Genomic DNA, 110,078 nt, shown 5'->3' with positions numbered 1-110,078 from the left:
CGATGCCTTCACCCCCGAGGAATGCGCCAACTACCTCAAAAATTCAGGCTATCGAACTTAATGCCATCACGCTTTAGGCAACCCGCCGCCGATCCGGGCACCCACGCCCGTCGCTCTCTCGCACAAATCTTCCTGCGCTCAGCGTCAAGAAGACAAGCCGCCGATCTGCCTATGATCGGCGAAACGCTTGTTCGAAAGGAAGACGCATGGTGCAGAATCTTCGCGTGGCCGTCGATGTCGGCGGCACCTTTACCGACATCTGCATCATGGATGAGACGACCGGCCTCATCCGGATCGAGAAGACATCGTCCACGCGCGATCCGATCGAAGGGATCATGGGCGGCGTCTCGAAGGCGGGAATCGATCTGTCCAAGGTCGCCTTGTTCTCGCACGGCACCACGGTCGCCACCAACGCGCTGATCACTCGCCGCCTGCCCCGCACGGCCGTGGTGACGACCAAGGGCTTTCGCGACGTCATCGAGATCCGACGCGCCAACAAGGAAGATCTCTGGGACACCTACAAGGACGTCGTCAAACCCTATGTTCCGCGGCGCGACCGCCTGACCGTACCCGAACGGGTCGATGCCAGCGGCAAGGTGATCGAACCGCTCGACGTCGAGGCCGCGCGCAATGTCGCAAGCATCCTCAAGCGCAGGGGCGTCGCCGCGATCGCAGTGTGCTTCATGAACGCCTATCTCAACGGCGCCAACGAGCGCGCCATGCGCGACATCCTGCTCGCGGAGATGCCCGACATCCCGGTCTCGATCTCCTCACAGGTGCTTCCTGAAATCTTCGAGCACGAGCGATTTTCGACGACAGTTGCCAATGCCGTCGTCAGTCCGGTCGTCGTGAACTATACGAGCCGGCTCGGCGATCGCCTCGCCCACGACGGCTACTCCCGCGATCTCCTGCTGCTTCATACCGGTGGCGGCGTGATGACACCGGCCAGCGTGAAGGACTTTGCGGCACGCCTCGCCGGCTCCGGCATTGCCGCCGGTGCCATCGCCAGCCGCTACATTGCAGGGCTCTGCGGTTTCCCCCATTCGATCGGCCTCGACATGGGCGGCACCTCGACCGACGTGTCGCTGGCCTATGAGGGGCAGTCACGTATCACCAAGGACTGGCATATCGAGTTCGGCTATCCGATTCGCTTTGCCTCGATCGAGGTGCTCACCATCGGTGCCGGCGGCGGATCGCTGGCCTGGACCGATCCGGCGGGCTCCTTACGCAACGGCCCGCAATCCGCCGGCGCCTATCCCGGACCGGCCTGCTACGGCAACGGCAACACCCAGCCGACCAACACGGATGCCAACGTCACGCTGGGCCGCCTCGGCACCAACCTCGCCGGCGGCAAGGTGAAGCTCGACCCCGCACTGGCCGAACGGGCAGTCGAAGACAGCGTTGCAAAGCCATTCGGCCTCGGTCTGCACGAGGCAGCGGACGCGATCGTCAAGGTGGCTAACGCCAACATGTCGGATGCGGTGCGGTTGATCTCGATCAGCCGCGGCTACGATCCACGCGACTTCGCGCTTGTGGCCTTCGGCGGCGCCGGCGCCCTGCACGGCGTCGACGTCGCGCGCGAGCTCGCGATCCCCGTCGTGATCGTGCCGCCCAATCCCGGCGTGACATCGGCGCTCGGCTGCCTGCTGGTCGACATGCAGCACGATTTTTCGCAGAGCTGCATGGTCGACGCGGCCGACGCCGACGCGGCTGACATCGAGGCGCAGTTCGCGGAGCTGGAGAAGGACGCTCTCGCGCGACTCAGCCATGAGGGCGTTGCTCAGAAGGACATCGTTCTGCAGCGCTCGATCGACATGATGTATCGCGGCCAGTGGCGCTCGCTCGCCGTCAACGCACCGCACCCGATCGGTGCAATTTCCGATCTCGTGCAGAGCTTCCATGCCGAGCATCAGCGCGAATACAATTTCCGCCGTGACAGCGCACCGGTCAGCTTCTTCCGCCTCAATCTGAAGGCGGTCGGCATCGTTCCCAAGGCCGAATTTGCCGTTCACGAACCGACCGGTGTGATCCCTGAGCCGATCGGCCGCCGCAGGGTCTGGTTCGACGGCAACGGGCTCGACACGCCCATCTACGAGCGCGACGACCTGCCCTGCGGCTTTTCCTTCCAAGGCCCTGCGATCATCGAGCAGGTCGATGCGACCACCGTCGTGCCGCCCGGCGCCAGCGCCGAGGTCGACAAGTATCTCAACATCATCATCCGCGTGAAGGAGTGAACCATGGCCGGAGATCTCCCGCTCGACCCCGTGACCTTCGAGGTTCTCAAAAACTCCTTCATCACCAGCGTCGACCAGATGGGCGAGCAGGTGCTGCGGACATGCTACTCCTTCGTCATCTACAACCGCGACTTCTCGAGCGCGCTGCACGACGCCAAAGGTGAATGTGCAGCCCAGGGTAATCAGGACATCGCCGTCCACGTCGGCACGTTGCACTTCACCTGCCAGGACGTCATGCGCCATTTCGATGGCGACATGCATGAGAGCGACGTCTTCGCCATCAACGACCCCTATGCCGGGGGCACGCACTTTTCCGACGTCCGCTTGATCCGCCCGATCTTCGCCGACGGCAAGATCATCGCCTTCAGCCAGTCCAACGGACACTGGTCGGACGTCGGCGGCAGCGTGCCCGGCTCGTTCGACGTCTCCGCGCGCGAAATGTTCCGCGAGGGTCTGCGCATCACGCCGATCCGCCTGTTCGACAGGAATGGTCTCAAGAAGGACGTCGCACATCTCATCGCCTCCAACACGCGCGACCCCGCCTCGATCATCGGCGACATCCAGGCCCAGGCGGAGGCAACGGCGGTCTGCGGGCGCGAGATCCTGCGTCTCGTCAATAAATATGGGCGCGATACCGTCGAAACCGGGCTTGCCGCCGTGCAGGACTATGTCGAGCGCTCGGCGCGCCAGCGGATCGCGGCGCTACCCGACGGTGAGTGGGAGACCGTCGACTTCATCGACCGAGATCCGGCCGGCGGCGAAGGCATGATCCCGATCCGCATCAAGATGACAATCAAGGGCGATCGGGTCATCTACGACTTCACCGGCAGCCATCCGACGATCGGCTCGATCTACAACTCGGCGTTCGGCTCGACATTCTCCGCCGTTGCCGCCGGCATGAAGACGTTCTTCCCGGACCTGCCGTTAAACTCCGGCTTCTACCGCTGCTTCGAGATCATTGCGCCCGAGGGCTCGATCGTCGATGCCAAATGGCCGATCGCAGTCACCGGCTTCCTTATGCCTTTCGAGAAGATCATGAACTCGATCTACGAGATGTGGTCGAAGCTGATGCCGGAGCGGGCCCTCGCCTGCGCCTTTAATCTCGAATATCTGCTCACCGGTGGCCTCGATGCGCGCAGCTCAGACAAGCCGATCTTCATGTTCTACGACTGGCTCCCGGGTGGCTGGGGCGGCCGCAACGGCAAGGACGGTAGCAATGTCACCACGGCCTGCTTCGGCACCGGGCTGATGTCGCAACCGGTCGAGGGCCAGGAGCGAGCCAATCCGATCCTCACCACCGAGTGCGAGATCCTGAAAGACTCCCCCGGCCCCGGCAAATGGCGCGGCGGCGCCGGCGTGGTGAAGACGTCACGCATGCTCCAGGCCGAAAAGACCGTCATATCCTACATCTGCGATCGCGAGCGCGCCGTGGTCTGGGGCATCGAGGGCGGCCTGCCCTCCATGCCGCACGGCCTGACCTTGAAGCGCGCGGGCAGCAAGGCCGAGGAACGGCTCGGCTCGATCTTCTCTGACGTCCCGATCGGCGAAGGCGATATTTTCTCCCGGCCGACCGCCGGCGGCGGCGGATTCGGCGATCCGCTCGAACGCGATCCGCACCTCGTGATCGAGGACATCAAGGACGACTACGTCTCGGTCGAACGCGCGGCCAAGGATTATGGCGTCGTCGTGCACACGATCGATGCAGAGCTTTGCAGCTACGAGATCGACAAGGTCGCGACCGACGCTCTGCGCGCAAAGATCCGGGCCGAACGCGTCGCCAATGTCCGGCTGGACCCGGAAGTCGTGGCGGAGCGCTATCGCAGCGGCGCGATCAATGCATTCGACGTGATCCGCAAGCACGCGGTGATCCTCGACTGGGGCACTGGAGCGCTGCTTCCCGAATCGACACGCCAGTTCCGCGACGTATTCGAACGACGCTCGGTCGCGATGTGGACCTGATCACCATCGGTAACCGCGCCGCCCACGGGCGGCGTGGCGCGTGAATAAACGAGGATCCCGAAGTCGTCGGTCCTTACCTTTCATTCAAACCCCGAGGATTGCACTATGACGAGCACAACATGCCTTTCTCCCAACCGGTTTCGGCCGATCCGTTCCGCACTCGGCCTGGCTGCTCTCGCACTTGCCGCCTCTGCGATGACACCGGCTGCGGCGGACACGCCCTGGTTCCCGATGAAGATTTACGACGCCTCATCCGGAACGCCCACGCCTGCGGAGTACACGCCGCTGCCGAAAGCAGAGAAGCCCTACAAACTCTGCGTGCTCTTTCCCCACATGAAGGACAGTTTTTGGGTCGCCGTCGCCTACGGCATCGTGAAGCAAGCGGAGGCGATGAACGTCAACATGAACCTCTACGAAGCTGGTGGTTACGAGAACCTACCCAAACAGCTCTCGCAATTCGATGACTGCCTGGCGAGCGGTCCCGATGCGATCATCGTAGGCGCCATCTCCGGCGCCGGACTGAGCAAGAAGTTCGAAGAGGCCAAGGCCAAGGGCGTTCCGGTCGTTGGCGTCACCAATCCGCTGCCGCCTAACGCCCTGCCCGCTGCCAACTATGTCGACTTCGTCGCTATGGGTGAGGTCACCGGCGAAGGCCTGCTGGCTCAGACCAAGCCTGGCGACAAGCTCAATATCGTGACGTTCCCCGGACCGGCCGGCTCGGGCTGGGCCGAGTCGTTCAACGAAGGCTTCAAGAAGGCCATCGCCAAGAACTCGAACGCGAAGATTCTGGCCGAGAAATTCGGCGACTCCGGCGTCGCGGTGCAGCTCCAGCTCATCCAGGACGCGCTGCAGGCCTATCCCGGCATGAACGTGATCTGGGGCACCGCGCCAACGGCCGAAGCTGCGATCGGCGCCGTCGCCGAGGCCGGTCGAAGCGACCTGAAGATCGTCTCGTCCTATGAAAACCAAGCCATGCTCGACGCGCTGAACCGCGGCGACATCCTCGCCTTCGCAACCCAATATCCAGTCGGCGAAGGCGCAATCGCGATCGACCAGGCGGTGCGTCTGATCGAGAAGAAGCCGGTGATGAGCCTCGTTCAACCGGCGGCGGCGGTGATCGACAAGACGACCGTGCCGAAACTGCAGATGGATCTCGTGCTGGCGCCGGCGAAGTGGACCCCGGTCTACTCGGTCAAAGCCAAGTAAGTCTGCGCATCACTGAGGCGGGAGATGTGTCTCCCGCCTCTCATCCCAGCGCCTGCGGAGCAGCAGATGGATGTCGACATCGACCCGAAGCCGGCCAAGCCTCTGCTTCAATTGCGAGGCATCTCGAAGCATTTCACGGGCGTCCGTGCGCTCGACCGGGTCGATCTCGATGTCCGTGCGGGCGAGCTGCACGTCCTGTTCGGCGAGAACGGCGCCGGCAAATCGACCCTGATCAACGTGGTGTCGGGGACGTTTCCGCCCGATGAAGGCACCTTCCATTTCGAGGGTGAAGAGATCCGTCATCTTACGCCGCAACGGGCGCGCGCGATCGGCATCAGCCCAGTGTTTCAGGAGTTTTCGCTCGTTCCAAGTCTCACCGTGGAAGAAAACCTGTTTCTGGGCCGGGAGATCACGAACGGCAGCGTCCTGCGTGCCCGCGAGATGCGCAAGCGTGCCGGGGCGCTCATCGACGAGCTTGGGTTCGACCTCGATCCCTCGCGACGGGTCGATGACCTCTCCCGCGCGCATCAGCAGATGGCCGAGATCGCCAAGGCACTGCTCGGCAAGGTACGCCTGTTGATCCTCGATGAGCCGACCGCGTCCCTCACCGAGCGCGAGACCGGACGCCTGTTCGAACTGATAGCCCGGCTGAAAAGCCAGAACGTCGGGCTGATCTATGTCTCGCACCGCATGCGCGAGATCCGCGCCCTGGCCGACTGCGTCACCGTGCTCCGCGACGGCCGCCACATCCGCACCCTCGATGCTGCGACATCGACTGACGGAGAGCTCGTGGAGCTGATGACCGGCCGGAAGATCGATCTGCTGTTCCCGACCATCGCGCACAAGCCGGACAAGGTGATGGTCGACGTCGAAAACCTCAGCCTTGCCGACGGCAGTGTCCGCGATGTGAACCTCTATGCCCGAGCCGGCGAGATCACTGGCATCGCCGGTCTTGTCGGCTGCGGCAAGTCGGAGCTGATCCGCGCCATCTACGGCATCGAGCCGGCGACATCCGGCGTGATCCGGATCGATGGCTCACCCTATGACTCCGCTGCCCCACGGCGCAGCCTGAAGCGCGGCATCGCCTATTTCCCCGCCAACCGCATCGCCGAAGGGCTCGCGCTGTCCCGGCCGATACGCGAGAACGCCTCGATGACGGTGCTCGACCTGCCCGCCTTCGCCCGGTTCGGCGTGCTGCGGCAGGCCGCGGAGCGCGCCAGCATCGGCGGCATCATGGCGCAGTTGCAGCTCAGGCCACCCAATATCGAGCGCGCCGCCGGCGCGTTGTCCGGTGGCAACCGCCAGAAGGTGATGCTCGGCCGCGCGCTAACGCGCGAGCTCACCGTGTTCCTGTTCGACGAGCCGAGCGTCGGCATCGACGTCGGCGCCAAGCTCGAGGTCTACGAATTCATGAAGCGCCTGGTTGAGGCCGGCGCCGCGGTGATCGTGGTCTCGTCGGAATTGCCGGAGGTGCTGGCGCTCTCGAACCGGCTCTATGTAATGCATCACGGCCGCATCGCCGCGGAATTGACGGGTGAGGCGAAAAACGAGCAGAACGTGCTTTCGAGCTTCTTCCGCGATCTTCTCACCGCGGAGGTAGCATGAGCACGGCGCTCGCCACCGCGGGGCCGAGGAGTTCGATCGGCCTCAGATCGATCGTCGGCCGGATTGGTTTTCTGCCGACACTTATGGTGCTGCTCGTGGTCGGCATGTCAGCGGTCGATCCCCAGTTCTACGGCATCATCAACATTCTCAATATCCTGCGTAACGGCGCCCTGCTGGCCATCATTGCCTGCGGCCAGGCGCTCGTGATCATCGCAGGCGGCTTCGATCTGTCCGTCGGCGCCGTCGTCGCACTCGCGAGTGTCGTGACCGCCAAGACAATGGCGACCACCGCTGCCGCGTTTCCCGAGAGCACAGCCCTCATCATTGCAAGCGGCGTTGCAGCCGGGCTCGGCTGCGGGCTCGTGGTCGGGCTCATCAACGGATTCTGCGTGGCAAAACTGAAGGTCTCCGGCTTCGTGGTGACCCTGGGCACGATGTCGGCAACTGCCGGCGTTGGCCTCATGATTACGAATGGAATCCCCGTTTACGGCATGCCCGACATCTTCGTGAAGGGCTTTGGGCGCGCGCAGGCGTTTGGCCTACCGACCGCCGTGCATGTCGCGCTGATCGTGATCCTCGCGATGGTGTTCGCGCAGCGGCGCACGCTGTTCGGCCGTTACGTCTACGCGATCGGCGGAAACGTGGACGCGGCCATGGTATCGGGCGTGTCGATCCAGCGCCACATCGTGGGCACTTACGTTGTCTCGAGCGTGCTTGCGGCGCTGACCGGTATCCTGCTCACCGCGCAGGTCGGCTCCGGCCAGGCAAGCTTTGGCGGCGATCGGATGATGCTGCAATCGATTGCCGCCGCTGTGATCGGCGGCGTGAGCCTCCGCGGCGGTATCGGCCGGGTCGAGATCGTCGCCGTCAGCGCGCTGTTTCTGACGATTCTCGGCAACGCGCTTAACCTCCTGCACGTCGACTCGCGCCTTCAGCCGGTCTTTCTCGGCGTCGTCATGGTGGCAGCCGTGGCGCTTGACGAACTCAGCCGACGGAGGAAGGCCCGTGTCTGACCTCGAATTGTCCGTCATGGCCAAGGACACAGATCGCGCCAAGCCGCAGTCGGGGCGGTGGCTCTGGAATATGGTGATGCCGGCTGCGCTGGTGGCGCTGTTGCTCGGCTTCGCCGCGTTCGACCATGGCGTGCTCTCGCCAGCCAACCTGCTCAATATTGCGCAGCAGACCAGCTACCTGGCTCTGTTCGCGATGGCTCAGACGGTGGTCATCCTGACGCGCGGCTTCGACCTCGCGCTGGGCCCGACGGTGTCGATGGTGAGCGTCGGCACCGCGGTCGCAATGGCCGGTGCCACGGCGACAGGTCACGACACCAGCGTGGTGCTATTCGCTGGACTCGGCGCCGGATTCGGCCTCGGCATCGCCTGCGGTCTCTTCAATGGCATGGTCATCGCGCTGCTCGGCGTCAATCCCTTCGTCGCGACGCTCGGCAGCTACAACATCGCGATCGGGATCGCGACCACGCTCTCCTCCGGTCGGCCCGTGCAAGGCGTGCCAAAGCTATTCTCGCAAATTTTCTATGGCGGCAGCATCTTCGGCGTGCCAGCGGCCATCGTCATCACCATCGCCATCGGAATCGCGCTCCACCTGGTCCTGTCGTGCACCGTGTTCGGGCGATCGCTCTATATCATCGGCACCAATCCGCGCGCGGCCGCAGTGGCCGGCCTGCCGGTGAAGCGCATCCTGGTTACGACTTATGTGCTGTGCTCGGCCCTTGCCGCGCTCGGCGCCATCATGATGACGGCGCGGACCGGATCGGGCGAGCCGAACCTCGGCGGTGCGCTATCGCTGCAAGCGATCGCCGGCGCCGTGGTCGGCGGAACGAGCCTGGCAGGCGGACGCGGCGGGGTTGGGACCGCTGTAGTCGGCGCGTTGTTCATCACAATCCTATCCAACGGCATGAACCTCACCCGCATTGACGGATATGTCCAGATGGTCGTGCTGGGCGCGATCGTCATCATCGGCGTGCTGCTGGATCGCCTGAGACAGGAGCGTAGCCAATGATCACCGGCTCTTCCGTGCAAAGCGCCCCGGCCGAGGCGCACAATGCGGCGTCGTCAATCTATGTCGCGCCTTCGCTTGCTAGTGCGCTCGATGCGCTGAATGAATACGGCGCGGCCGGCGCGGCCTTTGCTGGCGGCACGTGGATTATGAGATCACCGATCCGGCACGAACCGTTGCGAGCACACTACGTCGTGATAGGCCGGATCGCCGAACTCGGAGGGATCAAGATCGGGACCGATGCGGTCGAGATTGGAGCCGCGGTGACGCACACGGCACTCGCGGCCGCTTTGGCCGACCTCCCCGAATTCGATGTCCTTGCGGCCGCTGCCGCTCGCTCCGCGAACCCGGCGATCCGCGCGATGGCGACGATCGGCGGCAATCTTGCAACGCCAGACTTCGCCGCAGCCGATTGCGTACCGGCGTTGCTCTGCCTCGATGCCGAGATCGAGGTCGCAGGCCGGGACGGTCGCGAACGCACGAAGCTGGAGCATTTTCTCAAGATCCGATCGACATTGGCCCCCGGCCGACTCGTCACACAAATCGTCGTGCCCCGCAGCGAGCGCAAGACTGCTCATGCCCGCCTTCCCTTGCGCAAAGCCGGTGATTATCCGGTCGCAATCGTCAGCCTCGCGGCCAGCGTCGATGCCGCGGGTCGGGTGCAGGCTGCGCGGATAGCGGTGGGTTCGGTCGAAGCGGTTGCGCGGCGATGGGAGCGGCTCGAGGCTGCCCTGATTGGACGTCCGCTCGATGCCGAGGGGGCAGCGCGGACCGCGGCTGAACTGGCAGACGAATTCATCGGCCGCGACGGCGTTGACGCGCCGGCCTGGTATCGCGTCAGCGTGTTGCCGGGCCTTGTTCGTCGCGCGGCGGCTTCCGCGCTTGGCGCCTAAACCACTGGGGATGCACATGGCTATCAGCCTGACCGTCAACGGCGACCGGCTCGCCTCGACCGCCAATCCTGCCACCCCGCTCGTCGATATCCTACGCGAAGAACTTCATCTGACCGGCGCAAAGCCGGTCTGTCGCGAGGGCTTTTGCGGCGCCTGCATGGTACTCATCGACGGCAAGCCCACTCCATCCTGCCTGACGCCGGCGGCGCTCGCCTATGGCCGCGAGATCCACACGATCGAAGGCCTTGCATCTCACGGCCAGTTGAACCGCATCCAGGCTGCGCTCGAGGTCAGCGATGCCGTTCAGTGCGGCATGTGCTTTCCCGGCATGGTGGTCAGCCTGACGCATCTCTTGACGACCAGACCCGACGCCACGCGCGAGGATATTCGTGCGGCGCTGACCGGTAACATCTGCCGCTGCACCGGCTACGAACGCATTATTGATGCGACGCTGCTCGCACTGACCAAGTAATGATCGGGAGACTCTGACATGTCCGATGTTTCCGCGACCATGGACTTCCGCCGACGCGATGCTGCCGACAAGCTGCGCGGGCGCACCCGCTATACCGTCGATCGCTACCTGCCGGGCATGCTGCACGCCGCGGTGCTCCGGGCCAGCATGCCTTCGGGACGGATCGTCCGTCTCGACACCTCCAGAGCCGCCCACATGCCCGGCGTGCGTGCGATCGTGACGGCCGCAGACGCACCCGGCATGATGGGAATCGGTGTCGCCGATCATCCGCTCTTCGCGCGCGACGTCATCCGCTATGATGGCGAACCGCTGGCTGCGGTTGCAGCCATCACATTGGCGCAGGCGCAAGCGGCGCTCGCGGCGATCGAGGTGGAGATCGAGCCCCTGCCCGCTGCGCTCACGATGGCGGACGCGCTGGCGCCCGACGCGCCGCTGGTCCATTCCAACTGGCGCGACTATGAGGTCCTGTTTGAAGGCGGTGCGCGTGAAGGCAACGTCGCCTGGGAGGCAACCGTCGTCCGTGGCAATGTCGATGCCGCCTTTGCCCGGCCCGACGTCGAGATCGTCGAAAGCTCGTTCCGGGTCGGTCGCCAGAACCACGTCGCATTCGAGCCGCGCGCGGTGGTCACGAGCTACGAGGACGGGCGGTTTCACATCGAGACATCGACGCAGGTCCCGTGGGGCATCCGCAACGCCACCGCGCGCCTTCTGGGCGTGCCGGCATCGCAGGTCCGCGTCACGGTGCCTCCTGTCGGCGGAGGCTTCGGCCTCAAGTTCGATCTCGCGATCGAACCCGTTGCCGCCCTCCTCGCCCGCGCCAGCGGCCGGCCGGTTCGGCTCGTCAATTCGCGCGAAGAGGAAATGCTCACCTGCCTGTTTCGCGAAAATGCTGATATCCGGATTCGATCGGCGGTAACGCGCGAAGGAGAGATCGTCGGCCGCGAGGCGGTTGTGCTGATGGACTGCGGCGCCTATGGCGGCGAGCAGATTTTCCTGACAACCATGACAGCACATACGCTCGGCGGAAACTACCGGCTCGGCGCGGTGCGGCTGGTTTCGCGCGCGGTCTACACCAACACCGCACCGAATGGTGCCTTCCGTTGCTGCAACGGCGTCTACAATACCTTCGCGTTGGAGCGGCATACCGACGAGATCGCCGCCAGGATCGGCATGGATCCGCTGCTCTTTCGTCGCCGCAACGTGCTCGGCGACAAGGACATCGGCGCCACCGGCCAGGTGTTCGAAGCCGACGTGCTCGGCGCGATGCTCGACCGGATGGACACACTGCGCGATGCCATTGCGCCACCGCCCAGGCGCATCGACGGCCGCCTCTACGGGCGTGCGACCACCGTCGGCACCTGGTTCGTCTTCGTCGGCCCGTCAGCAGCGACCGTGAATATGAATGCCGATGGCACGGCGACACTCGTCACTTCAGGCGTCGAGATCGGATCCGGCTCGATGATGCAAAGCCTGCCGCAGATCGTCGCGAGCACACTCGGCATTGCGCCAGAGAGCGTCATCGTGCGTGCCGCCGATACGGACGCCGCCGGTTACGATGTCGGCGTCGGCGGCGGCCGCACCACAGTCTCGCTCGGCGCAGCGAGCCTGTCGGCGGCACAGGAGGTGCGCACAAAGCTATTGAAGGTCGCCTCCGACATGATGGAGGCCGCGCCCGAAGACCTTGTGATGCGCGAGGGGCGGATCGAGATCGCCGGCGCGCCCGGCTCGGGCCGCACCGTGACCGAGGTTGCGATGCGAGCCCAGGCGCTGTGCGGCCCGGTCTCCGGCACAGGTGCTTTCACCGGCGCCGGCGTGCCGGCGATGCCCGGATGCGTCGCCGGTCATTTCATCGACGCGATCGACATCCCCGTCTTCGCTGTCCACGATTGCGAGGTCGCTGTCGATCCGGAAACCGGGCATGTCGATATCCTTAACTATCGTGTGGTTCAGGACGTCGGCCGCGCACTTAATCCGCGCGCGATCCACGGCCAGATCCAAGGCGGTGTCGTACAGGGACTGGGCTATGCCCTGCACGAAGAAGTAACCATCGGCAGTAACGGTCGAGTCTGCCAAAGGGGCTTCGAAACCTATCGCGTGCCGCTGGCGCTCGATGTCGTGCCGGTCGAGATCAGTCTGTACGAGGGCGCGCCGTCGATGGGACCGCTCGGGACCAAAGGTGCTGGCGAGGTGCCAATTCTCAACGTCGGAGCGGCCGTCGCATGCGCCGTTGCAAACGCCACAGGAAAGCGTGTCCAAGAGCTTCCCTTGACGCCGCCGCGCGTCCTCGAGCTTCTGCTCGATCGGAAGTGCGACCTGACTCTTCCCCACATTGCCGCGACATGGTCGGACAATCTGGTGCGCCCTCACAAGACTCCCCGGGGTAACGCATAGGAATCGATCATAGCAACAGGCTCGCGGTCCGTGCGCGCCTCGCGGCGGCCTGCCCGACGCCGCGATCACTCATCCAGAGCGTCGAGAAACTCTTCGACCTTTCTCAACGCCCCCTCGTGATCCTTGCTTGCGTAGACAACCCGATCCCCGTCGCGTTGCAGCGATCGCGCCCTGGACTTCCGGAGTCGTCCCGGCAGGAAAGTCGCGGCTACCGCCTCCGGTCCCACGTCCAGTCTTACGATACCCCGTCGCCTGCAGTCGATCCTGAGCTTTGCAGCGGCAAAGAAATCGCGGGCTGCCGATGGCAGTTTGCCGAAGCGACGTAGGGTTTCCTCCTTCAGATCTTCCAGTTCGTCCTCACTTCGGCACCTTGCGGCACGAGCGTAGATTTCCAGACGGACCGCCTCCGACTGTATGTAGCCCGGCGGCAACATGTCGACGACGGGAAGATTTAGGTCAGGCACCCACAGATCGGCAGCCCTGTCATCTGCTTTCTCCGAGGCTAATTTGAGAAGGTGGCTGTAGAGCACCGGTCCGAACACCTGCAAATGGCCCGACTGCCGCTCCGAAAGCAGATCCCCCGCTCCTCTCAGGTCGAGATCGCGAGCGCTGATTGCAAAGCCCGCTCCGGGTCTGCTGAACTCCTCGAGAACAGCCAGTCGCTTCTCGGATCGCTCCGCGACTGTATCGGTCAGCAAATGCGCAAACGCGCGTATCCCGCTGCGCCCAACCCTTCCTCTGAGCTGATGGAGTTGCGCCAGACCGAACCTTTCGGGCCAGCAGACCACGATCGTGTTGGCCCGCGGGATATCGAGACCGCTTTCGACGATGTTGGTCGCCAACAAAACGTCCGCAGCGCCCTCGACGAAGCTCATCATCCGGTCGTCCATTTGGTCGGCGGATAGCTTGCCATGAAGGCAGACTATGCGGAGATCCGGAGCCATCGAATGTACCCGCGCCAGCATCGGATCCAGATCCTGGATACGCGGACAAATCAAGAAGCTTTGTCCATGGCGCCTCTGTTCGCGCAACAGCGCCGCGACAATTGCAGCGTCGGAAAGCGGAGCGATCTTCGTGACGACCGGAAGTCGATGAACGGGCGGAGAGGCGATAACGCTGAGATCTCTGAAGCCTGCCAAGCCTGCCGCGAGCGTCCGTGGTATTGGCGTGGCGCTCATCCAAAGGGTATGGATGCCCTTGGTCAGCGCTGAAAGCTTCGCCTTTTCCGCTGCGCCAAAATGCTGTTCCTCATCGATAATAACCAAGCCAAGCTCGGCGAACTTCACGTCCTTCGAGGTGAGAGCTTGCGTTCCGACAACGATTTTCAGTCTTCCGCTCTTGAGATCTTCCTTCGCTGCCCTTGCCTCGGACGTCGAGGCACCTCGCGACAGGCTTCCGACCTCGATACCGAACGGAGCGAAACGCTTGCGGAAGGTCGCGACATGCTGTCTTGCCAAGACGGTCGTCGGTACAGCCACCGCCACTTGCTTCCCGGACAGCACGACTGCAGCCGCCGCACGCAAAGCCACCTCGGTCTTGCCGAATCCGACGTCACCGCAAATCACTCGATCCATAGGGTGACCTGAGGCAAGATCATCCAGCACGTCCCGGATGGCCTTGGACTGATCTACCGTCGTAAAATAGGGAAAACGCGCAACAAACCTCTCGTAAATCGAACCCGGCGGCACGAGTTTCGCGGCCCGCCGGCGACGTCGCTGGCTGATGTGCTTCGCAAGCTGCTTGCCGGCAAGCTGAAGCTCGCGCTCCGCCTCGGTGCGCCGCGCCCACCATGTGCTTCCGTCGGCTTTGTCCAGAGTCAACTCCCCGAGTTCCGACGCGTAGGGCCAGATCAGGGACAGGTCGGCTGGCGGAACGAGAGCGGCATCATCTCCTGCAAATGCGAGCCTGATCATCTCACGCGACGATACACCCCCAGTTGCTACCGTCTGCAACCCCTCGAGCAAAGCCAGTCCTCGCTGCAGATGAACCACGACTGAGCCCACCTCCGGCACATCAGCATGGTCGAAGGCAGCATTCCACGCTCTGGCCATGGGTTGTGGATGATGGGCCCGGCTGCCAAGCACGTCGGCTGCCGTCACGACGACAAGAGGTTTCCGGCCAGATTCGACAAATCCAGTATCGAAGTCGGCCAATAGCGCCGCTGCGCGATTGGATCCGACCGCAGCCTCGCTCCAGCCAGAAAAGCGCTCGGCTTTGACCCCGCTCATCCGCTCCATGATGCGCAGGTCTTCTCCCAGCGCTGCAACAAACATGAGCCGCGAACCAGCGCGTCGCGTTTCGTCGACGAATGTTCGCAGCGCTTTCCTTGGCGAGGCCAGCTTCGAAAAGTCCGGCGTGGAAGTGAAGGGTGCCTTTGGGGGCAGCACATGCATACGCCTGGTCGCCGGCTTCCAGTCGCGCCTCCCAAGGTATTCGCGCTCCCGGTCCGCGCGACAGGCCGCCTCCTCGATCGTGCTCAACCAGCCGTCGGCGTGCGCTGGAACCTTAGCATCCGCAATCCACCTGGCTCGCCCGCAATAATCGAACAGATTGGAGCGTTTGCTGCGCTTACTCCCGTATGTAAGGCGCTCCGACATGGGATCGATGATGAGCTCTTTCGCGTCGAATAGAACCTCTTGCTCTGCCGGATTGAACGCCGAAATCCGACGTATGACATGGCCGGAATGCTCCACCCGAAATGGACCAAGTGCCCCGGCGGGAAAGATCTCGAATGTCTTCCCGTGAAACAGCGCGCCGCCTGGGTAGTCCGCCTCGTCATCGAGATCGTAGCCGAGTGCCTCAAGCCGCGACTTAAGGTGCTGTTCGGAAAAAGCGGCACCCACTTTCAGACGCTCAATCAGGCGGGACCAACTCGCCGGCATCGGCAGGCGCTCCATCACGGCCTCCGCCGTGGACACCAGCAGGATCGGCTTCTCGGGCTTCGCAAGGCGCCTTAAGACCGAACTGCGTCTGCCTGCGATCTCATGCGACGGCTCCAACTGGTCGAACGGCAACGTATTCTGCCGCGGAAAAACAAGCGCGTCGCACGAGGGATCGAGTGCATGAATAATGGCACCCAGCCGCTCGGCCCTGTTCTCGTTCTCGGCGAGAAAGACAAGACCATTGCGCGCGGATTTCCTCCATTGCGCCAGCAGATGGAGCGCCAACATGCCGAGCGGGGACGAAGAAGAGATCGCAGTCCGCGGCGCAGGATTTTTTTGCTTCTTTGCGCGGTCCGCAACACGCGTTTTACTGGAACGACCCACTTTGATCCCGTCGTTGATTCGCAGTCAGCTTAGGCTAATGGCCACGAATTTTCGATCGATGCCATCTCTTGCAGAGGTTCCCTCAGCTTTGTCCGACCTTACGAACCGAATCCTGCATGACGATCTTTGGAGGACTCGTTCAGAAGGCCAGCAAGCCGGAGCCCCTCCAAAATGCCGTCCAGGCGCTGCTCCCGGATCAACGCAGCAAGCATTGAAACGGCGCCTCTCTGATTGACGGTGAAGTGAACGGCAGGCGATCGATCAGAAAGGAGATCCAAGAGAGTCGGCGCATCCGCTAGGTGATGGCGCAACGTGGAAACCGTGTCCTCTGCAAGGTAGCCAGCCAGATCTCCACTCGATGGCGGATCAAAATCGAAATCGGCTTTCGCGCGTTCATTGATCGATTGTCGTATCAGCCCACTTTGTCGCTTTGCCGCCATCGAGAGCATAAACACCGCATCGGCGAGCTTCTCCCGCGGCACGTTTCTCAATTGAGCGATGCCCGCCTGGATGTCCTTGCCGGAACGATCGTCCCGGTCGGTTGGTTGCAGCACAGGCTGCGCATCACGCGCGCGCGAGCTTTTCTTCCGCCTTCGAAACATTGTCGTGCTCTCCGGCGACGATATATCCCGGAGAAACAGTCAAATGGAAGCACGAAATTGCACACCACCAAATTCGTGGCACCAAAAGCGCGGGTTTACATGCAAGTGTCGGCACGTTTGAGTGAGCGCAGCTCACCCCGGGCCTTGCAGCAGCCTGGCGCGCACATCGGCCTTCAACACCTTGCCAACCTTGGAACGTGGCAGGTCGCTCCAGACCTCGATCTGCTTCGGCGTCTTGACGCTGCCGATGCGAGCCTTGACGAAGGCGGTAACGGCGGCAGCATCGACGCTTTGGCCAGGTCTCGGCTGAACTACCGCAACCACGCGCTCGCCCCACTTGGAATCGGGTAGACCTACGACGGCACAGTCCTGGATACTCTCGATCGCCCGCAGCGCGTTTTCGACCTCGACGGAATAGACGTTGAAGCCGCCGGTGATTATCATGTCCTTGGCGCGATCGACAATATAGAGGAAGTTGTCGGCATCGAGGTAGCCGACGTCGCCAGTGTGATGCCAGCCATGGAGCGAGGCTTCCGCGGTGGCCTCGGGGTTCTTGTAGTACCGCCCATCACCAGCGAACCCCGCACCACGATCTCGCCGCGTTGCCCGCTCGGCAGGAGATTGCCGTCGCCATCCATGATGCCGACCTGGACGAGCGGGCTCACACGGCCCGCGGACGACAGCCGCTCGGTGGCGATCGAACCGTCGGCCTTGAAATGCTCATCCGGCGCCATGGTCGAGATCATCATCGGTGCTTCGGTCTGCCCGAACAGCTGCGCCATCGGCCCGATGCGCTGCAGCGCTTCCGCCAGCCGTGAGGCCGAGATCGGCGCCGCGCCGTACCAGAAGCACTGCAGCGAGCCAAGTTCCGCGCTGTCGAGCTGCGGATGATCGAGCAGCATGTATATCACCGTCGGCGGCAAAAACGTGTGCGTGACGCGATGGCTCTCGATCAGGGCGAGGAATTCGCCAATATCGGGGTGATGCATGATGACGATCCGCCCGCCGAGCGCCATCACGGGAAAGCACAACACACCCGCGGCATGCGTCAACGGCGCCAGGGCGAGGTAGGTCGGACGCCCCTTGAACGGATAGCTCATCAATGTGAGCGCCGTCATCGTCTCGATGTTCCGCCCCGACAACATCACTCCCTTGGGCTTGCCGGTGGTGCCGCCGGTGCCCGGCAACATGACGAGGTCGTCGACCGGGGCGCGCTGAAAATATCCGGCGTCATCGGACAGCCAGGCCTCGAACGATTGGGCGAACGGCAATACAGCGTCGAGGCACACTATCACCCGCAGCTTCGGCAGATTGGGGCGGATCTTCTCCACCATCCCGGCGAAACTGGAATGAAACAACAGTAGGCTGCAGTCGAAGTCGTCGAGGATGAGCTTGTTCTCCGCCGCCTCGTTGCGCGGATTGACTGGACACCAGACCGCGCCCGCGCGCGAAATGCCGAACACGCACGCAAACGCGACCGGATCGTTGCCCGACAGGATCGCGACCTTGTCGCCGGCGGCGATACCGGCGCGCACAAGGCCGCGGGCGATCCGGTAACTCAACCGCTGCACGTCTGCGTAGCTCAGGTCGCGACCGTCCATGGTCAGGCATGGCGCGTCCGCGCCCAGCGAGGCACCCTTGTCGAGATAGTCGATCAGCCGCATGGCCGCCTCCGCGCGAACGAGAGGCCGGCGCGGACAAGGCCGCGCCGGCCGGACCATCAATTATGGATAGTCAGGATCGGGTTCATCACCAGGCCGAAGCTACGCAGCTGGCCGAGCAATTCGCGATGTCCGAACGCCTGGCAACCCGACGCGAAGCCGACCTTTTTCGGCGGAGTCTGCAGCAGTGAGAACGCCGCATAGGCCTGCAACATTCCGGTCTGCTTGTAGTTGCAGTTGCCGTGGATAACACAGTGTGCGCGGCCAAGCGGGCCAGAGGCGTACACGGAGTCGATTGAGGTGTTGATGCGTGGATTCTCTCGGGGCGGCATGGCCGCCTGAATGGTCGCGGCGATGTCTGCGAGAGCCCTCTCCTGCTGATCGGGCGGCAGCGGTTTGATTTTCTCTTTGACCATTTGGGTGGTCTGAACCACCCCCTCCATGACGGGGCGCGCGAGCACGCCGCCGAGCACGCGGCAGTTCGAGACGCGCGGATCGTTCTTGAACCAAACGGGATGCGCGGTACCGCCCCACGGCACCGCAATGGCGGTTTCGTGCTGACCCGGCACCACGACGTCGGCCCGAGCGGTGACATCCCATTCGACAAACTTGTTTTGTTCGAGATAGTACCAGTTCGCCTTCAGGATCGTGAAGATCGTCTGGGTTGAGGCGTAGGTCGGGAGGCCCTTCCAGAACACGAGGATGTCCAGCGTGTCGAGGCCGGGGTGTTCGAGACAGATGTTGGCGGCGATTTCGCCGGTCGTATACATCTGCGCGATGTTCGGTGCGAGCAGCAGGTTTCTTGCCGCGAATTTATCGCCCCAGGTCTCCTGACACTTCAGTACCCAGTCCTGTTCGCCGGTCGTGTCGCTGTAGTGGCAGCCTGCATTGAGGCAGGCCTCGACGACTTCATTGCCGTATTTGATGAACGGGCCGACCATGTTGCTCACCACCTTCGCGCCCCTGAACAGCTTGGTCAGCGCTTCGACGTTGTGCTCGACGCCGACGACTTCGTAGTCGGCGGTCTCGATGCCGGGGATCTTCTCGACCACTGCCTTGACCTTTGCGGCATCGCGGCCGGCGGCGATGAAGGGAATGTTGTATTCCCGCAGATATTCGCAGACCAGCCGGCCGGTGTAGCCGGACACGCCATAGACGACGACGGGGCGCTTCTCACTCATGTTGAATCCTCCAGATGATTTTGAGTTTTGATTTGGATCGCAGTTCAGCCGGCCGCGACCTGGCCAAGCATCTTCGTACCGAAGGGCGATTGCGCCTCCCCGGCGACGTCGGTCAGGACGAAGCGAGCGGCACTACATGCCCATGCCGCCGTCGACCGGCAGCCCGGCTCCCGTGATGAAGCGGGCCTCGTTGGAGCAGAGGAACACAGCCGCGTCAGCGATATCGCCGACCTCCGCGAGCCGGCCGAGCGGGGTCTGCTCGACGACTGACGCGACGGCGGCATTGGGATCCGGCGCGAGCCCGACCTTCACGATGTCGCCGGCGAGCTTCATGCCCATGTCGGTCGCCACCAGGCCCGGATAGAGGCAGTTGACTCTGACGCCGTAGCCAAGCTTGCCGGCCTCCATGGCCGCGACCCGCGTCATGCGATCGACTGCAGACTTGGTCCCCGAGTACCCGGCGATGGCCGGAAACGCGATGGTGGCTGCGACGGAGGCAATGTTGACGATCGCGCCGCCTGCCCCGGCTGCGCCGCCGGGACGCATCGCGCGGAACGCGTGCTTCATACCGAGCCCGACCCCGACGATGTTCACGTCGCACATGCGGCGCAGATCTTCGGCCCGTACATCGATGACAAGCGACGTGATCTCGATCCCGGCATTGTTGATGAGGATGTCGTAGCCGCCGAGCGCGGAAACGGTCGTTGCCACCGCCCTTTCCCATTGCTGATCGTCGGTGACGTCGAGCTTCACAAATCCAGTCTTCGCACCCGATTTCGCGATCGTCCCAGCAGTGTCCTTGCCGACATCCTCGAGGATATCGGCGATCATGATGGCCGCGCCCGCATTTGCCAGGCCTTGTGCAATCGCCGCGCCGATCCCCCGCGCGCCTCCGGTCACCAGGGCCTTTTTGCCAGCAAGTGTCTTCCCACTCATGACGTCTCCTCCGTTGCTTATTTTGATTCAGGGCGGCGATCGCGGGCTTTCTCGGTGCGACGCTCTCACGCGCGTCGGCTCGCGGGCAGTAGCAGACGATCAACGAGACGGGCTTCCGCTCGATTATCCTCCACCAAGTCGCTTTTTGCTTTTCTTGACGATCGTCAAAAATAATTTTTACAAGTGTGCAGTTATTCCTTTACACTTGTCAAGGCGTGGCTTGACGATTGTCAAAATTCTTGATGCAGGTAAACTGACCATGTTGGACGGAGGCGAGTCATCTTCGCCTCCCCGACTGCAGAGCAGGACGAGGACCGGACGTCGATGGCGCAGCAGGTGGCGAGTGCAAGGAAGCGCGTTTTGGACGCGACCGAGGCGCTCAAGGAGGAGAAGTTCAATGCGCGCCGGCTCGAACTCGCCGAAGCCGCGCTCGAGACGCTGGGCGAACTCGGCTACGCACGTACCTCCTTGCGTGAAATCGCGCAGAATTCAGCGTTTACGCATGGGGTCTTTCATTACTACTTCCGTGACAAGACCGATCTGATCTGCTGCTGCGTCAGCCACTACAAGGCCAAGTGCGTGACCCGCTACGATCAGGTCACCGCCAGTGCGCAAACTCGCGAGGAGCTCATGGAGGGCTTCCTTGCCAAGCTCGCCGAAACCCTCCGCAAGGAGGCGCGCATGCACCGCCTCTGGTACGATCTACGTGCCCAGGCTCTATTCGAGGACGCCTTCCGCAAGGACGTCGTCGAAATCGACAAGAGCCTCGAAAACATGATCTGGCGGATCGCCTCGCGGTATGCGGAACTCGGCGGCAAGCGTCCAGCGGTCTCTGCCGGTGTGCTCTATGCGCTGTTCGACGGGCTGTTTCAGAATGCCCTGCTAAAGTATCTGTCGAACGACGACAGCGCTGTTCCCGAATTGCTGGAAGAGGTTCGGCGACTACTTCCAACCATTTGCTGAACGGCTCGCGTTGTTCGAGAGCTCGCCAAGAATGGTCAGAAGATCAGGTACGGCCAAACGGCTCGCGGCCGCATCGTTGTGAAAGGGCAGCGGGCTAGGCTCTCTGGCCCGCTGCCGTCACGCACGAACTACTTGGCGATGCAGGTATCGACGGTCTTGGCTGTGCAGACGTCGAGGCCGGTATAGGTCGGATCTTTAGGCGGAGCCTTGCCTTCCTTGACGTCCTTCAGCGCGAACATGGTCTTGTACCCCATCTCGAACGGACGCTGTCCGACCTGGCCGAGCGACAGGCCCTCCTTCATCTGGTCGATCTGAACCGGCAGCGTGTCAGCGACCACCAAAGCCAAGTCCTTGTTGGCGATCTTGGCCTTGAAGGGCGCGACCGCGGCGCGGTTAGCGTCCGGCACGAATTGCGGGAAGCCGCCCGTCGGCGTGAACGCGTCCAGGCTCGGGTTCTTTGCCATGGTGTCCTGGAATTGCTGCACGGACAGCGGGAAATCGTCGTTGGTATAGAGCGGACACCCGTCGATCTCCTTCCAGCCATTCTGTCCGGTCAATCGTTCTCCGGGCGATTGGGCAGACTCCTTGCCGGCCAGCGTGTCACGGATGCCCTTCATGCGCTCGTTGTGATTGGCTGCTGCCGCGCCGCCGGACTGGATGCAGATCGTGCCGCCTTTCGGCTTGATGGTCTGCACGATCTTGGCGATGTTGACGCCGATCTCATAGTTATGGGTGCCGATATAGGCAAGGCGCAGGTCCTTGTTCTCGGGTAGCAGATCCGAGTCCCATGTCAGCACAGGAATGCCAGCACTCTTGGCGGCCTGCAGCGCAACCGCCATCGCAGCCGCGTTGGACGGGGACACGGCAATGCCGTCCACCTTCTTTGCGACGAGGTCCTGCACGATCTGCACCTGCTCCTCGCCGCCGCCATGCTCGCCGGGGCCGATATACATGCATTGGAAGGCACCCTTGGACTCGGTTTCCGCCTTCTTGCAGCCGTCCCGCGCCTGATCGAAGAACGGATTGTTCATGTTCTTGGGAACGAGCGCAAAGGTAAACTTCTGCTGCGCGTAGGCCTGTCCTCCCATGAGCGCAGAAAACGCCACGGCGGCCATCAATAGATGTTTATGCACGTTTCTCCTCCCTCTTTGTTGATTCCAAGTCTCCGACCTTATTACCATCGGATTTCTAACTACGCTTCCAGGCAACCCACTCGCGGATCGTAGCAACAAGCGACGTTCCGCTCGTCTGCATGCCGAGAAGCACGGCAATGACGATGAACATGCCAACGAAAGCGCCCTGCCAGTTCGAGTCGATGCCGGCCATCAGAAGCGCGTTGCGGATCACCTCGAGGAAGGCCGAGCCTATCACGGCACCGAATGCAGTTCCGTAGCCACCCATCAGGTTGGCACCGCCAATGACGGTGCCGGCGATGACTCGAAGCTCGTAGCCAGTCCCCATCGCGTTAATAGCCGAACCGCTGTAACCGAGGAGCAGCAACGAGGCGATCGAGGCCGTGAAAGACGAAAACACGTACGCCTGGAATTTGATCCAGTCGACTGACACGCCGGTCAGGCGCGCAGCGCTCTCGTTGGAGCCGATCGCATAGAGATGACGGGCCCACGCGGTAAAGACGAAGACGGCGCCGAGGATCAGAGCAAGGATCACCATCACCCAAAAATGCGAAGAAAGTTCTGGCATCCAGTGTGGGGCCCAGCCGGCCGGCGCATGCAGGGGCCATTTCGCCTGGCCAATTGCCCTGACGATCGGCGCGTCCGGACCGAACTTGTACAGCATCTGGTTGCCGGAAAGCACCACGGCAAGCGAGCGCGCGATCGACAGCATACCGAGCGTCACGACGAAGGACGGCATGCCAACATAGGCCACGAAGAAGCCGTTGAAGGCTCCGCAGGCTAGTCCCGCCAAAAGCCCCGCCGCGAAGGCGACGTACCAGGAATACTGCCAGGTCAGCAGCAGTCCGCTGACAATGGCAACGAGCCCCATTACCGAGCCGACTGACAGATCAATCCCTCCCGTGATGATGACCACAGTCATGCCGAGGCTCATGATCGCAAGCGGAGCGAAGTTGCGCGTGATGTTCGTCACGTTGTCCGCGGTGCCGAAGGTCGGCTCCAACCAGGTCATGAAGACCACCAGAGCAAAGAGCGCAGCCGCCACCCAGAATGCCTGACTGGTCATAAAGCGGTGGAGGGCGCCCTGCTCGCGGATGTTGACGATATCGCTGATTGCGGCGTGTGTTTCTTCTATCGCTTTGGCAGAACTAGGCTTCACGGATCGCCCCCGTAATCAGGCCGGTGATCTGCTCGGGCGAGGTCGTCGCGGTTTCCTTGTCGGCCACCTTCGAGCCACGCCGGAGCACAATGATACGATCGCAGACAGTAAACACGTCGGGCATGCGGTGACTGATCAGCATCACCGATACTCCGCGAGATTTCAGCCGACGGATCAGTTCAAGCACCTCGGCAACCTGTCGCACGGAAATGGCCGCTGTCGGCTCATCCATCAGGACGAGCTTGGCATTGGACAACCGCGCCCGGGCTATCGCAACAGCCTGCCGCTGCCCTCCCGACATCTTCTTCACGAGATCGCGGGGCCGCGTTTCCGATTTGAGCTCGTCAAAGAGTTCGCCAGCACGCCTGATCATGGACTGCTTGTCGAGGATGCGGAGCGGCCAGAACCCTTTCTTGATTTCGCGTCCGAGGAAAACGTTCTCCGTGGCCGTCAGATTGTCGGCTAGCGCGAGCTCCTGATAGACAACCTCAATACCTTCCGCCCGGGCCTCGATCGGCCTGTGAAAATGGCATGCCTTGCCGTCAACGACAATGGCGCCCTCCGTAGGCGGGAAGTTTCCGGCAATGAGTTTCACCATGGTCGATTTGCCGGCGCCGTTGTCGCCCATCAGGCCGACCACCTCCCCTGCATCGACCGAAAAGCTGACGTCGTGCAGTGCCCGAATGGCACCGAAGCTCTTCGAGATGCTTCGCACATCAAGTAAAGCCACGCGTTCCCTCCATCGTGCGGTGGCAGCTCTATCCGGCCGCTTCACCTCCCCGATCTACGCAATTAATATTGCACAAGCAGCAATCTCGCAACGTCTATTTCATGTGGTGGACGGCGCCCTCGCATGGACAATCATTACGGCTCGACCCGAAAGCGTGGAAATCGGAGGTGTGAGAGACGACGTCCTGCTTGCTCCACGCGACGCCGTAGCCGCGCCCGCCCCTTACGGGGACAAGCCATGGCGGAATTGCTCAAAGCGGCGCTTCCGGGTGCGGTGATGTATCGTAGGCGCCCCAGATACTTTGATCGAAGTTGATCGTGGCTCCCGTCATCATTCCCGACTCATCGCAGGACAGGAACGCAACGGCCCGCGCAACCTCGATGGGATCGAGCAATCGGCCGAAGGGCTGTCGCCCGGCGACCTCCTCGAGCCACTCCGCAGAGCGGCCATGGTAGACCTGCTGCGTGTTGAATTCGCCTTCCGAGGCCATCCAGCCAATATTGAGACCATTCACGCGGATGCGGTTGCGGAGCAGCGCATGGGCCGTATTTCGCGTCAGCGTGTCGAGCGCGCCTTTCGATGCGCAATAAGCGGCAATGAAGGATTGGCCACCCATCGCCGACATTGAAGAGACGTTGACGATCGTGCCCTGCACTTTGTCGCGGCGCATGAGCTTGATCGTGTGCTGCATCAAGAAAAAGGGTGCACGCGTGTTGACGGCGAAGATCTTGTCAAACAGTTCGGGGCTTGTATCGACGATCGTGCCGCGGCTTGTGTCACCAGCGGCGTTCACCAGGACGTCGACGCGCCCGAACACCCTGTCGGCCTCAGCCACGACTTTGGCGCAGTCCTCGATCTTTGTGAGGTCAGCGCGCACAAATACGACTTCTGCGCCGGTGGCTGCGGCAATCGCATCGGCCTTTGCCTGTCCCTTCGTCTCGTCGCGCCCGCACGTTACGATGCCCTTGGCGCCGCGCTCGGTGAAGAGTTTAGCGATGGCCGCACCGAGCCCCTGCGTGCCGCCCGTGACAATTGCGATCTTTCCATGCATCGAAGTCATGCAAGCTCTCCAACAATCGGTGCGGACGCTCTCAGCCTATCTGTTTCGCCCTGAAACGCGACCTTGCGTAGTTTGACCCTAGTGCGGCTCGACGCCCGCAAGCACGTCCCGTTCAATGTCATGCGATATCGCGGACCTCGACCTTCTTGCCAGTCCTGGCAGATTCGATGGCAGCCTCCGCGAGCATGAGCGCGCGGTAACCGTCGTCGAAAGTCGCCTGGGTCGGCCGACCATCGCGAATGGCGGCAATGAATGCGGCGATCTCGGCTTCGTAGGCCTCCGCGTAGCGCTCGATAAAGAAGTTGAGGTAGGGCTCGGCCGCATCAGTCGTGGTCGCGCTGTAACACTTCAGCTCGTGCGCCTTCTTATTGTCGGAGATGACCATCCCCTCGCTGCCAAACAGCTCGATCCGCTGATCATAGCCGAAGGTCGCGCGTCGAGAGTTGTTGATATGGCACAGCTTTCCATCAGCAGTGCGCATGACCACCATGATGGAGTCGAAGTCGCCAAAATCAGATCCAATGGTGGGATCAACAAGCGTGCTGCCGGTTGCGAACACCTCGGTCGGTTCATCGTTCAACATGAAGCGCGCCACATCAAAATCATGGATCGTCATATCACGGAAGATACCGCCCGAGACGGCGGTGTAACTTCGCGGCGGCAGCCCTGGATCGCGCGACGTGATGACGACCTGCTCAAGCTTACCGATTTTGCCCGTAGCGCAGGCGTCGCGCGCGGCACGGTGCCCGGGATCAAAGCGGCGATTGAAGCCAATCTGAATTGGTACGTTGCAGTGTTCAATCGCCTCGCGGCACGCTCGCACCCGATCGAGACTGAGATCGATCGGCTTCTCACACAAAATCGCCTTGTCGGCCTTTGCCACCAGCTCGATCAAATCGGCATGGGTGGCAGTCGATGTCGCAATGAGAACCGCGTCGGCCTTACCAATCGCATCTTCCACGCTTACGGATACCCCGCAGCCATGCACTCTGGCGACCGCTTCGGCGGCAGCTGTGTTCGGATCGAATACCGTCTCCAGGCGCGCTCCATCCGCCTTCGCAAGATTCCGGGCATGCAAGACACCAATGCGCCCGCACCCGAGCAATGCGAATTTGATCGCCACCATTTCCTCCCATCCCACGCACGTTCGATTTGCTTGCAAGAGTTATTGCAAATATGCAAAAGTGTCAATAATTGTTCGCTGGCGGCGATTCCGCTCCGCCGCCAGGGATGGTGATGCGAGAGCGCGTAAGAGGTCTTTAGCCCGTTCGTCGAGCGGCCAGGCTGTATTGCTGGATCTTGACCTACACAGATGCCTTGCGCTGCGGACTTTAGGGAGGAAGACCTTCCGAACGAGCGCGCAGATGTCGGCATCTGCGCACGATAAAGCCAATTGTGAGAGCACATTCATGCAGGACGTGAAGACACCGGAAGATTATGAGGAATTGATCCGTGTCATCCACGATCGCCACGATGGCATGAGCAAGTCCTATCAAAAGATAGCCGTTTATCTGACCCAGAACCCGAATGATGTCGCGGTCCTGTCGGTAAACGCCATTGCCGATCGCTGCGGCATCCACGCTTCAAGCTTCGTACGCTTCGCCCAGTCGCTTGGCTATGAAGGCTTCAAGGAGCTTCAGGCGTTATTTCAACGGCGCTTGTCGACCGCCGCCCCCGGTTTCGAAGCGCGCATCAAAGCTCTGGAAATCGAGTTGGGCGCCCGCGCCGATCGTAGCGAAGTTGGCTTCCTGCGGGACCTGGTCGTGCGTGATATTGCCTCCCTTCAGGACATGCTCGCGGACATTTCCCCAAAAGCGCTCTCGGAAGCGGTAAACCTCCTTGAAAGAGCCGACTCGGTATTTCTGATCGGCCAACTGCGTGCCGCGCCCGTAGTTGAATTCCTTCGCTACATATTGACCATGCTGGGCAAACGCTGCGTATTGCTCGACGCGAGCGGCGGACTCGCGACCCACATAGCGCGCACGATCCGCAAGAAAGACGTGCTCCTGGCGGTGTCGTTCCGATTCTACGCAAACGAGGTCGTCAACGTCGTGGAGGAAGCCGGGCGCGATCGAATTCCCATCATCGCGATATCGGACAGCACGCTGTCTCCGCTGGCAAAGAGCGCCCGCGTTCTGTTCGCGGTTCCGGAGCATGAATACACGTTTTCGCGTTCACTTGCCGCTCCTATGTGCCTTGCCCAGGCTTTGACGATAGCGCTGGCAGCGCGACTACAGAAGAACGACGTCAATCCGCGGATTCCAACGGTTACTGGTCAGTAGAACAACTCGAACTGGCTTACGCTTTGGTCAATTGCACGAACGTCGTACGACGACCTCGGGCGACGTAGCTCGAACCGATTAGTTCTTGGCACCGCGCGGTGGATCGGCCCGACACCCTTTCCAGCCTCGCTTCCGGCGATGCGCCGTATAGGCAGTAGCGCGTCAGAAAACCAGCCGTCGATCGGTTACAGGGGTAACTCGCACCATGTCGGGCGTTGGATGGCGAGCACGTGGACGGGATGTGATGGTTTGCGGTTGTCCGGTCAGGGCGGCCGTTTCAATTGCGAGCAGTGCGCGCAAGTCCGCCAACCCCTCCTCGCCATCAGCCTCGGGAGGCGTTCCGGCCTTGATGCAATCTGAAAAATATTCGACCTGCGCGCCAAAATGGTCGATTTGCGGAAACTGGGTTTCACGGACCTCACCGTCGCGGCACAGGCGTAGTCTTGTTGCAGTCTCGAACCTGAAGCCAGGATCGAGTTCGAGATCGCCCAACGTTCCAATCACCCTATAAGCGTCGACGGCGGCCGCTCCGAAGCTGGCGACGAATTGCGCCAAACCGCCCGACGGAAAACGCAGCAAGGCCGCGACCGACGCTTCCACCTCGCGAAAACGGGGGTCATCGTTTGGTCGATGCACCATTGCCATGGCCTCGATTGGCTCTTCGGCAAAGATATGACGAGCTGCATTGACGCAATAGACACCGATGTCCTGGAGCGGTCCACCCCAACTCGCAGCTTTGAGTCTGTGGTTCCCTGCCGCAGCCTGGAAACTGAAAACCGATTGAAAGAAGAGCGGTCGACCGATCGCGTCGTTACGGATGTGTTCGAGGGCCGCGACAGTTCCGGGTTCGTTGTGAAGCCTGTACGCGGTCATCAGAAACACGCCGGCTTCGCGTGCTGCAGCGATCATGGCGAGAGCATCTTGTTCGCTCGTTGCTAGCGGCTTCTCGACCAGGACGTGCTTGCCGGCTCGAGCCGCGCGAATAGCGTAATCCGCATGCAAGTGGTTGGGCAGAGCAATATACACCGCGTCGACGTCAGAGCCTCTCAAAAGGGCATCGTATCCGTCATAGTCGACGATCTGGCCAACACCATAGAAATCTGCCAAACGGGCGGCCTTGTCCCGATCGCCGGTCACGATCGCGGTAACCCTTGAGTTTTTGGACTGTCCGACACCCGGTAAAAAAGCTTGTTGCGAGATCCAGCCCGCGCCTACAACTGCATACTTGATCATCACATTTCCCCTCCAGAGTTCACGCTGGTTCGCGTGCGGGGCCGGTTCCCTCCTGCCTCGTTCGCTTCTGTCAGTCGTACAGCGCAGGACGCGGTCCATATTTCAGGGTTGCTACGCCATTTCCGGCAAGCGCCTCAGCGACTTGCTCTGCGATGGCCGAGGCGACATAGCCGTCCCATGCACTCGCGCCGACCGACACTCCAGTCTTTACAGCGCTGACCCATTCAGCCATCTGCCTGCGGTAGGCCTCCTCAAACCGCGGCACCCAATTGTCCGGATACGAATGACCACCGGATCTGTCTCTGTTCACGAGCGTAAGCGATGCCGGAGCCAGCGCCACCGTGCCTTGCCGCCCGACCAGTTCGACATGGACGTGATAGCCGTAGCTGGCGTTCACGAACACCTCGGTCGAAACGATCTCATCCTTGTCGGTTTTCATCGTGATCATGAGCGGTTCGCCGCCAGGCCCCGCCTCCACGTGCACAGAAACCATCTCCGACCCCAAAAGCCAACGGCTGATGTCGATCTCGTGGACGAACGAATTCGTGATGGCCATCGAACCATTGAACCACTCCGGCGCGCGAACGTTTCGGTGCACGTTGTGCAACAACACGGATCCGCCCAGTTCACCGGTACCTTTGACGCGCTTGATCTCCCGATAGCCGGGGTCAAACCGGCGCATGTATCCGACCTGGATGAGTCTGCAACCCAATGTGACTTCGGCCTGCACCACGTCCAGGGCATCCGCTGCCGAAGACGCCAAGGGCTTTTCGCAGAGAACAGGCTTCCCCGCCCTAATGCAGGCAAGTGTTAGCGCCGCGTGTGTGGCATCGGGAGATGCAATCACTATAGCGTCGATCTGATCCGATGCGATTAGCGATTGAGGATCCGAAAAGACGGTTGCTCCAGAGGCCACGGCCTGCGCCCGAGCCGCGTCGGCGTCAAAAATCCCGGCAAGATGAGCACCGGGGGTCTCGTGTCGGAGTATCCGAGCATGCTCGGCGCCCATTACACCTGTGCCGATGACTCCTATCCCAATGCTCATTTCATCTTCCCTCGCGACTTCGCGCAAGGATGACCCCGCCGGGGCAGCGCGAGACCCGAGCGCTTCCTCGGGTACGGCGACACCCGATCCGTGCGGTTCATTGCACGACCTCGTATCCAGCGAGCGCCATCAAGCGCATCAGTTCCACGTGGCCTTTCTTGGCCATGGCGAGCGGCGGGCTAATCTTCGGATCCTGCTCTGCCTCGACCACGAACCACCCCTCGTAGCCGTAGGACGAGAGGTGGGCGATAATCGCGGCAAAGTCGAGCGAGCCGTCTCCCGGAACGGTGAACGCTCCTTTCACCACCGCGTCGAGGAAGCTCTCCCGCCTTCGGTCAAGCTTGTCGATGACGTTGCTGCGGATGTCCTTGGTATGCACATGGCTGATGCGGGAATGATGTTTGTCGATGACACGCAAAACATTGCCGCCGGAAAAAGCCATATGGCCAGCATCGAACAACAGCGGTAACGCCTCACCAGAATTCGCCATGAGCAGGTCGAGTTCAGCTTCGGTCTCGATCGCCGCAGCCATGTGGTGATGGTAAGCGATCGGCATTCCCTGGCCGGCACACCACTCGGCGAAAACCGTCATCTTGCGTCCATAGGACTTCATCTCCTCGTCCGAAAGCCTGGGTTTGGTATCGAGAGGTGCGGAGCGAATGCCCTGGATCGAACGCGCAGTTTCGCCGTAGACGATGCAGGGCGCCTTGGCCGCAATGAAGAAATCCATCTGGGCGCGAATGCGATCCTTTTCCCGCTCGATGTCACCGTCGAGCAGAAGGCCAGAGAACCAGCCGCCGCAGACGGAAATGCCGAACCGGGCGAGTATCGGCCCGAGTTCTTGCATATTCATGGGGAAGCGCCGCCCAGTCTCCATTCCCGTAAAACCGGCAACACTCGCCTGGCGCAAGCACTCCTCCAGACTCACGTCATCGGACAGCTCTGCAAGATCGTCATTCCACCAGGCAATGGGGGCAATTCCAAGTTTCGCCTTCATGGCTCATCATACCCCGATGCGCTGCTTCGCGCGGATCTCGTCTTGCTGCTTGCGCGCGCTTCGAACCGTCTCGCGAGAGGACACTTGGGGCACGCCCACGTCCCAGTCGGCGTCGCCAGGAACCCACGAATACGCGTCCGAGACGATCGAAAGCACGGTGGTGCGGTCATTGCCTTTGGCCCATTCGAGCGCGGCAACAAGGTCGGCAACGCTCTCGCAACGCCGAGCAGCCGCCCCCATGGACTCGGCATGCTTGGCAAAATCGACGTGAGGAGGATTGTCGCGATTCTGAATTCGACAGTCGGTCAACAAGTTGTTGAAGCCTGGCACGCCTTTGAATTGTTGCAACCGGTTGATCACCGCGAACCCGCCGTTGTCACAGACCACAACGATCATCTTGTGACCGCTTAGAACCGTCGAGTAGATGTCCGAGTTCATCATCAGATACGTGCCGTCGCCAACCATCACGATCGGCGTGCCGCCGAGTCCGCCGGGCCCGGAATTGGCCATCGAATGGCCCCAACCTGCGGCAACCTCATAGCCCATGCAGGAAAAGCCGAATTCAAGGTCGAAGGTGTTCGGCGCCTTGACGCGCCAGCCTTTTGCCACTTCGCCTGGCAGGCCGCCGGCGGCTGAAATCAAGGTATCTTTCTCGCCGGCCGACGCATTCACCGCGTGGACTATCTGCGCGTAGGTCGGCACTGGAGCGTTGCTGGGTGCCTGCAATGACTCGAGCAGCGCGTCCCACTCCTTAAAGAGCATCTGAGCACGCGCCATGTGGGCGGGGTCGACGCGCCATGCGCCGAGCGTTGCATCGAGTTCTTCAATCGTCTCCCGCGCGTCGCCGACCACCGTCAGCGCACGATGCTTCACCGCATCGAACCTGGCCGCGTTGATCGAGATGAAACGCGCGTCCGGGCTGAAAGCGGTCCATGATCCCGTCGTGAAATCCTGAAGGCGCGTACCGACCGCAAGGATAACATCGGCCTCGGCTGCGAGCGCATTCGCTGAGGTCGAGCCGATAATTCCGATCGGCCCCGCATGGGCCGGGTGATAGTGGGTCACCGCGCCCTTGCCCGCGATCGTCTCCACAATCGGAATTCCACGCTTCACCGCAAAATCCGCGACCGCGTTTCCCGCCAGCGAGTAACGCACACCGCCGCCGGAGATGAGGATCGGCTTCCTCGCGGTCTTGAGCAGCGCGGCTGCGTCAGCGAGTTTCTGACGATCGGGACGCGGGCGCGGAATGGCCCAGGTTCGAGGCTCGAAGAAGACCTCAGGGTAGTCGAAGGCCACTTCCTGGGTGTCCTGTGGTAGCGCGAGAAAGGCCGGGCCGCAGTCAGCCGGATCTAGCATGGCGGCCACGGCCTGCGGGAGCGAAGAGATAATCTGCGCGGGATGAGTGATCCGATCCCAGTAGCGCGTGACCGCCTTGAAGGCGTCGTTCACGGTGACGGTCGGGTCGCCAAAATGCTCGACTTGCTGGAGAACTGGATCCGGCAACCGGTTGGTGAACGTATCGCCAGCCATAAGAAGGAGGGGCAAGCGATTTGCGTGGGCTGTTCCCGCCGCCGTCACCATGTTCAAAGCGCCGGGACCAATGGACGACGTCGCTACCATGATTTGCCGCCTAAGCTTGGCCTTGGCGAAGCCGATAGCCGCCAACGCCATCGACTGCTCGTTCTGTCCGCGGAAGGTCGGCAGACGATCCTGAATCGCCTCCAGGGCCTCGGACAGGCAGGTCACGTTCCCATGACCAAAAATGCCGAAGACGCCGGCGAACAGGGGCACGCGAACACCGTCGATTTCAGTGAACTGTTGAGTCAGCCATCGCACCAGGGCCTGGGCCATGGTGAGGCGGATCGTGGCGGCGATCATGCGGTCTCCTCCCTCGACGGTTTGTGAGGAACATAACCTCGCGCACTGAATATTGACAATAGTCTTTTTCTGCAACAATTATTGCCGCCGATGTCTTCCGATCAGGACGTGCTCGATTTTTCGTAGGTCGCCTTAACTCCGACCTATCGTGAACAGGGATTTCCGACATGACCAAACCGAAGCTTCGCATCGGCCTCATCGGTAGCGGATTCATGGGTAAGACCCACGCTTTCGGTTACTCCATCGCCGCGCGTGTCTTCGACCTACCCTTCGAGCTGGAACTACATACGATCGCGGACATTAGCGACGAGGCGGCCGTGAAAGCGGCCTCGGCTCTGGGCTTCGCACGCGCGACCTCGGACTGGCGCGCGCTCGTGGCGGACCCAGCTATCGACGTCGCGAACATCACCACGCCCAACGCACTTCACAAGGAAATGGCCCTGGCTGCGATTGCTCGGGGCAAACATGTGTATTGCGAAAAGCCGCTGGCGCCGCTTGCGACAGACTCCCGCGAAATGGCCGACGCCGCCGAAGCGGCCGGCGTAAAGACGCAAGTCGGTTTCAACTATCTTTGCAACCCCATGCTTGGCCTCGCACGCGACATGATCGCGGCGGGAGAGCTCGGCGAGATACGCGGCTACCGCGGAGTCCACGCCGAGGACTACATGGCGGACAATGCTGGGCCGTTCACCTTCCGGCACGAAGCGGTGGGAGGCGGCGCGCTGGCCGACATTGGCAGCCACGCGTTGGCCACGGCCGAATTCCTGTTGGGGCCGGCTGCGGGACCGATCACTCGCGTCATGGGCGATTGCATCACGATGATCAAGGAACGTCCAGATGGCAAAGGCGGCCGGAGGCGCGTCGAAGTCGATGATGTCGGCCGAGCTTTCCTCCGTTTCGCGAGCGGCGCCTCCGGCTCGATCGAGGCAAACTGGATTGCGACAGGGCGGAAGATGCAACACGACTTCGAGGTCTATGGCAGCAGAGGCGCCCTCGCCTTCAGCCAGGAACGCTTCAACGAGTTGCATTTCTTTTCGACCGACGACGACCGTGGCCGTCAGGGATTCCGCCGGATCGAGGCAGGCCCGGATCATCGGCCATACGGCCTGTTCTGCATCGCGCCAGGCCACCAACTTGGTTTCAACGACCTGAAGGCGGTCGAGGTCGCGTGCTATCTGGACGCTATCGCAGGACGTCGATCGGAGCCATTCAGCTTCCGCGCTGGCCTGCGTATTCAAACGCTCGTCGAGACCATTCACGCCTCAAGTCGCGCCGGAGCGTGGAAGGACGTGCCCTGAGAAGGCTCGAGCACTCGCTCCAGCCCATCATGGCCAATTGATCGAGCTCCAGGCAACGAAAGGCCGCCAGATCCTGGAGTAACGGTTAAGCCGCGACCGGGGTTCGTCCGCGCTCAAAGACGAAGTCACGATACCCCGCCTGCGCGACGGCGACGCAATACTCCCGATACTTTGGAAATCCGCCGGTGAAGAGCGTGAGCCCTAGCGGCTTGTCCTTGACGTTGGCGCCGAGATACCAGGTCTTCGCCTTGTTCAGCAAAGAGCGCTGCGCGATCCTGACCACGAGCTCCATCCATCCATCTTCCGCCGCTTTGGTCGGCTCGACGGTGGCGAGGCCGTGATCGGCCATGTGCGTGATCAGGTTCGCAATCCAGTCAACGTCGTTCTCGCTGATCCTGACGATGTTGGCCAACGCTGCCGGACCGTTCGGCCCCGTGGTCATGAACAGGTTCGGGAAACCTTCCATCATAAGGCCGAGATAGGACCTCGCACCGTGTTTCCATTTATCGTTGACCTTGCCGCCACCGCGGCCGACGACATCGAACGCCGTTAGCGCGCCGGTCAGCCCATCATAGCCGGTCGCGAGAATCAGCATGTCGAGCTCGGTTTCGCCCGTCTCGGTTCGCACGCCCTTCTCAGTGATCGCGAGAATGGGATCGGCAACGCAGTCCATCAAGTGGACATTGGGCAGATTGAAGGTCTCATAGTATTCGGTGTCGAGGCATGGGCGGCGGGCGAAGATGGGATAGCCGCGCGGCTTGAGCTTTTCCGCCGTGACGGGGTCCTTGACGACCTCGCTGACCTTGCCTCGCACGAATTCGGCGACATGCTCATTGGCCTCTTCGTTACTCAGTAGATCTGTGAAAGTCCCGAGCATTGCAAGGCCGCCGGCCTTCCAGGCGTCTTCCATGAGCTCGCGACGTCGTACCGGCGTCACGCTGAAGAAGGCGCGGGTGGTCCAAGGGCGCACCCCGCCATTCGGGCTGCTGCGGGCAGCCTCGCGAAGGCCGGCGTAATTGCGCTTGACCTCGGCGACGTAGTCCGCCTCCAGCTTCTGGTTGCGCATCGGCATGGTGAAACTTGGCGTGCGCTGGAAGACGAAGAGCTCGTCGGCCTTCCGACCAACTTCCTGTACGATCTGGATGCCGCTCGATCCCGTGCCGATCACGCCGACGCGCTTGCCGGCAAAGCTCACCGGATGATGCGGCCACTTGCCCGCGCGCAACAGCTCGCCCTTGTAGCTCGTAACCCCCGGAATCTGGGGATCCATGGGGACGGATAGCGGTCCGGTGGCCATCACGCAGTAGGTTGCCTCGACCGTCCCGCCGCGATCCGTCGTGACCCTCCAGAGCTTGCGCGTCTCGTCCCAGATCGCACTGGTGACGCGAGTGTTGAATTGATAGTGCTTGCGCAGGTCGAGCCGGTCGGCCACGAAATTGAAATAGGCGAGAAGTTCCGGCTGGGACGCGAATTCCTCTGACCACGTCCATTCCTGCTCGATCTCGGGAGAGAACGAATAGCTGTAGTCAACGCTCGGAAGGTCGACCCGCGCGCCCGGATAGCGATTCCAATACCACACGCCCCCGACATTGCCACCCGCTTCGAACGCCGCGAGCTTGAGGCCCATTTCCCGAAATTTGTACACGGCGTACAAGCCGCCGAAACCAGCCCCCACGACGACGATGTCCAGGCGTTGTGCCCCCATCTCAGAGTTGCTCATCTCGGGCATTTCCTCGCTTGCATCGTTTAGGTTGGAGCGGCGATTGGCGATGTGCCGCATGCGAAATCGCCTGTGCTGGACTGCGGCCTTGCCTTGAAAACCATCTCATGAGTTCTACAGCACCACTACCGCTTTGATGGCATGTGGCTTCAGTTTCACATCTATGAAAGAGAATGAGCGCGTCACGAGACCTGTACGGGGCGTCGAACGTCACGCCCTGCCGAGATGTATCAGCAATCACCGCCCACTCGCTTGTCATCAATCGCTCGTGGTGCTCGCATCGCCGACGTCGCCGAACGCAGTCCAGCCGCCGTCGAGATAGAGGATCGACCCGTTGATGTAGGACGCCTCCGCTGACGCCAGGAAATAAGCTGCGTTCGCGACCTCCGCCGGCTCGCCGAAGCGGCCGAGCGGAACACGCCGCCGGATCCGCGCGCTGTCGATGCGACCCGACGCCCGCAATGCGGCCACGCCCGGCGTGTTGATATAGCCCGGAGCAATGGTGGCGGTGCGCAGCCCGGCAGGACCAAGTTCAGCCGCCATACATCGCGTCAGAATGTCGATGGCCGCCTTCGAGGCGCCGTAGGCGTGGCGCGGCGCGAACGGCATGAACGTGTTGATCGAGCCGAGATTGAGAATGAAGCCGCCGCCACTCATCTGCTTGATCGCTTCGCGGGCGCAGAGAAATGCGCCGATGACATTCACCTCCAACACCTTATCGAGATCAGCCGCAGACTGGTCGAGCGCCGGCACAAAACTGTCGGCCACCGCCGCATCGTTGACCAGCACGTCGATGCGAGCAAAGCGCTGCCTGATCGCGGCAAACAGCGCCAGCACGTCCTGCTCCGACGAGACATCGAGTGTGAATGCCATGTGCTTCGTGCCGAGCGCACGCACCAGGTTGGCGGCGCGATCGCCATCCTTGTCCGCGATGACCACGGTGTCGCCGCCGGAGGCAAATCGCCGAGCGATCGCTTCGCCGATCCCGTTGGCGCCGCCGGTCACCACCACGATGCGCTCCCGCGACGACCGCTCGGCCGTCGCCAGTTCGGCGTCCGGCGTCCCGATGACGGGTGGATGCGCATCGCCCGGCTGATTGAAGGATTGCCAGCCGCCATCGACGGCGAGAACCGCCCCTGTCACGTAGCCTGCCTCCGGCGAGGCGAGGAAGCGCGCCACGGCCGCGATCTCGTCCGGCCGTCCCATGCGCCCGAGCGGAATGCGCCGCCGAACCAGATCGAGATTCGCCTTGCCTGAGCGCTCGAGCTCCGCGACCATCGGAGTGCGGACATAGCCCGGCGCAATCGCCACGACGCCAATGCCATGCTTCGCCCATTCGCAGGCAAGCGACCGCGTCGCCGAGATCAATCCAGCCTTGGACGCCGCATAGGCGTTGCGCTTCGGATTGCCGAGCACGCCCGCCAGCGACGCGATGTTCACGATGACACCGCCGAGCCCCATCATGCGTCTCGCCACCTCGCGCGCGAGCACGAAGGGGCCGCACAGGTTGACGCTCAACGCCTTGCGAAAAGAGGCGACGTCCGTGTCGACAGTCGCTGCCATGGTTGGTCCGAGTGCGGCGTTGTTGACGAGGACGTCGATCCGCCCAAATCGCTGCTCGATCGCGGCGACGAGGCCCACGACTTCGTCTTCGGAAGCCACATCGCAGTGGAACGCCACGTGCTCGCCGCCGAGTGAAGCCGTGACGTTGACGACGTCGGTGCCTGGCAGGTCGACGGCCACGATGATATCGCCGTCCCGATGGAACGCTTCGAGTAGCGCACAGCCGACGCCGCCGGCCGCTCCGGTGATCACGACGACGCGCCTTGGCTTTTGCATTATCGTTTTTCCCTCGCCGCGATGGCATACATCTTACGTGCGGCGGGCCTCGGCCAGAATTTCATGGATAGGATCGTTCGGGTGCGGCGCTCCGATCGGCATGCGCGGGCCAAAACGCACCTCCTCGCTCTCGGTTGGCACCGCCTGCTCCTCAACCCAGTCGAACGCCACGATGCGCCGCGCGACGCGCCACTCACCACCACGCTTCTCGAAGAGATCGCAATAGCGTCCGGCTATGAGAAATTGCCGCACGATCCCGTCCTTGCCTGGACCACGCTGCAGGGCAAGAAAATAGGTCTCGACCGCGGCACGCGCCGGCCCGACGCGTTCAATCAAGATGTTACCGACCTGATGGACGTTGCGCGCGCCGCTCTTGAACACCTCGCGGGCCCAGAGAAAGAAGCCCTCGACCGGTCCGGAATAGACGCCGTGTCGATCGGTCGCATCGGGCCAATAGGAGCTTCGCAGCGTGGCTTCGTCGGCTCGGTCGATCCCCCGGCAGTAGCGGTAGATGCAATCGCGGATCGCCTCCCGGTCCAAGAACTCGGTCAGCTTTGCTTCGTCGGCCATATTTCCCTCTGCTTAACCACTAGCCGTCAATCGCGAGACGCGGCGCTGCACGGTACCAGCAACGCGTCGAGAGGCATGACGCCCTCGCCGCGTGGCATCACTAGAACCGGGTTGAGGTCGATGCTTTCGATCACGCTGGCATTGTCGGCAGCAAATTGCGAAAGGCCCGACAGCATCGCCGCCAGCGCATCGACGTCGGCCGGCGGCGCACCACGCACGCCTTCCAACACGGCAAAGCCTCGAATCTCGCGGATCATCCGCTGCGCCTCTGCGACATCGAACGGCGCAACGCGAAAGGTCACGTCCTTGAGTACCTCGACGAGAATGCCGCCGAGCCCGAACATCACTACAGGACCGAAGGACGGATCCCGCACCACCCCGACAATGGTCTCTACGCCTCCCCTGATCATTGGTGAGACGACGACACCATCGATCCGCGCGTCGGGCCGCTTGTCACGCGCACGGGACAGGATGGTGCGGGCGGCTTCGCGGGCCTGCGCCTCGTCGCGGGGACCGACGATCACTCCACCGATCTCGGTCTTGTGTGCGATGTCCGGCGATGAGATCTTCACCACCACCGGAAAGCCGATTGCCGCGGCGGCCGTGCCGGCATCCTCATCCGGTCGCACCAGCGCTTCCTTCGGAAACGCAATACCGGCCGTCTGCAACAGCGATTTCGCTTCGTGCTCGCTGAGCGGGCCATCCGACGGCGCGATTCGCGACGCAACGGTCGAGGCCGTGCGCGCATGCTTCGCCGCGTCGAAGCTGCGGCGAAACCAGACCAGCGCCGCCAACGCGTTCACCAGGGCAGAGCCATCCTCGAAGATCAGAAAGCCGTCGTCCTCATAGGCGCGGACGATCTCCGGCGGCGCCGACATCGACAGCGCCAAGACGCGGCCTTGATGCCCGGCCGTCGCAGTCCGCAACACTTGGCGCAGCGAGGCCGAAAAAGTGGGGCTCGCCGGTCCGCTGCCGAAAATGCCGGCGAAGAGGTGATAGCCGCCCTTCTCGAGCATTGCGGCAATATAGCTCGTCATCAGCGGGAGATCAGTGAGCGCTTGCGCCGTCGCGTCCACCGGATTGCGCGGCGATGCGTAGGGCAGCATCGCCTTCAGCTCATCCTGCGCCGCCTCGGGCATGGGCGCGACGTCGAGCCCGCACGCCGATGCGTCGTCGGCCATCTGAATGCCGAAGCCGCCGGACAGCGTGAAGATGCCGAACCTGTTGCCGGCGGGATAAAGCCCCCGTGCGCAGGCATAGGTCACGTCCAGGTGCTCCGCAGTGGTCCGCGCGCGATAGGCACCATATTGCCGCAACACCGCATCGAACACGGCATCCGATCCCGCCAGCGCCGCGGTGTGCGAGCTAACCGCTTGGGCGCCAACATCGGAGCGGCCGACCTTCAGAAAGACAAGGGCTTTTTCTTTCGCCCGCGCAACCTCCAGCGCCTCGATGAAAGTATCGCGATCGCGAATGCCCTCCGCATAGGCCATCACGACCCTGACTTCGGGTTGTTCGATCACCCAACGCAACGCTTCCGCGACGTCGATATCGCATTCGTTTCCGGTCGTGATCCATTGCCCGATGCCGAGGCCGCGCTGGCGCGCCAAGTGGGCAATGTGGGAGCCATAAGCTCCGCTTTGCGAGACGACGGCGACCGGACCTGGTTCGACGAATGCAGCATCAAGGATCGCCGAGAATGTTCCGTAGTAGCCCATGCCAGCGTTGAACAGTCCGAGACAATTCGGGCCGAGCACGCGCATGCCGCTCTCGCGGGCGATGCCGGCGATCTGGTCCTGTGCGAGACGTCCCTGCTCGCTCGCCTCAGCAAAGCCGGCCGAGAACACCACGGCCGCCTTGACCTTGCGATCCGCGCAGTCTCTCAGCGCCTGAACCGTGCCCTGCGCCGGCACTGCGAGGATGGCGACGTCCGGCACTTCCGGAAGCGCTGCGACCGAGTCGTAGGACCTGATCCCCTGGACGGTGTCCCGCTTCGGATTGACCGGATAGACAGCGCCCTTGAAACCGCCTTCGCGCAGATAGCGCAAGGGACGGCCGCCAATGCGCGCAACATCATCAGATGCTCCGATCAGGGCGATGGATCGTGGCTTGAAGAGAGGATCGAGCGAGGCTGGATGATAGCGTATCAAGGCATGTTCTCAACTGGAAGGGATTGGCTGGAGCCCGAATTGCGCTTCAGGTAGGCCGGTCACGCCGAGGCCGTCGATCGCGAACAGAAAGCCACCGTCCGGGTGGTGCGAGACGGCGCGTCCCGATCCTGAATCCTTGATCGAGGTCACGTAGAGCGTTGACAGATCAGGACCGCCGAAGGCAACCGATGAGGGCAAGTCGGTCGGCGCGTCGATCAGGCGATCGAGCGCGCCCTGCGGGGTGAAGCGCGCGATCTTGCCCACCTGCACGAGCGCGACCCAAAGGCAGCCTTCGCAATCGACCGTCGCCCCGTCGGGCCCCGACTGATATGGCGCGGTGTCGATGACAATCCGCGGTTCCGGATCGAACGCGTCGCCCGACTCGGAGCTATAGGCGCGGATCGCCCGATCGAGGCTATCGGCGAAGTACATGGTGCGGCCGTCGGGGCTGAAGCAGAGCGCATTCGAAATGCGAATATCGCGGGCAAGCACCGTGTGCGCTCCGCTGGCGTCGATGCGAAAGAGCTGCCCCAGCGGCTCGGCATGCACGCCCATCGTGCCGCAGAGAAACCGCCCCCAACGATCGACCTTGCCGTCATTGAAGCGCACGCGCGGATCGCACGGATCTGGCCGGAACAGCGGTGTCAGTTCGCCTGAGCCGAGATCGAGCCGGTAGATGCCATCCGCGAGCGCTGCGACGAGAGTATCGCCCTTGGCCAGTCCGACCGAGCCGATCATGGACGGCACATCCCAGTGCCGCCCGATCCCGCGCTCGGGTTCAAAGGCGTGGACCCGGCGCGAGACACCATCGACCCAGTAGAGCCGCTGCCGCGTGACATCCCAGACCGGGCTTTCGCCAAGCTGTGCGGCCGTCGCTGATATCTTGCTCACTTGGAGCGCCATCAAGGGAATTCCGGCTAAGTTTCGTCTCGTGTCATCTCGCGAAGTTGGGGTATGCAAGCGGGTGACGGGTCACGCCGGCCCGCCGCCGCGCTTATTGCGTCTTCAGGAGATCGCAGGCGCTCTCGGCTGTCGGCCGCCAGGCGTCATCGGCAGGAATTGTGTCGGTGATCTCGTAGTAGTCGTAAGGATACTTCGACTCGGTCGACGTCTTGATACGAGCGGCATAAAGCGGCCGCATCACCTGACCGTCGGCACGGATGCTGACATTCTTCATCTCAAAGTCATTGATTGGCGTGCTCTTCATCTGTCGCATCACCGCCTCGCCGTCGTCGGTCTGCGTCGCGGCAATTGCCTTGAGATAGTGCGTCACAGCGCTGTACGTGCTCGCCTGCGCCTCGTTCGGGACCCGGCCGTTGAACGCCGCCTGATAGCGCTTTGCGAAGGCGCGCGTCTCATCTGTTTTATCCCAGTAAAAGGGCGTCGTCAGGCGTACGTTCTGCAGCGGCTGCAGGCCGATGCTATGTGTTTGATTGATCATCAATCCCAGTGGGGCAAGCTGCTGCTTCTGCGTGAGCCCGAATTCCTGGGCCTGCTTCATGGCATTGGCGAAGTCCGAACCCGAATTCGCCAGCGCGATGACCTTCGCTCCGCTCGATTGGGCCGTCAGCAGGAACGAGGAGAAGTCAGAAGAATTGAGCGGATGCAGGACGGAACCTACGACCTTGCCGCCGTCGGCCTTGATGAAGTTCGTGGTGTCGGCCTGCCAGGCCTTGCCGAACGAGTAGTCGACGGTGACAAAGAACCAGGTATCCAACCCCCGCGCCAACAATGATTTCACCGTCGCCTTCGGCAGCGCATAGGTGTCCATCGTCCATTGCGTCGTCATCGGCGAACATTTTTCGTTGGTAAACACCGAAGCCGCCGTTCCCGCCAGGAGATAGGGCTTCTTCCGGTTCTTCATGACGTCCTGCACGCCGAGCGCAATCGAGGAGGCCGAGCATCCGACGATCGCATCCACGCCTTCATTGTCTAGCCAACGCAACGCAATAGAAACGCCGATGTCCGGCTTGTTCTGGTCGTCGGCCACGACGAGCTCGACCTTCTTGCCGTTGACGGCACCGCCAAAGTCGCTGATCGCAAGTCGCGCGGCGACAACCGAACCCGGCCCGCAATTGTCGGAGTAAGGACCGGTCTGGTCGTTCATGACGCCAATCTTGATGACGTCTCCGGAAATCCCCTGCGCCAAGACCGGTGACGTGGCAAACGCTATTGCACCCGATAGGATCGCCATGACGGCGAGGTAGGCAGCCGACAGTCTCATTTCTTCCTCCCTATAGCCCGCGGATCTGCCCGGACCTTCTTGTTGTTGCGGGCGACCAAGATCGATTGATGTGCGCTCAAGAGAACGCGTAGGTAATTCCTCCATCGACGAACAACATGTCGCCGGTGATGAAGCTCGCCTCGTCGCTTGCAAGAAAGACTGCTGCATTCGCCACGTCGCGCGGTTCGCCGAGCCGCCCGATCGGCACACGCGCCCGGCGTCGCTCCCACGCCTCCTCGCTAACGACGAGATTGGCGCCATCGGTCGGTGTCGGCCCCGGCGCGATCGCGTTGACTCGGATTCCGCGTGGACCGAATTCGGCTGCGGCGGAGCGTGTTGCGCCCGCCACCGCGGCCTTCACCGCGCTGTACATCACACCATTCGCCATCGCGAGCACGGCAGACGGCGATCCGATGTTCACGATGGCTCCGCCGCCGGCTGCGGTCATTGGCGCCAGCACCGCCTGATAGCCCCAGATCACACCCTTCAGGCCGACATCGATCATCCGGCCGACCATCTCCTCGGTCTGCTGCTCCAGCGGGCCGTAACGATTCCACATCGCGTTGTTGACCAGGATGGTCGGCGGACCAAATGCCTCGACAAGACGGTCCACCGCGGCAAAAACGGCGGCTCGCTCGCCGGCATTGCCGACGATCGCAGTAGCCCGGCCGCCATCCGCGACAATGGCGTGCGCTGCGGCCTCCGCCACGTCGACCTTCAGATCGAGCACCCCGACCGCTGCGCCCTCGCGGGCAAAGGCTTCCGCGATGGCCCGGCCGATGCCTCGCCCTCCGCCCGTGACGAGCGCCACGCGCCCCTGCAACCTGCCGCTTCCCACGACGCCCTCTCCAGCTCGGCCACTCTTTCGTGTTCTTGGCCTTGACTGGAGGCACCTTGTCATGCGCAGTTGGGTCAAACAAAATATAATTCATTTGTGAAGCCGACTTTCACATCCGTGAATTTTAGCGGCGATGGGGATGCGAAGCATGCAGGCGGCGGTCACGAAATCCGCAGCGATACCGGGTGGACCATCCACCGTGAAGTCAGCATTACGCGCGCTGGAGATCCTCCAGTTCTTCATGAACGTTCGACAACCGCGCGCGATGTCCGAGATCGGTCTCGCGCTGGGTTATCCGCCGTCGAGCACGACCGTTCTGCTCAAGACACTCGTCGGCATGGGCTATCTGAACTACGACCGGCGCATGCGCGTCTACTTCCCGACACCCAAGGTGACATCGCTAGGCGATTGGATTCCACGGGCTCTGTTCGGCAACAGCCGGACGATCGAAGCCATGCATGACGTGCACGCGGCCACCGGCGAAACCGTTTCGATCGGCACGACGAACGATGTCTACCTTCAATACGTCAAGATCGTGCAATCGATCCACCCGCTTCGCTTCCACGTCGACGAGGGGACGCTGCGCCCGCTGACTCAATCGGCATTGGGCTGGCTCTTGATGTCCACGATGTCGGACGAGAAGGTCGACAACATCATTCGCCGTGCGAACATTGCAACGCCCAACGCATCGGATCGCGTGAAGCTGCCCGAGATGATGACTCGCATTCGACAGCTCCGCGGCAAGGGATATTGCTCTGCCGAAGACATTCCCATTCAGGGCGGCGCGACGATCTGCGTCCTGCTGCCCGTGACGATCCAGAATCAGCCCATGGTCATCGGCCTCGGCGGTGCCGCCGAGCGGATCCGCCAGAATTTCAATCGTTACCTCGCCGTCCTGCAGCGGGCGGCGAGGTCGGTCAAGACGGACGACCAGTTCGACAAGCTGATCGACGTCGAGTTCTGACGCAACATTCAACCGGGAAGCCGGAGCACGGCCTTGGCGAGGATGTTGCGTTGAATCTCGTTGGAGCCGCCGAAAATTGCCGGCGAACGCGAGTCGAGAAAGAGGTTCATCGCATCGATCTCGACATCCCCCGCGATGAGATCGTCGGCAAGCCGCGCCTCTTCGCCTGCGACCATGAGCATTTCCTCGGTGATCCGCTGGTAGAGCTCGGTCGTGAAGATCTTGAGAGCAGAGACATCGGCGCCGAGTTCTCCGCCGGCCCGCAGAACCTTCGCATAGCGCTCGAAGGCGGATCCTAGATCGTAGAGGTCGAGCCGCAGGCGTGCGAAGCGCGACATGAACGCGGGATCTTCGAACGCATCACGGGCTTCCGCAAGCCGTCGCAGACGCTCCAGCGCATATTCAGGGCGCGTCGGCGCCCCCAGAAAGATGCGTTCGTGGCCAAGTACCGACTTCGCGACGGTCCAGCCTTCGTTGACCCTGCCGACCAGGTTGTTCAGTGGCACACGCACATTGTCGAAGAAAACCTCGCAAAAGTCGGCCTCGCCACGCAGATTTGCAATCGGTCGGACGCGAACACCAGCCGAGGTCAGGTCAAGCAACAGGACCGTGATACCCTTCTGGCGCACCTTGGCATCACGTTCGGTCCGAACGAGAACGAAGATCCAGTTGGCGCAATGGGCCAGCGTCGTCCATATCTTCTGTCCGTTGACCACGAACTCATCGCCATCCAGCACCGCTGATGTCTTCAGGCTTGCCAGATCAGATCCCGCGTTGGGTTCGGAGTAGCCCTGACACCAGACGTGCTCGCCGGATAGGATACGCGGCAGGTAGTGAGACTTCTGCTCTTCGGTGCCGTACTCGATGAGGAGCGGACCGACTAGCCCGATGCCATGATCCGGAATTCGTGGACAGCCGAGCCGTCCCCATTCCTCGACATAGATCATGTGCTTGGCCGCCGAAAGGCCCATGCCGCCATACTGCTGCGGCCAGGTGGGCGCCAGCCAGCCCTTGGCGGCCAGCGCATGATACCACTCGGCGACCTCGTTGAAGAGCGGACGCTGCTTGCGCATGTAGCGCAGATGGACCGGGCAGTTCTGGTCCACCCACGCGCGAAAGATCGACCTGAACTCCTCGTCGGGAATGTCGTTCCAGTCGGCCGCCATCAAAGCACATCCTTGAAGATCGGGGTGCGCTTCTCCATGAACGCCCGCATCGCCTCCTTGGAATCCTCGTGCTGCGTCATCTCCACCGTGAGGTTTTGCTCGAAGCGATAGCCGTCCTTCAAGCCCATGGTCTCGACCGTATTGATCGCTCGCTTGGCGAGCTTGAGTGCCATCGGGCTCTTTTTTGCGATCTCGGCAGCCATCTTGAGGGCGGCCGGCATCAGCTCTTCCCGAGGCAGGCAGTCCTCGATGATGCCGCGGCGATAGAGCTCGGCCGCCGGCACCCGGTAGCCGGTCAGCACCATACGGCGCGCCAGCGTATGCGGAATGATGCGCATCGTATGCCGCACCCCGCCCATCAAGCCGACGTCGATCTCCGGCAAGCCGAACACCGCGTTCTCGGACGCCATGATGATGTCCGAACAGAGCGCGAGGCCGAGGCCAGCGCCCAGCGCCGGGCCGTTCACGGCGGCGATCACCGGCTTGTTGGACTCGATGATGCAGAATCCAACCTCGCGCGCCCGCCGCAGATGGCGATACGTGTCGCCTGGCACCGCTCCGACCTTACCGCGCGACTTGATGTCGGCTCCTGCCGAAAAAGTCTTTCCGGCACCGGTCAAAACGATCACCCGTACCGTCGGCGTCTCGTTCAATTCGTCGAAAACCGTGATGAACTCCTCGACAAACTCCTTGGATTGCGCGTTCACTGGCGGCGCATCCATCGTCACGACCGCAATGTGATCCTTGATTTCCGTCTTGATCAGATTGTTATCCATTAGGTCCTCTCGCGGCGGTAGCCGCTTTCGCGTTCGACAAACTCCAGGCGCAGCTGTTCAGGCTGTCCCAGCATGGCATTGAGATTGATGGTGCGCTTCAGATAGAGGCCGATATCGCACTCGTCGGTGTAACCCATGGCGCCATGGAGATGCACCGCGCGGCGGCAGATCGAGAATGCGGCTTCGCCCGCTCGCGCCTTGGCCGCCAACACTGCCAGCTGCGCCGCGTCGTCATCGTCCGCCTGCACTGCATCGACCGCGTTGACCACGGCAGCGGCTGCGAATTCCGCCTCGATCCACATGTCGACCAAGCGGTGCTGGATGGCCTGGAAACTGCCGATCGGCTTGCCGAACTGCACGCGATCGCTGGTATAGGCAATCGTGAGCTCGAGCGCTTTCGACGCGACGCCGGTCAACTCGGCCGCGAGCGCCAGCCGCGTATGCAGAATCGCCTGACGGAGAAGATCCTCGGATCGGTTCGCGCGCGACAGGATACGACCCGCCGGCACGGCGCAATCGGATAGCGAGATGGTCGCAAGCGCACCGCCATCAACCGCGGCCCGTTCCGATATCGTCACCCCGTCCGCATCGGCGGCGACGCTCAGAAGCATGACGCCGTCGGCATCCTGGGCGACCACAAGGAAATCCGTTGCGGAACGCGCAGCATCGATGAAGCGTGCTTCGCCGGACAGCACGATGCTGCCATCGGTGTAGCGTGCGACAATCGACTTCGCACCGGGCGTCCATGCCGGCACCGCGACAATCTCGCCGCCGGCCAATCCGGCAGCCAGGCGGCTGCGCTCTGCGCCTGGCGAAGCACCGCCGAGCAGCGTCGCGGCAAAGACCGAGGCCGTTCCGGTCGGTTCGGCGATCAAGGCGCGGCCCAGCGCCTCGCTGAGGACAGCCTGCTCGCGCAACCCGAGACCCGCGCCGCCGCATTCTTCGGGCAGCAACAGCCCGATCCATCCGGCTTCCGCCATTGCGGACCAGATCAGCGGATCCATGGTCCCGCCACGCCCGCGTTTTTCGCGCATGGCCTTTGCACCTGGAAAACGCGCGGCAAAACCGGTGACGCTGTCGCGAAGCATCACCAGCGTACCGTCGGGATCGTCGAGCATCAGTTCGGGCATGGTCTCTGCTTTTCGGTGACGCCAGCGCCGACGTTAGGTCGGCAATGCGTGGTCTTTGAACAGTTCGCGCAACTTGGTCTTCTGCAGCTTTCCGGTCGCGGTGTGCGGCAACTCGTTCACGAAGACGACATCGTCGGGAAGCCACCATTTCGCGACGCGGCCGGACATGTAGTCCAGGATGTCCTCGCGAGCGGGATCGGTGTCCGGTTTTCGGACCACGACCAGGAGCGGCCGCTCCTGCCATTTCGGATGCGGCAATCCGATGACCGCCGCCTCCTGCACGGCCGGATGGGCGACCGCGACATTCTCGAGGTCGATCGAAGAGATCCACTCGCCGCCGGATTTGATCACATCTTTCGAGCGATCCGTGATCTGGATGTAACCGTTGGGATCGATGGTCGCGACGTCTCCCGTCGCAAACCATCCCTCAGCATCCAGCACTCCCCCGCCCTCGCCCTTGAAATAGCCCGACGCAACCCAAGGCCCGCGCACCATCAGGTTTCCGGCACTTACGCCGTCATGCGGCAGCGGCGCTCCGTCTTCGCCTACGATCCGGAGTTCGACGCCGTAGATCGCGCGCCCCTGCTTGCACTGGACAGATACTTGGTCGGCGACCGGCAAATCGCGATGAACCGGCAGAAGATTGCCGATCGAGCCCAGCGGGCTTGTTTCGCTCATGCCCCAGGCATGGATAACGAAAGCACCGAAGATACTGCGGAATTTCTCGATGATGCTGCGCGGCGCGGCGGATCCCCCGACGACTACACGCTCTAGTTTGATCGCGGAAAGATCGAGCCCCGGGTTTTCCTCGACGTACTTGAAGAAGCCGAGCCAAACGGTCGGCACGCCGAGCGAGAAGTTACAGCCTTCTTGCGCCGCCAGTTCGTAGACACTCCCGCCGTCCAGGGCAGGACCGGGCAGCACGACCTTGGCCCCGCACATCGCAGCAGCATAGGGAATTCCCCAAGCGTTCACGTGGAACAAGGGCACGACGAGAAGAACGCTGTCACCGCTGGACAGTTTGAGACCATCGCTCGCGCAGGCGACAAACGAATGTAGGATGGTCGAGCGATGACTGTAGAGCACCCCCTTCGGGTTGCCGGTCGTGCCGGATGTGTAGCAGAGCGACGACGCTGTTCGCTCGTCAAACACTGGCCAGGTCAGGATGTCGTCTTCCCCTTCGACGAGCGACTCATAGCAGAGGCAATCGGGAAGCTGGATCGGGAGGTGCGCCTCGTCCGTCATCGCCACCAGATGCGCGACGGTGACCAGATTGAACCGCAGCTTCTGAACGAGATCGGCGAAAGTGATGTCGAACAGCAGCACCCGGTTTTCGGCGTGATTGATGACGTAGTCGATCTGCTCGGGAAACAGGCGCGGGTTGACGGTGTGAAGCACCGCGCCGATGCCGGATACAGCGAAATAGAGCTCCATATGACGATGGGTGTTCCAGGCGAGCGTCGCGACACGATCGCCTGGCCCGACGCCGAGTTTGATCAGCGCCTTTGCGAGCTTTGCAGCGCGCGACCGCAACCCGGCATAATCGCTACGATGGAACGTTCCCTCGCAGGTCTTGCTCACGATCTCCGTTTTGGGATGAAAACGTGCCGCATGCTCGATCAGGCTCGAGATCAATAACGGTCGATCCTGCATCAATCCAAGCACTGAGCCGCCTCCTCCGTAACCCCAGCTGCGGGCGGCCCTTGTTTGATCTTGCCGTCCTCTCCCGGACATTTCTTGGTGGAGGTGCACACTGTCAAACGAAACGATCCGCGCGAAGGCGAATTTCACATCCTTGAAAAAGCATGAGCGACGATCGCATCATCTTCGCTCGGAGTTCTCCCTGCGCCATCATGGCACACAAGCCACGTTGTGGGAGTGAGGCAACCATAGGACAGGATCGCTTCGGGACGCCCAAAAGCAGGGCCGCCCATAGACTCACCCTGCTTGTGCTGCGAACTGCGCCTTCGCGCGATGCGAAGCTGCTTGCCAGATGCTCGTCACACGGCACTAGCGATCGAGATTCGCCCCCACCGCAAGATCAGAGGTCTTCGAGGCGACGCCATGAATGTTGCACGTGGCGGTCATCTCTGCTGAACGCAAAATAATACCCCCCACTGCCGGGCTGATCATGCTTTCGATCAATCGCAACGCCCGAATAGTGGCAATACAGCAGAGTGCCGACGCCACCATGCCCGACAAACAGCACATCGCCCGGCTTATTCCGGGCCAAGACGTGTTCGACCTCGTTGACGATACGCAACTGGGCGTCAACCGCCCGCTCCCAGCCTCGAACGCTGATCTGGGGCTGGGCAAAGAACTGATCGGCCACCGCCTGAAATTCGTCAGGCATCAAGAAGCCCGTTGCGGATCGGTCATTCTCATGCATCGCCTCCCGCACCTCTACCTCGAGATTCAGCTTTGCGGCGATGATTTCGGCTGTCTCGATCGCCTTGCGCTCACCACTGGAGATGATCTGCGTGGTGCGTGAGAGCTGCCTCGTACCCACCACTCCCTCCGTGCGAGCCCGGCCGATCTCACTCAGGCCCCAGGATGGGACGGGGATCGCCGGATCAATGTTCACCTGGGGATGCGTGAGATAGCGTACGAGGCTCGACATGAGCTAGACATCGTTCTGCGTCGAGACCCGCAGGCCTGCGGCATCGAAGACGTGCACGTCCCGAGCTGGGGCAGTGAGCGTAGCTCGTTCGCCGGGCATCGGGGTCTGCCTGCCGCGCACCTCGGCAACGAACAGCCTATCGTCGGCGCGGCGCACATAAGCAAAGGAGGCTTCGCCGAGCCGTTCGACCAGTTCGACGACGCCTTCGACGGCGAAAGGACCGTCTTCCCCTCGACCAAGATGCTCCGGACGGACACCGACCGTCAGCGTGTCGCCGACCTTCAATGAGGTCGCCGGCAGATCGAAGCTGCGAAAGCCGGGTCCCGCGACGCGTGCGCGTCCACCCTCGAAGTTGGCAACCCTTGCCTCGAAAAAATTCATCGCAGGCGAACCGATGAAGCCGGCAACGAACAAATTGGCCGGCGCGTAGTAGAGATCGAGCGGTCTGCCGACCTGCTCAATGCAGCCCTTGTTCATCACGACGATACGGTCGGCGAGCGTCATCGCCTCGACCTGGTCGTGCGTGACATAGACGATCGTCGACTTCAGCATTCGATGCAGATTCGCAATCTCGACGCGTGTCGAGACGCGCAAGGCAGCGTCGAGATTGGAGAGCGGCTCGTCAAACAGGAAAACGGCGGGCTCGCGCACGATCGCACGGCCGATCGCCACGCGCTGACGCTGTCCGCCGGAGAGATCGCGCGGATAACGCTCGAGTAATTCGTCGAGCCGCAGCATGCGGGCCGCCTCCGCCACGCGCCGTTCGCGCTCAGTCTGCTCCACCCCGGTGAACTTCAACCCGAACGTCATGTTCTTGCGGACGTTCATGTGTGGGTAGAGCGCGTAGGACTGGAACACCATCGCAATGCCGCGCTCGGCGGGTGCGAGCGCGTTCACGAGCTTGCCGGCGATATGGATGTCGCCGCCCGACGCACTGTCGAGCCCGGCAATCATCCGCAGAAGCGTCGACTTGCCACACCCCGACGGTCCAACGAGAACGACGAATTCACCGTCCTCGATGTCCAGGTTGACGTCGTTGAGCACGGTCGTCGCGCCATAACGTTTGTTGAGGTGCTCGATGCGCAGATTGGCCATTCTAACAACCTATTTGACTGCGCCGGAGGTGAGGCCTGCGATGAGTTGGCGCGAGAGGATGATGTAGATCACGACGACCGGCAGGATCGCCATCGACAGCGCCGCGAGCACGGAATTCCAGTCGGTGATGTACTGGCCCAGAAACTGTTGCACGCCGAGCGTGACGGTATGCGTCGAGTCACTCGACGTCAGGATCAGCGGAAACCAGAGGTCGTTCCAGATCGGCACGATGGTGAAAACGGCGACCGTCGCAATCGCCGGCCGCAGTAGCGGCGCGACCACCTCGAAGAAGATGCGGGTTTCCGGCACGCCGTCGCAGCGCGCGGCGTCGCGCAAATCCTTGGGGATCTGCTGGATGAACTCGCTCAATATGAAGATCGACATCGGCAGGCCCTGCGCGACGTAGACGAGAACCAGGGCCGTCAGCGTGTCGTTGAGGCCAGCCGACCGCATCATGTTGAGGATCGCGACGGAGCCAAGCCGGATCGGCACCATGATTCCGATCGACAGAAACAGCGCGAGCGCCGTCGAACCGCGAAAGCGGTATTCGGTCAGTGCCCAGGCCGCCATCGCGCCGAACAGCAGCACGAGAGCCATGCTGACGAGGGTCACGATCAACGAATTTGAATAGTAGGTCAGAATATGGGAGGAGCGAAAGACCTTCTCATAGCCGATGAGGCTGAAGGTTGTAGAATCCGGTGGCGCAAGCGGACTACCGAAGATGGCGCTACGCACCTTGAACGAATTCATCACGACGAGCAGAATCGGACCGACGGCAAGCAGGCTGTAGGCGATCAAGACGAGATGGACACTGAGGCTCCTTGCGCGTTGCTCAGCAGTCATGCCGGCCCCCTCAGAAAGCGTAACGGCGGATGCGCCGCTGCACGAGGAAGAGATAGAGGCAGAGGCCGACGAGGATAATGAAGAACATCACGGTCGCGACCGCGGAGCCCATCGTCGGATTGCCGAGCTGGAGCTGATTGCCGAAGAAGGTGCGGTAGAAAAACGTGCCGAGAATGTCGGTCGCGAAATTCGGCCCCGCAAGCGCGCCCTTGACCGAATAGATCAAATCGAAAGCGTTGAAGTTGGCGACGAACGTCAAGACCGAGACCAGGCTGATCGTCGGCAGGACGAGCGGAAGCTTGATGTGGAAGAAGATGCGGAAATGTCCGAGCCCGTCGACGCGTGCCGCGTCGATCAACTCTTCGGGGATGTTGAGCAGCGCGGCATAGATTAGCATCATCGGGATGCCGACGAATTGCCAAACGGAAATGAGGGACAGGGTAACGAGCGCGCTCGATTCGAGGCCCAGCCAGGGAGCGAACAGCGAGCCCAACCCCACGGCCTTCAAAGCGCCGGAAGCTACGCCCCAGAGCGGGGATAGGATCAGGTTCCAGGAGAACCCGACGATGACAACCGAAAGCATCGTCGGCAGAAACATGACGGTGCGATAAAAGCCCTTGAGCCTCAGGCCCGGCAGGCTCAGCAATCCTGCGAGCGCGATACCGATCGGATTCTGCACGCACATATGTACGGCGAAGAATATGAGATTGTTGCTGAAGGCATTCCAGAACGGCTTCGACCACAACGCATCACCGAGCAGCGTTTCGAAGTTGGCAAGCCCGACGAAATACCGCGTTCCGGACGGCTCGCTTGTGTAGGTGGACAGCGCCATCGTCGCGACGAGGGGATATATCGAGAACAGGGTGTAGATCGCGACCGCCGGCCCGAGAAAGAACAGCAGCAGGCCCGCGAGTTTTGCGCGAGGCATCTGGGCGGTGATGTTCGAGACCGGTTCGGGCATGATGGAAAGAGATAAAACCTGCCGTGCGTTATCGCCCCTCTCCGCGCCTGCGGCGCGTGCCGGGGATCAGCGGAGTGTGCAGCAACTATCGAACAAAACAAGGAAAGTCCCTCTCCCTGCAAGAGCGGAGAGAGGGACTGACGTCACTTGGCCGGCTTGTACCACTTGTCGAGGCCGTCCTGCAGTTGCTTGCCGGCGGCATCAGGCGTGAGCTTGCCGTTGACGACCTGGGCGGACACGTTCCACATCTCGTTTTCGAGATTCGGCGTACCGCGCGACAGGATTTGATACGAGTTGCGGATCGTCGACTTGCAGGTCTGGCGCCATCCAACCATCGTCGCCGCGACGTCGTCTTCGACCTTCACCGGAGTCTTGGCGAGGGGGAAGAAGCCAGGAAGCGCGTTGGCGTAGATCGTTGCGAATTCCGGCGTCGTCAGCCATTCCAGGAACTTCTTCGCGTCCTCCTTGTTCTTCGACGCGGCGTTGACGCCCATCGCGATGTCGGTGTGATCGGAGATATAGCAATCGGTCGTGCCGGCCGGCTGCGGCGGCGGGAATGCACCCATGGCGAATTTTGCCTGGCCACGGAATGTCGAGATGTCCCACGAGCCGGCCGCATAGATCGCGCCCTTGCCGAGCGAGAACAGGTTCTGACTATCGGCGTAGGTCTGCGCCTGGAAGCCTGACCCGAGATACGGCGCCCAGCTTGCGATCTCCTTGAACGCGGCGACGTATTGCGGATCAGTGAGTTTTTCCTTGCCCGCAATCAGATTGGCGCGGCCGACCTCTCCCTTCCAGTAATCGGGCCCGACGTTCTGGAATCCCATGGTGGCGGCCTCCCACTGGTCGGCCGTGCCCATCACCAGCGGGACATAGGTGCCGTCCTTCTTGAATTTCTCGAGTACGGCGTGGAATTCATCGAGCGTCTTGGGCTCGGACACGCCGAGCTTGGCGAATGCCTCCTTGTTGTAGATGAACCCCGCAATGACGGAGGCCATCGGAACACAGAAGGTGGCTTTGCCGTCGTCGGTTTGCCATGCGGCCTTCGCGACATCGGAGAAATTGTCCATGCCCTTGAGGCCGTCGACCGCATCGAGCTGATGCTTCTGATAGAGCGCGAGCGAGGCGTCGAACGGACGACACGTGATGAGATCGCCGGCGGTGCCACCATCGAGCCGCGCGTTCAGGGCGGCGTTGTATTCCTTGGGGGCTGAAGGCGCGAATTCGATCTTGATGTCGGGATAGTGCTTGTTGAAGGCGGGGATGATCTTTGAGTTCCAGATATCGGCGTCGTCATTGCGCCAGCTCTCGATCTTCAACGAACCCGCCTGAGCTGAAGCAAGCCCCGCAAGCAACGCCAACGCGGCAACCTCAGCTCCCATTGCAGCCTTGAAAGTCCGTCTCATGCTACGCTCCCTTGTTCGGGCCTTCGCCCTTGATCCCGTTGACGCTTGCGCGGCGCAACGCTTCGTCGATGCGGCCTTCCGCAGCAGTGAGCCACCTAACGGCTTCGCTCATGCTGACGGCGCCGCAGGCAATCAGGATGGCCGGCTTAACCTCTCCGCCGGCCTCGCGCAGCGCCGTTTCCGCTTTGGCATCGCTGACGCCGGCGATTGTTGCTACGATCCCGCGCGCCCGCTCGCGCAATTTCAAATTATCGGCCTTCAGATTGACCATCAGGCCCCGATGGATGTGACCAAGCTCGAATCCCATCAATGATGAGAGCATGCCGAGCGCGACCTTTTGCGCAGCTCCGGCCGCGAGCCGTGTCGAGCCGCGCAGCGCCTCCTCCCCGCTCTCGAGCAAGATCGACGCATCGGCACCGACGAGCAGAGGCGAACCTGGACGATGCGCGATGCCGATCACAAAGGCGCCGCGACGGCGCGCCACGGCGGCGGCCGCGACGGTGAACGGCGTCGAGCCGCTCGCGGATACGACGATCACAGCATCACGAGAGAGGTCACCGAGCCCGGTCATAGCCCGTTCACCGGCGGCGGCATCGTCCTCCGCAGCCCCATCGATGCGGAACGGCTCGGCGGTCCCGCCCGGCAGGACAATCGCGATGCGGCTCTGCTCAAGGCCGAACGTGCCAGGAAGCTCGGCTGCATCTTCGGCCGCAGCTAGACCGGAGGAGCCTGCTCCCGCATAGACCAGACGCCCGCCTGCCCGCCAGATCGCGGCGAGACGAAGTGCGGCGGCGCGGATGTCGGGGGAGACAGCCGCGACCGAAGCAATCGCGCGGCGGTAGGATGCGAGCATGGCTTCCGCGAACATCGCCTCATCGATCATCACCACACCGCCGGCGGCGCGCCGCCCCTCCCCGTCCGTCTCCGAGCTCGGCAATACCGGCATCATGAATACCAATGGTAGATACCTCTTGTATTTGTTTTAGCCACGTGACATACCACTTGTCTAGAGGCGTTAAGAAATTTTTTAGGAGGCTCCTTGGCGACGGCCCAGTTCTTCCTCGGTGTGGACGGCGGCGCGACCCGCTGCCGCGCGAGACTGCGGGATTCGTCGGGCCACGAGCTCGGGCGCGGTCTCGGGCCGGCATCGAACATCTATCTCGATTTCGACGAGGCCATGCGGGTCGTCCGTGAAACGATCGAGTCCGCGATCTCTGCCGGCGCGCCAAAGCAGGAGATCGCAATCGGCCTTAGCCTTGCCGGGCTTTCGGACGACAAGGAAGCAGAGCGCGTCTCCGCTGCCCTGCCCGGCTTTGCGCGCATCGTCGCTGTCAATGATGCTGTCGCCGCCTGCGTCGGTGCCAATGGCCTCGGCGACGGCGGCCTGATCATCGCGGGCACGGGCTCGGCGGGCATCGCTCGGGTGGGAGCTCGAACGACGATCATCGGCGGACGCGGCTTCTGGCTCGGCGACGACGGATCTGCCGCACGCCTCGGCGAGTCGGCGTTGCGCGCGACGCTGCGTGCGATCGATGGCCTCGAGCCGATGAGCGGCCTGGCGCAAGCGCTCGGGCGCCATTTCGATGACGATCCACTGCGGATGAGCCGCTGGGCAGCAGACGCGAGGCCCAGAGACTACGGCGCCTTCGCGCCCCAGATCCTGGACGTCGCCAGGTCCGGAGACATGCGCGCACGCGAAATTGTCGGCGAGGCAGCCAGCGCGATAGCTTCACTTGCGAACGCGCTGAATGCGCTCGGCGCGGAGCGCATTGCGCTCGCCGGCGGCTTCGGCGAGCCCCTGCGGCCCTTTTTGCCGCCTGATGTGGCCAAGCGCCTCGCCCCGCCGCGGCGCGACGCGGTCGACGGCGCAATCCTGCTGGCCGGCGGAACGCTCGCGGAGGACGCGGCATGTCCCTAACGGTCGAAACCGCTCCGGGCCAGAAGCTGTATCGTGCGGTGGTCGACGCGCTTCGGCGCGAGATCGAGACCGGACGCTTCGCGGAGACACAATTGCTTCCGGCCGAGCGCCTATTGTGCGAGCTGCTCGACGTATCGCGCACCACACTGCGCAAGGCGATTGCCGATCTGATCGCCGAAGGAGTGCTGTTTCACCGCCATGGCGCCGGCACCTTCATCCATCGCGCAACGCCGCGCGTGGAACAGCCCTCCTCGCGCCTGACGAGTTTCACGGAAGACATGCGGCTGCGCGGATTGGAGGCGAGCTCGCGCGAGCTTGAGCGCGGTGTGTTCCTGCCGACGCCGGAAGAGGCTATGATGCTTGGCGTACGACCGAACGAACGCGTGTTCCGGCTCGGACGCCTGCGCCTCGCCGACGGTTCGCCCATGGCGATCGAGCGCGCCGCCGTGCCGATACGCTTTCTTCCTGAACAGGACTCGGTCGGCGGCTCGCTTTACGAGGCGCTTTCCACGAGAGGCTTCAAGCCCACCCGCGGCCTGCAGCGCTTGCGCGCGACGCTCGTCGATCATGCGGATGCGGAGCTGCTCGGCGTCGCACCGGACAGCCCGGCGCTCTATATCCAGCGTATCGCCTACCTCGCCGACGGATCCTGCGTCGAGTTCACGAAATCCTGGTACCGCGCCGACGCCTATGATTTCGTCTCCGAACTCACGCTGTCGCCACCGACCCGAAAGGCGCACCGATGACGACCCACATGCTTCAGGAGATCGACGAGGCAGGCGATGCGGTCGCGCGCCAGCTTAGCCAGAATGCAGAGCGGCTCGCCGAACTTGGGGCGCGTCTGCGTACCCTCGATCCGCCGCTCGTCGCAACGATCGCCCGCGGCTCGTCTGATTGCTGCGCGCTCTATCTGAAATACCTCGTCGAGATTGTTTCGGGGGTGCCTTGTGCCTCCATCGGCCCCTCCATCGCGACGCTTTATCGTACGCCGATGCGGCTCGAAGGCGGCGTTTCCGTCGCGATCTCGCAATCGGGACGCAGCCCCGACATCATTGAAATGCAGCGCGCCGCACGACGTGGCGGTGCGCTGGCCGTCGCTCTGGTCAACGACGTGGCCTCACCGCTCGCGCAAGAGGCCGAAGTACTGCTGCCGTTGTGCGCCGGCACCGAACGTTCCGTCGCCGCGACCAAATCGATGGTTGCGGGCCTCGTCGCGGGCGCGAGCCTCGTCGCGGCCTGGCGCGAGGATCGGCAGCTCGCAGACGCCCTCGCCGGCCTGCCGGGCGTCCTGCTCGGGCAAGCGGCGCCGCCGCCCTCGGCGATGCTGGAGAGACTGGCAAATGCCCGGAGCGCCTTCGTGCTCGGCCGCGGCGCGACGCTTGCGATCGCCGCGGAGGCGGCGCTGAAACTCAAGGAGACCTGCGCAATTCACGCCGAGGCCTACTCCGCGGCGGAGGTGCTGCACGGTCCGGCCGAACTTGTGGCCTCCGGCTTTCCCGTCATTGCCTTCCTGCCGTCCGACGCGGCGCGAGAGGGCATGCTACCGACGCTCACGGCCCTGACCAATGCCGGTGCGATGGTGATTGCAATCGAGGCGGGGGGCGCTGACGAGACCGATCGTCTCGCTACGGCAAAAGTCGAGGCAACGCTGTTGGAACCCATCATCATGATCCATCGCTTCTACCGCCTTGCCGAGGCGCTTGCGCTCCGGCTCGGGCGCGATCCTGACCACCCGCGCAACCTGCGCAAGGTGACGGAGACTGTGTGATGATCGTTCTGTCCGGCGCGCGGATTTTCGATGGCGAACGCTTTCTCGACGACCATGCCGTTGTCGTCGAAGGCGAGCGTATCACGGCAATCGTCCCTTACGCCGAGAGACCCGACGGCGCCGTACGCGATCTCGACGGCGGCCTGCTGGCGCCCGGCTATATCGATGTGCAGGTCAATGGCGGCGGCGGCGTCCTGTTCAACGAGGATCCGACGCCCGAAGGTATTGCCCGTATCGCCGCCGCGCATCGCAAGCACGGCACCGTCGGGCTGCTGCCGACGCTGATAACCGACGCGCCGCAAGTGACGGCCACCGCCATTGCCGCCGCGCGCGAGGCGCGGCGTCTGACGCCAGCTTCGCTTGGAATCCATCTGGAAGGACCATTCCTGGATCCGCGCCGCAAGGGCGCGCATGAGCTGAAATACATCCGCAACCTTGAGCCGGACGACGTCGCGGCAATCGTCGGAGCGAATTGCGGCACCGTCATGCTGACGCTCGCGCCCAATCGGGTCGGGGTGGAGAGCGTCGCCAAACTTTCCCGGCATGGCGTGCTCGTCTCGCTCGGCCACTCCGAGGCGACCTACAAGGAGGCGCGCGCCGCGGTCGAAGCCGGCGCGCGGGCATTCACCCATCTGTTCAATGCGATGAGTGCGCCGGCCGTGCGTGAGGCGGGCATGGTCGGTGCCGCGCTCGATCTCGACGAGCCGTTCGTTGGCATCATCGCCGACGGCCATCACGTGCATGAGGCGAACCTGCGCATCGCGCTTGCCGCCAAGCGGCGCGATCGTTTCATGCTGATTACCGACGCGATGCCGCCAGCGGCCGGTGGTCCCGATCAATTCAATCTGCTGGGCCGCCGCGTGACAAGCGTTGATGGTTGCCTGCGGCTCGACGATGACACGCTCGCCGGCTCCGTGCTGACCATGGACGAGGCAGTGCGTTATGCCGTCAACGTCCTACGGCTCGATCTCGCCGATGCTCTCGCGATGGCCTCGCGCGTTCCGGCAACGTTTCTGCGACGCGAGACGGAGCTTGGCCGCATCGCGCCGGGACATCTGGCGAGCCTCGTGCATCTCGACGACGATCTGCGCGTGCTCGAAACCTGGATCGAGGGTCGACCATCTGACGGCTCCTGACGCACGTATCTGGCAGCCGTTGTCTCGATTGAAGGACGCGATTGAGCCATGTCATCTTCATCCTTGTCGACAGCGTACCCCATCCGTGTTCTCGTGGTCGGGCTCGGTACCATGGGAACGAGCCACGCTCGCGCCTACGCAGCGATCGAAGGCTTCGAACTTATTGGCCTCTGCACGTCTCGCGCGGCTGATCGCCAGGACCTCGAGGCCGAGTTTCCTGGTCTGCCGCGCTTTGAACGATACGACGAGGCGCTCGCGACACTGCGTCCGGACGCCGTCGCGATTTGTACCTACACCGAACATCACGCCGCCATGGCTCTTCAGGCTTTCGCTGCAGGTGCGCATGTGTTCTGCGAAAAGCCGCTGGCCGACACGCTGGAGGCTGCGAGGCACGTCGTCGACGCCGCGCGAGAGAGCGGAAAGGCGCTGCTGATCGGTTATATCCTGCGCGTCCATCCGTCATGGTCGCGCTTCGTCGAGATAGGCCGCACGCTCGGAAAGCCGCTCGTGATGCGGATGAATCTCAACCAGCAATCCGCCGGCTCGTTCTGGGAGGTTCACAAGAAACTCATGCTGTCGACCTCGCCGATCGTCGATTGCGGCGTCCACTATGTCGATATCATGTGTCAGGTCACGGGCGCTCGGCCGGCCGCGGTGCATGCGGTCGGCGCGCGGCTCACGGACGAGATCGCATCTGGCATGTACAATTACGGCCATCTTCACATCTTGTTCGACGACGGATCGGTCGGGTGGTACGAGGTCGGTTGGGGACCGATGATGAGCGAGACCGCTCATTTTGTGAAGGATATCATCGGACCGAATGGCAGCGTGTCGATCGTTGCGAAGGAAAGCGCCGATATGACTGTGAGCTCAGCGGACCATGACACGCATACGCGCACCAACGCGCTCCGTATCCATCACGCAGCCCGCACCCTGGAAGGCCGCTTCGCGAGGCCTGACGAACTCCTCTCGACCGAGGACGAACCAGGCCATCAGGAGCTGTGCGAGCGCGAGCAGCGGCTATTTCTCAGGGCCATCCGTGGCGAGATCGATTTATCCGAGCATCACGAGGCCGCGATCAACTCGCTGAGCATTGTCTTTGCCGCCGATGCCAGCGTCCGAAGCGGCGAAATTGTGCGTCTGTAACGCCGGCATAAGAGCTTTGGCGTCACGCGCACGCTACTTAGCCGCTCCGAACTTCAAGTGTTATAGGTCCTTCGATCGTGCCGACGCTCAAGGGCTCCGCCACTCCAACAGGCCTCACATGCAAACGGTCGAACGTCGGGCGGAAACCGCCTCGCGCCCTTCCCGTCAATTCCAGGCCGGTCGCTTTCCGGCACAAGCGGAAGGACAACAGCAAGGCGTCGGTGCGCCAAGCTGCCGTGTCGCCGTCGTCCTCGTAGAGATCGGCTGTTGAATGCACCGCTGGTGCGCCGAAGATCATAAGTGACCGCTCACCCGGACTGCCGGCCGAATCGATATCAACGACCGGGATCATGGCTCCCGCGCGGACGAACACGGGCAGGCGTCCCAAGGGCGCGGCGACCTGTACCGTCTGCCCGCCGGAGAAATGTTGGCCATCGTGCCAATCGTACCAACCACCTTCGTGCGCAGGCAGCTGGACGCGGCGTTCGGAAGCGCCCTCCTCGAGCACGGGAGCGACGAGCAAGTCGGGACCGAGCATGAAGGCGTCCTCGACGTCTCTCGCCGCCGCATCGTCCGGGAAGTCCCAGAACAGCGGACGCACCGCGGGCTCATGGTCGCGGCTGGCGCGCCACATCTGCGTGTAGAGATAGGGCAGCAGCCGGTGCCGCAGCCCGATCACCGCGCGCACCTGCGGCAGCACGGATGCGTGCATCCAGGGCAGAGTGACCGAACCGTCGTCGTTCCAGGAGTTCATGATCATGCGCGGCCAGAGTGCGCAGAACTCGACGAAACGACAGAGCAACTCCGGGCTTGGCCTCGGGCCATGAAAACCACCGACATCGTGGCCGATGTTGAACAACCCGGATAGGCTCATGTTGAGGCCCTGCGTGAGATTGAAGCGCAGCGTCTTCCAGGCGGTCTCGTTGTCGCCCGACCAGGTCTGGCCATAGCGCGCAAGCCCCGCCGGCCCACCACGGGTGATGACATAGGGCCGTCGCGATGGCGATCGGTCGGCCTGTGTCTCGAAGGAGAGCTTCGTCATCAGCAACGCCTGGGCCGGGCGCGCCAGCGCCTGGGCGAAGGGGCGACCGTCGCCGGCACAGACCGCGTCCTCATCCCAGATCTCGAACTCATTGTTGTCGTTCCACATGGAAACCACGCCATGATCGAGCAGCGCATGCTCAATGCCCGCGCGCCACCAGCCGCGCCCATCGGGATTGGTGAAGTCGACGTGAAAGCCGACGCCATCCCAGAACTGCGCGACGGCCGGAGTTCCCGTCACCTTGTCCTTCACCAAAATGCCGGCATCGATGGCCTCGGTGAGCCGCGGATGATCGTCGAGCAGACACGGCTTGATGTTGGTCACCGGCTGCGTGCCCGCATCGACGAGTCGCGCCATGGTCGCCGATGGATCGGGAAACTTGTCGCGGTTCCAGTTGAATACGTAGCGCCGCCCTCCGATCGAGGTATAGCCGGAGCCGAAATGGAAGCTGTCGCAACGGATGGCGTGGCGCCGGCAGTCGGCGATGAACTCCGTAACCCGCCTGTCCGCGTCGGGCGAATCCGCGATCGCCATCGACGTGACACCGAACCCGAGCGACCAGCGCGGCGTAAACGCCTGGCCCCCGGTGAGCCAGGAGAAACGACGCACGACATCGCGCACATTGGGTCCCGCCAGCACGTAGAAGTCGAGGTCGCCGTCATCGGCGCGATAAGACCGGAACGTGCCATGGTAGTTGTCGATCGTGCAGCCGAGATCGACCGATCCGGTCGAGAGATTGTCATAGAAAATGCCGTGAGCGCCTTGCGGCCCATCGACGATGACAAACGGTAGCATCTTGTAGAGCGGATCGCTCAGTTCCGCATCGAATCCGCAGGGATCGACGGCGTCGATCGCAAAGCGCCGCCCCGTGCGGTCCAGCGGTCCAGCCTTGTCGCCGAGGCCGAAATGGCGTTCGTCCGGATGGCGAGCCATCACGTGCGCGATGGCCGGGGTTTTGTTGGAGACAAAATAGGCCTGGGTCGGCCGGTCGCGCAGGAATGGCTCGACCTCACCGTCGCGACGCCAGGCGATGCCAAACGGAAGAAGCGTGACCTCGGCCGTCAGCCCCTCCGCCGCGAGGGTGACGGTACCCTCGCCCACTGTGACCGCTATTGTGGGATTGGCGAATCCCGAAACATCATCGCGGTCGCGTCCCCCATACGGCGGCTCGATGCCGCCGGGCGCCAGCGACCAGCCGCGGTCAAGTCGAAAGCCGCCAGCGCGGCGAAGCGTCACCCGGCCGAGATCGCGCTCCAGGATGCGCACCACAATGGTGGCTCCCTGCCCGACGTCGAACATTGCGGCTCCGCCCTCGCAACCGCGATAGCGACCCTCAACCAGGGCTTTCATGTCTCAGCACTCCATCATTGATCTTGTTCTATCGTGCCTGCCTCAGGATTCAGCGGCTTGGCCGCACGGCAACCCCTTCGGCGTCGAACAGGTGAAGGTTGGCCGGCTCGAAACGGACCGGGAGAGCCTCGCCGCGCCCCCGTAGCGACTGACCGCCCTGGCGCACCGTGATCTGCGGCAGGCCGGGCGCGCTGCCATAGAAATACGTGTCGCCGCCGAGCTGTTCGACGAGGTCGATGATGAGTGACAGATCGGCCGCGCCGTCGGCGAGCGTGATATGCTCGGGGCGCACGCCAAGCGTGGCCGATGCGCCCGCAGCGAGCGAGCCCGTCGTTACTTTGATCGGTTCACCGGCCTGGCCGATGCGTACCAGCCCCGGCGACACCACCTGCACCGGCAGCAGATTCATGCGCGGCGAGCCGATGAAGCCGGCCACAAAGAGATTGTCCGGCCGATTGTACAGTTCGAGCGGCGTACCAACTTGCTCGATCCGGCCACCGCGTAGCACGACGATGCGGTCTGCCATGGTCATCGCCTCGACCTGATCGTGAGTGACGTAGATCATGGTGCCGCCGATCTCGGCATGCAGCGCCGCTAGCTCCTTGCGGGTTGCAACGCGCAGTTCGGCGTCGAGATTGGACAACGGCTCGTCGAGCAGGAAGATCTTGGGATCTCGGACGATCGCACGACCAATCGCCACGCGCTGCCGTTGACCGCCCGACAGTGCCTTCGGCTTGCGCTCGAGATACTCGGTGAGGCGCAGCATCTTGGCCGCGCGCCGAACCCGAGCGTCGATCTCGGAACCAGCAAGACCCATGTTCTCAAGCGCGAACGCCATGTTCCTGTAGACAGTCATGTGCGGATAGAGAGCATAGGACTGAAACACCATGGCGAGACCGCGGTCGGACGCAGCCACGCGCGTGACGTCGAGGCCATCGATCGCAATCTCGCCGTCGGTCACCTCCTCGAGCCCGGCGATGATGCGCAGCAAGGTCGATTTGCCGCAGCCGGATGGGCCGACGAAGACAATGAATTCGCCGTCGGCGATCGCGAGATCGACGCCGTGAATCACGGCGATCGTTCCGTAGGCCTTGCGGACGCCCTTGAGAGTCAGGCCAGCCATGACGACATCCCCGCCATCATTTCATCCCCGTATTGGCTATTCCCGTCGCGATGAAGCGCTGCAGAAAGACGAAGACGAGCGCCACCGGGAGCAGCGACACCACCGTCATCGCCAGGAGATAATTCCACTGGGTCTGCAGCTCACCCTGGAAGGCGTTGAGACCGATCTGCAGCGTGAAGGATTCGGACTTGGTGAGCACCGCGAGCGGCCACAGAAACTCATTCCACCGCCACATGATGGAGAAGATGGCGAGCACCGCCAGAGCCGGTGCCGCCAGCGGCATGACGATCCGCCAGTAGATTTGCCACTCACTTGCCTTGTCCATGCGCGCCGCCTCGATGAGGTCTCGCGGCAGCGTCAGCATGTATTGCCGCAATAGGAAGACGCCTGTGGGCGTCGCGGCGCCCGGAAGAATGACCGCCCAGAGCGAATTGACGAGGCCGAGTTTCGTGACGACAAGATAGACCGGCACGAGAATGATGGTGATCGGGATCATGAGCGTGCCGATCACCATCAGCATGGCAGCGGTCTTACCTCTGAATTCATAGATGGAGAGAGCGTAGGCTGCCATCGAATTGATGAGCAGTGTAATCAGAGTTGCGATCGTCGTGACGAACACCGAATTCCACAGATAGCGCGTGAAGGCGAATTTCTGGAGTGGCTCGGTGTAATTCGCGGTCACGAAACTCAGGTTCCGAACCGGCGCGAGCTTGGCGGTTGGCACGCGATATTGCTGTTTGGGATCGGCCGGATCGATCATCTGTGCGATCAAGCCGATGCGCCGAACTTGTGCGAGCTCGCGACGCTCGCCATTGTCGAGAGTGGCTGCAAAAAGTGGCAGCGGCTGCGGAAAGCCCTGCACTCTGACCTCTTGCTGGGACCGTGGCAGCAGCGAGGGCGGAAATTCCAGGAGGCTTGCCTGGGTCTTGAACGAGGAGAGGACCAACCACACGACGGGCCCGAACATCAGCAAGACGCCGAGCCCGAGATAGGCATAGGCCGCGATGTCGGTCCAATGCCAGTGCCCGCTCCGACGGCGGGCGCGCAGCAGCTGAATTGGCTTCATGAGGCGCTCCGGGTGCGAGACAACTGCGCCAGCGTGAGCAGAAACAGCACCACGCCGAGCACGATTGAAGCCGCCGCAGCGAGGCCGAAATTCTGCACCTGGCTCGCAAAAGCCGTCTCGTAGATGTACTGCACGATCATCAGAGTTGCGGTACCCGGTCCGCCGCCGGTCAGCACGAACACCTCGTCGAATGTCTGCACGCCGCGGATCAGCGCCAGCACGATCACCACGATGAGGTTCGGCCAGAGCAGCGGCAGCGTGATCCGCCAGAACACACGCCAGCGCGGCGTCGCGTCCATCTGCGCCGCTTCGTAGAGATCGGCTGGAATGGCCTGCAACCCCGCGAGCAGGATGAGCGTGTAGAACCCCATATGCGCCCAGACCGAGACGAACACCGACCAGAACATCGCCCAGCCGGGATCCACGAAGAACAGGATCTTCTGCCCGCCGATCGTGGTGAGCCCGGCGTTCAGCAGGCCGTCGCGTTGCAGGATCCATTTCCAGACCAGCGCAACCACGACCGGTGACAGCAGCACCGGAAAGAAAAAGACTGCGCGAAAAAAGCCGCGGCCGCGGATCCGCATGTTCAGGACCAGCGCAGTGACGAGCGAAAACGTCACCATGGATACGAGCTGGAAGATGGTGAAACGCAGCGTATTCGCAACGCCGCGCCAGAAATGATCGACCCGGCACGAAGCGGGATCGAAAAAGGAGCCGCAATCGAACAGATAGGCGTACTGATCGGTTCCGACATAGGGTCGCTGCGAAGGAAACAGCGACTCCCCGCCGGTGAACGAAAACACCAGATCGATCGCAAGGGGGACGAACACGAACAACGAGAAGAAAATGAGATTCGGCAGCAGAAAGACATAGGGCATTCGCCGCTCGCCGATGAGCTCCTGCAACAGGCGCATCGGACGATCGATGAGGCGCAGCAGGGTACCGAACACCACACCGAGCGCCGTCTCGCCCGCGCGGCGCAAGCGCGCGAGCAGCGTGGCCGTCGGCGCGGCCTGCGGTTCAATGCCAGTTGGCAAATCGGTCATGCCGCGATGTGTCCAGCGCCTACTTCTTGTTGCGCTCGGCGAGCTGCTGCTCGACATCGCCCGAGATGCGCTTATAGGCCTCATCGAGAGTGATCTCGCCTGAGACGGCCTGGCCAAGCCGGCTGATCACCGCGTTGAGGATGACGCGACTCGCCGGATAGCCCTGTAACTGATTGGCCGCCGGCGCGAGTTGGTTGACACCGTCGCTGAAGACCTTGAGCGCAGCATTCGCAACAGGCGACGCATCCTTGTAGTCGAGGCCCTTGCGGGCGAGGCCGAGATGGCCCGGCACGAACAGGGAGCGGGCATAGAACTCGGCGACGACGTCCTCGCTCGCGAGGTAATCGAGCACGCGCGCCACTTCTTCAGGGTGCTTGGTCGATTTGATGCCGACGAGCGCAGCACCGCCCGGCATGCCGGAGCAGTTGGCCGGCCCACACGGGGTCGGCACCGCAACCCAGTCGAACGCAGTTCCGATCGTCTTGTCGAACTGGCTGATCTGCCAGGAGCCCGATTCATACATCACGACCTGGGCGTTCTTGAATTCCTCGTTGGCGCCGCGATAGGTCGCCCCCGCCACCGAGCCCCACAACTCCTTCGACATCACGCCTGTGTTGTGCCAGTCATAGATCAGCTTGGCCGCGCGCTTGAACCCGTCGTCGATGACCGCCGGCTGTCCCTTGTCGTCGAACACGGCGGCGCCCTCCGAAATCGCCATGCCGAAAAAGCGGTGACCGGAACGGTCGAACGCGATCGGAAACGGCGCCTGGACCTTGTCCGCCACCTCTTTTGTCGCCTTTGCCCAGTCCTCCCATGACGCTTTCGAGGCGGGCATTGCGACGCCTGCCTGCTCGAAGAGCGTCTTGTTGACGAAAGGACCGGTCACGGTCAGCTGGGTCATGAATCCGGGGATCGAGGACGTGTCGCCCGGCACCCGCATCCACTTCAGGAAAGGACCGTAATTCGCTTCCCAGTAGTCGGCATTCTTCAAGTAAGGGCGCAGGTCGAGCATATAGCGGGCAAGGCCGCCCATGTCGCCGACGCGGGCGATGTCAGGCCCCTGCCCTGAAGCCAGCTGCACCGGCAGATTCTCGTTGATGGCCTTGAAAGGTACCTGATCCAGAACGACGTGGATGTCGCGGTTCTTATCCTCGAAGCGGCGGAGGAGATCGGCCATCACCTCGCCCTCGTTGCCGTCCGAGTACCAGGTCATCCGCAGGACCGTCTGCGCCTCGGCGGGGCGAACGCCCGAACTACCGGCCAAGAGGCAGGCCGCGAGCACAGAGGCGCTGATAGCGCGTCGGGTAATACTTCTCATTACGTCCTCCCCGGCGATACTTTGGTTCTTAGGGGTAGTTTGGCAAACGTTTGCCTAAATTGTCAATCGCTGTATTCTTCCTGTTCAGCGGATCACACAACCGAGCCGATCAATGACGAGCAAACAACGCTCCGCACCCCCTTCACTCGCGACCGTCGCTGCCGCCGCTGGGGTTTCGATCGCCACCGTCTCGCGCATCGTCAACGGCGAAACGCGCCGGGCCTCTGCCGAGACCGTCGAGCGCGTCCGCAAGGCCATTGCCGTCGTGGGCTACCACCCCAACCACGCCGGCCGGACGTTGCGCAGGCGGGAAAGCCGCCTCGTCGCGATGCTCGCCCCCAACCTGGACAATCCCGTGATGGCCGCCATCGCCGCTTCGACCGAAGCCGCGCTGCGCGCCGCCGGTTATGTGATGATCCTCTGCGACACGCACGATCGGCCTGATTTGCAAGACGAATATCTCAACGTCATGCGTTCGCAGGTGGTGCGCGGCTACATCATGGTCGCGAGCGTGCCGAGCGCTGTGCTGAAGGATTTCGTCGCTGACGGCGCCCCAATGGTTTTCGTCAACCGCCGCCCGCCGTTCGGGCGCGGTGCCTTCGTTGGTATCGACAACATCAAGGCAGGCGCTGACGCCGCCGACATGTTGTGGTCCGCGGGACTGCGGCGTTGCGGCGTGCTGGCGCCCGCCAAGGGATCGTCCGTCACGCGGGATCGCCTCAAGGGGTTCTGCAGCCGCATGCGTGCGCTCGGCGCCACAGAAATCCTGAAGGCCGAGGCGGCCGGCCGCTCTCACATCGAGATCGGCTACGAGGCTGCCCGGCGGCTCGCGGCGCGCAGCGGCTGGCTCGAGGGACTGATGTGTGTCAGCGACCAGATCGCCTACGGCGCCTATCGCTTTGCTCGTGAAAGCGGCATTGGAGTTCCGGAACGCTGCGGGCTTGTCGGTATCGATGGCAACCCACTCAACCGCTGGATTGCACCGTGGCTGCGATCTATCGAGGTGAAATACGAGGATTTTGGCGAGCCGATCGTCGAGCTGCTCGACCAGGTCTGGCACGGCAGAGGCCAAGCGGAGCGGATCATGCCGCACGGTGTGGTATGAAAGCCCTCATCTCCTAATTCGTTTGTCACACTCATCGTCCTTCGCGATAGATCTCGAGCAAGGGGGCGCTCGCAATGTCCTCGGCATCCTGTGCGCAATGCTCCCCTCTAAGTTGACGCAATGCTTGAAGCAGACCCCTGCTGCATGCCGGCATGCGGCAATCCGTCCTTCCGCTCGAATGCGCTTCGCCCTGCCTCGCGAAGGCGGCACGTTGACGAGATTGAGCCAAATGATACGATTTGAAAGCGCCCGGTTTCGCCGATCGAACCAAGTGCGGAATGAAGGCGTGAGGGGCCAGCCTCGTGGTGTTACGGGTCGTACGTGCGTCCTCCCCCTCATACCTCGCTCGCGTGGAAACGGAGATTCGGTGACGGCGCGCCTTGCCGCATCCGGGCAGCTCTTTGGGGGATAATGCGGAGTACCGGGCGAGCCCCTCAGGCGCTGGACTCGGCTCGGCCGCGGCATGGTTTACCGATATGAACCTTTCATCGTTTATGGGCGCTGGCTGGGCCCACGGCCCGCAGGTTCTGTGCGACGAAGAAGGGCTTCTCCTGTGCCGAACATCCCGCGAACGCATCGACGGCGAACGAGAGGTTGTGCTGGCCGTCGTCCCGGCGGCGGAACATCCGCCCCCGCAAAGCCTTGATCGGCTCGCGCACGAATTTGCACTGAAGGACGAATTGGACAGTGCCTGGGCCGCGAAGCCGATGGAGCTTGTGCAAGATCGCAACCGTACCATCCTTGTTCTCGAAGATCTCGGTGGCGAGCCGCTCACCTGGCTGCTGTTGGACACTCCCATGGAGACGGGGAGCTTCCTGCGCCTGGCGTCCCAGATCGCCGCGGCCCTGAGCAAGGTCCACCAGCGCGGTCTGGTGCACAAGGATATCAAACCAGCAAATATCCTGGTGAACCGCAGCGAGGGAAGCGTGCACCTCACCGGCTTCGGCTTTGCTTCGCGCCGGCCGCGCGAACGGCAGGCCCCAGCCACGCCCGAGTCGATAGCCGGCACATTCGCTTACATGTCGCCCGAGCAGACCGGGCGCATGAACCGCTCGATCGACTCCCGAAGTGACCTGTACTCACTCGGCGTCACGCTTTACCAGATGGCTACCGGCACGCTTCCATTCACCGCGTCCGATCCGATGGAGTGGGTGCACTGCCATGTCGCGAGAGAACCGGAGCCGCCGAACAGGCGATTTGCGAACATCCCCGCCGCGATTTCCAAGCTCATCATGAAGCTACTCGCCAAGATGGCCGAGGAGCGCTACCAGACCGCAGCCGGCGCCGAGAGAGATCTGCAGCGCTGTCTCGCGGAGTGGGAGCTTCGGCGCCGCATCGACGACTTCCAGCTGGGCCAGCACGACACGCCCGACCGGCTGCTCGTTCCCGAGAGATTGTATGGAAGAACGCGCGAGCGCGAGATGCTGCTCGCCTCGTTCGAGCGCATCGTCAAGACTGGCGCGCCCGAGTTGGCGCTGGTCTCGGGATATTCCGGGATCGGCAAATCCTCTGTCGTCAACGAACTCCATAAAGTGCTGGTGCCCTCACGCGGGCTGTTTGCATCGGGCAAGTTCGACCAGCACAAGCGCGACGTCCCGTACGCGACACTCGCCAAGGCGTTCCAGAGCCTCGTTCGGCCCATCCTGGGCAAGAGCGAGACCGAGCTCGGCAAGTGGCACCACGACCTCCTGAGCGCGCTCGGTCCAAACGGACAGCTCGTCGTGGATCTGATCCCGGAGCTGAAGGCGATCATCGGTGAACAGCCACCCGTCCCAGAGCTACCGCTCCAGAACGCGCAAAGCCGCTTTCACCGTGTGTTCGAGCAATTCATCGGCGTGTTTGCCCGGTCCGAACATCCCTTGGTGCTGTTTCTCGATGACTTGCAATGGCTCGACTTGGCGACGTTCGAGCTGCTCGAAGATCTCTTGACCCGGTCGAATCTGAAGCACCTGATGCTGATCGGCGCCTATCGGGACAATGAGGTGGATTCCGCTCATCCCGTGATGCGTATGCGTGAGGCCATCAAGGCGCGGGATGGCCGGGTCGTGGAGATCACGCTCGCGCCGCTCGGCAGCAGGCATCTCGCCCAGTTGCTTGCGGATGCGCTTCGCTGCGAACCGAAGCGCGCCGCGTCGCTGGTGCAGCTCGTGCACGAGAAAACTGGTGGTAACCCGTTTTTTGCTATCCAGTTCCTGTTTTCGCTGGTCGAAGAAGGAGTGCTCGCGTTTGACCATGATGCGGCGCACTGGTCCTGGGATCTCGATCGCATCTATGCCAAGCGATATACCGACAACGTCATCGATCTCATGCTCGGAAAGCTCACTCGGCTCCCCGTTGCAACGCGTACAGCCTTGCAGCAGATGGCCTGTCTGGGAAATATTGCCGAGGTCGCGGTGCTTTCGATCGTCCTCGGGACATCAGAGCAGCAAGTCCACGCAGACCTATGGCCCGCCGTTCGACAGGAATTCGTAGAGCCCCAAGCCGACGCCTATCGGTTCGTACACGATCGATTCCAAGAGGCGGCCTACGCACTTATCCCGGAGAGAGAACGGGACGCCGCCCATCTGCGTATTGGCCGCCTGTTCGCGGCGCGAACCCCGCCGGGAGCGGTCGAGGAAAACGTCTTCGAGATCGTGAGCCAACTCAACCGCGGCGCGACCTTGATCACCGCGGTCGAGGAGCGCGTGAAGGTAGCGGAGCTGAACCTGTTGGCCGGCCGGCGTGCCAAGGGGGCGTCCGCCTTGACTATGGCACTCGCTCACTTCGCTGCCGGAGAGGCCACGCTTCCAGAGGATTGCTGGGAGCAGCGCTACGCGCTCAGCTTCGCTCTGGCGCTACACCGGGCCGAGTGCGAGTTCCTCGCTGGCGAGCAGGCAACGGCGAAAGACCGCCTTGCCGAGCTGTCGAGCCGTGCAGCCACCCTACCCGACCTCGCCGCCGTCACCCGGCTGCGCATGGAGCCAAGTGATCGTGACGTCGAGGTTGCTCTCGACTATCTGCGTCGCGTCGGCATCGCCTGGTCGTCGCATCCCACATCGGAGGAGGTCGAGCGGGAATATGAGCGGATGTGGCAACAGATCGGTGAGCGCCCGATCGAGGCCCTGCTCGAGCTGCCCCGGATGTTCGACCCGATCGCGCGCGGAACGATGGACGTTCTCACGGTCCTTGTCTCACCCGCCTGGTACATCGACGAGAGCCTGCGCCGTCTCATCATCGGACGCATGGCCAATCTGAGCATGGAATACGGCAACTCCGATGCCTCATGTCTCGCCTATATCGTGCTTGGCACCGTGCTTGGCCCCGACTTCGGCGACTATGCTGCCGGATACCGCTTCGCCCAGCTCGGCCTCGACCTCGTCGAACGACAGGGACTGGATCGGTTCAAGGCTCGCGTCTATCTCGGCTTCGGGAGCTGGACGCGGCATGTGAGGACAGGCCGCCCCTGGCTCCGGCGGGCCTTCGACGCCGCGCAGCAGGTCGGCGACCTCAACTACGCCAGCTTTACCTGTCATCACCTCTTGACGCATCTTCTCGCCTGCGGCGATCCACTCGCCGACGTGCAGCGCGAGGCCGAGGCCGGACTCGAATTCGCACATCGGGCGTGCGTTGATCTGGCGGCCGACCGACTCGCCGGGCAGCTTCAGCTGGTCCGGACGCTACGCGGCCTCACCACAAAGTTTGGCTGTTTCGATCAAGCCGAGTTCAACGAGACGCAGTTTGAACGCCGCCTCGAGGAGGACCCACGTCTGGAACAGGCTGGCTTCTGGTACTGGGTCCGCAAGCTGCAGGCTCGTGTGCTCGCCGACGATCCCGGCGCGATCGCTGCGGCGACGAAGGCCGATCAACTGCTCTGGACGTCGAAGGCGCTTTTCGACCGGGTCGAATTTCACTTCTATGCTGCGCTGGCGCAGGCCGCATCGGGCGAGAACGCAACAGCCAGCGAACGAGCTCTACGTCTCGATGCGCTAGCGGTCCATCATCGCCAGCTTCAGCAATGGGCCGAGATCTGCCCTGAAGACTTCGCCGATCGCGCCGCTCTCGTCGCCGCGGAGATTGCACGGATTGAAGGTCGCGAGCTCGATGCGATGCGCTTTTACGACCAGGCTGTCGCCTCCGCGCGCACAAACGGGTTTCCTCAGAATGAGGCAATCGCGAACGAACTCGCCGGGCGCTTCTACGCGACGCGCGGGTTCGAGAAGATCGCCCATGCCTATCTGCGCGATGCTCACTACGGATTTCTCCGCTGGGGAGCCGATGCCAAGGTAAGACAGCTCGAACGCCTCTATCCTCGCCTCCACGTCGCCGAGGACACCAGTTCCGCCCGCAGGCCGACCGTCCAGCAAATGGATGTCACCACCGTGGTGAAAGCGTCTCAGGCGGTCTCCAGTGAAATTGAGCTGGCAAAGCTCATCGAAACACTGATGAAGATCGCGCTACAGAACGCAGGCGCGGATCGCGGCTTGCTGATCATGTCGCGGCATGATGACTTCTGGATCGAGGCCGAAGGCCAGTCCAAGGGCGACGAGTTTACGGTTGTGATGCATCCGAGTCCTCTCTCGGCGCCTGACTGTCCAGAGGCACTGGTACGTTACGTCATTCGTTCGCAAAAACCGCTCATCGTAGATGATGCAACGCGGCCCGATCCGCTCTACGGCGAAAGGTACGTGCATCGCCGACCTCCCAGATCGATCCTCTGCCTACCGCTCATGAAGCAGGCCAAGCTCACCGGATTGCTCTATCTCGAGAACACACTGACGACGCACGCGTTCACGCCCGATCGTGTTGCGGTGCTGGATCTGCTAGCAGCTCAGGCTGCGATTTCGCTCGAAAACACGCTCCTCTACCGTGACCTTCAGGAGCGCGAAGCCCGCATCCGACGGCTCGTCGACTCCAACATCATTGGAATACTTTTCTGGGACGGTAGCGGCGATATCAGCTACGCCAACGATGCCTTCCTGAGCATGACCGGATACTCCAGGCAGGAGCTGGTATCGGGCACGGTCCGCTGGAATGACATGACTCCGGCGGAGTACCGGAACGAGGATAGGCAGCGGATCGAGCACTTGCGGATATGGGGGCAGAACGCACCTCGTGAGAAGGAGTTTATCCGAAAAGACGGCAGCCGCGTCCCAGTCCTGATCGGCTCCGCCTCGCTCGCCGCATCAGCCGATCAGTGCGTCTCGTTCGTACTCGATCTCACTGCGCGCAAGCAGGCGGAAGAGAAATACCGTCTGCTGATGGAGCAGGCGCGTGATGCGATCCTGGTGCTTGATCAGAAAGGGTTGGTGATCGAGGCAAACCGCACGGCCGGAGTCATGCTGGGACGGCCCCGCGAGCAGATCATCGGCGCCCCGTTGCAAACCGTCCTGGATCCTGCGGGAGCGATCGACGTGGACAGCCTGCTCGCGCCGGGTTCAGCTGTCCTGCTCCAGCTGCGTCTGGATGGCTCTAACGGCAAGGGTCTCGATGCGGAGCTGTCCGCCGCTCACGTGTCGACGGGAGAACGAGAACTGATCATCGTCATCGGGCGCGACATCACCCATCGCCTGCGCCTAGAGCAGCAGCTGCGCCAATCGCAAAAGATGGATGCGATCGGCCAGCTCACCGGCGGTGTGGCTCATGACTTCAACAACATCCTGACCGTGATCACTGGGACCATACAGATCCTGATCGATGGTCTTTCGGACCAACCAGAGCTGGTTGCCATCGCTCACATGATCGATGAGGCCGCCACGCGCGGCGCCGATCTGACGAGCCAACTCCTGGCCTTCGCCCGCAAGCAGCCCCTCCAACCACGCAATATCGACGTCAACAACCTCATTGTCGATACCGCCAGGCTGCTGCGGCCGACGCTCGGCGAGCATGTCGAGATCGGCTCGACGCTGCAAGCCGATGGCTGGCACGCGCTGATCGATCCAAGTCAGCTTTCGACCGCTTTGATCAATCTGGCGGTGAACGCCCGCGACGCGATGGGAGGGGGTGGCAAGATCTCCTTCGGCACTGCGAATGTGAGTTTCGATGCGGACAACACCGGCCCGGACGGAATTCTCGGCGACTTCGTCCTGGTCACCGTGAGCGACACCGGGGCCGGCATCCCGCTGGCGATACGAGACAAGATATTCGAGCCATTCTTCACGACCAAGGAGCTTGGCAAGGGAACGGGCCTCGGATTGAGCATGGTCTATGGATTCATCAAGCAATCCGGCGGTCACATCAGGCTCGATAGTGAGGAAGCGCGCGGAACGACCATCAACCTGTATCTGCCGCGCTCGGCTCGGGCCGCGGCAATTTCAGACGCTGCACCGAGGAGCGAACTACAACGCGGCAATGAGACCATCCTCGTGGTCGAGGATGACGAGCTGGTGCGCAACTATGTAGTGGCGCAGCTCAAGAGTTTTGGCTATCGCACGATCGCCGCTGCCAATGGTCCCGATGCACTCGTCCTGGTGAACCGAGGCACAGCGTTTGATCTGCTCTTCACCGATGTTGTGATGCCTGGCGGGATGAACGGACGCGAACTCGCCGAAGCCGTCGCTCGGCAGCGCCCTGGCCTGCCGGTGCTCTACATGTCGGGGTATCCGGAAGCCGCCATGATGCATGACGGTCGGCTGGACCCTGGCATTACCTTGCTCAGCAAGCCCTACCGGCCGGCAGATTTGGCGCGGTCGATTCGTCAGGTCCTCGACTCACGGGCGCACCGCAACCGCTCGAGTTGATTGCGTCAGCGATCAGTATTCTCTTCGGCCTGCATTCGCGGCCTACCGTTCGATGTCCTCAGTTTGCCGACAGATGGATCACATTCCATGACGCCGGCTTGAGCGTCGCCAGCAACCGTCCACCATCGAAGCTCACACTCTGCAACGGCGCCGGCCTGACTTTGCCAGGCGCATTCTTGGTATTCGTCGCCTTGAGATCATCGTGCCGGAGTTCAAGCCGCTCGCCCACCGTGAGGCGGCCGAAGCTTCGGGCCTCGATACTCACCTCCAATTCCTGCTTCAAGTCGCGGTTGAGCAGAAAGAGCGATAGGCCACCGCCCTCCTCCGCGACTGCCGCCAACTTGAGATACGGCACGTTAGGTACCGGAAAGGTCAGATCCTGGGTACCGCGGGGATCGTAGTAGGATGAATCGTAGGTCTCCGACTCGACTTGCGTACGCAAAACCCTGCCGCGGCCGAAATGGCTCATATGCGCGAAAGGAAAGAAGATGGTCTGACGCCAAGCGCCTCCGCCCGTCTCGGTCATAATCGGCGCGATGACGTTGACGAGTTGCGCAAGGCAGGCGACCCTCACCCGATCGGCGTGATTGAGCAAGGAAATGCAGGCGCCGCCGAAGGCGAGAGCGTCTTCCATCGTATAGATTTCCTCGAGGATCGGCGGTGCCACCGGCCAGCCCTCCTTCACCCGGTCGGCCCGGGTGCGGCGCGTTCGATACCAGACGTTCCATTCATCGAAGCTCAGCATGAGACGCTTGTTGGAGCGCCGCTTGGCCGCCACCGCATCGGCCAAGGCGACGACCTCATCGATGAAGCGGTCCATCAGGTCGGGGCTCGCGAGAAACGATGCCGTGTCCTGCCGGTAGTTGTTGAGATAGGTATGGAGCGAAATGTAGTCGACATGATCGAAGGTGTGCTCGAGGACCGTGTCTTCCCACTGGCCGAAGGTCGGCATGTTGCGCCCCGACGAACCGCACGCCGCAAGCTCGATGGTCGGATCCAACCAGCGCATCATCTTGGCCGCTTCGCTCGCGACCGCGCCGTAGGCGGCGGCGCTCTTGTGCTCCATCTGCCAGGGCCCATCCATTTCGTTGCCGAGGCACCACAGCTTGATGCCATGCGGCTTGTCCCAGCCGTGCGTGCGGCGCAGCTCCGACCAGGTCGTTCCGCCCGGGTGGTTGCAGTATTCGACCAGGCTGCGGGCCGCATCGCCACCGCGGGTGCCGAGATTGACCGCCATCATCGGCTCGACGGCGGCGACCTTGCACCACTCCATGAATTCATTGGTGCCGAAGCTATTCGGCTCCGTGCTGAACCAGGCAAGGTCGAGGCGCCCCGGCCTCGCCTCCAGCGGACCAACGCCGTCCTCCCAATTGTATCCCGAGACGAAATTGCCGCCGGGATATCGAATGAGCGTTGGCCCAAGCTCCTTCACCAGCGCGAGCACATCCTTCCGAAAGCCGTTCTCGTCGGCGGTTGGATGGCCGGGCTCGTAGATGCCGCCATAGACGCACCGGCCCAAATGTTCGATGAATGCACCGAACAGGCGAGGATCGGTGTGGCCGATGGCGAAGTCGCGGTCGATCAGAACTCTGGCTTTCCTCATGCTCTTCTCTCGGATGTCCCGGGGCTGGTGAGATCGTTCATGCAAGAGATACGTCTGCCGTGGCATCGGCGACTTCAGGTAATAGCACGGCTTCGCGCAATTGGCGCGTATAGGGATGCTCCGGCGACTTCAGCACCGTTCTCGCATCACCGCTCTCGACGACGCGGCCTTTCTGCATGATCATGATGCGGTCGCTGATATAATAGGCCGTGGCCAGATCAGGCGTGACATAGATGATTGATATCCCAAGATCGTCGCGCAGCGTCTTGAACAGATTGACGATGGATATGCGCAGCGACGCATCGATCATGGAAACTGGCTCATCCGCCACAATCAGTTTCGGCTCGGCCAGCAATGCTCGGGCGATCGCGACCCTTTGAAGCTGTCCCCCGGACAGTTCGTGCGGGTATCGATGGCTCACCTCTTTGAGCGACAGACCGACTTTGAGCAACGCCGCATCGACGGCAGCCTCAGCCGTGCCCTGCCCGGCCACGCCGGAAAACCGGCGCCGCGTCATGAACAGATATCGATCGAGGCGCTTCAGCGGGTTGAAGGACTCAAAGGGATTCTGAAAGATCGGCTGCACCTTGTGCATGAAGGCCGTACGACCGGCGCTGTTTCGAACGGCAGCAAGATTGATGCCATCGAGCACTAGTTCGCCGCTGGTCGGCGTTTCGATGTTCAGGATCATCCGGGCAAGCGTCGTCTTGCCACTCCCGGACTCGCCGATGATCGCCAGGATCTCCGGTCGCCGGGTGGCAAGCTGGAAGCTTACCTGGCTCACCGCAGCGATCTTCTGCCTCGACAACAGTCCTCCCCGGACGAACGTCTTGCTGACCTCGGAAATGTCGAGGAGCAGTTCGTTCATGCTCGGTTGCCCTGATCGACGGCAAAGCAGGCAACGCGATGCCCGGCGGCGGCCTCCAGCATCGCAGGGACCTCATTCCTGCATATTTCGCTTGCGAGCGGACAGCGCGGATGGAAGCGGCATCCGGCGGGTGGATCGGCTAGATTTGGCGGTGCGCCACCAAGTCCCTCGCGGGGCGCGTCATCGCCGATGCGCGGAAGGCTCGAAATGAGATGCCTGGTGTAAGGGTGTAGCGGATTCCCGAAAATCTCCGCGGTTGCAGCCTCTTCCACGAGACGTCCGGCATACATGATGGCGAGGCGGTCAGTGATGTGCGCGTGCACACCCATGTCATGGGTAACGAACAGGACCGACGAGCCGGTCTCCCGCTGAATGTCACGGATCATGCCGAGCACCTCCTTCTGCACCACCACATCCAGTGCGGTCGTGGGCTCGTCGGCGATGATGAAATCAGGACGGCAAATCGTTGCAAGCGCAAGCGTGGCGCGTTGACGCATGCCGCCTGAGAGCTCATGCGGAAAGGCAGCGAGCACCGACGGGTCGAGCCTCACCCGCGCCAGATGGGCGACCACCCGCTGCTCAAACTGCTTCCGGCTGCCACCGATATGCGGGTACGCGAAATCCACGAACGCCGATTCGACGCGGCGAACGGGGTTCAGCACGTTCATCGATCCCTGCATGATATAGGACAGGTGACGCCAGCGAATTCGCGCCACGTCCACTGGTGGAGCGCGGTGCAATCCGCCATAGCCAGGCAGAAATGCAAACTCCACGCTGCCGCCCACGATCTCGAGCGGCGGTCTGATCGCTCCTGCGATGCTCTTGATCAGCGTGGTCTTTCCGGAGCTGGATTCTCCGGCAAGCCCGTAGATCTCGCCACGACGAACAGCGAAGCTGACGCCATCAACCGCTTTGACGCCGCGTCTGACACCGAAATGGCTGGTCCGGTAATAGGCCTGCAGGTCGTGAACCCGGAGAACCGGCTTGGCGTCCTGGCGCGCATGCGGCTGCTCAACATTGGCGCGCATCACGAGGCCTCTCCGAGGCTCCAGAGGCGGCTTCGCGGATCGATGTAGGCGTTCGCCGATACCGCGAGCAGAAACAGCCCGATAAACGCCATGATCACCGTGATGGTCGGAAAGGCGATCCACCACCAGACTCCCGCCACCAATGCGGTGTGCTGGTTGGCCCAATAGATCATGCCGCCGATCGTCGGCGTGTTGATGTCGGTAAAACCGAGCACCGCGAGCGTCACCTCGAGCCCGATCGACCACACCATGTTGTTCATCGTCGTAGAGAATACGATCGGCATGACATAGGGCAGATGCTCCTGTGTCAGAATCTGGCGCGTGGTCATCCCCGAGAACAGGCTGGTCTGGGTGAATTCGCGCGCCTTTAGGCTCATGACCACGGAACGGATCAGCCGGGCGTCGTAGGCCCAACCGAAGCAGGCCATGATCAGCGCCAGCATCAGCCAGGAGATGCGGTCGCGCATCACGAAATAAAACAGCACCAGGATCGGGAGCAGAGGAATGACGATGAAGGTATCGTTCACCGACATCAGGGTACGATCGATCCAGCCCCCTTTGTAGCCGCTGACGAGTCCGACCACGAGCGCGATCACGCGGCTGATCAAAGCCACCGTGCATCCGAACAACAATGTATTTCGGATGGCAAAGCTCAATTGCCAGAACACGTCCTGGCCACGCGATGTCGTTCCGAACCAGTAGGTCAGCGACGGCGGCACATCGGGCGGCACCACATACACGCTGTCCGGCGGATAGGGCGAAAAGCTCGCCAGGACGGACAGCAACAGAACGAAGGCGAGCAGCACGGCCCCGATCCGAAATTCAGGGCTGTAGCGCAGCAGATCACGCAGGAGCACGGCCATCAGCTGACCTTCACCCTCGGGTCGAGCAGAGGATAGAGAAGATCGATCGCAAGCACGCCGATCGATACGCCGAGAATCGAGATGGTGGTGACGCCGAGGACAAGCCCGTAATCTCCGGCATAGACGGCGTCGACCAGGAGCGAGCCGAGACCGGGATAGCCGAACACCTTTTCGGTGATCACGGCGCCGTTGAAGATTCCGCCCAGCGACATGGCAAGTCCCGTCACCTGCGGCGTGAGCGCGTTACGCATCACGTAGGATGTCAGGATGCGCCAGGACCTTACGCCGGCGAGTTCGGCGTAGACGACGAAGTCCTCGGCGAGGACATTGGATACCAGCGAGCGCATGCCGAGGAACCAGCTCCCCACGCCAATCAGGATCAGAGAAAGGGCCGGCAGGATCGCGTGCTGCAGCACGCTCACAACGAATTCGGGCGTCCACGTCTGGGGCAGGTTCATCGCGGATCCGCCGGTAATCGGGAGTACCGGCCAAAGGAAGCCGAACACGATCAGCAGCAGCATCGCCAGAATATAGTAAGGGATCGGATGGAGGCCCATGGCGATCACCCCCATCAGCTTCAGACCCCGGCTCTGCCGGTAATAGCCGGCAAGCCCACCCAGCAGATTTCCGAGCCCCCAGGCGACAATGGTCGAAACCACAAGGAGCCCGGCGGTCCAGGGCAGCGCACGTCCGATGAGCGTGCCGACGGGGGTCGGAAACGCCGACATCGATGGACCGAAATCAGCGCGCAGGATCCGCTTCCAGAACAACAGGTATTGCTCAACAGGCGTGCCGCTGAGACCATAGAGCTCGCGCAAGGAGTTGCGCATCTGCTCGATCGCCCCCGGGGCGGTGTTGCCGAAGGAGGTCACCGCCGAGATCGACTGCTCGACGGGATCGATCGGCGATGCATGCGTGACGACATAAGCGATATTGATGCCGATGAAGACAACCAGCAGAAACTGCCCGAGCCGCCGACCCACATAGGCGAGATATCCGCTCATGGGGGCCCCAGGGCTGTCTGCCAAAGTCGTTCAGCCAGGCACGGCAAATGCGATCGCTCTTCTATCATCGCGTCTTAACTGGCCGGCTTCAGCTTGACGAACATGTAGCGCGAATTGCCCCAGTTCGGCACCGGGTTGGTGTAGGGATTTTCCGCGGTCGGAAAGCCGGTCCAGTAGGTCTGGTCCATTGCGGTGAATACGTTGTAGGCCATCAGCGGTATGGTGGGCATCTCCTTGACGGCGAGCTTGACGTACTCCTTGCCGAGCTCGATCGATTTCGGATCGTCGAAGCCGACCGTCCGGATCTCCTCGATGATCTTGTCGAGCGCGGGATTGGACCAGCGCTGCCAGTTGCGGAGCGGCTGCGGTTTGCCTGGCTCGGCGACGAACTGCGAATGCCAGCTGTCGAGGAAATAGGACAAGTCCTGGTGGCCGCCCCAGGTTTCGACGCTCCAGCCGATGAACGTGTCGAAATCGCCGGCCGCCCGTCGCGTGGGCAGCGTTCCCTGCGCGACATCGATCCTAGCGTCGATGCCCGCCTGCTTCCATAGCTGCACGATCATCGTTCCGGCCCGGGTCATCACTGGGCGCAAATCCCCTTCGACCATGACGCGAACGCTGAAGGGCTTCCCATCAGGCGTCATCCAGGTGCCGCCTCGTTTGGTGAAGCCTGCCTTTTCCAGAAGTTCCTGCGCCGCCTGCGGATCGGTCTTCCACCAGCCCCTGCCGAACGCCTTGGCAATCTCCGCAGGATCGGATGGGATCTGTTCGCCCATGGAAGGTCGCAGCATGTCGGCGATCTGCCTGCCAATCGTGGGGTCGTAGGGCTTGGTCTTGCGCTTGCCGGTATCGATCTCGAATGCCCTAAGCCACTCCTCCATCGGCCCATGATAGGTTGCCGGATGAGTTCCGGTCGGCGGTACGCCGATCGCCGATATCGTGGCGGCACCGCGATAGGCCGCCATGGTCACGGCCTTGATGTCGATCAACAGCGCCAGCGCCCATCGCACGTCTGGGTTCTTGAAACTCTCATTCTGGGTGTTGAAGATCACGGCGGGAAGCGTCGGATCGGGGTGGCCATAGGGGAAGCCCTTGAACCATGCCCGCGTCGTCTTGCTTTGCTTGGCCAGGGCAAACATGCCCTCCGGCGCGATATCGTGGATCACGTCGAGCTCGTGGTTGAGCTGCGCGATCACCCGCTTCTCGGGCGGTCCGGGATCGACATAAGCGAGATATTTCGGACCAGGCTTGCCAAAGCGCGCTAGCGTGGTGCGCTGCCAGTCTTCGCGAAGCTGCCAGATGTACCATTTGCCGTCCGGATCGTAGCTGTGCAGCACGTAGGCACCGAGAGAGATCGGCTTGTTGAAATCGAATTTGACGGGATCTTCGACCTTGTCGAAGACGTGTTTGGGCAGGATCCACACCGCCCCCCAGCGCACCGTAAAATTGGCATGGAAGCGTGAATTGGGCTTCTTGAGTTTGAAGACAACCGTATGGGCGTCCGGTGCAGCCACGGATGCGACGTTGCTCGCCAGCACTGCGCTGAAGCGCATGCCCGAATTTTTGATCTGAGTCGTGACCGTCGAGACGACATCGTCGGCGGTGAATTCGACCCCGTCACTCCAGAAGATGCCGCTGCGGAGCTTGACCGTCATTTCGGTAAAGTCGGCATTGTACTGCGGCTTGTCGGCAGCGAGCGAATTGTCCCAGACACCGTCGAGGCCGCTCTCGGGATCGATGTACCAAAGCGTATCGAGCCCGACCTGCTGCAGTCCGTTCGACTGCGATCCGGCATTGATCGCCCAGATGTTGAACCAGCCCGCGTTCTTGACGGTTCCTTCCGGGTTTTCCAGGATCAGCAAATCCTTTCTCGGGATGTTTTGCGGAATGCCCTGAGCACGGCTTGAAGCCGCCAGCGGCACCAGCAGCGAGCCGAGCGCGCACGCAACCAGCAGAAATGCTCGAATGCAGCGCATCATGTCCTCCCGGCGCGGTTTGTCTCAACGCTTGTTTTGGCGCGATGCTAGAGGCGCCAAATCGGTCGAACAACAGAAATCTTGAGCCGCGGGAAAGATGGGCTGCTCGCTCGTCTGCCCGCGCAGCTCGCCCAGGAGGATAGGAAGGCCGCTATCACGCGCCGCATCGCAACATCAAAGCATCGAAGGAAAGGCCGTCACCGCCCGCGTGGTCTGACTGCGCCGACCCGTTCTTTTCGCATTCTGGCACCGAACGCTAGGAGCCTTCCTGCACCCGCTCCAGCTTCTGCAGACAGCGCGTGGCGCGCACGACAGCCGGCATCTCATCGTCGGGAAAGCTCGTCTTCCAGTCGGTGACGCCGACCTCGCCGACATACAGGTCACCTTGCGAATCCAGCGCGATGCCATGCGGCGCCAGGAACTTGCCGCTCGCGACACCCGGACCATCTTCGCCGCCGAGCCGCGCGATGCGTTTTCCCTTGGCATCGACGATCGACAACCGCGGGCCAAGATTGGGCACCTTGCGGTTCACCGGCATGGCGGGGCCGAGCTCTCCAATGATGAAGGTTGGTTTCCTTCCACCACAGCAGCACAGCGCACAGGGCCGGTGCAGGTTGTTCCACTGCGTCTCGTATCTGCCGTTGCCGTCGAACACCTGCACGCGATGGTTCTCGCGGTCGGCGACGTAGACATAACCATCCGCGTCGGTGGCGATGTTGTGAACGATGTTGAACTGGCCGGGATCGGTGCCGGGTTCGCCCCAGCCCATCATCAGCTTGCCGTCCGGGGTGAACTTGTGGATGCGGGCATTGCCGTAGCCGTCGGAGACGTAGATCTCGCCCTTCGGCGACAGCGCGGTATGGGTGCAGCGATGGAAGGGATCGCCGCTCATGAACGGCGCAGGCTTCTCGGGGACGCCGATCGTCAGCAGCACCTTGCCGTCGGTCGTGCATTTGCGCACGGTGTGGTCGCCATCATCGGTGCAATAGAGATTATCGTCGGCGTCGATATGCAGGCCGTGGGCGCGGGCAAACAACCCTTCACCCCAGCTCCGCAGGAAATTGCCTTCGCGGTCGAGCACCACCATCGGATGGGCGCCGCGATTGAAGACGTAGATGCGGTCCTTGCTGTCAACCGCGACGGACGCGACATCGGTGAGCTGCCAGCCATCCGGCAGCTTCGCCCAGTCCTCGACGACGCGGTAACGATGCTCACCCGAGCCGAGAAAGGCCGGCATGTAGTCTCCTTGCCCGTCGCGTCGCGCCAATGGATCCGCATCTATCGCAGAACGTCACGCTCTAACGTTCGGATTGCCGGAGCCGCGTGCTAGTCGATTGTCGTTTGCTTGCTCAGGCAAAGGTACAATTCTTGGCCTCGAGCACCTTGCCAATGCCCGACAATTCGAGAATGTCGCCACCCGCCTTGAGCGCTTTCATCACGGCGGCTTCCTTTTCCTCGCGTGCGGCGGATTTGACGCAAACGTCTGCGATGTTCTCCTTGGGCACGATGACCACGCCGTCATCGTCAGCGCTGACGATATCGCCTGGACGGACTGCGATGCCGCCAATGACGATCGGCTGGTTGATGTAGCCGAGGGTCTCCTTGACGGTTCCCTTCATGCACAGCCCATAGGAGAAAACATTGAAGCCGGTGTTGCGGATCGCCGGACCATCGCGCACGCCGGCATCCGTGACCAGGCCAGCGAGCCCCTTGGCGACGCAGGCCGTGGCCAGCACCTCGCCGAAACCGCCCTGCTCCGGATGGTCACCTGCGCTCACCACGAGCACATCGCCCGGTCTGGCCAGCGAGATCGCCGTGATGAGCATCATGTTGTCGCCGGGGTGGCAGCTCACCGTAAACGCCGGCCCGCAGGCCCGCAGGCCCGGATAGATCGGCTTGATCCGCGACGTCAGAGCACCCGAACGCCCCTGCGCTTCATGAAGGGTGGATGGAGGAAATTGCTTGATGCGCTCGACGAGGTCAGCGGCAGGCCGATCGAACGTTCTGACAACGTGAACCATGATCCCTCCAAGGGTCCGCAATCTGAGCTTCACCTGAGATAGTCGACCGCCTCATGTCGGAGAATTTCAGATTTTAGGATTGCCGCATCGTATTTCGTTATGGCTCGTCCTTGGAAGCGCCCAGAGGCGAAGTTGGGCTGCCACTAGCGACGGCAGCCGAGTCGGAGGGGCAATCGAACGGCCCCCAGTTCTTGACGATGATCTCGAGCAATATCTTGTAGACAGCGAATGCGGCATCGGACAAAGCGACGTTGTCGGAAATGCATAGCGACATTTGCTGCGACGCCGACGCCGCATCGATCCGCCGAATGCTGAGTTCATCGAGGTTTGGCAATGCCTTTGCGATCGACATGGGTAGCACGGCAGCACCCATTCCGGCTGCGATCGCCGAGGACAGAGTCGATTGCGAATGAATCTCGGCGATGACGCGCGGGCGGAGTCCCACCTCGGCGCAGACCCGTTCGACCGCCTGTCGCAGGAAGGACTCTCGATATGGAAGAAGCAGGTCGAATTGCGCGAGCTCCGCCGCCGAAACCTCTTCCGGAGGCACCTGCTTCGAATACATGCTGCGGGGCGCGACCAGATAAAAGTGCTCGCGCATCAGCGGCTTGTAATCGAGACCGGTCACCGGACGTTCGCCGTACAGGAGGGCGATGTCCATGCTGCCCTTCAGCACCATTTCGCTGAGCATGACCCCGGAACTATCGTAAATGTGCAGCACGATTCCGGGATAGCGTTCACGTAGCTGCATCAGCAACGGGATCGCGAGCAATGCCGCCGAGCTGAGGGGCGCCAGGCCGATCGTAACGTTGCCGGTCAGCCCCGATCGGTTCTCCAGAATAGTACGCCGCGCCTCGTCGATCTGCCGCTGGATCGACTTGGCATAGCGGTAGAGGATCTGCCCCGCGTCGGTCGGCCTGACGCCCCGGGCGCTGCGGTCCAGCAGCTTTCGCTTGAAATCGACCTCCAGGCTGGCGATCTGCTGGCTCAGCGCCGGCTGGGCAATGTTGAGCAGTTTCGCCGCACGCGACATGCTTCCGAGATCGACGACTTTGACGAAGGCTTCGAGGCGGCGCGTATCCAATACGGGGTTCCCAACAACAAGGTCATCACGGCGGCAGCAATACGCTGGGGCTATGGGACTAGAACGAAATATTCTTACCACCTGGAACCCGCCGGGCCTATAGGTAACGCTGCACGAAGGAGCCGAACGAATGGGATTTTCAGACTATCGAACGGCGCTGGTGACGGGCGCGTCCTCGGGCATCGGGTCTGCGACGGTTCGCCGCCTGAGCGCCGAGGGGCTGGACGTCTATGCGGTGGCGCGCGATGCGGACCGGCTGACGGCCCTCTCGGCCGAGACCGGTTGCCACGCCTGCGCCGTTGACGTCAGCGACCTGGAAGCGCTGACGGCGCTGGCAAATTCGGCCGAATTCGACGTTCTCGTCAACAATGCCGGCCAGTCCCGGCGTGGCAATATCCTGGACACCACGCCTGACGATGTCGATGCCCTGATCGACGTCAATTTGCGCGCCGTCCTGCATCTGACGCGGCTGATCACGCCCGGTATGGCGAAGCGCGACCGTGGCCACATCGTCAACATCTCGTCGATCGCCGGCCATTATGCTTTCGGCGGGGGGAATACCGTGTACCACGCAACGAAGGCAGGCATCCATTCGCTCTCGCAGCAGCTTCGCGTCGATCTCTATGGCACCCGGGTCCGCGTGACCGAAGTTTCGCCAGCCCGCGTGGAGACGGAAGTCTTCGGACGGCTGCTGGGCGATCTTGCCGAGGCCAAGCGTCGCTTTTTCGACGACTACGACGCGCTGCAGCCCGAGGACATCGCCAATTCCATTGCTTTCGCGGTCGGCTCGCCCGCGCGCATGAACGTCGCATTCATGGAGGTGCTGCCGACCCAGCAGGTGGTTGGCGGCCTCAACTTCGCGCAGAGACATCGGCAGACCACGACCTGATGGTCGAGAGGCGCATATCGATACGCTAGACAGGGGCGATGACCGTGGACCTCGCTAAAATCGAGCAACTGGTCGATCTGGTCTCGCGATCGCGTATCGCGGAGCTGGAGCTGACGCAAGACGGGACGCGCGTCCGCATCCTGAAAGGCTCTGTGCCGCGCGAGGCGAATCCGGTCTCGCCTCGTGTCCCGCATGGATCAGACGGGATGCGCGTTCCCAGGCATGAGCCGGCCGTGCCCGATGCCGAAGAGATCGTCGTACCCGCGCCGATGCATGGCGTGTTTTATCGGGCTGCCGCGCCAAATGAGCCGCCGCTGGTGGAGATCGGCACCACCATCGAAGCAGGCCAGAAAATATGCATCATCGAAGCCATGAAGACCTTCATCGACGTCACCGCCGAGACATCCGGCGTCGTTCTGGCCGTTCTCGCCGAGGACGGTAACGAGATCGAAGCGGGACAGGCGCTGTTCCGGATCCGACCTGCAGGCCCATCCTGATGTTCGACAAGGTCCTGATCGCCAATCGCGGCGAGATCGCGCTTCGCATCCAGCGCGCCTGCCGGACGATGGGCCTCAAGACCGTCGTCATTCACTCCGAGGCGGACCGGAATGCGCGATACGTTGCGCTCGCAGATGAAGCGCTCTGCATCGGACCGGCCGCGGCGAGCAGCACCTATCTGAATTCTGCAGCGATCCTGCTCGCGGCGGAAGTTACCGGCGCGCAGGCGGTTCATCCGGGCTACGGATTTCTGTCGGAAAGCGCTGATTTCGCCGACAAGGTCGCACAGGCCGGCCTCACCTTCATCGGCCCACCGGCAGACTGTATCCGGATCATGGGCGACAAGGTCGCGGCCAAACGAGCCATGCGGATGGCCGGCGTTCCTTGCGTGCCTGGCCCGGACAGCGCCTTGCCCGACGATCCGGTCGGGGTACGCGCCATCGCACGGGAGATCGGATATCCCGTCATCATCAAGGCCGCAGGCGGCGGTGGCGGGCGCGGCATGCGGATCGTGCGCGCCGAGCATGAACTCGCTGACGCGCTCGCGCTGACGCGCGCCGAAGCGAGCCAGGCCTTCAAGAACGCCGCCGTTTACATCGAGAAATTCCTCGAAAAGCCGCGCCATATCGAAATTCAGGTCCTGTGCGATCAGCACAATAACCATCTTTGGCTCGGGGACCGCGACTGCTCGCTCCAGCGCAGGAACCAGAAGGTCGTCGAGGAGGCCCCCGCCCCCGGCATCGACCGCGCGCTCGTCGAACGAGTCGGAGAGAGCTGTGTCGAAGCCTGTCGGCGGATCGGCTACCGCGGCGCAGGCACCTTCGAATTCCTCTATGAAGACGGGCAGTTCTTCTTCATCGAGATGAACACGCGCGTGCAGGTCGAGCACCCCGTTACCGAGATGACCACGGGCATCGACATCGTCAGGGAGCAGGTCCGCATTGCACGCGGCGAGCCGGTGCTGATCTCGCAGGCGGATATCGCGCGGCGCGGTCATGCCGTGGAATTTCGCATCAACGCGGAAGACCCGATCACCTTTGCACCTTCACCAGGCGCGGTGACGCGCTGGGATGTTCCCGGCGGCATCGGCATCCGTGTCGACTCGCACATCGTCACCGGCGCCGATGTTCCGCGTCATTATGACTCGTTGATCGGCAAGCTCATCGCCCATGGCGCTACCCGCGACGAAGCACTGGCACGCGCACGCGTCGCGCTTTCCGAGCTACGCGCCGAGGGCGTTCGAACCAATGTTCCGCTGCATCAGGCTATTCTGTCAGATCCAACGTTCTGCCGGGGTGGTTACGACATCCATCATCTGGAGCATTGGATGGCTGAGCGGAGAGCCGCGAAATGACGGCTCGCGATCGACCACGGATCAGCCTGCTCGGCACGTCAGCTCTTCTTTTCGAGGCGCCCGGCACGTTCGACCTGCCGCACCAGCAACGCATCTGGGCGCTCGCCGCGGCGGCTTCGAAGTGGCCGGGAATCCGCGAAGCCATCCCGGGCATCACCAATCTGATGCTGACCTTCGAAACACCTCCCCGCGAACTGGACTCTCTGATCGCCGCCCTCAACGACGGATGGGACGAAGCGAAGGAGTTTGCGATCGGCGGTCGCGAGATCAGGCTGCCCGTCACCTATGGCGGAGAGATCGGATCGTCACTCCAGGCCGTTGCCGAACACTCCGGGCTGTCCGTTGACGACGTGGTATCGATCCATGCTGCGCCTCTCTACACCGTGTTCGCGCTGGGAAGTCATCCCGGCTATTGCTACCTCGGCGGCATGGACCCTCGCATAACGATGCCGCGCCGTCAGACGCCGCTGCAACGTTCCGCCGGCGGCTCGGTGTCCATCGGTGGATCGCAGACCGGGGTCTCCGCTTCACCGGGCCCCAGTGGTTGGCATGCCATCGGACACACGACCTGGACGTTCTTCGATTCATCCTGGCCGACGCCGGCCGCGCTCGCGCCGGGCGACACCATCCGCTTCGAGATCGAACGGGTGATCCGTTGATCGAGATCATGTCAGTCCTCGGCCCGACCAGTGTCCAGGACCTCGGCCGCTTCGACCAATATCGGTTCGGGGTCGGCACCTCGGGCGCGATGGACGACATCGCCTTGCGCGCCGGCAATATCCTGCTTGGCAATGAGGAGAACGCCGCGGGCATTGAGATCCCGATGACACCGTTCAAGCTCCGTTTCTCCCAGAGCATGGCTTTTGCGCTCACGGGCGCCGAGGTCGAAGCCCAGATCGGAGGACGAATGATCCCGCCCTGGTGGCGGTCGCAGGCACGCGCCGGCGACGTTCTCACCCTCAAGGCGATGCCTCGTGGCGCACGATGCTATCTGACCGTCAGTGGTGGTATCGACGTGCCAGTGGTCTTGGGATCACGGAGCACCCAATTCCGCGGTGAGTTCGGCGGCCTTCACGGGCGACCTCTCCAGCCGGGGGATATGCTGCCATGCGCCGAGCCCAGCCCGGCAACGGGCATCGGCGAACTCGGGATCGAACCGGCCGACATCGCCCTCGCCCGGCCGGATGCGCAGGACGATATCCCGGTCAGGGTCGTGATCGCCGGCGAATACGATGCGTTCGACGGCGCCACGCAGGACCTGTTTTGGCGCAGCAGTTGGAAGATCACGCCGCAGAGCAACCGCTACGGTTACCGCCTGCAAGGTCCCGCCGTGAAACCGATCTCACCGATCGAAAAACGGTCGCACGGCATCGTCCCGGGCGTCATCCAGATCCCGCCCAATGGACAGCCGATCATCCAGATGCGCGATGCGCAGACTTCCGGCGGCTACCCGAAAATCGCAACCGTGATCAAGGCTGATCTTTGGCGCGTCGGGCAGGCAAGGCTCGGCAGTAGACTGCGCTTCGAGCAAACGGCCTATCCGGATGCGCTTGCTGCCGAGACCGATATGTCAGCCTATCTTGACCGGCTCAGGACCAACGTTCGACTTCTCGAGGAGCTTCGCAGATGCCGATAGATGCATCCCACATCGAACGTCTGGCCAGGCTCCTGGAGATATACGGCGTCGCCTCCATCGAGATCGAAGACAAGGACCAGTCGTTGAAACTCGTCGTGGAGACTGGCGGGTCTTCGCCGGCGCCGGTCGCAGCATCCAGCCCTCATGAGGATCCGCACGTCGTCGCGACGGCTGATATCGCGGGGCATTTCCTCGCCGGGCATCCCTGGCAGACAAAGCCGTTCGTCGAATCGGGCCAACGGATCGAGGCCGGCGCGATCGTCGGCCTCGTCAAGGTTGGCCTGATCTATGCGCCGGTTCTTTCTCCGGCCGAGGGTATCCTCGATGCTGTCCTCGCCGAGACGGGCGCGATGGTCGGCTACGGAACGCCCATCGCCAGAATTCGCCCCTTTGTCGAGGCCAGCTCGACCTGAGCGAGGGCCCGCGAGGTCCCGCGCAGCTAGTTGACCAGCACCGCCGCCGGGGCGACCTCGCCGCCGCCCTGCTCCACCACACGCCGCACCGTGGCCGCGAGATCGACGGAGCCGGGAGTGTCGCTGTGAATGAGAATCGAGCGCGCCTCGACCTTGATCGATTTGCCTTCGATCGTCTTCACCGTGCCGCTGTCCAAAAACCTCTGAACCCGCTCCGCCACTGCCTCCGACGAGGTGATGACCGAATTGGGCAGCTTGCGGGACACGAGATGGGCGTTCTCGTCGTAGGCACGATCGGCAAGAAAGAGCGTCAGCACCCGCAGGCCGACCTTGCGGGCGGCATGTACGATCGCGGCGTCGGGCTGCGAGAACACGATGAAGTCACGATCGATGGTTGCGATTGCGCGGGCGACGACGGCGGCCATATCCGGATCGGCGTTCACCATGTTGCCCATCGCTGCATGGAAGCTGACATGGGTCACGCGATGGCCGGCATTGGCCGCGATGCCCTGGAGTGCACCGATCTGATAGACCATATGCTTCTCGAGCTCGGCCGCATCCATCTGGATCACGCGGCGGCCAAATCCGAGCAGATCCGGCAGACCCGGATGCGCGCCGACTTCAACCCCCTTGGTCTTTGCCATGCGGACCGTGCGATCCATGATGATGGGGTCGCCGGCATGGAAGCCGCACGCCACGTTGGCGGAGGAGACGATTCCCATGAGCGCCTCGTCGTCACAAATGCGATAGTTGCCGAAGCCTTCGCCCATGTCCGAGTTGATGCCGATTTTCATGTTTGAACCATCCTTCTTGATTGTTGCTTAGTTCCACTCAAAGAGCTCGATAAAGATCGGCCGTCGCGCGCACCCTGCCGATGTACTCGTTGACGGGAGCCATGGCGGCAACGGCATCCTGGTAGCTGATCTCGCTGAATGCGATGAATGATCCCGACCGCGCCTGGCCGAGGCGCCACAGATCGGCCTGGATCACCGCGGCCATCTTCGGATACCCCCCCGCCGTGTTGGCGTCGCTCATCTGGATGATCGGCTCACCGCCCGGCGGCACCTGTACGACGCCGGCCACCACGCCATGCGAACGCATCTCGACCGGTGCAGCCAATGTCAGCTTCGCTCCGCTGAGCCGATACCCGCCGCGATCACTCTGCGCGCTGATCTTCCATCTTGTCGACCAGAACATCGCCTGCATCTCCTCGGAAAACAGGTCGTGCTCTCCAGCGCGGATGACGCGCACCCGCAGAACGCGATCCTCCCGCGGATCGGACTCCGCGATAGCGATCTCGGGTGGCTCGGCACCAAACTCGACGCGCCCCGAGGAGTCCCGCCGCGGATTTCCGATCGGCACGACGTCGCCCGACTGCAAGGCACGCCCGTCCAATCCGCCGAATCCCGCGCGAAGATGCGTGCTCCGTGAGCCAAGCACCGGTGGAACGTCGATACCACCTTCGAGCGAGACGTAGACGCGGGCACCGCGTTTGGGCGAGCCGATCGTGAGGACATCTCCTGCTCTCGCCCGCATCCGCCACCAGGGCGGAACGGCTCGCTGCCCCAGCCTCGCATCACAATCAGCTCCAGTGAGCGCAAATGAGATGTCCGCATTGAAACGCAGGCGGAAGGGAAACGTCTGCACCTCGATGCCCGCGGCGTCACCATCGTTGCCGAGAAGCGCGTTGCCGGCTTCGAGAGCGACCGGGTCCATGGCGCCGGACGTACTCACACCGAAGCGGCGCACGCCGCGGCGACCACGGTCCTGGATCGTGTTGAACGCGTGGCTGGTCAGGATTTCGATCACAGTTCGATCCGATCGATTCTGAACTTGACGCGATCGCCCGGTGCCATCAGCGACGGCTGTGTCTTGTGGGGATCGAACATCGCGATCTCGGCCCAGCCGATCGCGTTCCAGCCGTTCGGGCTCGTGAGCACCGCAACGCCGGTCTGCATCCCGCCGATCGTCACCGAGCCCGCGCGCATGTTGAGCGAGGGGACCGATTTGCGCGGCATGAAGATGCGGGGATCGAGGCCGTGGAGATAACCGAATCCCGGGGAGCTAGCGATCGCACAGACGGTATACTCACCCTCACTGTGGATCCTGATCACTTCCTGCGCCGACAATCCCGAGCGCGCCACCACCGCCGGCAGGTCGAAGCCAAGCTCGCCGCCGTAGACGACGGGAATCTCGATCAGCTTGCCGTCCGCATTACGCGGGCTCAAACGATGCCAGAGCTCGATAATATCTGCTGCAAGCGCGCCGATGTCGTTCGGCGGCTGCACAAACGTGAGCATGACGTTGGTCACGCCAACGACGGCTTCTTCGACATTGGGCCAGGACGAAAGTACATCGGCAAGCGACCAGATGCGGCCCTGCTGAACAAGGTCGAACTCCCCCGGCGCCTCCACCAGCATGGCCAGTGTGCCGATCAAGCTGATCTTTGGGTCCTTCTCGAGCACGCCGATGAAGGGAGAAACGCGGTGGGTGATCGACAAACAGCGCTCCGGAGATCGACGCGCGGCCTCGTGGCCGCTACGCCCAAATCTAGATGACCCGCGCGAGCCGAACCAACACGTTGTCGCTCTGCGGGTATAGGGGATATTGATTGCTGGCGAGATGTCCTGCCGCCTGCACCGGGGCGCACGCCGGCGAGCGCATGAGTTGCGCTCGCTATCCGGTTTGATGATCCGCGGGCTTGCGACCCCGAATTTTAGTGCCGCGCAATGACGTGATTGCTCGGTGCGTTCCATCGCGCAACGACCTGCTGCCCTACCGCGTAGCGGAGCTCCGATTGCTGCGACTGGTTCTGCTCGAATACAATCAGTTGCTCACCGCTCGCCGTCTTCAGATAATAGTGACTGACGAAGCCGCGATAGACGACCTGATCGATCCGCGCAGCCACACTGTTTGGCCGATCCGCCGCACCAACCTGATCGGCTCCCTCGACGATGATCGCTTCCGGCCTGATCGAGACCATCACGTCCGCGGCAGAAGCCGGTACCTGATCGACCTGGAGCTTCAGATCCTGCGACACGCGAATGATCGCGCCATTTCCGTTGCGCTGCTCGACCTTGCCCTCGAACAGGTTGGAGGCACCGATGAACTTCGCGACGAATTTGGAGGCTGGCCGCTGATAGATCTCGGTCGCCGAGCCGACCTGCTCGAGCTTGCCGTCCCGCATGACGACGATCTTGTCAGCCATCGTCAGGGCTTCGTCCTGGTCGTGCGTCACCATGATCGTGGTCAGGCCCAGTCGCCGCTGAAGGGCTCGCAATTCGACCTGCATGCTTTCGCGAAGCCCCTTGTCGAGCGCACCCAACGGCTCATCGAGCAGCAGCATCGCAGGCTCGATCACCAGCGCTCGCCCAAGCGCAACGCGCTGTTGCTGGCCACCCGAGAGCTGGGTCGGATATCGCTTCCCGAAGTTCGAAAGCTGGACAAGGCTCAGCGCCGCGGCGACCTTCTTGGCGGCCTCCGCCTTGGCGATCCCTCGCATCTGCAGGCCGAATGCGATGTTCTCCTCGATCGTCATGTGCGGAAACAACGCGTAGTTCTGGAACAGCATCCCGATGTTGCGCCGATGCACCGGCACATCGGTGATCTTCGCGTTGTTCACCAGGACATCACCGGATGTCGGGCGGATCAACCCAGCGATCATGCGAAGGCAGGTCGTTTTCCCGCATCCGCTTGGACCGAGCAGGGCCACCATGTGACCCGGCTCGATCGTCAGAGACACCTCATCGACCGCGACGACGCGGTTGTATTCCTTGCTGAGACGTTCAAGCCTGACTTCGGAGGACCTCATGATTATCCGCCTTAGCTTGTGAAGACCTGGTTGTAACGCTCCAGCCAGGGGCCGCGGCGCGGCACGATGAAATTCCAATCCGGCGTGAAGAGCCCGAGATCGGTCGCCTTGGTATCCGGATATGCGAGGAACTTCGCCGTCTCCGGCTTGAAGTCGATGCCGCTGACCGAGGGCGCACTCAGCGTCTGCTCAGAGAGCATCTTGGCAACCGACGGCTCGAGAATGCGGTTGATGAGTGCTGCTCCCAGTTCCGGCTCGGGCGCATTCTTGACCACCGTCATGCTGTTGATGCCCGTGAACGCGCCTTCCTTGGGGAAGGTCATGTCGAGGGGCATTCCCTTCGCCGTATGCGGGTAAATGGCCTTCGAATACTCGATGCCGCCGATCGTCGCCTGTCCCTGGGCGACCTGGAGGACCTGCGCCTCGCTGTCATAGATCGTCAGCACGTTCGGCTTCAGTGTCGCCAGCTTGTCCCAACCCTGATCGACCAGATACTGGGCTTCCTTGAACGGCTTGCCCGTCACGAGCGATGTCGCGGCGATGAGCATCAGCACGCTTTGGGTGTTTTTCGGCGTGTTCAGCAGAATCTGCTTGCGATACTTCGCATCGAAGATCTGTTCATAGCTCTCGATTGGTTTCGTCACCTGCGGGTTGATGAACAGGGCCGCACTCGAGATGGAGAACCCGACGCCGTAGCCATCCTCGAAGATGTAGCGCGGATACACCTTCGCGAGATTGGGAATCTTGGCAGGATCGAGCTTGTCGATCAAACCCTCCTGCTTCGCCTGCGGGATGCCGACATCATCCATCATCATGACGCTGTATCGCGGCGTATCGCGCGTCGCGCGGAGTGCAGCGATGTTGGAGAGGGTCGCTCCTTCAATCGTAAAGACGCGACACTTGAACTCCGCCTCGAACTTGGGAATGACTTCCTTCTGGATCAGCTTACCCAGGGCGGAGTTGTAGACGCCGACATGAAGCTGCTTGGCGTCCTGTGACCACGCCCGGCTGATGATCGTCGGGAAAGCAACCGCGGATGCACCGGCCTTGATGAGATTTCTACGCGTCAGTCTCATGGTCCAATCTCCATCTACGAAGTAAAAATCAGGCGGCCAGCGCGCGGCGAAGACCTACCAGCTTCTCCAGAAGCAGGACGCCGACCATCGCCATTAGGATGATGATCGTCGACATCGCTGGCACGGAAGGATCAAACACGTTGACGAGCTGCCGCATCAGCACGAGCGGCACCGGCGAGTACTCGGAATTGGCGAGCCACATCGTGACCGGGTAATTGTCGAAGGACACCATGAAGGCGAACAGACCTCCGGCGGCAACCCCGGATGCGATCTGCGGCAGCGTCACACGCCAGAAAGTCCACAGCCGGTTCGCACCAAGCGTCCGAGCCGCATCTTCCAGGTTCTCGTCCACCAGCTGAAGGCTGGTGACCACGGTCCGGATGACGTACGGCGAGGTCACGACAACGTGCCCGATCAGCAGGTTCAGCCTCGCATCCTGCGAGCCGAGCTTGGTGAGGACCTGGAGCAGCGCGAGGCCCGTCACCAGGGCGGGGAAAATCAATGGCGAGAGCAGGAAGCCCTTGATGGCCGCCAGGCCAAAGAAATTTCCGCGTACCAGCGCAAACGACGCCGGCACACCGAGCAGCAGCGAGCCCGCCGTCGTGCCGAGCGCCAGCAGGATGCTCAGCCGCATCGCCTCCAGGAAGTCTCGATCCCCGAGGACCTTGAAGTACCATTTCAGCGTAAAACCCTGAGGCGGAAACGTCACGAAATAGGAGTCGGAAACCGACACCGCCATAACGAGAAGCAGCGGCGCCATGATGAAGACCATCATCGCGGTCGTGATCGCATAGAGCACAAAGGCACCAAAGCCGGAAAAATGCTCGTCCATCAGGTCGGCCTCCGGAGACGGCGGCCCTCGAGAAGCCACATCGAGAAACCATTGACCGCGAAAACGACACCCACCAGGACCACAGCGATCGCCGCACCAAACGGCCAGTCGTACACGACGAAAATCTGCTGCTCGATCAGATTGCCCAGCATGATCGCGGACGCCCCTCCCAGGATGGCAGGGATGACGAAGGAGCCCGCCGTCAGCGAGAACACCAGGGTGAAGCCCGCCACGAAACCGGGCATGCTCAACGGCAACGTCACCCGCAGGAAGACTTTCCACCAGGGCGCACCGAGAACGCGGGCCGCATCCTCCAGATTGCGATCGATCTTGCCGAGCGCGGATGCCAGCGGCAGGACCATCATCGGGAAGAACACATGCAACGATCCGATGACCACGGCTTTCTCGGTATAGAGGACCGATACCGGCCCATCGACGATGTGCAGCGTCATCAGGATCCAGTTCAACATCCCCTTCGGGCCGTTCGCCAGGATCAACTGCCACCCGTAGCCACGCACGACGACGCTGACGACCAGCGGCGCGATGACGATGAGCGTGATAATTCGCGTAACGAGGGGGCGGCTCTTCACCATGACCAGCGCAACCGGATAGGCCAATACGGTCGCAAGAGCAGACGTGATCAGGCTGATCCTGAGCGTCGTCCAGAACACGCGCGCATAGAGCTCGACATCGATGAGCCTTGCGTAGTGCGCGAGCGTGAAGGGAGGCCCGATAATTCCCTGGCTGTTCTGCGTCTGTATGCTCGAGAACAGCAGCCTGATTGCGGGATAGAAGAAGAAGTAGGCCAGGAAGACCATCATCGGGAGCGCGAGCAGCCCGGCGGGCAAGCTCAGGCGCCACCGCGATCCCTGTCGGGCCTCTGGTTGGGCACTTACAACAGCCACCGCATCGTCGCTGGTCATTGCTGGCCGTCCCCGACTGCGCGATCCCAAGATCTACCCCTCTTTAAGCAAAGCTTAGACGCCGACATCCGATAGGACCAAGATTGTCTCCATTTAGGGGCATTGCAAACGGTTATGACAATGGGTGTGGCAGCCTGTGCCTGAACTTCAGTCATCGGGCCGCCCCTTACCTACCTCCCGTCAGCGCAAGCCTTCGCAGAAGCTCGCAATGCGCCGGCATCCCTCCTTCAGCGTTTCGATATCGGTCGCATAGGAAATCCGGAAATACGGGCTCATTCCGTAGGCTCCGCCGTGAACGGCGGCGACGTATTGCTCCTCCAGAAGGGCCGAAATGAAGTCGGCATCGGTGTCCAGCCGCCGCCCTCCCTTGGACGTCTTGCCGATGCAACCGGCGATGTTCGGGAACACGTAAAATGCACCCTGCGGCTTGTGGCAGGTGATGCCGGGGATCTGATTGAGGAGCGAGACCACCAGATCGCGCCTGTCGCGATAGATATCGGCCCGCTCCTTCAGATAACCCTGAGGACCGTCCAGAACAGCCACGGCGGCCGCCTGGCTGAGCGTGCAGATGCCGCCCGTCGCCTGACCGTGGACATTGTTCATGGCGGCAATCAAGCTTTTGGGGCCGCCGCAATAGCCGACGCGCCATCCCGTCATGGCGTAGGCCTTGGACGCGCCGTTCACCGTTACGACGCGATCCTTCAGCCTGGGCTCGACCTCCGCAATCGTGCAGAACTCGAAACCGTCATAGGTGAGGTGCTCATAGATGTCGTCGGTGAGGATCCAGACGTCGGGATGCCCGAGCATGACGTCCGCGATCGCGCGCATCTCGGCGCGCGAGCAGGCGGCGCCGGTCGGATTGTTCGGGAAGTTCAGGATCAGCCACTTCGTCTTGGGTGTGATCGCAGCCTCGAGATCCGCCGGCCGCAGCTTGAACTGGTTGTTCTCCGGGCACGGCACCGAAACTGGCGTCGCCTCGGCGAGGAGAACGATGTCCGCGTAGGTGATCCAGCCTGGCGCCGGAATGACCACCTCGTCGCCGGGATTGCAGGTGGCGAACAGCGCGTTGAAGATGATCTGCTTGCCCCCGTTGGCGATCAGGATTTCATCGAGGGCATAATCGAGATTGTTCTCACGCTTGAACTTGCGCTGGACCGCGGTTCTCAGGGCCACCGTCCCCGGCATCGCCGGGTATTTGGTATCCCCTGCCAGGGCCGCCCGATGCGCGGCGTCGATGGCATGCGGAGGCGTCGGGAAATCGGGCTCGCCGGATGACAGGCTGACGATCTTGACGCCCGCATCGCGCAGCTCACGCGCCTTATCCGTCATCGCCGCCGAGGCGGACACTTTTACGGTTTTGAGGCGGTTCGCAAGTTCAGGCATCGTCAGCTCCGTTTCTTGATCTCTGTCTGTTGCGCGACCTCTGTCCGCCGCGCAAATCGCAGGTCACCTACGACCTGAAATGTTGGAATGACCTCGAGCATCGCGACGTTCATGCGCATCGGCGATCCCACGGCGAACGCGATCGCGTCCGCAATGTCCTCGGGTTGAAGCGTCTCGAAGGCGCCGACAAAGCGATCATTCCCGTCGCCGCCGACGTCCGGGTTCTGGAAAATGCCGGTCGCGACCCGGCCCGGCGACACCTCGGTGACGCGAACCCGGCTGCCGAAGAGGTCCACGCGCAATTGCTGCGACAGCGAATGGATGCCGGCCTTGGTCGCGTGATAGGCGACGGACGAATTGAACGTCGTCGCGTTCTCGCCGAATGCATAGTGGCCGGCAATGGAGGAGATGTTCACGACGTGCCCACGGTCACGCTTGGCCATGCCCGGCACGATCAGCCGCGTAAGATGGAGGACCGCCCGCAAATTCACGTCCACGAGCGTGTCGACATCCTCAGGGGCGGTATCCAGAATATTGCTGCGTCGGGACTGGCCGGCGTTGTTGACGAGCACATCGAACTCGGCCGAGCCTGCCAGTTCCGTCAGCGCGCCCAGATCGTTCACGTCAACCGCACAGGCGCGGCACCCGGTCTCCGCCGACAAGGTCGCCAACCGTCCCGCGTCCCTGCCGGTCGCATAAACCTCGAGGCCCTCTGCGCTCAAGCGGCGAACCGTCGCAGCCCCGATTCCCGAGGACGCACCCGTCACCAATGCCGTTCGAAAGTCCGCAAATCCCATCCGCATGGCTCTCTTGCGATCAAGCGGAGCGGCGGAACACTACGTTCACATAAATGGGCACGGATAGAACGGATTCGGTCTGCCCTCATAAGCATGGCCGATAGCTCCGCCAAGCGATCCCATAAGCGTCACCGATACAGGCAGAGTGAATTGCTCTTACTCGCTTCCGGCCACGTCCCCCTACATTCGCTACGGTCCTTTTTGGCTCACCCTTGAGAGAGAAACGTACATGCTGGAGGTCAATAACCGGATCGTCATGGTTTCGGGCGCCTCGCGCGGCATCGGACGCGCCGTGGTCGATCGACTGCTGGCATCGGGTTTCCGAGTCTCGGCGGGAGTTCGTAATCCGAGCGCCCTGCAGGAGAGTCCGAGGCTCATGACGCACCGTTACGACGCTGACGACGCCGAGAGCCCCAAGGCATGGGTCAAGGCAACGCTCGCGCGATGGGGCGGCGTGGACGCCATCGTCAACGCAGCCGGCATCAATCCGAAGGTCCGCGTCTCCGACGAGGGTGAAGACGAATTGGAAGACATGTGGCGGATCAACGTCAAAGGCCCGCTCCGTGTCATCAGGGCCGCCCTGCCCCATCTGGCAGTTTGCGGCCACGGGCGAGTGGTCAACCTCGGCTCGCTCGCCGGCAAGCGCGTGGGAAGTAACGTCGGTTACGCCATGACCAAATTCGCCGTGGTCGCGCTCACGCACGGCATCCGCCGCGAGGGTCGCGCTGCAGGAATCCGGGCGACCGTCATATGCCCCGGCTATGTCGCCACCGACATGACGCTGAACGATGACGAGATTCCCCGCCACGAGATGAGTCAGCCCGGCGACATCGCACGACTGGTTGAGACCGTTCTCATGCTGCCGAACAACGCTTCGGTCTCCGAGCTGCTGGTGCACTGCCAGTTCGAGCCGATGTTGTAGCTATCGGGTTGCACGACCGTCGGTAACCTGCCGCAGCGAGCAGAGGCGTCTGGCGCACCGGGACATCCACCGGCTGACGGGCCTCCGCAAAAAACTCGAAAACAACCCCATGCAAAGTAGCCGGCAATCCCGAACACGGATCGCTACGATTTTTCCGAAATTGATTGACACGTCGGGCAAATCACCGGCATGATGCCATCATCGCAGACTGGCGCGCGGGGCCCGGTCGCCAAGCTGCTTCACACGATCCGGCACTTGCGAGACGGCTTCGAACCTGGCGACGCGCTGGTCCAGGCGCCATAGCTCGATGCGATAGAAGCTCACGAGCGCCTGCGCCTGACGCTTGGCATCCTCCTCCCCGTCGCAGACGAGGTTGATGCAACCGAAGACATGGCCGTCGGGGTTAATCTGAAACGCCCGGTAATGTTTCATGATCTGCCCTCTCCTTGCCAGCGCTTGCGGACGGCCGGGGCGGTCAACCAATCGGTCAGACTGGAAGCCACTTCGTCCTGCTTCGCACGGCGCAGCAACATCTCCCGCTCCTTGCCGGCCGGAAGACGGCGGGCATGTTGGCGGGCCTGTTCGGCTGATATCTGCAAACGCTCCTGGAGCGAATGCGTCTGTTTGGTTCGATTGCGTTTGGCGGTCATTTTCTGCGTTCACGGATGATCTGGCTTGAAGGGAGTCGGCCCCCGGCCGGAGGCTCAGAGCGCCGGGGCCGATCACCTGCCGCACCGGGGCGGCCCGGGCGGGCAGCCTTCGCAGCTTCGGAGCGGAACTGAGTTCCAGCATTTCCATAGGTTAAGCAAATGCGATCGTTGCGCGCAGGCTGACAAACGCTGCATCGCAGCACGCTAGATCACCACGGCCTCGCGCGCCGCACTCTGGACGGTCGCGAACGGCTCGACTGGTGCGTGACAGCTAGCGTTAGAAGCTACTTACTGCGATAGAGCTGCAGATAGCCCGGCGAGTACAGCGCGGCGTCCTTGAGTGCATCGAGATCGGTGATGGTCAGTGTTCGCTCGCGCAGTACGATCAGGCCGTTGGCGCGCAATTCCTGCACGGTGCGATTGAGATGGACCACCGACAGGCCGGTGGCATCGGCCAGATCCATCTGGGTTACCGGCATGATACAGGAATTGCCGTCGACCATTCCAACCGGGCGCAGCCGCTCGAAAATCTCGCAGAACAGATGCGCCACGCGTTCCAGCGCGACACGGCGGCCGAGATTGATGGCCCATTCGCGCTGGATGGCGCTGTTCACGAGCGTCTCACACCAGAACGCTTCCGCGAGCGAACGGTCGCTAGCGACAAGGCTCTCGAAGCGCGTGCGCTTGATTTCGGTATAGACGACCGGCGTCAGCGTCGCGATCGAGTGATCCATCACCGTCAGCAGGTACGCATGCGCGTCGCAGGTCTCGCCAGGGAAGATGAAGTTGACGATCTGGCGCCGGCCGTCCTCGAGCGTCTTGTAACGGCAGAGCCATCCCGACAGCACGATACGGACGCTGTCGACGGAATCGCCCTCCGAGATCAGATCCTCGCCCGATCCGGCGCGCTGCATCCCTTCGAGAGCGGCGTGCTCAAGCGAAGCGGAGGCTTGGGCCGACAACGGCCGCAGCGCATTCAGCCTGCGGACGACCGGATCAGTCACGCTTCGATCTAGAGTGGACACGGGCATCAACTAGCGCTCCCCCCGGCCATATGGAACGTGCGTTTGCTCAAAGGAATGGTGATCGTGCATTGCAGTCCTGAAGCGCTGAACGCCATCGTCGTCTGCCCCTTGAACTCGAACGCCAGCGTGCGCTCGAGAAGCTCCGTGCCAAAGCCCTTTCGCGGCGGCGGTGTGACCTGCGGCCCGCCCCGCTCGCGCCATTCGAAGACCAGCTCCGCCGGGTCGGTGGACTCATCGAGGCGCCAGGCGATCTCGATCCGCCCCGTGGGCCGGCTCAAAGCGCCGTATTTCAACGCGTTGGTCGCGAGCTCGTGGACGGCGAGTGCGAAGGTCTCGGCGGCCTTCGGCTGGAGACGCACCTTCGGGCCGGAGACCCGCACCTGCTCGCCTTCCCTGGCATTATAGGCCAGGAGCTCCTCGACGACGAGATATTCAAGATCGACGCCGCCCCCCGGATCGCGGGTCACCAGCGCCTGGGTGCGTGCGAAGGCGTTGAGCCGGCCGTCCAAGTGAGAGGCGTATTCCTCGACGGTAGAGCTCGTTTCCGCCGATCGACGGGCGATCGAGCGCACGACGCCGAGCGTGTTGCGGACGCGATGCTGCAGCTCGGCGAGCAGCAGGCGTTGCCGCTCCTCCGCGCGCGTGATCGCGGTGACGTCGATGAAGGTGATGACGACGCCGGCGATGAAATTGTCGATGCTGCGATAAGGCAGGATGCGCACGATGTAGCGCGTGCCACTATCCGGCGCGGTCAGCTCGCGCTCGGCGCTGGCCAGCGTTCGCAGCACCCGGCGTACGTCGTCATAGAGCTCCTCGATGGGGATACGCGCCTTGATGTGGGCGATCGGGCGGCCGACGTCGGTTTCCACCAGATGCAGGACCTGTGTGATCGCGGGCGTGAAATTCATCACCCGCAAATCGTTGTCGAGGAACACGGTTGCGATCTGCGTGCTCTCGAGGAAATTCTTCAGGTCGCTGGTAGCGCGTGTCAGCTCCTGCACGCGGTGCGCCAGCTCGCCATTGACGGTGGTCAGCTCCTCGTTGACCGACTGCAATTCCTCGCGCGAGGTCTCGAGCTCCTCATTGGCCGATTGCAGCTCCTCGTTGAGCGACTGATATTCCTCGTTCGAGGATTTCAGCTCCTCGTTGGTGCTCTCGAGCTCCTCGATGGTCGCCTGCAACCGCTCCCGCGTTGCCCGCAGCTCGCTTTCCAGACGCTCGACATGCTCGGTACGCACCAGCACATTGGGGTTGCTCTGGTTGGTATCGATCACCCGGACCGGGCCGTCCTTGAACAGGACGAGGAAGTTGCGATGGCCGCCGGCGCCGTCCTGGATCGGCTCGACGGTGATGTCGACGAGCACGCGGTGGCCGTTCAGCCCGAGTTGCACCTGCTCGGCATGGGCTGCCTCATTGGTCTCAGCGGCGCTGCTGAGCGCCGTGCGCAATTCGAGCCTGAGATCGCGGTGCACGAGCTGGAGCAGGTCGAGCGTGGCGGCGCCCGCGGTCGGCTCGATGTAGCGGCCGGTGCGCCCTGAAAAATGCAGGATCTGGAAATTGTCGTCGGTGATGACGTAGGCCGGCGCGTAGCGCTCGGCGATCCGCTGCGCGCGGCGCTCCAGACCCACATCTGGTCCGAACGAACGCACCGGCGGCACCTCGACCGGCGCCCTGCCCGCCGCCGTCGTGATCGGAAATTCCGGTGGCAGCCGCGTTCCGGTCTCGAGCTTCTTGAAGATGCGGGCACGGCGGTCGACCGGAGCGAACAGCTTTGGATGCCGTGTCACGTTCTCGGAATTGCCGAGAAAGAGGTAGCGGTCCGGCAACAGCGCGAAATGGAACAGCGGGATCACCCGGTTCTGCAGTTCGGCATTGAGATAGATGAGGAGGTTGCGGCAGGAGACGAGATCGAGCTTGGAGAACGGCGCGTCCTTGATGACGTTGTGCTGCGAGAAGATGCACATCTCGCGCAATTCCTTCACCACGCAATAGGTATCGCCTTCGCGCACGAACCAGCGCGCGAGGCGTTCGTTTTTCATATCCGCCTCGATACTGGTGCGGTAGCGGCCGACCCGCGCAGTGGCGAGCGCGCGCCCGTCGATGTCGGTTGCGAAGATCTGGACCTGTGGTGCGGAATCGAGCCGCGCCATGTGCTCGCGCAAGAGGATACCGATCGAATAGGCCTCCTCGCCGGTGGCGCAGCCGAGCACCCAGATTCGAACCTGCTGGCCCGCGCCCTTGCCTTCGAACATCTTCGGAATGATCTGGGTCTCCAGTACCTCGAACTCGCGCTTGTCGCGGAAGAACTCGGTGACGCCGATCAGAAGATCGTTGAAGAGGTGTTGGGCCTCGTCCTTATCGTTCCGCAGGAAATCGACATAGCCGGGAATCTCGTCGATCTGGACCACCTGCATGCGCCGCTGCACGCGACGCAGGAAGGTGTTCTGCTTGTACCCATGGAAATCGTTGCCGGTCTTGTTGCGCAGGATGTCGGCGATGCGCGAGAGCGAGGTTGCAGCCGCGGCCAGCACCTCGTCGAAGCCCTGCTTCTCCTCGAGGCGCCGCAGGTGACGGGCATAGACCTGGATGTGTTCGGGGATATCCTCGGGCGGCAGCACGTAGTCGGCGATGGCCGCGGGTGTGTTGCCGTCGAGCATATGCTCGGGCTCGGGACTCACGGCCTTCTCGGCGATGGCGAGACCGCCGTGGTCCTTGAGCGTCGCGGTGCCGAGCGTTCCGTCGCCGCCGGTGCCGGCGAGGATCACGCCAATCGACTGCTCGGCGCGCTCTTCGGCGAGCGACACCAGGAAACTGTCGATCGTGGCTCGCTCGCCGGGTGCTTGCTCGGCCTTGCGAATCGCAAATCGGTCGCCGTGGATGGTGGTGATCATCGCCGGCGGGCACAGGTAGATCGTGCCCCCCTCGATCGCTTCGGCCTCCCCGATGTCGGCGACCTTGGCGCCATTGGATCCCCGCACGATCTCGCGCAACCGGGCCTCGTCGAAGGCCTCGTGATGCTGAAGCGCCAGGACGATGGCCTGGTCGGCCGCCACGGTGAGCTTGGCAAAGAAACGTTCGATGCTGTCCAGGGCGCCGGGCGACGCGCCGACCCCGATGATCAGCGGGGCCTTGACCTGACGCTCTCCCTCGACCGACTGGTCGCCGACTTCATTCATGGCTCTGCTGGCTCTCATTGGCTGGCCGGGAGCAACCGGCGCCCGGCCTCTGCAAATAGCAGAAACCCATGTTACCCCAACAGATCAAAGGCAGAAATGGTCCCGCGCGCCTCCGCCCAGGGCGTTGTCATGCCCGGCGCAAACGGCCATAGCCGTGCCGTGCCGCCGGAACCCGCGATGCAATTTTCCGAAGAGCTCGCAGCCCTGATCAAGCGGGCCGAGGGCGCCACGGCAGCCGCCCACCGCTTGTTCGACGAGAACGACCGCTGGCGCCAGAGTGTCGTGCGGCAGTTCGACTACATGTTCGAGATCGGCGCCGAGTTCAGGAGACCGCCCCTCAGCTGGACGCAGGCGGCTCCGGATCGACTTGCTGCTGAAGATAGATGACGCGCTGCTCGATCAGGGTGCGGTGGCGCTCCCACTCGACCAGGGTCTGCTTGAGCAGGTCGACGAGGCGCTCGGCCTGACGCGTGTCGTGGCCACCGGCCACAAGATCGCGAACCCGCTCCTCCTGGTCGCGCACCCGCTGCCAGCCTTCCTCGATATCCTGATCGGCCTTGACGAGAAGTCGCTGCTCGGAATGGAGCTGCTCGGTACGCTCGGCAAGTGAGAGGGCCATGGCCACGCCTTCAGGCCTCCCGCTTGCGGGCCGGAGGATCGAGCGACTGTAGCACGACGCGCCGGATCAAGTCGGCATATTCGCGATATTCGACGGCGCGCGCGTCATACATCTCGGCGACTGCGGACCGGCCACTGCGCCTGCCGTCGGCGGCCATGCGCTGGACCAGTTCCGCTCGCTCCTCGATGATGCGCAGCGCGACGCGCAGGGCTTCGTCCACCCGCCCCTCCTGCTCCTTTGCAAGGACATCGGTGGTGTAGGCATGACCGACCTGGCAGCGGAAACGCATCGGACGCGCTGCCTTGACCTCGGACAGGACACCGCCACAGCCCGGGCAGGTCAGCGCGACGGGATCGGCAAGTGCAACAAGGCTGTCGCTGCCGATCCGGTCGCCGGCTGCAATCTCGACTTCGAGGCGGATGTCCGGCGGGATCGGCAATGTCGCCCCCGGAGGTTCCCTGACGAGATCGGACAGCACGTCGCCCATGGTTGCGCCGGGCACGCACAGATCGATGGTGCTCGCCTCCAAGGCACGCCGCGGCATCTCGTCGGAGATGGCGTCCAAGGGGTCCTGGACCACGGTCATCCCGCCGCAACGCTTGATGGCGTTGAGACCGGCTGCACCGTCGGACAGCAGGCCGCTCAGGAGCACGCCGATCACGCGAGGGCCATGATGCAGCGCTGCCGAGCGGAACAGGGCATCGATCGCCGGTCGTACCAGGTTCTCACGCGGACCGCGCCCGAGCAGCACATGATGTTCGGACAACAGCAGATGATGATCCGGCGCCGCCAGATAGACGTGACCGGTCTCGATTTTCATGCCGTTTTCGGCCTGCCGGACCGGCAGCTTGCCGGCGCCGCTTACGACCGTCGAGAGAATGCCTACGCCTTGCGCCGGTATGTGCAAGACGATGAATATGGCCGCCGGCAAGTCCGCCGGAAGGCGGCCCAAAATCTGCTTCAAGGGTGCGGTCGCCCCCGCCGAGCCCCCGATGACGATGATGTCGCGGTTGCTCATGGAACCCGCCTTCGATTACATCGTTTGGACCAAGGCGGCGGCCCGTTTTAGGTTCCTAACGGCCTGGAGCAGCGCTGGAGGCATCATGTCGGCATCGCCCACATCGTCCCGTCAACACATGCTTCTGGCGGGCCGGAGGATACTCGTCGTCGAGGACGAATATTTTCTCGCCGACGACATCGGCAAGACGCTCCGCGCGCTCGGCGCGGAGATCGCCGGGCCGGCCGGTCACATCGAGGACGCGATCGAGATTCTGCACGATGGCGGCGTTCTGGATGCCGCAGTGCTCGACGTGAACATTCGCAGCGACATGATCTTCCCCGTAGCCCGCGAGCTCAGATCGCGCCACGTGCCCTTCGTGTTCACGACGGGGTACGACAAAATCACCGTCATTTCAGAGTTCCAGGACGTGTTGCTCCTGGAGAAACCGATCGATCTGGCAGCAATGGCCCGGAAACTGACTGCGCTCATCAACGAGCGGAGGGGCTGACACTTAGCGACACGTGTTGCTTGCGGCGCTCATCGCAAAGATAAAGATAGAGGGAGATGCGATGATCTACACACCTGATTACGCGCTGGACTCAAGAGTCCTGGCGAATTCGCGCGAGCTGGTTCGCGAGGCGCTGGTACTCTTACGCGACAGCGATCACCTCGTCAGTGCGCTGCGCCTGCGTGAGGAGCTGGGGTGTCACGAACTCCCGCCGATGAAGGCTAGCGCCGGACGTAACGCCCGAGCGTCGCGCTCACGGCAAGTTGACAGCTAAAAGAGATGCGCGAAGGTGAGCCAGGCGGTGACCGCCAGGCACAGAACAACGGCGGCGTACGGCAGCGCGACGCGCAAGGTTGCCTCCGGGCCCATCAGCTCAGCATCATCCAGACAATCGCCCCCGTCATCACCAGAAAACCCGTGATGGCGGTCGCAACAAAGGCCTGTTCCACGCGGTCCATCGCCATGGCAGCCCCCTTTCCAGCCCAATCAGTGTGATTGGCTGCGACGCCTCGCGCATTAGGATATGTGAATCGGCTGCGCCTACTTGCTTCGGCTGCGCCTCAGAAGTTGCAGCGCTTCGGCGCTACGTCTTGGCTATTCTCGCCAGAATCTCGCCAGTTCCTCGGCCGTTACCAGATCCACCTGCCCATGGAAGCGAGTGCGATACATCGTCATGAGCGCATCGTGCCCGATATCCGAAGAACTGCACAAAGCGTCCTCCACGATGACGACCCTGAAACCGAGATCCACCGCACTCAGGACCGTCGACAAAACGCAAACGTCGGTTTCCGCACCGGTGACGACCACCGTGCCCACTCCTTTTTCGACCAGCAGGCCTGCCAGGGCGAGATTGCTGAATGCCGAATAGGCTGGCTTGTCGATCACCCGTGCCGGAGGGACGAACCGAGCCAGAGCCGGCACAAGGTCGAGGCCGAGCGGCGGAATCCGGGCGCGTGTCGCCTCCTTCCAGCGGCGAAAATAAGCCTGCCATTGCCCGGGACGATCTTCCGGGTCCTCAGGCGTGATGAAGCGCGAAAAGACGGTTCGCGTCTTGTAGCGCGAAGTGATCCCGGCGATCGCAGGCAGAACCCTCTCCATCCAGGGCGTTGCCCACAGCCCGCCGGGAGCGAAAATGTTCTGCATGTCGATGCAGAGGTGAACAGCATCCCGGATCTCGGCAATCTGCGACCTGTCGTCCCTCATCGTCCTGCACCCGTCAGCCTCTCGCGATTGCGTTGAACCGCAGATTGCGCTTCGCTCGCCGCGGCACCTGGATAACGCATCAGAGGCGGCGGAGTGGCGCGAGGATGGTCGGGACTGGCAGACCAAACCGGCCGGTGATCCGCTTAGCCTAAGAAAGCACAACACCCGTCAGTTCGCCCAACTTGGAGACGAGCCGGTCCTGGAATTCCGGATCGGTTGCCTCACCGGCCGGCTGCTCCTGCCGGAGGTGATGCCAGTAACGACCGCTGACCAAGGCGGCCGGTTCTTCGCTTGCGGCCAGCCAGGTCTGAGTCCGTTGCCCGGTATCGAGATCTACCGGCGCTCCCGAGCCGCCCATTCTTGTTCGCACCCAACCGGGATCGACGGCGTTGCTCAAGACCTGCGGCCAGCGCCGCGCCAGCGCGAAAGCCAGTGCGGCGACGTGCAGCTTGCTTTCGGCGTAGGCCCGTGCCGCATCCCAGGGCCGCTTCGTCCAGTCCAAATCGGCCAGCGAACCCTCCCCGCTGCGGTGCAGACCGCTGCTGAGGTACACTAGCCGTTCGGGGCGCTTGATCAGCGCCGTCAGCATGTACGGCGCTAGGGTGTTTATTGCGAGAGTGACGGCATGGCCGTCGGGCGTCGAGCCGCGACTTCGCTCCGAGTACACGCCGGCGTTATGGATCACCGCATCCATTCGTCCGATCGCGTTGACCTGATCTGCGATGTCTCGAGTCTCGGCCCCGCTGCGGAGATCGCCGATCACGACCGCTGCGCCCCGCGAGGCGAGATCGGCGACGGCCGCAGCTCGGCCGGCCGAGCGGGCGTGCAGCACAACTCGATGGCCGTCATCTAGAAGCGATTCCGCTGCCGCTCGACCCAACCCATCCGCGCTGCCGGTGATGAAAACGGTGGCCATGCCGCTCCTCTCGAGGTTCCTGCTCACACACTGATTGCTCGACAATCTTGGCTCGATCAAGAGGTTGGGAACACCGCGTAACCACGCCTTGCTATTTCGCGGCAAGCGAGCACCTTGGTGCATAGCGCGGTGTATCCGCGCGCCATGGCTCTAGGGGTTAGAAAGGCGGCAAGCTTGCTGGCCAATCCCGCATGAGCCCGTCGCAGCGGCGGGAGAAAACTTTATCCCAAGTTATGGCGGGAACTTATTCGGAGTGCGGAAGTGAGCCAGCTTCGACCTCCAATTGTAGCCTGAGACGGTCCCGCGGCCGGACGTAAGCACGCTTCCGCTTTTGTTGTGATCTCGCGCGCCTCACCAGGACGGTCATGCCCGTCAGTCTAACGACGGTGATCGACATGAAGAACCTGCGACCGCCGCATGGTCGTCAGAACTTCGTTGGCCCCTTTGGGGTCGCGCCCATGCCGATGCAACTCAGCGACTACCTCTTCTTGTCTGTCGTCCGGCAGGATCCCGCTCGCCTTCTCCAGCATGGCACTCAGCCTCAACATGGCGCTCAGCTTCCGCGCGATGCTGCGACGGCGTGGCTCGATGTCTCACAGCCAGTGCGCTGTGCCGATTTTCAGTCTGGAAATCTATCACGCCGTCGGAGTTAGGGAGTCCAGCAGGATTTGCTTGCCTTAAAGACCGGGAGGCAGAAGTGCTCAGATTGCTGATCAAGCTTGCCGTGCTAGCGACGTTGCTGACGGCCCTGATTGCTCCGCCCG

92 protein-coding genes are annotated in these 110,078 nt (G+C 62.5%); 30 read left to right on the top strand and 62 right to left on the bottom strand.

Annotated elements, in window-relative coordinates; genetic code table 11:
* The first annotated feature begins 209 nt into the window (after positions 1–209).
* The 9 genes from SO140_RS21585 to SO140_RS21545 all read left to right on the top strand — a co-directional run bounded on the left by SO140_RS21585 (position 210) and on the right by SO140_RS21545 (position 12,776).
* Complete coding sequence (locus SO140_RS21585; RefSeq protein ID WP_449379988.1) at positions 210–2,234, top strand: hydantoinase/oxoprolinase family protein; 2,025 nt, start codon at positions 210–212, stop codon at positions 2,232–2,234.
* Between the two features lie 3 nt (positions 2,235–2,237).
* Positions 2,238–4,193: a hydantoinase B/oxoprolinase family protein gene (locus SO140_RS21580; RefSeq protein ID WP_449379913.1), complete on the top strand. Its 1,956-nt coding sequence runs from the start codon at positions 2,238–2,240 to the stop codon at positions 4,191–4,193.
* 105 nt (positions 4,194–4,298) lie between these two features.
* The gene (gene torT, locus SO140_RS21575; RefSeq protein WP_449379912.1) at positions 4,299–5,399 is read left to right on the top strand and encodes a TMAO reductase system periplasmic protein TorT; all 1,101 of its coding nucleotides are present in this window, start codon (positions 4,299–4,301) and stop codon (positions 5,397–5,399) included.
* Positions 5,400–5,465: 66 nt separating this feature from the next.
* Positions 5,466–7,004, top strand: a complete 1,539-nt coding sequence (locus SO140_RS21570) for a sugar ABC transporter ATP-binding protein (RefSeq protein ID WP_449379911.1) — start codon at positions 5,466–5,468, stop codon at positions 7,002–7,004.
* Positions 7,001–8,017 (top strand): ABC transporter permease, encoded by a 1,017-nt coding sequence (locus SO140_RS21565; protein ID WP_449379910.1) that lies wholly within the window; start codon positions 7,001–7,003, stop codon positions 8,015–8,017. The genes SO140_RS21570 and SO140_RS21565 overlap by 4 nt, the downstream gene beginning before the upstream one ends.
* Positions 8,010–9,023 (top strand): ABC transporter permease, encoded by a 1,014-nt coding sequence (locus SO140_RS21560; protein ID WP_449379909.1) that lies wholly within the window; start codon positions 8,010–8,012, stop codon positions 9,021–9,023. Before SO140_RS21565 ends, SO140_RS21560 begins: the two co-directional genes overlap by 8 nt.
* Positions 9,020–9,913, top strand: a complete 894-nt coding sequence (locus SO140_RS21555; protein ID WP_449379908.1) for an FAD binding domain-containing protein — start codon at positions 9,020–9,022, stop codon at positions 9,911–9,913. Before SO140_RS21560 ends, SO140_RS21555 begins: the two co-directional genes overlap by 4 nt.
* A gap of 16 nt (positions 9,914–9,929) precedes the next feature.
* Positions 9,930–10,385 carry a (2Fe-2S)-binding protein gene (locus SO140_RS21550; RefSeq protein ID WP_449379907.1) on the top strand — a complete coding sequence of 152 codons (456 nt, stop codon included), beginning with the start codon at positions 9,930–9,932 and terminating at the stop codon, positions 10,383–10,385.
* 18 nt (positions 10,386–10,403) lie between these two features.
* A complete protein-coding gene (locus tag SO140_RS21545; RefSeq protein WP_449379906.1) occupies positions 10,404–12,776 on the top strand; it encodes a xanthine dehydrogenase family protein molybdopterin-binding subunit in 2,373 nt (790 codons plus the stop codon).
* Positions 12,777–12,841: 65 nt separating this feature from the next.
* On the opposite strand, the gene SO140_RS21540 is transcribed toward SO140_RS21545, so the two are convergent.
* The 6 genes from SO140_RS21540 to SO140_RS21515 all read right to left on the bottom strand — a co-directional run bounded on the left by SO140_RS21540 (position 12,842) and on the right by SO140_RS21515 (position 20,422).
* Positions 12,842–15,946, bottom strand: coding sequence for a DEAD/DEAH box helicase (locus SO140_RS21540; RefSeq protein WP_449379987.1), 3,105 nt, complete (start codon positions 15,944–15,946; stop codon positions 12,842–12,844).
* Positions 15,947–16,140: 194 nt separating this feature from the next.
* Positions 16,141–16,644 carry a hypothetical protein gene (locus SO140_RS21535; protein WP_449379905.1) on the bottom strand — a complete coding sequence of 168 codons (504 nt, stop codon included), beginning with the start codon at positions 16,642–16,644 and terminating at the stop codon, positions 16,141–16,143.
* Positions 16,645–16,776: 132 nt separating this feature from the next.
* A complete protein-coding gene (locus tag SO140_RS21530; RefSeq protein WP_498543082.1) occupies positions 16,777–17,088 on the bottom strand; it encodes an AMP-binding enzyme in 312 nt (103 codons plus the stop codon).
* Positions 17,085–18,308, bottom strand: coding sequence for an AMP-binding protein (locus tag SO140_RS21525; protein WP_498543081.1), 1,224 nt, complete (start codon positions 18,306–18,308; stop codon positions 17,085–17,087). Before SO140_RS21525 ends, SO140_RS21530 begins: the two co-directional genes overlap by 4 nt.
* 56 nt (positions 18,309–18,364) lie before the next feature.
* Entirely contained in the window at positions 18,365–19,486 is a 1,122-nt protein-coding gene (locus tag SO140_RS21520) for a DUF5938 domain-containing protein (protein ID WP_449379903.1), read from the bottom strand.
* Between the two features lie 132 nt (positions 19,487–19,618).
* Positions 19,619–20,422: an SDR family NAD(P)-dependent oxidoreductase gene (locus SO140_RS21515; RefSeq protein WP_449379902.1), complete on the bottom strand. Its 804-nt coding sequence runs from the start codon at positions 20,420–20,422 to the stop codon at positions 19,619–19,621.
* 324 nt (positions 20,423–20,746) lie between these two features.
* On the opposite strand from SO140_RS21515, the gene SO140_RS21510 reads away from it, so the two are divergent.
* Positions 20,747–21,385, top strand: coding sequence for a TetR/AcrR family transcriptional regulator (locus SO140_RS21510; protein WP_449379901.1), 639 nt, complete (start codon positions 20,747–20,749; stop codon positions 21,383–21,385).
* Positions 21,386–21,513: 128 nt separating this feature from the next.
* On the opposite strand, the gene SO140_RS21505 is transcribed toward SO140_RS21510, so the two are convergent.
* From SO140_RS21505 to iolG, 5 genes are all read right to left on the bottom strand, one after another.
* Complete coding sequence (locus tag SO140_RS21505) at positions 21,514–22,518, bottom strand: substrate-binding domain-containing protein (RefSeq protein ID WP_449379900.1); 1,005 nt, start codon at positions 22,516–22,518, stop codon at positions 21,514–21,516.
* A 55-nt stretch (positions 22,519–22,573) separates the two neighbouring features.
* Positions 22,574–23,677, bottom strand: a complete 1,104-nt coding sequence (locus SO140_RS21500) for an ABC transporter permease (protein WP_449379899.1) — start codon at positions 23,675–23,677, stop codon at positions 22,574–22,576.
* Positions 23,667–24,452 (bottom strand): ATP-binding cassette domain-containing protein, encoded by a 786-nt coding sequence (locus tag SO140_RS21495; RefSeq protein WP_449379898.1) that lies wholly within the window; start codon positions 24,450–24,452, stop codon positions 23,667–23,669. Before SO140_RS21495 ends, SO140_RS21500 begins: the two co-directional genes overlap by 11 nt.
* Before the next feature lie 205 nt (positions 24,453–24,657).
* Positions 24,658–25,467, bottom strand: coding sequence for an SDR family oxidoreductase (locus SO140_RS21490; protein WP_449379897.1), 810 nt, complete (start codon positions 25,465–25,467; stop codon positions 24,658–24,660).
* A gap of 118 nt (positions 25,468–25,585) precedes the next feature.
* Complete coding sequence (iolG, locus tag SO140_RS21485) at positions 25,586–26,593, bottom strand: inositol 2-dehydrogenase (RefSeq protein WP_449384417.1); 1,008 nt, start codon at positions 26,591–26,593, stop codon at positions 25,586–25,588.
* A gap of 283 nt (positions 26,594–26,876) precedes the next feature.
* Here iolG and SO140_RS21480 point away from each other — a divergent pair, with 283 nt between their 5' ends.
* Positions 26,877–27,749 (top strand): MurR/RpiR family transcriptional regulator, encoded by an 873-nt coding sequence (locus tag SO140_RS21480; protein ID WP_449384416.1) that lies wholly within the window; start codon positions 26,877–26,879, stop codon positions 27,747–27,749.
* A gap of 162 nt (positions 27,750–27,911) precedes the next feature.
* Here SO140_RS21480 and SO140_RS21475 read toward each other — a convergent pair whose 3' ends face one another.
* The 4 genes from SO140_RS21475 to iolD form a co-directional block, all read right to left on the bottom strand.
* Positions 27,912–28,982 carry a Gfo/Idh/MocA family protein gene (locus SO140_RS21475; protein WP_449384415.1) on the bottom strand — a complete coding sequence of 357 codons (1,071 nt, stop codon included), beginning with the start codon at positions 28,980–28,982 and terminating at the stop codon, positions 27,912–27,914.
* 70 nt (positions 28,983–29,052) lie between these two features.
* On the bottom strand, positions 29,053–30,027 hold the full coding sequence (locus SO140_RS21470; protein WP_449384414.1) for a Gfo/Idh/MocA family oxidoreductase: 975 nt from the start codon (positions 30,025–30,027) through the stop codon (positions 29,053–29,055).
* A 97-nt stretch (positions 30,028–30,124) separates the two neighbouring features.
* Positions 30,125–31,024 carry a myo-inosose-2 dehydratase gene (gene iolE, locus SO140_RS21465; protein WP_449384413.1) on the bottom strand — a complete coding sequence of 300 codons (900 nt, stop codon included), beginning with the start codon at positions 31,022–31,024 and terminating at the stop codon, positions 30,125–30,127.
* A gap of 6 nt (positions 31,025–31,030) precedes the next feature.
* Entirely contained in the window at positions 31,031–32,902 is a 1,872-nt protein-coding gene (gene iolD / locus SO140_RS21460) for a 3D-(3,5/4)-trihydroxycyclohexane-1,2-dione acylhydrolase (decyclizing) (protein ID WP_449384412.1), read from the bottom strand.
* 167 nt (positions 32,903–33,069) lie between these two features.
* On the opposite strand from iolD, the gene SO140_RS21455 reads away from it, so the two are divergent.
* Positions 33,070–34,200: a Gfo/Idh/MocA family protein gene (locus SO140_RS21455; protein ID WP_449384411.1), complete on the top strand. Its 1,131-nt coding sequence runs from the start codon at positions 33,070–33,072 to the stop codon at positions 34,198–34,200.
* Positions 34,201–34,285: 85 nt separating this feature from the next.
* Here the strand turns inward: SO140_RS21455 and SO140_RS21450 are convergent, their stop codons facing one another.
* From SO140_RS21450 to SO140_RS21420, 7 genes are all read right to left on the bottom strand, one after another.
* A complete protein-coding gene (locus SO140_RS21450; RefSeq protein WP_449384410.1) occupies positions 34,286–35,920 on the bottom strand; it encodes a flavin-containing monooxygenase in 1,635 nt (544 codons plus the stop codon).
* A 258-nt stretch (positions 35,921–36,178) separates the two neighbouring features.
* On the bottom strand, positions 36,179–37,759 hold the full coding sequence (locus SO140_RS21445) for an SDR family oxidoreductase (protein ID WP_449384409.1): 1,581 nt from the start codon (positions 37,757–37,759) through the stop codon (positions 36,179–36,181).
* A gap of 33 nt (positions 37,760–37,792) precedes the next feature.
* Positions 37,793–38,329: a nuclear transport factor 2 family protein gene (locus SO140_RS21440; RefSeq protein ID WP_474798949.1), complete on the bottom strand. Its 537-nt coding sequence runs from the start codon at positions 38,327–38,329 to the stop codon at positions 37,793–37,795.
* Positions 38,330–38,355: 26 nt separating this feature from the next.
* Complete coding sequence (locus tag SO140_RS21435) at positions 38,356–40,479, bottom strand: acetate--CoA ligase family protein (RefSeq protein WP_449381313.1); 2,124 nt, start codon at positions 40,477–40,479, stop codon at positions 38,356–38,358.
* 9 nt (positions 40,480–40,488) lie between these two features.
* Positions 40,489–41,382 carry an SMP-30/gluconolactonase/LRE family protein gene (locus tag SO140_RS21430; RefSeq protein ID WP_449381312.1) on the bottom strand — a complete coding sequence of 298 codons (894 nt, stop codon included), beginning with the start codon at positions 41,380–41,382 and terminating at the stop codon, positions 40,489–40,491.
* A 91-nt stretch (positions 41,383–41,473) separates the two neighbouring features.
* Positions 41,474–42,703, bottom strand: coding sequence for an ABC transporter substrate-binding protein (locus SO140_RS21425; protein ID WP_474798952.1), 1,230 nt, complete (start codon positions 42,701–42,703; stop codon positions 41,474–41,476).
* 76 nt (positions 42,704–42,779) lie between these two features.
* On the bottom strand, positions 42,780–43,541 hold the full coding sequence (locus tag SO140_RS21420; protein WP_449381311.1) for an SDR family NAD(P)-dependent oxidoreductase: 762 nt from the start codon (positions 43,539–43,541) through the stop codon (positions 42,780–42,782).
* Positions 43,542–43,689: 148 nt separating this feature from the next.
* On the opposite strand from SO140_RS21420, the gene SO140_RS21415 reads away from it, so the two are divergent.
* Entirely contained in the window at positions 43,690–44,505 is an 816-nt protein-coding gene (locus SO140_RS21415) for an IclR family transcriptional regulator (protein WP_449381310.1), read from the top strand.
* A gap of 8 nt (positions 44,506–44,513) precedes the next feature.
* On the opposite strand, the gene SO140_RS21410 is transcribed toward SO140_RS21415, so the two are convergent.
* From SO140_RS21410 to SO140_RS21365, 10 genes are all read right to left on the bottom strand, one after another.
* Complete coding sequence (locus tag SO140_RS21410) at positions 44,514–45,671, bottom strand: acyl-CoA dehydrogenase family protein (protein ID WP_449381309.1); 1,158 nt, start codon at positions 45,669–45,671, stop codon at positions 44,514–44,516.
* The gene (locus SO140_RS21405; protein ID WP_449381308.1) at positions 45,671–46,447 is read right to left on the bottom strand and encodes an enoyl-CoA hydratase/isomerase family protein; all 777 of its coding nucleotides are present in this window, start codon (positions 46,445–46,447) and stop codon (positions 45,671–45,673) included. The genes SO140_RS21410 and SO140_RS21405 overlap by 1 nt, the downstream gene beginning before the upstream one ends.
* Positions 46,447–47,577, bottom strand: a complete 1,131-nt coding sequence (locus SO140_RS21400; protein ID WP_449381307.1) for an acyl-CoA dehydrogenase family protein — start codon at positions 47,575–47,577, stop codon at positions 46,447–46,449. Before SO140_RS21400 ends, SO140_RS21405 begins: the two co-directional genes overlap by 1 nt.
* A 33-nt stretch (positions 47,578–47,610) precedes the next feature.
* Positions 47,611–49,242, bottom strand: coding sequence for a 3-(methylthio)propionyl-CoA ligase (locus SO140_RS21395; RefSeq protein ID WP_449381306.1), 1,632 nt, complete (start codon positions 49,240–49,242; stop codon positions 47,611–47,613).
* Positions 49,243–49,618: 376 nt separating this feature from the next.
* Positions 49,619–50,197 carry a histidine phosphatase family protein gene (locus tag SO140_RS21390; RefSeq protein ID WP_449381305.1) on the bottom strand — a complete coding sequence of 193 codons (579 nt, stop codon included), beginning with the start codon at positions 50,195–50,197 and terminating at the stop codon, positions 49,619–49,621.
* 3 nt (positions 50,198–50,200) lie between these two features.
* Positions 50,201–51,292, bottom strand: a complete 1,092-nt coding sequence (locus SO140_RS21385; RefSeq protein ID WP_449381304.1) for an ABC transporter ATP-binding protein — start codon at positions 51,290–51,292, stop codon at positions 50,201–50,203.
* Positions 51,293–51,301: 9 nt separating this feature from the next.
* Positions 51,302–52,135, bottom strand: coding sequence for a carbohydrate ABC transporter permease (locus SO140_RS21380; protein ID WP_449381303.1), 834 nt, complete (start codon positions 52,133–52,135; stop codon positions 51,302–51,304).
* 10 nt (positions 52,136–52,145) lie between these two features.
* Positions 52,146–53,063 (bottom strand): carbohydrate ABC transporter permease, encoded by a 918-nt coding sequence (locus tag SO140_RS21375; RefSeq protein WP_449381316.1) that lies wholly within the window; start codon positions 53,061–53,063, stop codon positions 52,146–52,148.
* A 176-nt stretch (positions 53,064–53,239) separates the two neighbouring features.
* Entirely contained in the window at positions 53,240–54,502 is a 1,263-nt protein-coding gene (locus SO140_RS21370) for an ABC transporter substrate-binding protein (RefSeq protein WP_449381302.1), read from the bottom strand.
* Between the two features lies 1 nt (position 54,503).
* Positions 54,504–55,451: an N-acetylmuramic acid 6-phosphate etherase gene (locus SO140_RS21365; protein WP_498543080.1), complete on the bottom strand. Its 948-nt coding sequence runs from the start codon at positions 55,449–55,451 to the stop codon at positions 54,504–54,506.
* 90 nt (positions 55,452–55,541) lie between these two features.
* Between SO140_RS21365 and SO140_RS21360 the strand changes: the two genes are divergently transcribed.
* From SO140_RS21360 to SO140_RS21340, 5 genes are read left to right on the top strand one after another with little or no spacing between them, the layout of a single operon-like run.
* On the top strand, positions 55,542–56,420 hold the full coding sequence (locus SO140_RS21360; RefSeq protein ID WP_449381300.1) for a glucosamine kinase nucleotide-binding domain-containing protein: 879 nt from the start codon (positions 55,542–55,544) through the stop codon (positions 56,418–56,420).
* The gene (locus SO140_RS21355) at positions 56,411–57,166 is read left to right on the top strand and encodes a GntR family transcriptional regulator (protein WP_449381299.1); all 756 of its coding nucleotides are present in this window, start codon (positions 56,411–56,413) and stop codon (positions 57,164–57,166) included. Before SO140_RS21360 ends, SO140_RS21355 begins: the two co-directional genes overlap by 10 nt.
* Positions 57,163–58,188 (top strand): SIS domain-containing protein, encoded by a 1,026-nt coding sequence (locus SO140_RS21350; RefSeq protein ID WP_449381298.1) that lies wholly within the window; start codon positions 57,163–57,165, stop codon positions 58,186–58,188. The genes SO140_RS21355 and SO140_RS21350 overlap by 4 nt, the downstream gene beginning before the upstream one ends.
* Positions 58,188–59,324, top strand: a complete 1,137-nt coding sequence (nagA, locus tag SO140_RS21345; protein ID WP_449381297.1) for an N-acetylglucosamine-6-phosphate deacetylase — start codon at positions 58,188–58,190, stop codon at positions 59,322–59,324. The genes SO140_RS21350 and nagA overlap by 1 nt, the downstream gene beginning before the upstream one ends.
* A gap of 48 nt (positions 59,325–59,372) precedes the next feature.
* The gene (locus SO140_RS21340) at positions 59,373–60,470 is read left to right on the top strand and encodes a Gfo/Idh/MocA family protein (protein ID WP_449381296.1); all 1,098 of its coding nucleotides are present in this window, start codon (positions 59,373–59,375) and stop codon (positions 60,468–60,470) included.
* Positions 60,471–60,507: 37 nt separating this feature from the next.
* Here SO140_RS21340 and SO140_RS21335 read toward each other — a convergent pair whose 3' ends face one another.
* From SO140_RS21335 to SO140_RS21315, 5 genes are all read right to left on the bottom strand, one after another.
* Positions 60,508–62,862, bottom strand: coding sequence for a glycoside hydrolase family 31 protein (locus SO140_RS21335; RefSeq protein ID WP_449381295.1), 2,355 nt, complete (start codon positions 62,860–62,862; stop codon positions 60,508–60,510).
* A gap of 49 nt (positions 62,863–62,911) precedes the next feature.
* On the bottom strand, positions 62,912–63,985 hold the full coding sequence (locus SO140_RS21330) for an ABC transporter ATP-binding protein (RefSeq protein ID WP_449381294.1): 1,074 nt from the start codon (positions 63,983–63,985) through the stop codon (positions 62,912–62,914).
* 16 nt (positions 63,986–64,001) lie between these two features.
* On the bottom strand, positions 64,002–65,051 hold the full coding sequence (locus SO140_RS21325) for a carbohydrate ABC transporter permease (protein WP_449381293.1): 1,050 nt from the start codon (positions 65,049–65,051) through the stop codon (positions 64,002–64,004).
* On the bottom strand, positions 65,048–65,965 hold the full coding sequence (locus tag SO140_RS21320; RefSeq protein WP_449381315.1) for a carbohydrate ABC transporter permease: 918 nt from the start codon (positions 65,963–65,965) through the stop codon (positions 65,048–65,050). Before SO140_RS21320 ends, SO140_RS21325 begins: the two co-directional genes overlap by 4 nt.
* Positions 65,966–66,116: 151 nt before the next feature.
* Positions 66,117–67,415 (bottom strand): ABC transporter substrate-binding protein, encoded by a 1,299-nt coding sequence (locus tag SO140_RS21315; protein ID WP_449381292.1) that lies wholly within the window; start codon positions 67,413–67,415, stop codon positions 66,117–66,119.
* A gap of 112 nt (positions 67,416–67,527) precedes the next feature.
* On the opposite strand from SO140_RS21315, the gene SO140_RS21310 reads away from it, so the two are divergent.
* Positions 67,528–68,520, top strand: a complete 993-nt coding sequence (locus SO140_RS21310) for a LacI family DNA-binding transcriptional regulator (protein ID WP_449381291.1) — start codon at positions 67,528–67,530, stop codon at positions 68,518–68,520.
* 596 nt (positions 68,521–69,116) lie between these two features.
* Positions 69,117–75,236: an AAA family ATPase gene (locus tag SO140_RS21305; RefSeq protein ID WP_449381290.1), complete on the top strand. Its 6,120-nt coding sequence runs from the start codon at positions 69,117–69,119 to the stop codon at positions 75,234–75,236.
* A 58-nt stretch (positions 75,237–75,294) separates the two neighbouring features.
* Here the strand turns inward: SO140_RS21305 and arfA are convergent, their stop codons facing one another.
* The 9 genes from arfA to SO140_RS21260 form a co-directional block, all read right to left on the bottom strand.
* Entirely contained in the window at positions 75,295–76,839 is a 1,545-nt protein-coding gene (gene arfA, locus SO140_RS21300) for an arabinosylfuranosidase ArfA (protein ID WP_449381289.1), read from the bottom strand.
* A gap of 37 nt (positions 76,840–76,876) precedes the next feature.
* A complete protein-coding gene (locus SO140_RS21295) occupies positions 76,877–77,707 on the bottom strand; it encodes an ABC transporter ATP-binding protein (protein WP_498543079.1) in 831 nt (276 codons plus the stop codon).
* Positions 77,704–78,735 carry an ABC transporter ATP-binding protein gene (locus SO140_RS21290; protein WP_449381287.1) on the bottom strand — a complete coding sequence of 344 codons (1,032 nt, stop codon included), beginning with the start codon at positions 78,733–78,735 and terminating at the stop codon, positions 77,704–77,706. The genes SO140_RS21295 and SO140_RS21290 overlap by 4 nt, the downstream gene beginning before the upstream one ends.
* The gene (locus tag SO140_RS21285; protein WP_449381286.1) at positions 78,735–79,598 is read right to left on the bottom strand and encodes an ABC transporter permease; all 864 of its coding nucleotides are present in this window, start codon (positions 79,596–79,598) and stop codon (positions 78,735–78,737) included. The genes SO140_RS21290 and SO140_RS21285 overlap by 1 nt, the downstream gene beginning before the upstream one ends.
* A complete protein-coding gene (locus tag SO140_RS21280; protein ID WP_449381285.1) occupies positions 79,598–80,602 on the bottom strand; it encodes an ABC transporter permease in 1,005 nt (334 codons plus the stop codon). Before SO140_RS21280 ends, SO140_RS21285 begins: the two co-directional genes overlap by 1 nt.
* Before the next feature lie 74 nt (positions 80,603–80,676).
* On the bottom strand, positions 80,677–82,578 hold the full coding sequence (locus SO140_RS21275) for an ABC transporter substrate-binding protein (RefSeq protein ID WP_449381284.1): 1,902 nt from the start codon (positions 82,576–82,578) through the stop codon (positions 80,677–80,679).
* Between the two features lie 256 nt (positions 82,579–82,834).
* The gene (locus SO140_RS21270) at positions 82,835–83,815 is read right to left on the bottom strand and encodes a peptidyl-alpha-hydroxyglycine alpha-amidating lyase family protein (protein WP_449381283.1); all 981 of its coding nucleotides are present in this window, start codon (positions 83,813–83,815) and stop codon (positions 82,835–82,837) included.
* Positions 83,816–83,927: 112 nt separating this feature from the next.
* Positions 83,928–84,599 carry a 4-carboxy-4-hydroxy-2-oxoadipate aldolase/oxaloacetate decarboxylase gene (locus SO140_RS21265; protein WP_498543078.1) on the bottom strand — a complete coding sequence of 224 codons (672 nt, stop codon included), beginning with the start codon at positions 84,597–84,599 and terminating at the stop codon, positions 83,928–83,930.
* Between the two features lie 97 nt (positions 84,600–84,696).
* Positions 84,697–85,683 (bottom strand): LysR substrate-binding domain-containing protein, encoded by a 987-nt coding sequence (locus SO140_RS21260; RefSeq protein ID WP_449381281.1) that lies wholly within the window; start codon positions 85,681–85,683, stop codon positions 84,697–84,699.
* A gap of 130 nt (positions 85,684–85,813) precedes the next feature.
* Between SO140_RS21260 and SO140_RS21255 the strand changes: the two genes are divergently transcribed.
* Genes SO140_RS21255 through SO140_RS21230 form a run of 6 tightly spaced genes read left to right on the top strand, consistent with a single transcriptional unit; the run spans position 85,814 to position 90,473 of the window.
* Positions 85,814–86,572: an SDR family oxidoreductase gene (locus tag SO140_RS21255; RefSeq protein WP_449381280.1), complete on the top strand. Its 759-nt coding sequence runs from the start codon at positions 85,814–85,816 to the stop codon at positions 86,570–86,572.
* Positions 86,573–86,616: 44 nt separating this feature from the next.
* The gene (locus SO140_RS21250; RefSeq protein WP_449381279.1) at positions 86,617–87,069 is read left to right on the top strand and encodes an acetyl-CoA carboxylase biotin carboxyl carrier protein; all 453 of its coding nucleotides are present in this window, start codon (positions 86,617–86,619) and stop codon (positions 87,067–87,069) included.
* Complete coding sequence (gene accC / locus SO140_RS21245) at positions 87,069–88,424, top strand: acetyl-CoA carboxylase biotin carboxylase subunit (RefSeq protein ID WP_449381278.1); 1,356 nt, start codon at positions 87,069–87,071, stop codon at positions 88,422–88,424. The genes SO140_RS21250 and accC overlap by 1 nt, the downstream gene beginning before the upstream one ends.
* On the top strand, positions 88,421–89,083 hold the full coding sequence (gene pxpB / locus SO140_RS21240) for a 5-oxoprolinase subunit PxpB (RefSeq protein WP_449381277.1): 663 nt from the start codon (positions 88,421–88,423) through the stop codon (positions 89,081–89,083). Before accC ends, pxpB (SO140_RS21240) begins: the two co-directional genes overlap by 4 nt.
* Positions 89,084–89,091: 8 nt before the next feature.
* Positions 89,092–90,060 carry a 5-oxoprolinase subunit C family protein gene (locus SO140_RS21235; RefSeq protein ID WP_449381276.1) on the top strand — a complete coding sequence of 323 codons (969 nt, stop codon included), beginning with the start codon at positions 89,092–89,094 and terminating at the stop codon, positions 90,058–90,060.
* Complete coding sequence (locus SO140_RS21230) at positions 90,051–90,473, top strand: acetyl-CoA carboxylase biotin carboxyl carrier protein (RefSeq protein WP_449381275.1); 423 nt, start codon at positions 90,051–90,053, stop codon at positions 90,471–90,473. The genes SO140_RS21235 and SO140_RS21230 overlap by 10 nt, the downstream gene beginning before the upstream one ends.
* 26 nt (positions 90,474–90,499) lie before the next feature.
* Here the strand turns inward: SO140_RS21230 and SO140_RS21225 are convergent, their stop codons facing one another.
* From SO140_RS21225 to SO140_RS21185, 9 genes are all read right to left on the bottom strand, one after another.
* Positions 90,500–91,267 carry a LamB/YcsF family protein gene (locus SO140_RS21225; protein ID WP_449381274.1) on the bottom strand — a complete coding sequence of 256 codons (768 nt, stop codon included), beginning with the start codon at positions 91,265–91,267 and terminating at the stop codon, positions 90,500–90,502.
* A 37-nt stretch (positions 91,268–91,304) separates the two neighbouring features.
* Positions 91,305–92,282, bottom strand: coding sequence for a 5-oxoprolinase subunit C family protein (locus tag SO140_RS21220; protein WP_449381273.1), 978 nt, complete (start codon positions 92,280–92,282; stop codon positions 91,305–91,307).
* A complete protein-coding gene (pxpB, locus tag SO140_RS21215) occupies positions 92,279–92,974 on the bottom strand; it encodes a 5-oxoprolinase subunit PxpB (protein ID WP_449381272.1) in 696 nt (231 codons plus the stop codon). Before pxpB (SO140_RS21215) ends, SO140_RS21220 begins: the two co-directional genes overlap by 4 nt.
* 215 nt (positions 92,975–93,189) lie before the next feature.
* A complete protein-coding gene (locus SO140_RS21210) occupies positions 93,190–94,284 on the bottom strand; it encodes an ABC transporter ATP-binding protein (RefSeq protein ID WP_449381271.1) in 1,095 nt (364 codons plus the stop codon).
* Between the two features lie 11 nt (positions 94,285–94,295).
* Positions 94,296–95,360, bottom strand: a complete 1,065-nt coding sequence (locus tag SO140_RS21205) for an extracellular solute-binding protein (RefSeq protein WP_449381270.1) — start codon at positions 95,358–95,360, stop codon at positions 94,296–94,298.
* Positions 95,361–95,388: 28 nt separating this feature from the next.
* Positions 95,389–96,192, bottom strand: coding sequence for an ABC transporter permease (locus SO140_RS21200; RefSeq protein WP_449381269.1), 804 nt, complete (start codon positions 96,190–96,192; stop codon positions 95,389–95,391).
* Positions 96,192–97,115 carry an ABC transporter permease gene (locus SO140_RS21195; RefSeq protein ID WP_474798970.1) on the bottom strand — a complete coding sequence of 308 codons (924 nt, stop codon included), beginning with the start codon at positions 97,113–97,115 and terminating at the stop codon, positions 96,192–96,194. Before SO140_RS21195 ends, SO140_RS21200 begins: the two co-directional genes overlap by 1 nt.
* Positions 97,116–97,295: 180 nt before the next feature.
* Positions 97,296–98,498: a pyridoxal phosphate-dependent aminotransferase gene (locus SO140_RS21190; RefSeq protein ID WP_449381267.1), complete on the bottom strand. Its 1,203-nt coding sequence runs from the start codon at positions 98,496–98,498 to the stop codon at positions 97,296–97,298.
* A gap of 2 nt (positions 98,499–98,500) precedes the next feature.
* Positions 98,501–99,295, bottom strand: a complete 795-nt coding sequence (locus tag SO140_RS21185; RefSeq protein ID WP_449381266.1) for an SDR family oxidoreductase — start codon at positions 99,293–99,295, stop codon at positions 98,501–98,503.
* 229 nt (positions 99,296–99,524) lie between these two features.
* On the opposite strand from SO140_RS21185, the gene SO140_RS21180 reads away from it, so the two are divergent.
* Complete coding sequence (locus SO140_RS21180) at positions 99,525–100,217, top strand: SDR family NAD(P)-dependent oxidoreductase (protein ID WP_449381265.1); 693 nt, start codon at positions 99,525–99,527, stop codon at positions 100,215–100,217.
* Between the two features lie 198 nt (positions 100,218–100,415).
* On the opposite strand, the gene SO140_RS21175 is transcribed toward SO140_RS21180, so the two are convergent.
* From SO140_RS21175 to SO140_RS21160, 4 genes are all read right to left on the bottom strand, one after another.
* A complete protein-coding gene (locus SO140_RS21175; RefSeq protein ID WP_449381264.1) occupies positions 100,416–100,649 on the bottom strand; it encodes a hypothetical protein in 234 nt (77 codons plus the stop codon).
* Positions 100,646–100,867: a hypothetical protein gene (locus SO140_RS21170; RefSeq protein ID WP_449381263.1), complete on the bottom strand. Its 222-nt coding sequence runs from the start codon at positions 100,865–100,867 to the stop codon at positions 100,646–100,648. Before SO140_RS21170 ends, SO140_RS21175 begins: the two co-directional genes overlap by 4 nt.
* Before the next feature lie 284 nt (positions 100,868–101,151).
* The gene (locus SO140_RS21165) at positions 101,152–101,898 is read right to left on the bottom strand and encodes a Crp/Fnr family transcriptional regulator (protein ID WP_449381262.1); all 747 of its coding nucleotides are present in this window, start codon (positions 101,896–101,898) and stop codon (positions 101,152–101,154) included.
* Entirely contained in the window at positions 101,898–105,068 is a 3,171-nt protein-coding gene (locus SO140_RS21160) for a CheR family methyltransferase (protein ID WP_474798974.1), read from the bottom strand. The genes SO140_RS21165 and SO140_RS21160 overlap by 1 nt, the downstream gene beginning before the upstream one ends.
* Before the next feature lie 177 nt (positions 105,069–105,245).
* Between SO140_RS21160 and SO140_RS21155 the strand changes: the two genes are divergently transcribed.
* Positions 105,246–105,455, top strand: a complete 210-nt coding sequence (locus tag SO140_RS21155; protein WP_449381260.1) for a hypothetical protein — start codon at positions 105,246–105,248, stop codon at positions 105,453–105,455.
* Positions 105,436–105,678, top strand: coding sequence for a hypothetical protein (locus SO140_RS21150; protein ID WP_449381259.1), 243 nt, complete (start codon positions 105,436–105,438; stop codon positions 105,676–105,678). Before SO140_RS21155 ends, SO140_RS21150 begins: the two co-directional genes overlap by 20 nt.
* Positions 105,679–105,697: 19 nt before the next feature.
* Here SO140_RS21150 and SO140_RS21145 read toward each other — a convergent pair whose 3' ends face one another.
* Positions 105,698–106,705 (bottom strand): chemotaxis protein CheB, encoded by a 1,008-nt coding sequence (locus SO140_RS21145; protein ID WP_449381258.1) that lies wholly within the window; start codon positions 106,703–106,705, stop codon positions 105,698–105,700.
* On the opposite strand from SO140_RS21145, the gene SO140_RS21140 reads away from it, so the two are divergent.
* Positions 106,680–107,195: a response regulator gene (locus SO140_RS21140; RefSeq protein WP_449381257.1), complete on the top strand. Its 516-nt coding sequence runs from the start codon at positions 106,680–106,682 to the stop codon at positions 107,193–107,195. The genes SO140_RS21145 and SO140_RS21140 overlap by 26 nt on opposite strands.
* A 594-nt stretch (positions 107,196–107,789) precedes the next feature.
* On the opposite strand, the gene SO140_RS21135 is transcribed toward SO140_RS21140, so the two are convergent.
* Both SO140_RS21135 and SO140_RS21130 read right to left on the bottom strand, forming a co-directional pair.
* Positions 107,790–108,398 carry a cysteine hydrolase family protein gene (locus tag SO140_RS21135; protein ID WP_449381256.1) on the bottom strand — a complete coding sequence of 203 codons (609 nt, stop codon included), beginning with the start codon at positions 108,396–108,398 and terminating at the stop codon, positions 107,790–107,792.
* Between the two features lie 148 nt (positions 108,399–108,546).
* A complete protein-coding gene (locus SO140_RS21130; protein ID WP_449381255.1) occupies positions 108,547–109,314 on the bottom strand; it encodes an SDR family NAD(P)-dependent oxidoreductase in 768 nt (255 codons plus the stop codon).
* Positions 109,315–110,078: the final 764 nt, after the last annotated feature.

This window comes from Bradyrhizobium sp. UFLA05-108 (genome assembly GCF_059803455.1).
This window is presented reverse-complemented; position numbering and strand designations above follow the sequence as displayed.

Bases quoted from the DNA above. Each gene is read 5' to 3' on its own strand.
- SO140_RS21430 (WP_449381312.1), bottom strand. From the start codon at position 41,382: ATGGCGCTCCAAGTGAGCAAGATATCAGCGACGGCCGCACAGCTTGGC.
- SO140_RS21140 (WP_449381257.1), top strand. From the start codon at position 106,680: ATGACGATGATGTCGCGGTTGCTCATGGAACCCGCCTTCGATTACATC.
- SO140_RS21185 (WP_449381266.1), bottom strand. From the start codon at position 99,295: ATGGGATTTGCGGACTTTCGAACGGCATTGGTGACGGGTGCGTCCTCG.
- SO140_RS21470 (WP_449384414.1), bottom strand. From the start codon at position 30,027: ATGAGCATTGGGATAGGAGTCATCGGCACAGGTGTAATGGGCGCCGAG.
- SO140_RS21515 (WP_449379902.1), bottom strand. From the start codon at position 20,422: ATGAGTGGGAAGACACTTGCTGGCAAAAAGGCCCTGGTGACCGGAGGC.
- SO140_RS21455 (WP_449384411.1), top strand. From the start codon at position 33,070: ATGACCAAACCGAAGCTTCGCATCGGCCTCATCGGTAGCGGATTCATG.
- SO140_RS21165 (WP_449381262.1), bottom strand. From the start codon at position 101,898: ATGCCCGTGTCCACTCTAGATCGAAGCGTGACTGATCCGGTCGTCCGC.
- SO140_RS21350 (WP_449381298.1), top strand. From the start codon at position 57,163: ATGACGACCCACATGCTTCAGGAGATCGACGAGGCAGGCGATGCGGTC.
- SO140_RS21540 (WP_449379987.1), bottom strand. From the start codon at position 15,946: ATGTTGGCGCTCCATCTGCTGGCGCAATGGAGGAAATCCGCGCGCAAT.
- SO140_RS21415 (WP_449381310.1), top strand. From the start codon at position 43,690: ATGCAGGCGGCGGTCACGAAATCCGCAGCGATACCGGGTGGACCATCC.
- SO140_RS21510 (WP_449379901.1), top strand. From the start codon at position 20,747: ATGGCGCAGCAGGTGGCGAGTGCAAGGAAGCGCGTTTTGGACGCGACC.
- SO140_RS21315 (WP_449381292.1), bottom strand. From the start codon at position 67,415: ATGAGAAGTATTACCCGACGCGCTATCAGCGCCTCTGTGCTCGCGGCC.
- SO140_RS21320 (WP_449381315.1), bottom strand. From the start codon at position 65,965: ATGCGCCTGTTGCAGGAGCTCATCGGCGAGCGGCGAATGCCCTATGTC.
- SO140_RS21335 (WP_449381295.1), bottom strand. From the start codon at position 62,862: ATGAAAGCCCTGGTTGAGGGTCGCTATCGCGGTTGCGAGGGCGGAGCC.
- SO140_RS21545 (WP_449379906.1), top strand. From the start codon at position 10,404: ATGTCCGATGTTTCCGCGACCATGGACTTCCGCCGACGCGATGCTGCC.
- SO140_RS21210 (WP_449381271.1), bottom strand. From the start codon at position 94,284: ATGAGGTCCTCCGAAGTCAGGCTTGAACGTCTCAGCAAGGAATACAAC.
- SO140_RS21525 (WP_498543081.1), bottom strand. From the start codon at position 18,308: ATGCGGCTGATCGACTATCTCGACAAGGGTGCCTCGCTGGGCGCGGAC.
- SO140_RS21530 (WP_498543082.1), bottom strand. From the start codon at position 17,088: ATGATAATCACCGGCGGCTTCAACGTCTATTCCGTCGAGGTCGAAAAC.
- SO140_RS21405 (WP_449381308.1), bottom strand. From the start codon at position 46,447: ATGGATAACAATCTGATCAAGACGGAAATCAAGGATCACATTGCGGTC.
- SO140_RS21480 (WP_449384416.1), top strand. From the start codon at position 26,877: ATGCAGGACGTGAAGACACCGGAAGATTATGAGGAATTGATCCGTGTC.
- SO140_RS21200 (WP_449381269.1), bottom strand. From the start codon at position 96,192: ATGGACGAGCATTTTTCCGGCTTTGGTGCCTTTGTGCTCTATGCGATC.
- SO140_RS21160 (WP_474798974.1), bottom strand. From the start codon at position 105,068: ATGAATGAAGTCGGCGACCAGTCGGTCGAGGGAGAGCGTCAGGTCAAG.
- SO140_RS21230 (WP_449381275.1), top strand. From the start codon at position 90,051: ATGCCGATAGATGCATCCCACATCGAACGTCTGGCCAGGCTCCTGGAG.
- SO140_RS21365 (WP_498543080.1), bottom strand. From the start codon at position 55,451: ATGATGCCGGTATTGCCGAGCTCGGAGACGGACGGGGAGGGGCGGCGC.
- SO140_RS21340 (WP_449381296.1), top strand. From the start codon at position 59,373: ATGTCATCTTCATCCTTGTCGACAGCGTACCCCATCCGTGTTCTCGTG.
- SO140_RS21380 (WP_449381303.1), bottom strand. From the start codon at position 52,135: ATGACTGCTGAGCAACGCGCAAGGAGCCTCAGTGTCCATCTCGTCTTG.
- SO140_RS21445 (WP_449384409.1), bottom strand. From the start codon at position 37,759: ATGCAAAAGCCAAGGCGCGTCGTCGTGATCACCGGAGCGGCCGGCGGC.
- iolG (WP_449384417.1), bottom strand. From the start codon at position 26,593: ATGGTGGCGATCAAATTCGCATTGCTCGGGTGCGGGCGCATTGGTGTC.
- SO140_RS21330 (WP_449381294.1), bottom strand. From the start codon at position 63,985: ATGGCTGGCCTGACTCTCAAGGGCGTCCGCAAGGCCTACGGAACGATC.
- SO140_RS21135 (WP_449381256.1), bottom strand. From the start codon at position 108,398: ATGAGGGACGACAGGTCGCAGATTGCCGAGATCCGGGATGCTGTTCAC.
- SO140_RS21205 (WP_449381270.1), bottom strand. From the start codon at position 95,360: ATGAGACTGACGCGTAGAAATCTCATCAAGGCCGGTGCATCCGCGGTT.
- SO140_RS21375 (WP_449381316.1), bottom strand. From the start codon at position 53,063: ATGCCTCGCGCAAAACTCGCGGGCCTGCTGCTGTTCTTTCTCGGGCCG.
- SO140_RS21190 (WP_449381267.1), bottom strand. From the start codon at position 98,498: ATGCCTGAACTTGCGAACCGCCTCAAAACCGTAAAAGTGTCCGCCTCG.
- iolE (WP_449384413.1), bottom strand. From the start codon at position 31,024: ATGAAGGCGAAACTTGGAATTGCCCCCATTGCCTGGTGGAATGACGAT.
- SO140_RS21440 (WP_474798949.1), bottom strand. From the start codon at position 38,329: ATGGCCGACGAAGCAAAGCTGACCGAGTTCTTGGACCGGGAGGCGATC.
- SO140_RS21580 (WP_449379913.1), top strand. From the start codon at position 2,238: ATGGCCGGAGATCTCCCGCTCGACCCCGTGACCTTCGAGGTTCTCAAA.
- SO140_RS21155 (WP_449381260.1), top strand. From the start codon at position 105,246: ATGCAATTTTCCGAAGAGCTCGCAGCCCTGATCAAGCGGGCCGAGGGC.
- accC (WP_449381278.1), top strand. From the start codon at position 87,069: ATGTTCGACAAGGTCCTGATCGCCAATCGCGGCGAGATCGCGCTTCGC.
- SO140_RS21325 (WP_449381293.1), bottom strand. From the start codon at position 65,051: ATGAAGCCAATTCAGCTGCTGCGCGCCCGCCGTCGGAGCGGGCACTGG.
- SO140_RS21555 (WP_449379908.1), top strand. From the start codon at position 9,020: ATGATCACCGGCTCTTCCGTGCAAAGCGCCCCGGCCGAGGCGCACAAT.
- SO140_RS21310 (WP_449381291.1), top strand. From the start codon at position 67,528: ATGACGAGCAAACAACGCTCCGCACCCCCTTCACTCGCGACCGTCGCT.
- SO140_RS21145 (WP_449381258.1), bottom strand. From the start codon at position 106,705: ATGAGCAACCGCGACATCATCGTCATCGGGGGCTCGGCGGGGGCGACC.
- SO140_RS21550 (WP_449379907.1), top strand. From the start codon at position 9,930: ATGGCTATCAGCCTGACCGTCAACGGCGACCGGCTCGCCTCGACCGCC.
- iolD (WP_449384412.1), bottom strand. From the start codon at position 32,902: ATGATCGCCGCCACGATCCGCCTCACCATGGCCCAGGCCCTGGTGCGA.
- SO140_RS21400 (WP_449381307.1), bottom strand. From the start codon at position 47,577: ATGCCCGAACTGATGCTCGACGATCCCGACGGTACGCTGGTGATGCTT.
- SO140_RS21290 (WP_449381287.1), bottom strand. From the start codon at position 78,735: ATGCGCGCCAATGTTGAGCAGCCGCATGCGCGCCAGGACGCCAAGCCG.
- SO140_RS21285 (WP_449381286.1), bottom strand. From the start codon at position 79,598: ATGGCCGTGCTCCTGCGTGATCTGCTGCGCTACAGCCCTGAATTTCGG.
- SO140_RS21390 (WP_449381305.1), bottom strand. From the start codon at position 50,197: ATGTCGAGCCTCGTACGCTATCTCACGCATCCCCAGGTGAACATTGAT.
- SO140_RS21295 (WP_498543079.1), bottom strand. From the start codon at position 77,707: ATGAACGAACTGCTCCTCGACATTTCCGAGGTCAGCAAGACGTTCGTC.
- SO140_RS21520 (WP_449379903.1), bottom strand. From the start codon at position 19,486: ATGAGTGAGAAGCGCCCCGTCGTCGTCTATGGCGTGTCCGGCTACACC.
- SO140_RS21130 (WP_449381255.1), bottom strand. From the start codon at position 109,314: ATGGCCACCGTTTTCATCACCGGCAGCGCGGATGGGTTGGGTCGAGCG.
- SO140_RS21280 (WP_449381285.1), bottom strand. From the start codon at position 80,602: ATGAGCGGATATCTCGCCTATGTGGGTCGGCGGCTCGGGCAGTTTCTG.
- SO140_RS21270 (WP_449381283.1), bottom strand. From the start codon at position 83,815: ATGCCGGCCTTTCTCGGCTCGGGTGAGCATCGTTACCGCGTCGTCGAG.
- SO140_RS21490 (WP_449379897.1), bottom strand. From the start codon at position 25,467: ATGACTTCGATGCATGGAAAGATCGCAATTGTCACGGGCGGCACGCAG.
- SO140_RS21195 (WP_474798970.1), bottom strand. From the start codon at position 97,115: ATGACCAGCGACGATGCGGTGGCTGTTGTAAGTGCCCAACCAGAGGCC.
- SO140_RS21235 (WP_449381276.1), top strand. From the start codon at position 89,092: ATGTCAGTCCTCGGCCCGACCAGTGTCCAGGACCTCGGCCGCTTCGAC.
- SO140_RS21370 (WP_449381302.1), bottom strand. From the start codon at position 54,502: ATGAGACGGACTTTCAAGGCTGCAATGGGAGCTGAGGTTGCCGCGTTG.
- SO140_RS21175 (WP_449381264.1), bottom strand. From the start codon at position 100,649: ATGAAACATTACCGGGCGTTTCAGATTAACCCCGACGGCCATGTCTTC.
- SO140_RS21565 (WP_449379910.1), top strand. From the start codon at position 7,001: ATGAGCACGGCGCTCGCCACCGCGGGGCCGAGGAGTTCGATCGGCCTC.
- SO140_RS21265 (WP_498543078.1), bottom strand. From the start codon at position 84,599: ATGGTTCACGTTGTCAGAACGTTCGATCGGCCTGCCGCTGACCTCGTC.
- SO140_RS21255 (WP_449381280.1), top strand. From the start codon at position 85,814: ATGGGATTTTCAGACTATCGAACGGCGCTGGTGACGGGCGCGTCCTCG.
- SO140_RS21225 (WP_449381274.1), bottom strand. From the start codon at position 91,267: ATGAAAATCGGCATCAACTCGGACATGGGCGAAGGCTTCGGCAACTAT.
- nagA (WP_449381297.1), top strand. From the start codon at position 58,188: ATGATCGTTCTGTCCGGCGCGCGGATTTTCGATGGCGAACGCTTTCTC.
- SO140_RS21425 (WP_474798952.1), bottom strand. From the start codon at position 42,703: ATGAGACTGTCGGCTGCCTACCTCGCCGTCATGGCGATCCTATCGGGT.
- SO140_RS21170 (WP_449381263.1), bottom strand. From the start codon at position 100,867: ATGACCGCCAAACGCAATCGAACCAAACAGACGCATTCGCTCCAGGAG.
- SO140_RS21475 (WP_449384415.1), bottom strand. From the start codon at position 28,982: ATGATCAAGTATGCAGTTGTAGGCGCGGGCTGGATCTCGCAACAAGCT.
- SO140_RS21570 (WP_449379911.1), top strand. From the start codon at position 5,466: ATGGATGTCGACATCGACCCGAAGCCGGCCAAGCCTCTGCTTCAATTG.
- pxpB (WP_449381277.1), top strand. From the start codon at position 88,421: ATGACGGCTCGCGATCGACCACGGATCAGCCTGCTCGGCACGTCAGCT.
- SO140_RS21385 (WP_449381304.1), bottom strand. From the start codon at position 51,292: ATGGCCAATCTGCGCATCGAGCACCTCAACAAACGTTATGGCGCGACG.
- SO140_RS21355 (WP_449381299.1), top strand. From the start codon at position 56,411: ATGTCCCTAACGGTCGAAACCGCTCCGGGCCAGAAGCTGTATCGTGCG.
- torT (WP_449379912.1), top strand. From the start codon at position 4,299: ATGACGAGCACAACATGCCTTTCTCCCAACCGGTTTCGGCCGATCCGT.
- SO140_RS21410 (WP_449381309.1), bottom strand. From the start codon at position 45,671: ATGGCGGCCGACTGGAACGACATTCCCGACGAGGAGTTCAGGTCGATC.
- SO140_RS21535 (WP_449379905.1), bottom strand. From the start codon at position 16,644: ATGTTTCGAAGGCGGAAGAAAAGCTCGCGCGCGCGTGATGCGCAGCCT.
- SO140_RS21450 (WP_449384410.1), bottom strand. From the start codon at position 35,920: ATGAGCAACTCTGAGATGGGGGCACAACGCCTGGACATCGTCGTCGTG.
- SO140_RS21275 (WP_449381284.1), bottom strand. From the start codon at position 82,578: ATGCGCTGCATTCGAGCATTTCTGCTGGTTGCGTGCGCGCTCGGCTCG.
- arfA (WP_449381289.1), bottom strand. From the start codon at position 76,839: ATGAGGAAAGCCAGAGTTCTGATCGACCGCGACTTCGCCATCGGCCAC.
- SO140_RS21180 (WP_449381265.1), top strand. From the start codon at position 99,525: ATGCTGGAGGTCAATAACCGGATCGTCATGGTTTCGGGCGCCTCGCGC.